This window comes from Sphingobium fuliginis (assembly GCF_004152845.1).
Taxonomy (GTDB): domain Bacteria; phylum Pseudomonadota; class Alphaproteobacteria; order Sphingomonadales; family Sphingomonadaceae; genus Sphingobium; species Sphingobium fuliginis.
The window spans coordinates 111,368-205,337 of sequence record NZ_SEON01000009.1 but is presented as its reverse complement, the minus strand read 5'-3'; the positions used below and the strand labels follow the sequence as shown (position 1 = coordinate 205,337).

At 66.3% G+C, this 93,970-nt stretch carries 98 protein-coding genes, 1 tRNA gene and 1 rRNA gene (1 of these 100 only partly in view); 41 read left to right on the top strand and 59 right to left on the bottom strand.

Annotated elements, in window-relative coordinates; genetic code table 11:
• Together rrf and EWH10_RS19435 are read left to right on the top strand one after the other, a co-directional pair.
• A 5S ribosomal RNA gene (gene rrf, locus EWH10_RS19440) occupies window positions 1–91 on the top strand; the annotation flags it as partial.
• 66 nt (window positions 92–157) lie between these two features.
• Window positions 158–234: transfer RNA gene (locus EWH10_RS19435), tRNA-Met, on the top strand.
• Window positions 235–435: 201 nt separating this feature from the next.
• Here EWH10_RS19435 and EWH10_RS19430 read toward each other — a convergent pair.
• From EWH10_RS19430 to pgeF, 5 genes are all read right to left on the bottom strand, one after another.
• Window positions 436–657, bottom strand: coding sequence for a hypothetical protein (locus EWH10_RS19430; RefSeq protein WP_048578800.1), 222 nt, complete (start codon window positions 655–657; stop codon window positions 436–438).
• Window positions 657–2,282, bottom strand: coding sequence for an IS66 family transposase (gene tnpC, locus EWH10_RS19425; RefSeq protein ID WP_065846205.1), 1,626 nt, complete (start codon window positions 2,280–2,282; stop codon window positions 657–659). The genes EWH10_RS19430 and tnpC overlap by 1 nt, the downstream gene beginning before the upstream one ends.
• A 60-nt stretch (window positions 2,283–2,342) precedes the next feature.
• Entirely contained in the window at window positions 2,343–2,690 is a 348-nt protein-coding gene (gene tnpB, locus EWH10_RS19420) for an IS66 family insertion sequence element accessory protein TnpB (protein ID WP_030541462.1), read from the bottom strand.
• Window positions 2,687–3,016 carry a transposase gene (locus tag EWH10_RS19415; RefSeq protein ID WP_048578798.1) on the bottom strand — a complete coding sequence of 110 codons (330 nt, stop codon included), beginning with the start codon at window positions 3,014–3,016 and terminating at the stop codon, window positions 2,687–2,689. Before EWH10_RS19415 ends, tnpB begins: the two co-directional genes overlap by 4 nt.
• A gap of 121 nt (window positions 3,017–3,137) precedes the next feature.
• Window positions 3,138–3,899: a peptidoglycan editing factor PgeF gene (pgeF, locus tag EWH10_RS19410; RefSeq protein WP_044661144.1), complete on the bottom strand. Its 762-nt coding sequence runs from the start codon at window positions 3,897–3,899 to the stop codon at window positions 3,138–3,140.
• 164 nt (window positions 3,900–4,063) lie between these two features.
• Here pgeF and EWH10_RS19405 point away from each other — a divergent pair, with 164 nt between their 5' ends.
• A complete protein-coding gene (locus tag EWH10_RS19405) occupies window positions 4,064–5,680 on the top strand; it encodes an amino acid permease (RefSeq protein ID WP_044661145.1) in 1,617 nt (538 codons plus the stop codon).
• Between the two features lie 32 nt (window positions 5,681–5,712).
• Here EWH10_RS19405 and EWH10_RS19400 read toward each other — a convergent pair whose 3' ends face one another.
• Window positions 5,713–6,987 (bottom strand): multidrug effflux MFS transporter, encoded by a 1,275-nt coding sequence (locus EWH10_RS19400; RefSeq protein ID WP_044661146.1) that lies wholly within the window; start codon window positions 6,985–6,987, stop codon window positions 5,713–5,715.
• Window positions 6,988–7,183: 196 nt separating this feature from the next.
• Between EWH10_RS19400 and EWH10_RS19395 the strand changes: the two genes are divergently transcribed.
• Window positions 7,184–7,480: an SEL1-like repeat protein gene (locus tag EWH10_RS19395; RefSeq protein WP_044661147.1), complete on the top strand. Its 297-nt coding sequence runs from the start codon at window positions 7,184–7,186 to the stop codon at window positions 7,478–7,480.
• A 188-nt stretch (window positions 7,481–7,668) separates the two neighbouring features.
• Here EWH10_RS19395 and EWH10_RS19390 read toward each other — a convergent pair whose 3' ends face one another.
• Genes EWH10_RS19390 through EWH10_RS19370 form a run of 5 tightly spaced genes read right to left on the bottom strand, consistent with a single transcriptional unit; the run spans window position 7,669 to window position 10,923 of the window.
• Complete coding sequence (locus EWH10_RS19390) at window positions 7,669–8,814, bottom strand: GNAT family N-acetyltransferase (protein WP_044661148.1); 1,146 nt, start codon at window positions 8,812–8,814, stop codon at window positions 7,669–7,671.
• Entirely contained in the window at window positions 8,807–9,532 is a 726-nt protein-coding gene (locus EWH10_RS19385; RefSeq protein ID WP_044661149.1) for a glycerophosphodiester phosphodiesterase family protein, read from the bottom strand. Before EWH10_RS19385 ends, EWH10_RS19390 begins: the two co-directional genes overlap by 8 nt.
• Window positions 9,516–9,977, bottom strand: coding sequence for a RidA family protein (locus EWH10_RS19380; RefSeq protein WP_044661150.1), 462 nt, complete (start codon window positions 9,975–9,977; stop codon window positions 9,516–9,518). Before EWH10_RS19380 ends, EWH10_RS19385 begins: the two co-directional genes overlap by 17 nt.
• Complete coding sequence (locus EWH10_RS19375) at window positions 9,974–10,630, bottom strand: HAD family hydrolase (RefSeq protein WP_044661151.1); 657 nt, start codon at window positions 10,628–10,630, stop codon at window positions 9,974–9,976. Before EWH10_RS19375 ends, EWH10_RS19380 begins: the two co-directional genes overlap by 4 nt.
• Window positions 10,627–10,923, bottom strand: a complete 297-nt coding sequence (locus tag EWH10_RS19370) for a DUF3572 domain-containing protein (protein ID WP_044661152.1) — start codon at window positions 10,921–10,923, stop codon at window positions 10,627–10,629. Before EWH10_RS19370 ends, EWH10_RS19375 begins: the two co-directional genes overlap by 4 nt.
• A gap of 78 nt (window positions 10,924–11,001) precedes the next feature.
• Here EWH10_RS19370 and EWH10_RS19365 point away from each other — a divergent pair, with 78 nt between their 5' ends.
• A complete protein-coding gene (locus EWH10_RS19365; RefSeq protein ID WP_170825584.1) occupies window positions 11,002–11,364 on the top strand; it encodes a response regulator in 363 nt (120 codons plus the stop codon).
• Between the two features lie 73 nt (window positions 11,365–11,437).
• Here EWH10_RS19365 and EWH10_RS22160 read toward each other — a convergent pair whose 3' ends face one another.
• Window positions 11,438–11,560 carry a hypothetical protein gene (locus EWH10_RS22160; protein WP_255308956.1) on the bottom strand — a complete coding sequence of 41 codons (123 nt, stop codon included), beginning with the start codon at window positions 11,558–11,560 and terminating at the stop codon, window positions 11,438–11,440.
• A gap of 2 nt (window positions 11,561–11,562) precedes the next feature.
• On the opposite strand from EWH10_RS22160, the gene EWH10_RS19360 reads away from it, so the two are divergent.
• Window positions 11,563–13,437 carry a PhoX family protein gene (locus EWH10_RS19360; RefSeq protein WP_044661154.1) on the top strand — a complete coding sequence of 625 codons (1,875 nt, stop codon included), beginning with the start codon at window positions 11,563–11,565 and terminating at the stop codon, window positions 13,435–13,437.
• Window positions 13,438–13,748: 311 nt separating this feature from the next.
• On the opposite strand, the gene rpmG is transcribed toward EWH10_RS19360, so the two are convergent.
• Window positions 13,749–13,916 carry a 50S ribosomal protein L33 gene (gene rpmG / locus EWH10_RS19355; protein WP_007687342.1) on the bottom strand — a complete coding sequence of 56 codons (168 nt, stop codon included), beginning with the start codon at window positions 13,914–13,916 and terminating at the stop codon, window positions 13,749–13,751.
• A gap of 218 nt (window positions 13,917–14,134) precedes the next feature.
• Between rpmG and EWH10_RS19350 the strand changes: the two genes are divergently transcribed.
• From EWH10_RS19350 to EWH10_RS19340, 3 genes are all read left to right on the top strand, one after another.
• Complete coding sequence (locus EWH10_RS19350) at window positions 14,135–14,467, top strand: hypothetical protein (protein WP_044661155.1); 333 nt, start codon at window positions 14,135–14,137, stop codon at window positions 14,465–14,467.
• Between the two features lie 16 nt (window positions 14,468–14,483).
• Window positions 14,484–15,050, top strand: coding sequence for a TMEM165/GDT1 family protein (locus EWH10_RS19345; protein WP_044661156.1), 567 nt, complete (start codon window positions 14,484–14,486; stop codon window positions 15,048–15,050).
• Between the two features lie 119 nt (window positions 15,051–15,169).
• Complete coding sequence (locus EWH10_RS19340) at window positions 15,170–15,661, top strand: Dps family protein (RefSeq protein WP_044661157.1); 492 nt, start codon at window positions 15,170–15,172, stop codon at window positions 15,659–15,661.
• Window positions 15,662–15,834: 173 nt separating this feature from the next.
• On the opposite strand, the gene EWH10_RS19335 is transcribed toward EWH10_RS19340, so the two are convergent.
• The 7 genes from EWH10_RS19335 to EWH10_RS19305 all read right to left on the bottom strand — a co-directional run bounded on the left by EWH10_RS19335 (window position 15,835) and on the right by EWH10_RS19305 (window position 22,537).
• Window positions 15,835–16,305 carry a GreA/GreB family elongation factor gene (locus tag EWH10_RS19335; protein ID WP_044661158.1) on the bottom strand — a complete coding sequence of 157 codons (471 nt, stop codon included), beginning with the start codon at window positions 16,303–16,305 and terminating at the stop codon, window positions 15,835–15,837.
• A gap of 114 nt (window positions 16,306–16,419) precedes the next feature.
• Complete coding sequence (gene cobT, locus EWH10_RS19330) at window positions 16,420–18,246, bottom strand: cobaltochelatase subunit CobT (protein ID WP_044661159.1); 1,827 nt, start codon at window positions 18,244–18,246, stop codon at window positions 16,420–16,422.
• Window positions 18,246–19,031, bottom strand: a complete 786-nt coding sequence (locus EWH10_RS19325) for a tyrosine-protein phosphatase (protein ID WP_044661160.1) — start codon at window positions 19,029–19,031, stop codon at window positions 18,246–18,248. The genes cobT and EWH10_RS19325 overlap by 1 nt, the downstream gene beginning before the upstream one ends.
• Entirely contained in the window at window positions 19,028–19,450 is a 423-nt protein-coding gene (locus EWH10_RS19320; RefSeq protein ID WP_044661161.1) for an OsmC family protein, read from the bottom strand. The genes EWH10_RS19325 and EWH10_RS19320 overlap by 4 nt, the downstream gene beginning before the upstream one ends.
• A 1-nt stretch (window position 19,451) precedes the next feature.
• Window positions 19,452–20,459, bottom strand: coding sequence for a cobaltochelatase subunit CobS (cobS, locus tag EWH10_RS19315; RefSeq protein WP_044661162.1), 1,008 nt, complete (start codon window positions 20,457–20,459; stop codon window positions 19,452–19,454).
• 88 nt (window positions 20,460–20,547) lie between these two features.
• The gene (locus EWH10_RS19310; RefSeq protein WP_044661163.1) at window positions 20,548–21,834 is read right to left on the bottom strand and encodes an Hsp70 family protein; all 1,287 of its coding nucleotides are present in this window, start codon (window positions 21,832–21,834) and stop codon (window positions 20,548–20,550) included.
• 85 nt (window positions 21,835–21,919) lie between these two features.
• Window positions 21,920–22,537: a J domain-containing protein gene (locus tag EWH10_RS19305; protein ID WP_044661164.1), complete on the bottom strand. Its 618-nt coding sequence runs from the start codon at window positions 22,535–22,537 to the stop codon at window positions 21,920–21,922.
• Between the two features lie 44 nt (window positions 22,538–22,581).
• Here EWH10_RS19305 and EWH10_RS19300 point away from each other — a divergent pair, with 44 nt between their 5' ends.
• Genes EWH10_RS19300 through EWH10_RS19290 form a run of 3 tightly spaced genes read left to right on the top strand, consistent with a single transcriptional unit; the run spans window position 22,582 to window position 24,545 of the window.
• Window positions 22,582–22,866, top strand: coding sequence for a BolA family protein (locus EWH10_RS19300; protein ID WP_044661165.1), 285 nt, complete (start codon window positions 22,582–22,584; stop codon window positions 22,864–22,866).
• 51 nt (window positions 22,867–22,917) lie between these two features.
• Window positions 22,918–23,625: a glutathione S-transferase gene (locus tag EWH10_RS19295; protein WP_044662973.1), complete on the top strand. Its 708-nt coding sequence runs from the start codon at window positions 22,918–22,920 to the stop codon at window positions 23,623–23,625.
• Window positions 23,622–24,545 (top strand): pirin family protein, encoded by a 924-nt coding sequence (locus tag EWH10_RS19290; RefSeq protein WP_044661166.1) that lies wholly within the window; start codon window positions 23,622–23,624, stop codon window positions 24,543–24,545. Before EWH10_RS19295 ends, EWH10_RS19290 begins: the two co-directional genes overlap by 4 nt.
• A gap of 108 nt (window positions 24,546–24,653) precedes the next feature.
• Here EWH10_RS19290 and EWH10_RS19285 read toward each other — a convergent pair whose 3' ends face one another.
• Entirely contained in the window at window positions 24,654–25,490 is an 837-nt protein-coding gene (locus tag EWH10_RS19285) for an MJ0042-type zinc finger domain-containing protein (RefSeq protein ID WP_044661167.1), read from the bottom strand.
• A gap of 169 nt (window positions 25,491–25,659) precedes the next feature.
• On the opposite strand from EWH10_RS19285, the gene ftsE reads away from it, so the two are divergent.
• From ftsE to EWH10_RS19265, 4 genes are read left to right on the top strand one after another with little or no spacing between them, the layout of a single operon-like run.
• Window positions 25,660–26,370, top strand: a complete 711-nt coding sequence (ftsE, locus tag EWH10_RS19280; protein ID WP_044661168.1) for a cell division ATP-binding protein FtsE — start codon at window positions 25,660–25,662, stop codon at window positions 26,368–26,370.
• Window positions 26,370–27,284 (top strand): cell division protein FtsX, encoded by a 915-nt coding sequence (locus EWH10_RS19275; RefSeq protein WP_044661169.1) that lies wholly within the window; start codon window positions 26,370–26,372, stop codon window positions 27,282–27,284. Before ftsE ends, EWH10_RS19275 begins: the two co-directional genes overlap by 1 nt.
• Window positions 27,281–27,811, top strand: coding sequence for a YdcF family protein (locus tag EWH10_RS19270; RefSeq protein WP_044661170.1), 531 nt, complete (start codon window positions 27,281–27,283; stop codon window positions 27,809–27,811). The genes EWH10_RS19275 and EWH10_RS19270 overlap by 4 nt, the downstream gene beginning before the upstream one ends.
• Window positions 27,812–27,825: 14 nt before the next feature.
• Entirely contained in the window at window positions 27,826–28,521 is a 696-nt protein-coding gene (locus tag EWH10_RS19265; protein ID WP_044661171.1) for a lysophospholipid acyltransferase family protein, read from the top strand.
• Between the two features lie 38 nt (window positions 28,522–28,559).
• On the opposite strand, the gene EWH10_RS19260 is transcribed toward EWH10_RS19265, so the two are convergent.
• From EWH10_RS19260 to EWH10_RS19250, 3 genes are all read right to left on the bottom strand, one after another.
• Entirely contained in the window at window positions 28,560–29,465 is a 906-nt protein-coding gene (locus EWH10_RS19260; protein ID WP_044661172.1) for a prephenate/arogenate dehydrogenase family protein, read from the bottom strand.
• On the bottom strand, window positions 29,465–30,562 hold the full coding sequence (hisC, locus tag EWH10_RS19255; RefSeq protein ID WP_044661173.1) for a histidinol-phosphate transaminase: 1,098 nt from the start codon (window positions 30,560–30,562) through the stop codon (window positions 29,465–29,467). The genes EWH10_RS19260 and hisC overlap by 1 nt, the downstream gene beginning before the upstream one ends.
• Window positions 30,563–30,623: 61 nt before the next feature.
• A complete protein-coding gene (locus tag EWH10_RS19250; RefSeq protein ID WP_044661174.1) occupies window positions 30,624–31,583 on the bottom strand; it encodes a 2-hydroxyacid dehydrogenase in 960 nt (319 codons plus the stop codon).
• 57 nt (window positions 31,584–31,640) lie between these two features.
• Here EWH10_RS19250 and metX point away from each other — a divergent pair, with 57 nt between their 5' ends.
• On the top strand, window positions 31,641–32,792 hold the full coding sequence (gene metX / locus EWH10_RS19245) for a homoserine O-acetyltransferase MetX (RefSeq protein WP_065846203.1): 1,152 nt from the start codon (window positions 31,641–31,643) through the stop codon (window positions 32,790–32,792).
• Window positions 32,789–33,376, top strand: a complete 588-nt coding sequence (gene metW / locus EWH10_RS19240; RefSeq protein ID WP_044661176.1) for a methionine biosynthesis protein MetW — start codon at window positions 32,789–32,791, stop codon at window positions 33,374–33,376. The genes metX and metW overlap by 4 nt, the downstream gene beginning before the upstream one ends.
• 188 nt (window positions 33,377–33,564) lie before the next feature.
• Here metW and EWH10_RS19235 read toward each other — a convergent pair whose 3' ends face one another.
• Window positions 33,565–35,130, bottom strand: coding sequence for a peptide chain release factor 3 (locus EWH10_RS19235; protein WP_044661177.1), 1,566 nt, complete (start codon window positions 35,128–35,130; stop codon window positions 33,565–33,567).
• 66 nt (window positions 35,131–35,196) lie between these two features.
• Window positions 35,197–36,081: an aldose 1-epimerase family protein gene (locus tag EWH10_RS19230; RefSeq protein WP_044661178.1), complete on the bottom strand. Its 885-nt coding sequence runs from the start codon at window positions 36,079–36,081 to the stop codon at window positions 35,197–35,199.
• A gap of 160 nt (window positions 36,082–36,241) precedes the next feature.
• On the opposite strand from EWH10_RS19230, the gene EWH10_RS19225 reads away from it, so the two are divergent.
• Window positions 36,242–36,766, top strand: coding sequence for a hypothetical protein (locus EWH10_RS19225; RefSeq protein ID WP_044661179.1), 525 nt, complete (start codon window positions 36,242–36,244; stop codon window positions 36,764–36,766).
• Here the strand turns inward: EWH10_RS19225 and EWH10_RS19220 are convergent.
• From EWH10_RS19220 to rpmI, 7 genes are all read right to left on the bottom strand, one after another.
• Entirely contained in the window at window positions 36,714–37,424 is a 711-nt protein-coding gene (locus EWH10_RS19220) for a DUF4386 domain-containing protein (RefSeq protein ID WP_044661180.1), read from the bottom strand. The two genes, EWH10_RS19225 and EWH10_RS19220, sit on opposite strands and share 53 nt — an antisense overlap.
• Window positions 37,421–39,835, bottom strand: coding sequence for a phenylalanine--tRNA ligase subunit beta (gene pheT / locus EWH10_RS19215; protein WP_044661181.1), 2,415 nt, complete (start codon window positions 39,833–39,835; stop codon window positions 37,421–37,423). Before pheT ends, EWH10_RS19220 begins: the two co-directional genes overlap by 4 nt.
• On the bottom strand, window positions 39,832–40,935 hold the full coding sequence (pheS, locus tag EWH10_RS19210) for a phenylalanine--tRNA ligase subunit alpha (protein WP_025548230.1): 1,104 nt from the start codon (window positions 40,933–40,935) through the stop codon (window positions 39,832–39,834). The genes pheT and pheS overlap by 4 nt, the downstream gene beginning before the upstream one ends.
• Window positions 40,936–40,957: 22 nt before the next feature.
• Complete coding sequence (locus EWH10_RS19205) at window positions 40,958–41,305, bottom strand: GIY-YIG nuclease family protein (protein WP_007689499.1); 348 nt, start codon at window positions 41,303–41,305, stop codon at window positions 40,958–40,960.
• A gap of 60 nt (window positions 41,306–41,365) precedes the next feature.
• Window positions 41,366–41,986 (bottom strand): LysE family translocator, encoded by a 621-nt coding sequence (locus tag EWH10_RS19200; RefSeq protein ID WP_025548232.1) that lies wholly within the window; start codon window positions 41,984–41,986, stop codon window positions 41,366–41,368.
• Between the two features lie 200 nt (window positions 41,987–42,186).
• On the bottom strand, window positions 42,187–42,549 hold the full coding sequence (gene rplT / locus EWH10_RS19195) for a 50S ribosomal protein L20 (RefSeq protein WP_022682430.1): 363 nt from the start codon (window positions 42,547–42,549) through the stop codon (window positions 42,187–42,189).
• 14 nt (window positions 42,550–42,563) lie between these two features.
• Window positions 42,564–42,767 (bottom strand): 50S ribosomal protein L35, encoded by a 204-nt coding sequence (rpmI, locus tag EWH10_RS19190; RefSeq protein ID WP_007689506.1) that lies wholly within the window; start codon window positions 42,765–42,767, stop codon window positions 42,564–42,566.
• A 158-nt stretch (window positions 42,768–42,925) separates the two neighbouring features.
• On the opposite strand from rpmI, the gene EWH10_RS19185 reads away from it, so the two are divergent.
• On the top strand, window positions 42,926–45,121 hold the full coding sequence (locus tag EWH10_RS19185) for an AsmA family protein (RefSeq protein ID WP_044661182.1): 2,196 nt from the start codon (window positions 42,926–42,928) through the stop codon (window positions 45,119–45,121).
• A gap of 116 nt (window positions 45,122–45,237) precedes the next feature.
• Here the strand turns inward: EWH10_RS19185 and hisN are convergent, their stop codons facing one another.
• Window positions 45,238–46,023, bottom strand: a complete 786-nt coding sequence (gene hisN, locus EWH10_RS19180) for a histidinol-phosphatase (protein WP_025548235.1) — start codon at window positions 46,021–46,023, stop codon at window positions 45,238–45,240.
• Between the two features lie 127 nt (window positions 46,024–46,150).
• Here hisN and EWH10_RS19170 point away from each other — a divergent pair, with 127 nt between their 5' ends.
• Window positions 46,151–46,579: a VOC family protein gene (locus EWH10_RS19170; RefSeq protein ID WP_044661183.1), complete on the top strand. Its 429-nt coding sequence runs from the start codon at window positions 46,151–46,153 to the stop codon at window positions 46,577–46,579.
• Between the two features lie 54 nt (window positions 46,580–46,633).
• Complete coding sequence (locus tag EWH10_RS19165; protein ID WP_025548238.1) at window positions 46,634–46,870, top strand: hypothetical protein; 237 nt, start codon at window positions 46,634–46,636, stop codon at window positions 46,868–46,870.
• Window positions 46,871–46,964: 94 nt separating this feature from the next.
• On the opposite strand, the gene EWH10_RS19160 is transcribed toward EWH10_RS19165, so the two are convergent.
• Window positions 46,965–47,900, bottom strand: coding sequence for a ribose-phosphate pyrophosphokinase (locus EWH10_RS19160; RefSeq protein ID WP_044661184.1), 936 nt, complete (start codon window positions 47,898–47,900; stop codon window positions 46,965–46,967).
• 131 nt (window positions 47,901–48,031) lie between these two features.
• Between EWH10_RS19160 and EWH10_RS19155 the strand changes: the two genes are divergently transcribed.
• Complete coding sequence (locus tag EWH10_RS19155) at window positions 48,032–49,693, top strand: NAD+ synthase (RefSeq protein WP_044661185.1); 1,662 nt, start codon at window positions 48,032–48,034, stop codon at window positions 49,691–49,693.
• Window positions 49,694–49,698: 5 nt separating this feature from the next.
• Window positions 49,699–51,027, top strand: coding sequence for a glutamate--tRNA ligase (gltX, locus tag EWH10_RS19150; RefSeq protein WP_065846204.1), 1,329 nt, complete (start codon window positions 49,699–49,701; stop codon window positions 51,025–51,027).
• Between the two features lie 159 nt (window positions 51,028–51,186).
• Here gltX and EWH10_RS19145 read toward each other — a convergent pair whose 3' ends face one another.
• The 4 genes from EWH10_RS19145 to hemC all read right to left on the bottom strand — a co-directional run bounded on the left by EWH10_RS19145 (window position 51,187) and on the right by hemC (window position 54,557).
• The gene (locus tag EWH10_RS19145; protein WP_044661187.1) at window positions 51,187–51,936 is read right to left on the bottom strand and encodes an esterase/lipase family protein; all 750 of its coding nucleotides are present in this window, start codon (window positions 51,934–51,936) and stop codon (window positions 51,187–51,189) included.
• A 122-nt stretch (window positions 51,937–52,058) separates the two neighbouring features.
• Window positions 52,059–52,943 (bottom strand): hypothetical protein, encoded by an 885-nt coding sequence (locus EWH10_RS19140; RefSeq protein ID WP_044661188.1) that lies wholly within the window; start codon window positions 52,941–52,943, stop codon window positions 52,059–52,061.
• A 10-nt stretch (window positions 52,944–52,953) separates the two neighbouring features.
• Window positions 52,954–53,622, bottom strand: coding sequence for a uroporphyrinogen-III synthase (locus tag EWH10_RS19135; protein WP_044661189.1), 669 nt, complete (start codon window positions 53,620–53,622; stop codon window positions 52,954–52,956).
• Window positions 53,619–54,557 carry a hydroxymethylbilane synthase gene (gene hemC, locus EWH10_RS19130; protein ID WP_044661190.1) on the bottom strand — a complete coding sequence of 313 codons (939 nt, stop codon included), beginning with the start codon at window positions 54,555–54,557 and terminating at the stop codon, window positions 53,619–53,621. The genes EWH10_RS19135 and hemC overlap by 4 nt, the downstream gene beginning before the upstream one ends.
• A gap of 45 nt (window positions 54,558–54,602) precedes the next feature.
• Here hemC and tsaD point away from each other — a divergent pair, with 45 nt between their 5' ends.
• The 3 genes from tsaD (at window position 54,603) to EWH10_RS19115 (ending at window position 58,204) form a co-directional block, all read left to right on the top strand.
• On the top strand, window positions 54,603–55,637 hold the full coding sequence (gene tsaD, locus EWH10_RS19125) for a tRNA (adenosine(37)-N6)-threonylcarbamoyltransferase complex transferase subunit TsaD (protein WP_044662974.1): 1,035 nt from the start codon (window positions 54,603–54,605) through the stop codon (window positions 55,635–55,637).
• Window positions 55,634–56,620: an NAD(P)H-dependent glycerol-3-phosphate dehydrogenase gene (locus EWH10_RS19120; protein WP_044661191.1), complete on the top strand. Its 987-nt coding sequence runs from the start codon at window positions 55,634–55,636 to the stop codon at window positions 56,618–56,620. The genes tsaD and EWH10_RS19120 overlap by 4 nt, the downstream gene beginning before the upstream one ends.
• A gap of 63 nt (window positions 56,621–56,683) precedes the next feature.
• Window positions 56,684–58,204, top strand: coding sequence for a lipopolysaccharide biosynthesis protein (locus tag EWH10_RS19115; protein WP_371873103.1), 1,521 nt, complete (start codon window positions 56,684–56,686; stop codon window positions 58,202–58,204).
• 39 nt (window positions 58,205–58,243) lie between these two features.
• Here the strand turns inward: EWH10_RS19115 and EWH10_RS19110 are convergent, their stop codons facing one another.
• Entirely contained in the window at window positions 58,244–59,245 is a 1,002-nt protein-coding gene (locus EWH10_RS19110; RefSeq protein ID WP_044661192.1) for an adenosine kinase, read from the bottom strand.
• Between the two features lie 110 nt (window positions 59,246–59,355).
• Between EWH10_RS19110 and EWH10_RS19105 the strand changes: the two genes are divergently transcribed.
• Together EWH10_RS19105 and EWH10_RS19100 are read left to right on the top strand one after the other, a co-directional pair.
• Window positions 59,356–60,036 carry an EI24 domain-containing protein gene (locus EWH10_RS19105; RefSeq protein ID WP_044661193.1) on the top strand — a complete coding sequence of 227 codons (681 nt, stop codon included), beginning with the start codon at window positions 59,356–59,358 and terminating at the stop codon, window positions 60,034–60,036.
• Entirely contained in the window at window positions 60,033–60,407 is a 375-nt protein-coding gene (locus EWH10_RS19100; protein ID WP_025548253.1) for a hypothetical protein, read from the top strand. The genes EWH10_RS19105 and EWH10_RS19100 overlap by 4 nt, the downstream gene beginning before the upstream one ends.
• Window positions 60,408–60,480: 73 nt before the next feature.
• Here EWH10_RS19100 and queG read toward each other — a convergent pair whose 3' ends face one another.
• Window positions 60,481–61,503: a tRNA epoxyqueuosine(34) reductase QueG gene (queG, locus tag EWH10_RS19095; RefSeq protein WP_083198962.1), complete on the bottom strand. Its 1,023-nt coding sequence runs from the start codon at window positions 61,501–61,503 to the stop codon at window positions 60,481–60,483.
• Between the two features lie 43 nt (window positions 61,504–61,546).
• Between queG and EWH10_RS19090 the strand changes: the two genes are divergently transcribed.
• Genes EWH10_RS19090 through msrB form a run of 3 tightly spaced genes read left to right on the top strand, consistent with a single transcriptional unit; the run spans window position 61,547 to window position 64,183 of the window.
• Window positions 61,547–62,503, top strand: coding sequence for an ABC transporter ATP-binding protein (locus EWH10_RS19090; RefSeq protein WP_044661195.1), 957 nt, complete (start codon window positions 61,547–61,549; stop codon window positions 62,501–62,503).
• A complete protein-coding gene (locus EWH10_RS19085; RefSeq protein WP_044661196.1) occupies window positions 62,500–63,690 on the top strand; it encodes an ABC transporter permease in 1,191 nt (396 codons plus the stop codon). Before EWH10_RS19090 ends, EWH10_RS19085 begins: the two co-directional genes overlap by 4 nt.
• Before the next feature lie 19 nt (window positions 63,691–63,709).
• A complete protein-coding gene (msrB, locus tag EWH10_RS19080) occupies window positions 63,710–64,183 on the top strand; it encodes a peptide-methionine (R)-S-oxide reductase MsrB (RefSeq protein WP_044662976.1) in 474 nt (157 codons plus the stop codon).
• Here the strand turns inward: msrB and EWH10_RS19075 are convergent.
• The 10 genes from EWH10_RS19075 to ssb form a co-directional block, all read right to left on the bottom strand.
• The gene (locus EWH10_RS19075) at window positions 64,141–65,991 is read right to left on the bottom strand and encodes a hypothetical protein (protein ID WP_044661197.1); all 1,851 of its coding nucleotides are present in this window, start codon (window positions 65,989–65,991) and stop codon (window positions 64,141–64,143) included. The two genes, msrB and EWH10_RS19075, sit on opposite strands and share 43 nt — an antisense overlap.
• The gene (locus EWH10_RS19070; RefSeq protein ID WP_044661198.1) at window positions 65,969–66,388 is read right to left on the bottom strand and encodes a GtrA family protein; all 420 of its coding nucleotides are present in this window, start codon (window positions 66,386–66,388) and stop codon (window positions 65,969–65,971) included. Before EWH10_RS19070 ends, EWH10_RS19075 begins: the two co-directional genes overlap by 23 nt.
• Window positions 66,389–66,393: 5 nt before the next feature.
• Window positions 66,394–67,920, bottom strand: coding sequence for an NAD(P)/FAD-dependent oxidoreductase (locus EWH10_RS19065; protein WP_044661199.1), 1,527 nt, complete (start codon window positions 67,918–67,920; stop codon window positions 66,394–66,396).
• 142 nt (window positions 67,921–68,062) lie between these two features.
• A complete protein-coding gene (locus EWH10_RS19060; protein WP_044661200.1) occupies window positions 68,063–68,404 on the bottom strand; it encodes a UrcA family protein in 342 nt (113 codons plus the stop codon).
• Between the two features lie 182 nt (window positions 68,405–68,586).
• Window positions 68,587–70,176 (bottom strand): bifunctional phosphoribosylaminoimidazolecarboxamide formyltransferase/IMP cyclohydrolase, encoded by a 1,590-nt coding sequence (gene purH, locus EWH10_RS19055; protein WP_044661201.1) that lies wholly within the window; start codon window positions 70,174–70,176, stop codon window positions 68,587–68,589.
• A gap of 151 nt (window positions 70,177–70,327) precedes the next feature.
• Window positions 70,328–72,094 (bottom strand): heparinase II/III family protein, encoded by a 1,767-nt coding sequence (locus EWH10_RS19050; RefSeq protein WP_025548266.1) that lies wholly within the window; start codon window positions 72,092–72,094, stop codon window positions 70,328–70,330.
• Complete coding sequence (gene rpe, locus EWH10_RS19045; protein WP_044661202.1) at window positions 72,091–72,753, bottom strand: ribulose-phosphate 3-epimerase; 663 nt, start codon at window positions 72,751–72,753, stop codon at window positions 72,091–72,093. The genes EWH10_RS19050 and rpe overlap by 4 nt, the downstream gene beginning before the upstream one ends.
• Before the next feature lie 104 nt (window positions 72,754–72,857).
• The gene (locus EWH10_RS19040; RefSeq protein ID WP_044661203.1) at window positions 72,858–73,343 is read right to left on the bottom strand and encodes a hypothetical protein; all 486 of its coding nucleotides are present in this window, start codon (window positions 73,341–73,343) and stop codon (window positions 72,858–72,860) included.
• A gap of 44 nt (window positions 73,344–73,387) precedes the next feature.
• Entirely contained in the window at window positions 73,388–74,677 is a 1,290-nt protein-coding gene (locus tag EWH10_RS19035; RefSeq protein WP_044661204.1) for an RsmB/NOP family class I SAM-dependent RNA methyltransferase, read from the bottom strand.
• A gap of 223 nt (window positions 74,678–74,900) precedes the next feature.
• Complete coding sequence (gene ssb / locus EWH10_RS19030; RefSeq protein WP_044661205.1) at window positions 74,901–75,470, bottom strand: single-stranded DNA-binding protein; 570 nt, start codon at window positions 75,468–75,470, stop codon at window positions 74,901–74,903.
• 415 nt (window positions 75,471–75,885) lie between these two features.
• On the opposite strand from ssb, the gene EWH10_RS19025 reads away from it, so the two are divergent.
• From EWH10_RS19025 to ribH, 6 genes are all read left to right on the top strand, one after another.
• Entirely contained in the window at window positions 75,886–76,578 is a 693-nt protein-coding gene (locus EWH10_RS19025; RefSeq protein WP_044661206.1) for an energy transducer TonB, read from the top strand.
• A gap of 26 nt (window positions 76,579–76,604) precedes the next feature.
• Window positions 76,605–77,132 (top strand): hypothetical protein, encoded by a 528-nt coding sequence (locus EWH10_RS19020; RefSeq protein WP_044661207.1) that lies wholly within the window; start codon window positions 76,605–76,607, stop codon window positions 77,130–77,132.
• Window positions 77,133–77,152: 20 nt separating this feature from the next.
• Window positions 77,153–78,142 carry a bifunctional diaminohydroxyphosphoribosylaminopyrimidine deaminase/5-amino-6-(5-phosphoribosylamino)uracil reductase RibD gene (ribD, locus tag EWH10_RS19015; RefSeq protein WP_268236559.1) on the top strand — a complete coding sequence of 330 codons (990 nt, stop codon included), beginning with the start codon at window positions 77,153–77,155 and terminating at the stop codon, window positions 78,140–78,142.
• A gap of 62 nt (window positions 78,143–78,204) precedes the next feature.
• Window positions 78,205–78,819: a riboflavin synthase gene (locus EWH10_RS19010; RefSeq protein WP_044661209.1), complete on the top strand. Its 615-nt coding sequence runs from the start codon at window positions 78,205–78,207 to the stop codon at window positions 78,817–78,819.
• Between the two features lie 70 nt (window positions 78,820–78,889).
• Window positions 78,890–80,173: a 3,4-dihydroxy-2-butanone-4-phosphate synthase gene (gene ribB / locus EWH10_RS19005; RefSeq protein ID WP_025548279.1), complete on the top strand. Its 1,284-nt coding sequence runs from the start codon at window positions 78,890–78,892 to the stop codon at window positions 80,171–80,173.
• 11 nt (window positions 80,174–80,184) lie between these two features.
• Complete coding sequence (ribH, locus tag EWH10_RS19000; protein ID WP_044661210.1) at window positions 80,185–80,607, top strand: 6,7-dimethyl-8-ribityllumazine synthase; 423 nt, start codon at window positions 80,185–80,187, stop codon at window positions 80,605–80,607.
• A gap of 163 nt (window positions 80,608–80,770) precedes the next feature.
• Here ribH and EWH10_RS18995 read toward each other — a convergent pair whose 3' ends face one another.
• On the bottom strand, window positions 80,771–81,853 hold the full coding sequence (locus tag EWH10_RS18995) for an alkene reductase (protein WP_025548282.1): 1,083 nt from the start codon (window positions 81,851–81,853) through the stop codon (window positions 80,771–80,773).
• A gap of 187 nt (window positions 81,854–82,040) precedes the next feature.
• Here EWH10_RS18995 and EWH10_RS18990 point away from each other — a divergent pair, with 187 nt between their 5' ends.
• From EWH10_RS18990 to feoB, 3 genes are all read left to right on the top strand, one after another.
• On the top strand, window positions 82,041–82,706 hold the full coding sequence (locus tag EWH10_RS18990; RefSeq protein WP_044661211.1) for a COQ9 family protein: 666 nt from the start codon (window positions 82,041–82,043) through the stop codon (window positions 82,704–82,706).
• Window positions 82,707–82,794: 88 nt separating this feature from the next.
• Window positions 82,795–83,052, top strand: a complete 258-nt coding sequence (locus tag EWH10_RS18985) for a FeoA family protein (RefSeq protein WP_025548285.1) — start codon at window positions 82,795–82,797, stop codon at window positions 83,050–83,052.
• Window positions 83,049–84,911 carry a ferrous iron transporter B gene (gene feoB / locus EWH10_RS18980; RefSeq protein ID WP_044661212.1) on the top strand — a complete coding sequence of 621 codons (1,863 nt, stop codon included), beginning with the start codon at window positions 83,049–83,051 and terminating at the stop codon, window positions 84,909–84,911. The genes EWH10_RS18985 and feoB overlap by 4 nt, the downstream gene beginning before the upstream one ends.
• A gap of 307 nt (window positions 84,912–85,218) precedes the next feature.
• On the opposite strand, the gene EWH10_RS18975 is transcribed toward feoB, so the two are convergent.
• The 7 genes from EWH10_RS18975 to hisG all read right to left on the bottom strand — a co-directional run.
• Window positions 85,219–85,899: a DUF2490 domain-containing protein gene (locus EWH10_RS18975; RefSeq protein WP_044661213.1), complete on the bottom strand. Its 681-nt coding sequence runs from the start codon at window positions 85,897–85,899 to the stop codon at window positions 85,219–85,221.
• 157 nt (window positions 85,900–86,056) lie between these two features.
• A complete protein-coding gene (locus EWH10_RS18970) occupies window positions 86,057–87,979 on the bottom strand; it encodes an alpha/beta hydrolase family protein (protein ID WP_170825587.1) in 1,923 nt (640 codons plus the stop codon).
• Between the two features lie 106 nt (window positions 87,980–88,085).
• On the bottom strand, window positions 88,086–90,209 hold the full coding sequence (locus tag EWH10_RS18965) for a sodium-translocating pyrophosphatase (protein WP_044661215.1): 2,124 nt from the start codon (window positions 90,207–90,209) through the stop codon (window positions 88,086–88,088).
• Between the two features lie 229 nt (window positions 90,210–90,438).
• Window positions 90,439–91,353 carry a thiamine-phosphate kinase gene (gene thiL / locus EWH10_RS18960; protein ID WP_044661216.1) on the bottom strand — a complete coding sequence of 305 codons (915 nt, stop codon included), beginning with the start codon at window positions 91,351–91,353 and terminating at the stop codon, window positions 90,439–90,441.
• Between the two features lie 123 nt (window positions 91,354–91,476).
• Window positions 91,477–91,923, bottom strand: a complete 447-nt coding sequence (gene nusB, locus EWH10_RS18955; RefSeq protein ID WP_025548292.1) for a transcription antitermination factor NusB — start codon at window positions 91,921–91,923, stop codon at window positions 91,477–91,479.
• Between the two features lie 65 nt (window positions 91,924–91,988).
• Window positions 91,989–93,278: a histidinol dehydrogenase gene (hisD, locus tag EWH10_RS18950; protein WP_044661217.1), complete on the bottom strand. Its 1,290-nt coding sequence runs from the start codon at window positions 93,276–93,278 to the stop codon at window positions 91,989–91,991.
• Between the two features lie 117 nt (window positions 93,279–93,395).
• Window positions 93,396–93,970: the 3' portion of an ATP phosphoribosyltransferase gene (gene hisG / locus EWH10_RS18945; RefSeq protein WP_044661218.1), read on the bottom strand. It continues 88 nt past the right edge of the window; 575 of the gene's 663 nt are visible here — the last part of the coding sequence; its start codon lies beyond the right edge, outside the window — the gene reads right to left on this strand; the stop codon is at window positions 93,396–93,398.

Here is a 93,970-nt window from a genome sequence, read left to right as displayed (position 1 = left end):
CCACCCGATCCCTTCCCGAACTCGGACGTGAAACCAGTCTGCGCCGATGGTACTGTGGCTCAAGCCCCGGAAGAGTAGGGCGTCGCCAGGCATTATAGCTCGCGCTTCACATTAACCCATTCGCAATAAATGCGGCCTCCGCAGCGATCTCTAGTGTCGCGGGATGGAGCAGCCCGGTAGCTCGTCAGGCTCATAACCTGAAGGTCGTAGGTTCAAATCCTACTCCCGCAACCAGAGGCCGCAATTCAACTGCCATTTCATCAGCCATGAACATGTCCCATCGATCTTTCGGATCGGTGTCGGACTTTCATTGCGCCGACATGCGTCACCTGTTCCCCGAATAGGTTCCGGCGCAAAATCGCACGGCAGGCGTGCGCGGAGGTTTGAATCCCGCCACGGTCCTTTGAGCGGTAGGCATTCGGTGAAGACCGCGGGCTACTGGTGATCGCGTTTATGCTCGCCGAGCAGGTCGCGAAGGCACTCGATGCCGTCTTCGGACAGGGCCAGCACCGCATGCTCTTCGACGCCGTAAACCCAGATAACGCCGTCTTCGGTGTCCATTTGCTCGGTGAGTTCGTGGAGCAGGTCCTCGCTTTCCTCCCATTCTTGGGCGACTTTCGCGAGGGTTGTCACTGCATAGACCTTGTTCCGCTGCATCAGGCTGCCAGTTCCTCTACCGGAGCCCTCTGATGATCGGCTTTCCAGTTCCAGGGAAGCAGCTCATGGAGACGGTTCTGGGGGATGTCGGCGATGCGCGCGAGAACGTCGGCGAGCCAAGCCTGCGGATCGATGTCGTTGAGCTTTGCCGTGCCGATAAGGCTCAGCATGAAGGCCGTGCGCTGGCCGCCGCGGTCTGAACCGGCGAATAGCCATGATTTTCTGCCCAGGGCTATACCTCTGAGCGCGCGTTCCGCCGCGTTGTTCGAGAGGCAGATGCGGCCGTCATCGAGGAACGCGGCGAAGGCCGGCCATGCCTTGAGCATGTAATCCATGGCCTCGGCCACATCGCTGTTCTTCGATAACTTTGAGCGGTTCTCCCGCATCCATTCTTCCAGATTGGCAACCAGCGGTGCGCTGAGTTCCTGCCGAAGGGCGTGTCGCTCCTGTGCCGGCCTGCCGTTGATGGCGCGCTCAATGTCGAAGATCGCGTCGATGCGGCGGACCGCTTCCACTGCCAGCGGCGAGATGACGGCCTTCTTGCGGCGCTTCTTGAGCTGCGCGGCGACATCGGCCAGCTCGAAGAAATAACGGCGCGCGTGGCTCCAGCACAGGGCGCGGGTCAACGGCGCCGGCAGGCGGTCGGCATGGAACAACGCATTGTAGCCGGCATATGCGTCAGCCTGAAGGATGCCTCTCCAATTGCGCAGATGTCCCACGGGATGCTCGCCCCGCCGGTCGCGGGAATAATGGAAGATCGCCGCGGGCGGCGCGGGCCCGCCAAAAGGTCGATCATCCCGGACATAGGTCCAGATCCGGCCCGTATCGGTCTTGGTCTTGGCCAGAACCGGCACCGTCGTATCGTCGCCATGCAGCCGTTCGGCGGCTAGGACGTGGGCTTCGATCAGAAGGTAGAGCGGCATCAGCGCGGCGGTGCAGGCGCCAACCTGATCGGCCAAGGTGGAAAGGCTCAGTTCCACGCCCTCGCGGGCATAGCGATCACGCTGGCGGTTGAGCGGCTGATGCGCGCCAAACTTCTCGAACAGCAGCATCGCCAGGAAGCTGGGGCCAAAGAGCCCGCGGGGCGTCACATGGAACGGCGCTGGCGGTTGGGTGATCTTCTCACAATCCCGGCAGGAGAACTTCTCCCGCACGGTCTGGATCACCTTCCACTGGCGCGGCACGACCTCGAGTGTCTCGGTGATATCCTCACCCAGCTTGCACAGCCGATCCGAGCCGCAGCAGGGGCAGGTCTCGGGCGCGGCGATGACAACGCGTTCGCGTGGCAGATGTTCGGGCAAGGGCTTGCGGGCGGGGCGCTTGCGCTCGAACGGCGCGACGTTGGTCTTCGCCGCGGCCAGGGCAGCCAGAAGCTCATCTTCGCTGGCAGCGCTCTCGCACTCCTCGAAGGTCAGTTCCATCTGGTCGAGCAGATGGCGCGTGCGTTCGGATCGCTGGCCAAAAAGGGTGCGGCGCATCTTCTCGTTTTGCAGTTCGAGAAGGGCGTTACGGGCTTCCAGGTCGGCGTTGATGGCCTTGATGCGGGCGACTTCAGCGGCGACAGCCTCGGCAGCGGCAAGCCGCTCGCGAAGGCTGTCGATCTCTGCCTGTGCCTCGTTCCCCATGGCCAATAGCATAGCCAAAAAGCACCGGAATCTCTAGCTTTTTAGGTCATGCCGGGGCTTTTATCCGGCCAATGTCGGGCGCCATGTGGCCTGCGGATTACGCCAGTCGATCGCCTCCAACATGCAGGCCATCTGCGAGGGGGAGATGGCAATCACGCCGTCCACGGCCGAAGGCCAGATGTACTTCCCGCGCTCGAGACGCTTGGCATAAAGCGACATGCCGACACCATCATGCCAGATGATCTTGCAGAGGTCGCCGCGCCGCCCTCTGAAAATATAGAGATCGCCAGCAAAGGGATCGCGTCCGAAACTCTGCTGCACCTGCAGGGCCAGGCTGCGCATCCCACGCCGCATGTCCGTGTGCCCCGTCGCGATCCATATCCGAACGCCGGAGGGGACTGGGATCACGGCTTGACCGACCGCAGCACTGCCGACACCAGCCCGGGCGATGCGCCAGCGGGAATATGCACGATCGCCCGCTCGAACTCCACGGTGATCGCCGTCCCAATGGCCGGTGCCGGATCAGGATGCACCTGCACCTCTGCAAAGCCCTGCGCTGCCTGCTCCATCTGCCGCCGCCATCTGTAGATCTGGTTCGGCCGAAGATCAGCACGGCGGGCAATCTCCGCCACGTTCGCACCGGGCGCCGATACCGCCGCGACCAACTCGCGCTTCTGCTGGTCGGTCCATACCCGCCGCCGCTCCGGCCCCGAAATTACCGTGATCTGACTCATCGCACCGTCCCTAGTACCGGTGCAAACACCGGCGCTTGCACCGGTGCCATGTCAGAATATCAGCGGATCACCGCAAGGCGGCCCTCACCGGAGCGATACTTTGAGCGGCCGATTCCCGCTCCTAATCCTGCAACGCGATCATCGAAATCTGCCGGCCATAGTCGGCTTCTCCCCGATGGCAGGAACGGCGGTAACTGTAAAAGCGATCCGGCTGGCCATAGGTGTCCTCGTCCAGCAGTTCGATCTGGCCGATTCCCGCATCTGCCAGCCGCGCAGCTACATAGGCGGCGATGTCGAACTGGCAATGCCCCTCGCGCCCTGCTGAGAAGAAGCGATCATTTTCCGCATCCGCCGCCGCGAAGCGCTCTGCGAAATCCAGGGTTACTTCATAGGATGAGCGCCCGATGCAAGGCCCTATCGCGCAGGCGATCCGGTCGCGTGCGGCGCCCAGCGCCTCCATCGCCTCGATCGTCCGATCCGTGACACCGCCCAAGGCACCCTTCCACCCTGCATGCGCCGCGCCAACGACTCCGGCGGAAGCATCGGCAAACAGCACCGGCACGCAATCGGCGGTGAGAATCCCCAATATCAAACCAGGCCGATCGGTCACCATCGCATCGGCTGCCGGCCGTTCGTCGGCTTCGACAGGCGCCGTGACCGTGACCACATCGGGCGAATGAACCTGGTGGACCGTCACCAGCGTCGCACCCGGCAGCAGCGCGTCGCGGGCGAGATCCCGGTTGCGCAGAACCGCGCCGCGTTCGTCCTCCGAACCCAGTCCGACGTTCAGGCCCGCATGAATTCCGGTCGAAACGCCACCGCGCCGCCCTGCGAAACCGTGCAGGACGTCGCCCAAACCCGCAGCCCGCAGCAACTCGACCACGCTTCACTCCTCAACATCGTCATGGGAACCGCTTTTGCACCATGTCCTGAATGCGCAACATACTTGCGCACGGCGGATTAGGCGATAGTCTCCGTTCCATCACAAAAGGGGAGCGGCCGCAACGGTCGCCTGGGCAAAAGACTTCAAAGATAAAGGGCTCCACCATGATTTTCGGGCGCATAAAGCCATTGGATGCCATATTGGCCACGGCCGAGAAGAAATCTCTCGTCCGTACCCTGGGGCCGGTTCAACTGACGCTGTTGGGTGTCGGTGCGATTATCGGCACCGGTATTTTCGTTCTGACCGCCGCCGCCGCGCAGAAGGCCGGGCCGGGCATGATGTGGAGCTTCGTCATCGCGGGCGCCGTCTGCGCCTTCGCGGCGCTCTGCTATTCCGAGATCGCCTCGATGGTACCCGTATCGGGTTCCGCCTATACCTATACCTATGCGGTCGTCGGGGAATTGCTCGCCTGGATGGTGGGCTGGGCGCTGATCCTGGAATATGCGGTCGCGGCCAGCGCCGTTTCGGTGGGCTGGTCCGGCTATTTCATGGGATTGCTCAAAAGCATAACGGGACTGGAACTGCCACAGGCGCTTTCGGCGGGACCCGTCTGGACGATGAACGGCCTCATCCCGCATGCCGATTTCTCCCATGGCGTCATCAACATTCCCGCCATCGTCGTTGCGCTCGCCGTCACCGCTCTGCTGGTGATCGGCACCACGGAAAGCGCCCGCGTCAATGCCGTGCTCGTCGCCATCAAGGTGACAGCGCTCACCGCCTTCATCCTCTTGACGCTGCCCGTGCTGGACACCGGCAATTTCTCGCCCTTCGCGCCCAATGGCTGGTTCGGCCCGGAAGGCACAAGCGGCATGGGCATCGTCGGCGCGGCCGCCTCGATCTTCTTCGCCTATGTCGGTTTCGACGCCGTCTCGACCGCGGCGGAGGAAACCAAGAACCCGCAGCGCAACGTGCCCATCGGCCTGATCGGCAGCCTTGCGCTGTGCACCATCTTCTATCTGCTGGTGGCTGGCGGCGCGATCGGCGCCATCGGCGCGCAGCCGGTGCTCGGCCCGGACGGCGCCGTCGTCGCGCCCGGATCGCAGGGTTTTGCCGCCGCCTGCGCCACCGCGGCCCATGCGAAGGACCTTGTCTGCTCCAACGAAGCGCTCGCCCATGTGCTGCGTGAGATCAACTGGACCGTGGTGGGCAACGCCCTGGGCCTTGCCGCCAATCTGGCGCTGCCCTCGGTCATCCTGATGATGATGTTCGGCCAGACCCGCATCTTCTTCGTGATGGCGCGCGACGGCCTGCTGCCGGAAAAGCTGGCCAGCATCCATCCCCGGTTCAAGACGCCCCATGTCGTCACCATGGTGACGGGCGTCTTCGTCGCCATCGGCGCCGCGCTGCTGCCCGTGGGTCAGCTCGCGGACATCTCCAATTCCGGCACGCTCTTCGCCTTCTTCATGGTGTCGATCGCCGTGCTGGTGTTGCGCGTGAAGGAACCGGGCCGCGCCCGTCCTTTCCGCACGCCGCTGGTGTGGGTGATCGCCCCGATGGCGGCCATCGGCTGCATCTTCCTCTTCTTCAACCTGCCCTTCGATGCCCAGCTGGTCCTGCCGGTCTGGGGCGGCCTCGGCCTCGTGCTTTATTTCATCTATGGCTATCGCAAGAGCCATGTGGGACGCGGCCTGATCGAAACCCACGAACAGGATGCCGGCATTCCGCCTCAGCCCGTGCCGCCTTTGCCGGGCGCGCATACGCCCGGCGGCCGGGACGCCTGATCGACGAAGGGGGCGGCCACACCGCCCCCTTTTCAGTGCAGCGGTTCGAATTCCGGATCGCGCAGCGCGCCATGATGGGGGCGCGTGAACAAATTGCCCCGTTCGGCCCAGGCGACGATCAGGAAGGAGATCGAGCCGAACACCGCCAGCCCCAGGGTCAAAGGCAATGTCGTTCCGTCGAAGGCGCGGCCGATCAGGCTGCCCAGCGCGCTCGACACGGCCGTGGTCAGGAACGCCTGGAAGGAGGAGGCGACGCCCGCGCCCCTTGCGAAGGGTTCCATCGAGATCGCGCTGAAATTCGATGCGGTGAAGGCGATGGTCATCATCGTCGCCGCCTGCAGGATCATGAAGCTGACGATGGTTTCATGCCCCGTCAGGATCACCGCCAGATGCGTGACATTGATCGCCACCAGACAGAGCAGCGCCGTCTGGCTCAACCGCCGCGCACCGAAGCGCGAGACGAGCCGGCTGTTGAGCAGGCTGCCGATCCCCATGCTGCCGGCGATGGCAGCGAAGGCGAAGGGGAAGATCCTCTGCGCCCCGAATATGTCGAAGAAAATCTGCTGTATCGAGAGGATGAAGCCGATCAGGCCACTCATCACGACGCCGCTCGCCAGCATATAGCCGATCGAGGTGCGGGTGCGCAGGATGGTGCCGACCGTGCGGAAAATCGTGCCCGCGCTCATGCGCAGGCGATTTTCGGGCAGCAGCGTTTCCGGCAGGCGCATGCTCATCCACAGCAGGACGGCCGTCGCCAGGATCGCGAGCGCCCAGAAGATCCAGCGCCAGGGCGCGATCCACAATATCGCTTGGCCGAATGTCGGCGCCATGACCGGGATCAGCATGAAAACGGCGAAGATCAGCGACATCACCCGGGCCATCGCATCGCCCCTGAACCGGTCGCGGACGATGCCGACGGTGATCACCCGGCTGGCCCCCGCGAAGAAGCCGGCGCTGACCCGGCCGACGAGCATCATGGCGAAGCTGTGCGCGCCCGCGCAGGCGATGGAGGCGAGGATGAACAGCGCCATCGCGCTGCCCAGCACCCGCTTTCGCCCATATCGGTCGGACAGCACGCCGAACAATAGCGATCCGACCCCCAATCCCATGAAATAGGCGCTGATGATCAACTGCCGGTCATTGGGGTGCGGGACCGAAAGATCCCGGCCGATGTCGGGCAAGGCGGGCAGCATGGGATCGATCGACAGCGCGTTCATCGCCATCAGGCAGGCGCAGAGCATCACGAACTCATGGAACGCTATGTCCTTTTGCGGCTGTGCTGCGGCGACGTCGCGTTGATCGGTCATGCCGGTGGCTATGGGGACAATCGCGCGGACGCGCCACCCCTTTAGTGCCTTCGCGGGGCATTGCCTTTGCCGCCCATGGCATCATCGCGGCTCCGATCTATGGTATCTGCCGTGTTAACCATTTTTTATCCGCTGCCGGTGCAGCCTGCCGCTCGTCGAAAACCATCGCGTCGAAATCCATGAGGGGGATTCGGTTATGGCTAATGGACTGAAGAGTGCGCAGTTTCTGATGGAAAGCCGCTTCGCGGGAGCAGCCGACCGAACGGCGGAGGCCTGTTTCGATCTGGGTGTCGCCTATAGCTGTGGCACGGGTGGTCTGCCCGTCGATCTGATCGAAGCGCATAAATGGTTCAATCTCGCTGCGCTCAAGGGCAGCGAGGAAGGGCAGACGATGCGCGCGGAAGTGGCCGGGGAAATGTCGGCGCGCGAAATCGCCGAAGCGCAGCGGCAGGCGCGTGCGCTGATCGCCGCGACGCAACTGCGGGCTGCCTAGGCATTTCCAGCAGGGGCATCGCCTGACCGCCCGGAAATGGCGACAAGGCAAAAGCCTGGGGCGGTCGCGCCGATGCAAACGGATCGGTGCGATGATCCACCGGGAAATAACGGGGCTACTCTCCAGCCTTTGCAGGAGCACGGGGCGCCTTTGATCGGACCTGACCGTCTGCCCACAGCCCCTTTGCATCAGTCCGGTCGTGCCTCGCCCTTTCGAAAGGGTGTCCTTTCGGTCAGCCACGTCCTGTCGCGCTGCACGCCCTGCCGCTCTGCCGCCAGGAAGTCGGCAACGGCGCGGCGGAAGCTGGCATTGGGTATGAAATGCGCGGAAAAGGTCGGTTCCGGCGCATAGCCGCGCGCCAGCTTGTGGCCACCCTGTGCGCCGGCCTCCACCCGTTTCAGCCGGCGGGCGATGGCGATGTCGATCGCCTGATAATAGCATAGCTCGAAATGCAGATTGGGCACGTCCTCGGTACATCCCCAATAGCGTCCATAGAGCGTATCCGCGCCGATCAGGTTGAGCGCGCCGGCGATCGGTTGCCCATGCCGCAGCGCCAGCACCAGCAGCACCCGGTCCGCCATGCTTTCCCCCAGCATGGAGAAGAAGGCGCGGGTCAGATAGGGGCGCCCCCATTTGCGCGCGCCGGTATCCTGGTAGAAGGTCCAGAATATGTCCCAATGCGCCTCCGTCAGCGCGGCCCCGGTCAGGTGGACGATCTCCAGTCCCTCGACCGCCCTTTCACGTTCCTTGCGGATATTCTTGCGCTTGGCGCTCGACAGGTCGGCCAGGAAGTCGCCGAAATCGCCATAGCCGCGATTGGTCCAGTGGAACTGGCTGTCTTCCCGGATCAGCCAGCCTGCCGCCTCGAACAGCGGCACCTGCTCCGGCGCGATGAAGGTCGCATGGGCGGAGGACAGCTCATTCTGCTGCACCACCGCCTCGATCCCGGCGATCAGCGCCGGGGCGAGGGCTTCGTCGCGCAGCAGCAGCCGGGGGCCCGGCACCGGCGAAAAGGGCGCGGCGATCTGAATCTTCGGATAATATTGCCCGCCGGCCCGCTCCCAGGCATCGGCCCAGCCATGGTCGAACACATATTCGCCCTGGCTATGGGTCTTGCCATAGAGCGGCGCAGCGCCGGCGATCCGCCCATCCGGCCCGTCGATGACCAGCGGCAGGGGCTGCCAGCCGCTATTTCCGCCGACGCTGCCGGACCGTTCCAGCGCCGTCAGGAAATCCCAGCTCATGAAGGGATTGGCATCCCCCGCGCAGGCATCCCACTCGTCGCGCGGCAATTCGGCCACGCCTTGGGCAAGGCGCGCCACGCACTCAGTCATGCGACCGCTCGAAGATGATCTGGTCCGCGTGCAGCGCCGCGCGGGCACGCTGCTCCTCGCCACGCACCGTCCATGTCAGCACGGGCAGGCCCCTCCGGCGGGCGTCAACGGATAAGGAGGAAGGCAGGTCGCGAATGTCACAGGCGATAAAATCGGGTTTCGCCGCCCAAAGTGCAAGGGCGCGCCCGATTCTGTCGCGCCAGCCGCGCTTGCCCTGCTCCGTGATCACCAGCCCGCGCGCGACCATGGGACGGTGACGCCGGAACCAGCGCATCGCCACGGGATTGAAGGACATGACGGCCGCCGGCGTCTTGGGCCGCCGCGCGAGATCGTCGGCAACCGCCACGCAGATCGGTTCGACATGCCGCCCGTCCACCTTGATCTCGATGAGCAGCGGAACGTCCGTCCCGCACAGGTCGAGCAGGGCGCGAAGGCGGGGAACGCCGCCGCCGTCCGGCAGCATCAGCCGGTCTATCGCTCCGGCATCATGATCCTGCACAGCCCCATTCTCGCCCGTCATGCGGCGCAGCACGGCGTCGTGGAAGACAATCGCCACATTATCGCGGCTGAGGCGGACATCGCATTCGATGCCGAAACCGCCGGCGATGGCGGCCGCGAAAGCCGCCATGCCGTTCTCGCTGATCCGGCCCCCATGCAGCCCGCGATGGGCGAAGGGGCGGGCGATCAGGAAGGGGAAGGCGTCAGGCCGGGCGGACAAGGACGATCGCGTCGATCTCGACCACCGCGCCCAGCGGCAGCACCGGCACGCCCACCGCGCTGCGGGCATGCTTGCCCGCTTCCCCGAAGACCTCGACCATCAGTTCGGATGCGCCATTGGCGACCTTGGGCTGGTCGGTGAATTCGGGCGTGCTGCTGATGAAGGCGCCCAGCTTCACGATCCGTTCGACCCGGTCCAGGCTGCCAAGCGCCGCCTTCATCTGGGCGATCAGGTTGAGGCCGCAGGCCCGCGCCGCCTTGACGCCATAGTCGAGGTCGCGGTCCTCGCCCAGCCGGCCCGTCATCAACTGGCCGTCGGACAGCGAGATCTGCCCGGAGATATGCAGCAGGCCGTTCGCTTCCACCGCCGCGACATAGGCGGCGACCGGCGCGGCGGCGGCGGGCAGGGTGATGCCCAATTCGGTCAGGTGGGCTTCGATGCTCATGCGGATGCTCCTTGAGTGGTCGGTAAGGTTTCGGGCGCCGGACCCTCGGCCAACCGGGCCGCGATCCAGGCTTCGGCGGCCGCCCAGTCGTCGATCCGGGCGTGGGCCCGCGGCGCGGCGGCTATCGTGCCGGCGATCTCCGGCTCACCCACCATGTGCAGGCGCCAGACGCCCGGCGCATGATCCGCCACCGAGCCATGATGCTCGGCCAGGTCGTCGATGAACAGGGCGACGCTGGGCCGGCGCTCCGCGACGATGGCGGCCAGCGGCTGACCCTTGCCGCCCTGGTTCCAATAGACGGTGAAGGGGAGGCCATGGGTCGCGAGCTGCTCCTCCCTCTGCCGGTGATGCCGCTCCGTGATATTGGTGAGGACAACGATGTCCGCGATCCCGCTCAGGCGGCGCATCGCCTCCACCGCCCCGGCGATCGGCGTCTGGCGATGCATTTCCGTATCGAAGAAACCGATCAGCAATTCCCACACCAGCGCGCGCTCCAGCGGCTGGCCGCTGTCCTTGTGCCGCAGCGCCCCGCCAAAGCCGCGCTCACGCATGTCGAAATGGACATTGTGGTTCTCGCCCAGCCATTGCCGGAAGGGCACCACCATATGCAGCAGCACCTCGTCGCAGTCGGTGATGATCAGGGGGCGGGTCATGCGATCAGGGACTCCCTTGCGGCGATCAGCGCCTCCGGCCTGCTGTCGATGCTTTCGGCACAGGCGATCAGATCCGGTTCATGATCGGCCAGGAAGCCCAGCACCGCACTCAATATCGCCGGATCGCCCACGCCGTTCCTCAGCGTATCGGCGTCCAGCCCGGTCAGCGCCAGCAGCCGGTCGGCGCGGCGATCGTCCGCCAGTGTCCAGGCCAGCGCCATCAGGGCCAGAACGGATGGCTCCCGGGTCTCGTCTGGGATATGTTGCTTGCCATGGTTAATGTCGGGACGCATGATTGATCTCAACGAAGGGCGGGCCTAGGTGGACGCACTTCCATTATGTTTGCGGATTTCTCCAAACGCGGGTGACTGGTGGCAAAGCGCGTGCTCGTTGTCGAGGACAACGAACTCAATCTCAAACTTTTTTGTGACCTGCTGCGCGCGCACGGGCATGAGGTGCTGCCGCTGCGCGACGGGCGGGACCTGCTGGCGCAGGCGCGCGAATTCCATCCGGACCTGGTGATCACCGACATTCACCTGCCGCATATCAGCGGGCTCGACCTCATCATCTCGCTGAAGCGGGACGCGCAATTGTCGTCGGTGCCGATCATGGCGGTCACCGCCTATGCGGGCCATGGCGATGAGGAACGGATTCGCGGGGCAGGCGCGCAGGCCTATGTGTCCAAGCCGATTTCCGTGCTGCGCTTCATAGAGCAGGTGAACGCTCTGCTCTAGGGCGCGGGTTTGCCCGTTGCGGCCATGAAATCCTCCCTCTCCGCCGCCTGAAGCCGGGATTGTCACCGCCCGGTCATACGGCTTTCATCGATCCGTCTCCCTTTTGCAGCCATGTCGTCACGCGGCTCTGCCATGCCGCCGTCGCCAAGGGCGCGGCGTTCAGCCGACAGCCCGGATTGTACACAGGGGTATTCATCCATGTCTCATCTGACCGACGAGGCGCGCGCGGCTTTCCGCGATGCGCAGCCCAAGATCACTGCCGGCGAAGACAGCCTGGAATCGATCGTTGCCGCCAATCCGGCGCGCCGCACCGTGCTGAAGAACGGCCTGCTCGGCCTTTCCATGCTGCCGATGCTGGGTGCGCTCACGGCCTGCGGCGACGATGACGATTCCGGCTCGCCGACACCCACGCCCACGCCGACGCCAGCCCCGGCGCCCAGCTACGCCATCAACTTCGCACCGGTCGCGATCAACGGCAACGACACGGTCACGGTTCCCGCCGGCTACACCGTCGATGTGCTGCTGAAAGCAGGCGACTCGGTCGAAACCGGCGCCGCCTATGCCTCCGGCAGCTTCCCCGGCAGCGCGGCTCAGACCAATTTCTGGGCGGGCGGCAATCATGACGGCATGGAATTTTTCGAACTGTCGGGCGTCGACCCCAACAGCGGCGGCCTGCTGGCGATCAACCATGAACTGCCGGATTACAACATCCTCTTTTCCAGCGGCGCCTATAATGCCGCCACCGCTACGGCCGACCAGAAGGCCATCGCCCTGTCGGCGGTCGGCGTTTCCGTCGTGGAGGTCGCCAAGGGCACGGACGGCAAGTTCGCGGTCAAGGCTGGCTCGCGCTTCAACAGGCGCTATAGCGGCAACACGGACTATCGCGTCGGCGGCCCCGCCGCGGGCCTGCTCTCCCCGACCATCCGCGGCACGCTCAACAACTGCTCCTCGGGCCGCACGCCCTGGGGCACCTATCTGACCTGCGAGGAGACGACCAACAACTATCTCGACCCGACGCAGCCCAACAACAATTATGGCTGGGTGGTAGAGATCGACCCCTATCAGGAGCTGGCCGCGCCGACCAAGCGCACCGCCATGGGCCGCTTCTCCCATGAGAATACCGCCTATATGGACGATGCCAACAACCGCGTCGCCTTCTATATGGGCGACGATTCGACGCCGGGATGCATCTACAAATTCGTGCCCGACCGCGCCTACAGCACCGGCAACCGCGCGTCGAACATCGACATGCTCGACTATGGCACGCTTTATGTGGCGCGCTTCAACGCGGATGGCACGGGTGAATGGCGGGCGCTGGTGCAGGGGCAGAATGGCTTGGTCGCCAATGCCTCCGACCCGGGCAATGTCAGCCAGTCGACCACCCCGCCGACCCCCACGACGGTCAGCTTCAACAGTACGGCCGATGTGCTCATCAACGCCCAGTCGGCGGCGCGCGTCGCCGGCGGCACGCTGATGGACCGGCCGGAATGGATCACGGTCGCGCCGAACCGCCAGGCGATCTTCGTCACGCTCACCAACAATAGCGGCCGCCGCGTCACCGATAACCCCAATCCGCGCACGACCAACCTGCACGGTCATATCCTGAAGTTCCGCGAAAATGGCGATTCGCCGCTGGCGACCCGCTTCACCTGGGAAGTCTTCCTGCTGGCGGGCAATCCCAATCTGGCCGAAGCGAATCTGAAGGGGAACATCAGCGGCGATTATTTCTCCAGCCCCGATGGCCTCCGCATCGATCCGCAGGGCCGCCTGTGGGTCCAGACGGATCACAACCTCACCGGCAATGCGGGCACGCTGAACGGTGCGGCGGTCAACATGACCCAGGCCTTCGGCAACAATTCGATGTACCATGTCGACCAGACGAGCAATGCATCCAAGCGCTTCCTGGTCGGTCCCGTGGGTTGCGAGATCACCGGCATCGCCTATACGCCGGACCTCAAGAGCTTCTTCATCAACATCCAGCATCCGACCGGCAACTGGCCGGTATCGGGGCAGCAGCCACGCTCCTCGACCATCGTGGTGCGCCGTACGGATGGCCAGCCGGTCGGTAATTGATCGATCCGGCTTGGCGGATTTTGGCTAATCCAAGACATTCCCCTCCCGCAAGCGGGAGGGGTTAGGGGTGGACGCGAGCGCAGCGAGCTTCCAGCTTAGCCGTTGCAAAACAGCGCAGATGCCGCGCCAGCCCACCCCCTAGCCCCCTCCCGCCTGCGGGAGGGGGAATGGCAGGAAACCACCCAAAATCCGCCCCCGACCCGCATTTCCAGCCAACAAGGAAAGGCCCGTTCCCCATGGGGGACGGGCCTCTTCGTTCGGGCATGATGCCGCGAAGCTGCAATCGTCGGGCGGCCGCAGCCGCCGTCAGATCACTTGATCTTGGCTTCCTTGAACTCGACATGCTTGCGCACGACGGGATCGTACTTCCGGAAGCTCAGCTTCTCGGTCTTGGTGCGCGGATTCTTCTTGGTGACGTAGAAGAAGCCGGTGTCAGCCGAGCTGACGAGGCGAATCTTGACGGTTGCTGGCTTGGCCATGGCCTTAGTCCCTGGTCGTGAATATCGTGAAAAAGAAGAGCGGCCCCAATTCTCTTGCGAGGAAGGGACCGCCCCGTTTCAGCGGTGCCCCATGAGGCAGATTCGGCCCCATGTCAAGGCTCGTGGCCCAGGCGCGGGGGTTATGCTACACTTTACGTGGCCTTAACCCGCTTCGCTCTATCAGGGAGACGGAGTTACAGGACGGGGGAGTCTTCTCCATGCGACATGATCCGATGCTGGCCATTCTTGCCGATCTGCTGAGGCGGGTCGACGGGCTTGCGGGGGAAAGGGGCCATGTATCGGTGGTGCGGTTGCGCGACGAGATCGACCGCATTCGCCATATTGCCCGCGCCTTTCACCTCGACAGCGTGGAAAGCCTGGCCGGCACATTGCAATCGGCGCTGTCGCTGCAAGGCGCCGGACCGGTCATCATGTCCTATCTCGACCTGATGCGCGACGCGATCGCGGCCAAAATGCCGGAGGCGGACGTCATCGCCATGCCCGTCGCCGCCAAGCCGGCGGCAGGGCCCGGCGCGCACCTGACCGTCTGACTGTCTGGCCGGCTGAATGGATGCATTGCTGATCGCATTGCTCGGCTGCCTGATGGCGGAGACGGGCGACAAGGGGCAGTTGCTGGCGCTTGCGCTGGCCGAACGGTTCCGCCGCGACGGAGCGGTGATAGCGGGGATCGTGGCGGCGGCGCTCGCCAATGCGGCCATCGGCGCGGCGGCAGGCGCCTTCATCGCGCCGATGCTGGGTACGGACGGGCGGCTCCTTTTCCTGGCGCTGGCGCTGATCTTCCTGGCGGTCGGCATGTTCTGGCCGACGAAACGGCCTGATCCCCTGGCAAGCTGGCGGCTGGGGCCCTTTCCGACCAGCGCGCTCGGCCTCTTCATCCTCGGCTTCGGGGACGGCGCGCAGTTCCTGATCCTGGGAATCGCCGTGCGGACCGCCGATCCTTTCCTGGCCGCGACGGGCGGGGCGATCGGCATCATCGCCGCGACCGTGCCCGCCATTCTGATGCGCGGTCCGTCGTTCAAGGCGCTGCCGCTTCGCGCGATCCGGCTGGGCGGGGGCGTGCTGGTGCTGCTGGCGGGCATGGCGGCGGCGGTGTCGGCCCTGCATCTCGCCTGATCGATTGGCTGCATCACATTGACCGGCATTATCCCGGCAAAATTCCTGTCTTGTCATGGCACCTTATCGGGGACAGACCATTATATGTCCGAAACCAAGTCCCCCAGCAGGAGCCAAGCATGACAGCCCCCGATCTCAAGACCCCGACGGACCTGCGCAGCAACGCCACCAAGTCGGTCGCAGAGGCGCTGAACGGCGTGCTCGCCGACAGCTATGCACTGTATTTCAAGACCAAGAATTTCCACTGGCACGTCTCCGGCCCGCATTTCCGCGACTATCATCTGATGTTCGACGAGCAGGCGACGCAGATCCTGGCGACCACCGACCTGATCGCGGAGCGGGTGCGCAAGACCGGCAACACGACGCTGCGTTCCATCGGAGACATTTCGCGCCACCAGTCGCTGGTCGACAATGACGCCGATTATGTAAGCCCCGGCGACATGCTGAATGAGCTGCGCGAGGACAATCTGAAGCTGGTCGAGGCGCTGCGCGCCGCCAAGGCGGCCGCGACCGAAGCGGGCGACAATGCGACCGAGGGCATTATCGACGACTGGACCGACGAGGCCGAGGAACGCGCCTGGTTCCTGTTCGAAGCAAGCCGCAACGCTTGATTGAATAGACGAAAGCCCTCCAGCCGAAACTGGAGGGCTTTTTTGATCAGCATTTATCCGTTTGAACGATACCGATCTTTTTGCAGTGTGCTCCTGCGAAGGCAGGAGCCCAGTCCTGCCGTCGGAACTGGGTTCCTGCCTTTGCAGGAACACAATCCGGCATATTGCGAGGTCTACTCCTCCAATATCGCTTCGATCGCGAGGATCATGATCGCGCCCGGCTTACCGCCGAAATCGACGCTTTCGCCTTCTTCCGCATCCATCATCGCCCGGGCGAGCGGCGCGGAAAAGGCGATACGCCCTTCCGTCGGCTCGGCCTCGTCGTCCCCGACGATGGCGACCCGCTTCTCCTTGCCGTTCAACCGGTAGGTGACGCGGCTGCCGAAGGCCACGGCCTCCGCATCCGGCACCGGCCGCAATTCCGCCGTCGCCAGGCGCGTGCGCCAATAGCGCAGCTCGCGCTTCAGCTTCTTGGCGTCCTCCTCGGCCATGGCTTCGGTATCGACCGCCTCCAGCGCTTCCACCTTCTCCCGCGTCAGCCGCAGGCCGCGCGCCGTCACCCAATTGGGTCCGGGCGGTAAGGGAATCTCGAAAGTGGGTTCCAGATGCTCCTCGTCACTCTCGCGACGAAAGGCGACACTCATTGCACTCTCCTGTCAAAACGCTTGTTCGCGCTGACACGAGGTCGAAACTGCCGATCTTCTTTTCAAGGGAAGGTCCGGGCTTCGACATCGCGGAAGCCCGAACGAGCAGGGCCTCTAATCTTCGTCGAACAGTCCGGCGAGCTGCTCCACCATGGTCCCGCCGAGCTGTTCGGCATCCATGATGGTCACCGCGCGGCGATAATAGCGCGTGACGTCATGGCCGATGCCGATGGCGACGAGCTGCACGGGCGAGCGGTTCTCGATCCACTCGATCACCTGCCGCAAATGGCGCTCCAGATAGGTGCCGCTGTTCACCGACAGGGTGGAATCGTCGACCGGCGCGCCGTCGGAGATCACCATCAATATGCGGCGTTCCTCATTGCGGGCGATCAGCCGGTTATGCGCCCAGAGCAGCGCCTCGCCGTCGATATTCTCCTTGAGAAGCCCCTCGCGCATCATCAGGCCCAGATTCTTGCGCGCCCGGCGCCAGGGTTCATCGGCCTTCTTGTAGATGATGTGGCGCAGGTCGTTGAGACGCCCCGGCATCGGCGGACGCCCGGCGGCGAGCCAGTCCTCCCGGCTCTGCCCGCCCTTCCAGGCGCGGGTGGTGAAGCCCAATATCTCGGTCTTCACCCCGCAACGTTCCAGCGTGCGGGCCATGATGTCGGCGCTGATCGCCGCAATGGAGATCGGCCGCCCGCGCATCGACCCGCTATTGTCGATCAGCAGCGTCACGACCGTATCGCGGAACTCGGTGTCCCGCTCGATCTTGTAGGAGAGCGAGCGCGTCGGATCGATCACGATCCGCGCCAGCCGCGCCGCGTCGAGCAGCCCCTCTTCCTGATCGAAGTCCCAGCTCCGCGACTGCTGCGCCATCAGCCGCCGCTGCAGCCGGTTGGCAAGCTTCGTCACCGCGCCCTGCAGGCTCACCAATTGCTGGTCGAGGAAGCCGCGCAGGCGCAGCAATTCATCCTCGTCGCACAGATCCTCGGCGGTCACGACCTCATCGTGAAGCTGCGTATAGGGCTTATAGTCGAAGCCCGGCGGCAGGTCGCCCATCGGCCGGTTGGGGCGGACGGGCATCATGCCCTCCTCGCCCATATCCTCCGCGCCTTCTTCGCTGTCGGCGTCGAACTCGTCGCTATATTCGGTTTCGCCGTCCTCGGTGTCGCCGCCCTGGTCCTCGGCGCGCGCCTCGGCAAAGGCGTCGCTGTCGCCCGCCTGATCCTCGCCGCTGTCACCCTCTTCCTGTTGCTGCTCTTCGTCCTCCCCCTCTTCCTGCGGTTCGGAATCGTCGGTTTCGGGCGGCACGTCGGCGTCGATCAACTGGAGATGCTCCAGCATGGCCGAGGTCAGCTTCTGGAAAGCGCGCTGGTCGTCGATGGCCATGGCCAGCGCGTCGAGATCCGCGCCCGCCTTGTCCTCGATCCACTGGTCGACCATGGCGAGGCCCGCCCGCACATCCTTGGGCGCGGCCTGCCCGGTCAGCCGCTCGCGCACCTTGAGCGCCAGCGCGGTCGACAAGGGCACCTCATCGGCGGAACGCGCCCGGCGGATCGGATCGGACTTCAATTTCAGGTCGAGCGCATGGTTGAGGTTCGCCCTTACCCCCTCCATCGCCCGCGAACCGATCGCTTCTACCCGCGCCTGCTCGACCGCGTCATAGACGGCCCGCGCCGTCGCGTCGGCAGGCGCGGCGGCATTGTGAATCCGGGCATTATGGTGCCGCAGCCGCAGCGCATTGGCGTCCGCGAAACCCCGCGCCAGCGCCACCTGATCGGCGGGCAGATTGCGTCCGGGCGTCGGCACCTTGATCGCCTTGCCCGCCATATGCGGCGTGTCGGCGGTGAAGCTCACCTCCACCTCCGCGTCGCGCGCGATCGACCGCGCCGCGCCGGACAGCACGTCCTTGAAGGCGTCGAGGGGCGAACGGTCGGCCATCAGTCGAGCAACATTCCGCGCATCGAATCCCGTGCCGCGGCGTCGACGCCCAGCACATCGTTCAGATAGCCGTCCACGCCGCCATGGCTTTCATCCAGCGTCGCGAACAATGTATCCAGATAGACGGATTCCGCCTTCAGCAGCGGTTCGAGCATGTCGGTTCTGGTCAGCCGCATCCGCGCCACCAGCGTGTTGCGCTGCGCCAGCAGCCAGTCCCAATCGGCATGGGCGTTGGTCGCCAGATAATCCTGAACGATGGTCGGACGCGGGACGCCCAGCGCCGCCAGAACCAGCGCCGCGCCCACGCCGGTCCGGTCCTTGCCCGCCGAACAGTTGATCAGCAACGGCACGCGCCCATCCGCGATCCGCGCGAACATGGCGCGGTAGGATTCGGCATGGTCGACCGGAATGACGCGATAGAGGGCGATCATCGTCTGCCGCATATCGTCCGCGGTCGCGCCGTCGCGCTTCAGCATCTCTCCGAGGAGCCCGCTGCTTTCCGCATAGTCGCGGCAGAAATAATCGACCTCGCTCCCATGCCAGAGCGTGGGTTCGGCGGTCCGTTCGTTGCCGCGGCGGAAATCGCAGATCGCCTTGATGCCGAGCGAGCGGAGATGGTCCGCATCCGCGTCCGTCAGCAGCGCCATCGTCCCCGACCGGTAGAGCATGCCGCGCTTCACGCAGCGCCCATCGGCGGTCGCATAACCACCGAAGTCGCGCAGGTTGAACGCGCTCTCCAGCGGCAGGCGGGCTTTTTCCGGCGTCAGGGCGACAGGCTCGCTCACGGCCGCTCGCCCTCCCCGACCATGGGCACGGCGATGGTTTCGATCTGCGTTTCGACCTCGCTCATCAGCTTGTGCACCGGGCATTTCGCGGCGACGGCGATCAGTCTGTCATGCTGCTCCTCGGTGAGCGGACCGGACAGCGCGATGCGCGTGGTCAGCCTGTAGATGCCCTGCCGTTCCTGGCTCGCGTCGCGCACCACGCCGACATGGATGCCCTCCACCGGAATGCCGTTGCGCTGCGCATACCAGAGCATCGTCATCGCCTTGCACGCGCCCAAGGCCGAATCGTAAAGGTCATGCGGGTCCGGCCCGGCATCATGGCCGTCCGGCGCCGACATGTCCGCGATCAGTTCATGCCCGCGAATGCTGATCCGATGGGCGGTCCCGCCCTCCGGATCGATCCGTTCGACGACGATCACGTCACGCCGCCCGGTGCGCGACGCTTTCGGGCAGGTCCTTGCCGAAGACGCGCTGATAATATTCGGCCACCAGCGGCCGCTCCGCCTCATCGCATTTGTTGAGGAAGCTCAGGCGGAAGGCGAAGCCGATATTCTTGAAGATCAGCGCATTCTGCGCCCAGCTTATCACGGTGCGCGGGCTCATGACGGTCGATATGTCGCCGTTGACGAAGCCCTGACGCGTCAGTTCCGCCACCTTGATCATATTCTCGACTTCCTTGCGGCCGCCCTCATGGTCGTACTCGCCGGACTTGGCCAGCACCACCTGCGCCTCGGTCGCGGCGGGCAGATAGTTGAGCGCCACCACCAGGTTCCAGCGGTCCATCTGGCCCTGGTTGATCTGCTGCGTGCCGTGATAAAGGCCGGTGGTGTCGCCCAGACCCACGGTGTTGGCGGTCGCGAACAGGCGGAACCAGGGATTGGGCCGAATCACCCGGTTCTGGTCGAGCAGCGTCATCTTGCCGTCGGTTTCCAGCACGCGCTGGATCACGAACATCACGTCCGGGCGGCCCGCATCATATTCGTCGAACACCAAAGCCACAGGCCGCTGCAACGCCCAGGGGAGCAGGCCTTCGCGGAATTCCGTCACCTGCTGCCCGTCCTTCAGGACGATGGCGTCGCGCCCGACCAGGTCGATGCGGCTGATATGCGCGTCCAGGTTGATGCGGATGCACGGCCAGCGCAGGCGCGCGGCGACCTGTTCGATATGGCTCGACTTGCCGGTGCCGTGATAGCCCTGCACCATCACGCGGCGGTTATAGGCGAAACCAGCCAGGATCGCGAGCGTGGTGTCCGGATCGAACACATAGGCGGGGTCGAGATCGGGCACCCGCTCGTCGGCTTCCGAAAAGGCCGGGATCTTCATGTCGACATCGATGCCGAACACTTCGCGCGCGTCGACTTCGCGGTCGGGCGAGGCCAACAGCGTTTCGGCGCGGGTATCGGGCTGGACGTTCGGGATGTCGGTCATCTTCTAATCTCTTTGAACGATCTGGTCGGCACTGCCCTAACCATCAGGGACAGGCATGTCGATAGAGTGGGGCCTTAACACGCCGGGATCAAGCGGCCCATTCGGCCAAATTGGCCTCCTGCCCGACCAGCGCCAGCCCATGGGCGATGGACGTCAATTCTCCGCCGGTTGCAATATGGTCTTTCCCGAAGCGCCGGTCGAAAATGCGCCGGATCGCCGGGATCAGGGACGTGCCGCCGGTCAGGAACACCCGGTCGATGGCATCGGGCGCCACGCCCGCCCTGTCGAGCGCCTTGTCCACCGTGGCTTCGATCCGGGCGATGTCGGGCGCGATCCACCCCTCGAAATCGGCGCGCGTTACCTGCTTTTCGATGGTGAGCCCGCCGCCTTCGAAGCGGAAAGTCGCGCTCTCCGCCTCCGACAGCCGCCGTTTCAATGACCCCACCGCATCGTAGAGCGGATAGCCCAGTTCCTTCTCGATCACCGTGATCATCCGTCCGATTGCGTCGGGATCATGGGCGGCCTTCTGCAACCGCGCCAGCTCGTCCATGGTCCGCCGGTTGCGCATCAGCGCCAGCCGCGACCAGTCGGCAAAATCGGCAAAATAGCTGCGCGGAATCTCCAGTTCCTTGCCGAAGCTGTGATAGCTGCCGCCCTTGCCCAGCATCGGCAGCACCAGATGATCGACGATCCGATAGTCGAAGCGGTCCCCGGCAAGGCCGATGCCCGCCGAGCCGAGCGGCACGCAACGCCGCGCCGCGCCCGGCGCCTCGACCCGGACGATGGAAAAGTCGCTGGTGCCCCCGCCAAAGTCCGCCACCAATATCGTCGCCGCTTCGGTCAGGCGGCTGGCATAGCTGAACGCGGCGCCCAGCGGTTCGTAGACATAGTGAATCTCGTCCCCGAACCCTGCGAACATGGCGTCATAGCGCCGCCGGGCGAGCGCCTCGTCGGGCCGTGATCCGGCATATTCCACCGGCCGCCCGACCACGATCCGCTCCGGCCGCCGGTCCAGCGCGCCGCCCGCATGGCCGACCATGCGGGAGAGGAACATCTGCCCCAGTTCCTCGAAGCGGAAGCGCTTCTCGAACACATTCGCGCTTTCGAAGACCGGGCTGGCCGCCACCGACTTGAAGCTTTGCAGGAAGCGGCTGTCCTCCGGAAATTCCAGATATTCCGCTATCGCCCATGGTCCCGCCTCATGCGCCATGCCGCCCTTCACGCCGCTGTCATGCCAGAAGCAGAGCGCGGAGCGGAACACCGCGCCGGTTGCTTCCTTGCCGGCAAATTCCACCAGTTCCGACCCGCCCCCGCCAGCGAGCGCGGCCACGCTGTTGGTCGTGCCGAAATCGAGGCCCAGGGCGCGGGTTGTCATAGGAATCTCCGGGGAAGGGTCGGCGCCTATGACAGCGCGATGAACCGATCACAAGTCATTCCCGCCTGTGCGGGAACGACGATGTTCAAGCGAAAGCCTCAGCCTTCCTCAACAATTGATAGGCCTCGATCACTCCCTGCAACAAAGCCTCATGGCTCCGGTCGCCGCCATTATGATCGGGATGAAAGCGCCGCAGCAATTCGGTGTAGCGCTGCCGCAGCGCCCTTCGGTCGGCGTCGATCGGCAACCCCATCACCTCCAGCGCCCGCCGGTCGTCCCGCGACAGGAATTTTCCGTCCTGCCGCGTCTGGTTGTCGGCCCGCGCCTTCGCCACCCGCTCCCTGAACTTGGCGCCGATTGCGTCCAGCGGGTCCTGAAAGTCCGACCATCTGGGCGGCGGACTGGCGGCGTTGGACGAAAAGGCCCGCGTTTCCCGCTCCCACCCAGCATAGGGGCGCTGGGCGGCGGCGATCTCCTCCGGGCTCATGCCGGTGAAGAAATTATAGCCCTGGTTGAATTCCCGCACATGGTCGAGGCACAGCCAGCGCCAGCGTGGGCCTTCCTGGTTCGGCCGGCCTCCTTCCAGGGGCGGCGCGCGAAATTCCCCCGGTTCCTCGCAGCCGGGCACCGCGCAGGGGCGGTCGCCTTCCACGCGGCCGTGGAAACGGTTGAAACGCCGGGTCGAGAAGGGATCGCTAGCCAAGATTGTCCTGATGCAACGGGGAATAAAGGGCCTATATAGGGGCCATGACCGAGATTCTAAAAGGCCCTGTCGCCACCGAAATCGAAGCCCGGCTGCAGGCCGCCCTCAGCCCCGAACGGCTCGCCGTGATCGATGACAGCGAGAAGCATCGCGGCCATGCCGGGCATGACGGATCGGGGGAGAGCCACTTCACCGTGGAGATCGTCTCCGGCCGCTTCACGGGCCAGAACCGCGTCGCCCGCCAGCGGATGGTCAATGCCGCGCTGGCCGACCTGCTGCGCGAAAAGGTCCACGCCCTGGCGATAAAGGCTCGCGCGCCGGGCGAATGACACCATAGCGCCTGTTCGAACGTTGTGCCGCCGTCGAAGGAGGCGCGCATCATGGCCTATGATTTCTGGTACTGGTCCACCATAGCCGGGCGCGGCGAGTTCGTGCGGCTGACGATGGAGGCGTGCGGCATCGCCTATCGCGACCGCGCCCGCACCGACGGCGACGAAGCGCTGATGGCGGACATGGAGCGTCACGACGCCGGTCCCGCCTTCGCCCCGCCCTATCTGGTGACGGACGGCCGCACCGTGGCGCAGACCGCCAACATCCTGTTCTATCTGGCCGAACGCCATGAATGCGGCCCCACCGGCCTTAAGCCGCGCTATTGGCTCGCCCAGGTGCAGCTCACCATCATGGATATGGTGGCGGAGGCGCATGACGTCCACCATCCGGTCGGCGCCCATCTCTATTATGAGAATCAGAAGGCCGAGGCCCTGCGCGCCGCCCAGGGGTTTCGCGCCGGCCGCATCCCCAAATTCCTGACCTATTTCGAACATGCCCTGAGCGCGGAGACGGGCGACTGGCTGGCAGGCCGAAGCTGGAGCTATGCCGATCTCTCGCTCTTTCACCTGATCGCGGGATTGCGCTATGCCTTTCCGCTGCGCATGGCGACGCTGACGCCATCCTTCCCGCGCCTTGCCGATCTGCATGACCGGGTTGCGGCGCTGCCCGAATTGCAGGACTATCTGGCAAGCGAACGGCGCCTGCCGTTCACCGACGAAGATGTCTTCCGCCACTATCCCGAACTGGACGCAGCATGACCCCGCCCGAACCGATCATCCAGAACGATCCGATCATCCAGACGATCACGCCCACCACCCATGACCTGGGCGATTTCCGCGTCCATCGTTCCCTGCCGGTGAAGGATCGCACCATGGTCGGCCCCTTCATCTTCTTCGACCAGGCCGGTCCCGCCCGGATCGAACCGGGGCAGGGCGTGGACGTGCGCCCCCACCCGCACATCAACCTCGCCACCGTCACCTATATGTATGAAGGCAGCTTCCTCCACCGCGATTCCCTGGGCACGGAGCAGTTGATCGAGCCGGGCGCGGTCAACCTGATGACCGCTGGCAAGGGCATCGTCCACAGCGAGCGGTCGCCGGACGAGGACCGGGCAAAGCTGTCGAAACTGTCCGCCATCCAGACCTGGCTCGCGCTTCCCGACCGTTATGAGGAGATGGACCCGGCCTTCGAGCATGTCGGTGAAGGCGGTCTGCCCGTCATCGATGGCGCTGGGGCGCGGGCACGCGTGATCATGGGCAGCCTGTGGGGCGCAACCTCACCGGTCACCACCTATGCGAACACCATCTATGCCGACATCCAGCTCTCGCCCGGCGGTTCGGTCCCCATCGACGCGGATGCGGAGGAGCGGGCGATCTATGTCTCCGGCGGCGACGCAGCGCTGGACGGGGTGATGCTCCAGCCGCAGATGCTCTACGTCCTGCGGCCCGGCATCAGGGCGACGTTGATGAGCGTGGACGGCGGCCGCGTCATACTTTGCGGGGGAGAGGCGTTCCGGACGCCTCGCCATGTCTGGTGGAATTTCGTGTCATCCTCCACCGACCGCCTGATGCAGGCCCGCGAGGATTGGGAAGCCATGCGCTTTCCCCTGATCCCTGGCGACGACCGGGAATTCATCCCGATCCCCCAGGGACGGCCGAAGACGGTGAGCTATCCGTGATTTTTTGAGATCGTCATCCCCGCGAAGGCGGGGATCCATCTCCCATAAGTCGTCCCAGGCGGCACGTTCAGGAGATGGGTTCCCGCCTGCGCAGGAACGACGAACGGATCACTGGACGAAGGTCAGCGACAGATTCTCGGCATTTTTCGGAATGTCGATCCGGCTTTCGTTGATCGACGCTTCCTCACCCGGTTTCAGGCTGGTCCGGTCCGCCTTGGTGGTCCAGCTGAACACCAGCCGGTTCTGCCTGTCGCGCAGTTGCACCAGCACGGGGGGCACCGGCAGCACCTGCTTGCCGCTGTTCACGATCCGCGCTCCAAAGGCGAAATATTCCTCCCCGGTCGGCAGCTTGCGCCGCTCGGCAGGCTTGGAAAGATAGAAGAGCAGGTCCGGGTCGCCTTCCTCGGGCACCAGGCCCAGATTGACCGCCCAGCCAGGCGTTCCGAAATACCAGAGCGCCCCGCCGGCCGCGCCGATCGCCAGGCAGAAGGCGAGCGCCGCATAGGTCCATATCTTCAGCCGGTTGCGCCGGGGCTTCGCCGCTACCGGCGCGGGTTCGGCCCAATCGTCGCGCGCATCCGCTTCGGCGCGCCCGTAAATATCGTCGAACCGATAGTCCGGCCTTGCGGTTTCCGGGGGTGCGGCTTGCGCGACGGGTTCGGGCTCCACGGGCGCTGCGACGGGCTCCACCGCTGGCGGGGCGGACTCCTCAACCGGAGGCGGCGGTGGGGGCGGCGCCGGGGGGGGCGGCGGAGGCGGAGGCGATGGCGCCGCGACTTCGGGCACGCCTGCCGTCGCCAATGCTTCCTCTCGCGGGGCGAGCGCGGCGCCTTCCTGGAACCAGCTATGTTTGCAGGCGGCGCAGCGAACCTGGCGGCCGTTCGGGCCGACGGCGCTGTCCGGCACGATATAGCGCGTGGCGCAATTGGGACACACCAGGATCATGACGCTTCATAGGCATGAGTTGGATTCGAGGGCAAGCGGCTTCAAACATGCCCGTTCACCCGGGCGCGACTCGCGGACTCAGGCCGGATGGGCTTTACGGCCGCCCGTCCGCTGTGCCATGGCTAGGCCATCGGGGAAGCAGGGAGCGCGCGGGCGCTGAAATAGACGCATGTCGGCCATCGTACAGTTCGAAAATGTCGGCCTGCGCTATGGTCTGGATAGCGAGACGCTGTCCGACGTCAGCTTCTCCCTGGCGAGCGGCGGCTTCTATTTCCTGACCGGCGCGTCGGGCGCGGGCAAGACATCGCTGCTGAAGCTCCTCTACCTCGCCCAGCGGCCCAGCCGCGGCGTCATCCGCCTGTTCGGGGAGGATGTCGTGACACTGCCCCGCAAGCGCCTGCCGGGGTTCCGCCGGCGCATCGGGGTGGTGTTCCAGGATTTCCGGCTGGTCCCGCATCTGTCGGTCTATGACAATATCGCCCTGCCGCTGCGGGTCGCGGGCATGGAGGAGAGCGAGATCGACCTGCCCGTCAGCGAGATGCTGAACTGGGTGGGGCTGGGCGATCGCGGCCAGGCCCGCCCCGCCACCCTGTCGGGCGGGGAACAGCAGCGCGTCGCCATCGCCCGCGCCGTCATCGGCCGCCCGGAAATACTGGTGGCGGACGAGCCGACCGGCAATGTCGACGCCGACATGGCCCGCCGCCTCATGACCCTGTTCGAAGCGCTCAACCGGCTGGGCACCACCATCGTCGTCGCCACCCACGACCTGCCGCTGATCGCGCAGGTGGGCAGCGCGCAGATGATGAAGCTGGACAAGGGCCGTCTGTCCGATCCGACCGGATCGCTGCGCTACCCGCCCCGACCGCAGGCGGCCGGTTGATGGCGTCCCCCGGCGCCATGGGCAATCGCCGCGCCGCCGCCGCCGCGCGCCACCGGCTGCTGCCGGAGGGGCGGGTGGCCGGCCCCATGCCCTGGATCATTGCCATCATGATGTTCCTGACGGTCCTGTCGGCCGCTGCCGGTCTGGGCCTGGGCGCGGCGGTGAAGGCGATGGGCGCCGACCTTGCCGGGCGCGCGACGGTGCAGATCGTGGAAGCCAATGCCGAACAGCGCGAGCGCCTCAGCGCCGCCATGGCCGCCGCACTGCGCAAGGACGCGACCGTCCGCGCCGTTCGTCCGGTCCCGTCCGCCGCGCTGGCGGAGCAGATCCGTCCCTGGCTTGGGCAGGACGCGGCCAGCGGCGACCTGCCGATACCAGCGCTGATCGACATCGAACTCACGCCGGGCCAGACGGACGCGAAGGTCGAGCGGCTCCGCCGACAGCTCCATGCCCTCTCGCCAAAGGCCCGCATCGAACCCCATGCCGCCTTCCTCGCGCCGCTCGCGGATCTGCTTTCCGCGCTTGGCTGGCTGGCGGCGGGCATCGTCGTGCTGATGACGCTGGCGACCGGCGCGGTGGTCGTCCTCGCCGCCCGCGCCGCGCATGACAGCCATCGCGGCACCATCGACGTGCTGCACCTGATGGGCGCGACCGACGTGCAGATCGCCCGGCTGTTCCAGCGGCGCATCGGCCTCGACGCGCTGTTCGGGGGCGCGCTCGGCTTTGCCTGCGCATTGCTGGTGATCCTGCTGCTGGGCGCGCGGCTGCTGGCGACGGGATCGGAACTGCTGAGCGGCGTCCAGCTGCCGTGGACAAGCTGGGCCGCGCTGGCCGCGATACCCATGGGCTGCGTGCTGCTGGCGCGGATCGCGGCGCGCTGGACGGTGCTGCGGTCGCTGGGGCGGCTGCTGTGATCGTCCGCTTCATCGCCGTCACCCTGTTGGGATGGATGCTGGGCTTCGCCTGGTTCGCGATCTTCCTGCCCCAGCCGCTGGACGGTCGCCAGACCGACGCGATCGTCGTGCTGACCGGCGGGGCCGGGCGTATCGACCGCGGCCTTTCCCTGCTTCAGGACGGCGCGGCCAAGCGGATGCTGATCTCCGGCGTCGACCGCTCGGTCCGCCCGGCGGAGCTGGCCGCGCAATATAAGGCGCCTGAACGCCTCTTCTCCTGTTGCATCACGCTTGGCCGCGAAGCCATCGACACCCGGTCCAACGCCATAGAGACAGCGCACTGGCTGGAACGGCGGGATTTCAAGACGGTGCGCCTCATCACCACCGACTGGCACATGCGGCGTTCCGCGCTCGAACTGCGGCAGGCCTTGCCCGAACGGGTCACGCTGGTCTACGACGCCGTGCCCAGCCGCCCCAGCCTCACCATGCTGGCGCGTGAATATAATAAATATCTGCTGCGCCGGGCGGCGGCGCTTATTGGTATCTGAACGGTTCACCCGGAATGCTGACCGCGCTGCGATCCCTCGCCTTCATGTCGATCTTCTATCCGGGATCGCTGCTGTTCGTCCTTGCGGCCATGGCGGTCAATCTGGTCGCGCCCCGCTCCATTCCCCGCGTCGCCACCGCGTGGAGCCGCTTCCATCGCGGCTGCGCGCGCTGGCTGCTGGGGCAGAAGGTCCGGGTCGAGGGAAGGCTGGAGGACGGTCCCTATCTCTACATCCTCAAGCATGAATCGATGTTCGAGACGATCGACCTGCTCTGCCTGCTGGATCGTCCCGCCATCGCCGCCAAGCGCGAGCTGTTCGACATTCCGCTCTGGGGCGGCATCGCCCGCCGCTATGGCCTGATCCCCATCGAACGCAGCGCCGGGGCGAGCGCGCTGCGCGCTCTTCGCACCGCCGCCAAGGCCGCCACGGCGGAGGGCCGCGCCATCTGCCTCTTTCCCGAAGGCACCCGCGTTCCCCATGGCGAAAGCCCGCCCTTGCGCGCCGGTTTCGCCGGGCTCTACGTGTTGCTGGGCCTGCCGGTCGTGCCCATCGCGGTCGACAGCGGCCGCGTCTCGCCCCGCGGCAAGTTCATGAAGCGCAGCGGCACGATCACTTACAAGGTGGGCGAGATCGTTCCGCCCGGCCTGGATCGACGGGAAGCGGAAGTTCGCGTCCATGCGGCCATCAATGCGCTGAACGAGCCTTTATAGGCTGATATGCTCCTGCGAAGGCAGGCGCTCGCCGCTATTCAATGTGAACGCCCGAAGTCGGGCTTGGGATCGTCCTGTCCCTGTTCGATGATCGACCGCCGGATCGCCCGCGTGCGGGTGAACAGGTTGAACAGCGCATCCCCGTCATTCCAGCGGATCGCCCGCTGCAAGGCCGACAGATCCTCCGAAAAGCGCTGGAGCATCTCCAGCACCGCATCCTTGTTCGCCAGGAACACGTCGCGCCACATGGTCGGATCGGACGCGGCGATGCGGGTGAAGTCGCGGAAGCCGCCGGCGGAATATTTGATGACTTCCGACTGGGTCACATCCTCCAGATCGCTGGCGGTGCCGACGATGGTATAGGCGATAAGGTGCGGCAGATGGCTGGTCACCGCCAGCACCAGGTCATGATGCGCCGGGTCCATCGTCTCGACATCCGCGCCGACGCGCCGCCACAGCTCCGACACGCGCTCGACCGCCGCCGGATCGGCGTCGGCGGGCGGCGTCACGATGCACCAGCGGCCCCGGAACAGGGAGGCGAAGCCCGCTTCCGGCCCGCTATTCTCCGTGCCCGCGACGGGATGGGCGGGAATGACCGTGCGCCCGGGCAAGGCAATGTTCAACTGCGCCAGCACATCGGCCTTGCAGGAGCCGACATCGCTGATGATCGCCTCCGCAGGCAGATCGTCGGCAATCTCCGCCGCCGCCGCGCCCATGGCCCGCACCGGCACGCACAGCACGACCAGATCGGCATCCGTCACCGAAGCGCCCGCCGTATCGGTCACGTCGTCGCACAGATCGATGGCCCGCGCGATCTCCCGCACGCCGGCATCGGCATCATGGCCCGTCACCCGAACGGTTGGCATGGCTTCGCGGATCGCCCGCGCCAGCGAGGAGCCGATCAGGCCCAGCCCAATGATCGTGACGCGCGAGAATGGCAGCATCAGGCCGCTTCCGCCATGGCGCGCAGCTTGGCCGCGACCTTGCGCATCTGATCCTCGGTGCCGATGGTGATGCGCAGTCCGTTGGGCAGACCCTGCCCCGGCAGCCAGCGGGTGGCGAAGCCTTCGTCCCACAGGCCCTTCATCGCCGCCTCGGCCGTCAGCCGGCCGTCGAACAGGATAAGCAGGAAATTCGCCTTGCTCGGCACGGCGCGCAGCCCATGGTTGGACAGCGCGGCGATCTCGCCCGCCAGCCATTCGCGCCATTTCCGGTTATGTGTCCGGCTCGCCTCGACCCAGGCGACGTCCTCGATCGCCGCCACCGCAGCGGCCTGCCCGGCCGTCGTCACGTTGAACGGCGCGCGGATGCGGTGCAGCACGTCGATCACCTCGGCGCTGGCATAGCCCCAGCCGATCCGCTCGGCGGCAAGCCCGTAAATCTTCGAAAATGTCCGGGTCACGAACATATTGGCGGCATTCTTCGCCAGTTCCAGCCCGCCATCATCCTCGTCCGCGTCCAGATATTCGGCATAGGCCTGATCCAGCACGAACAATATGTCGGGCCGCAGACCGGCATGCAGCCGCGCAATCTCTTCCCGCGACGTCATGGTGCCGGTCGGGTTGTTGGGGTTGGCGAGGAAGACGACCTTGGTCTTCTCCGTCACCGCCGCGAGCAGCGCATCCACATCGGTCGCATAATCGGCGTCCGGCGCGATGACCGGCGTCGCCCCCACGCGCCGCGCCGCGATGTCGTACACCGAAAAGCCGTAGCGGACGTAGAGCACCTCATCCCCCGGCCCGGCATAGGCGCTCGCCGCGATATGCAGCAATTCGTCCGACCCGGTGCCGTAGATCACCCGCGCCGGGTCCAGCCCATGCGCCGCCGCGATCGCCTCGCGCAGCCTGGCCGCGCCGGGATCGGGATAGGTCGCCAGATCCGCCGTTGCCGCGACCAGTGCGGCCCGCGCCGCTTCCCCGGTGCCCAGCGGATTTTCATTGGCGGACAGCTTCACCAGCGGTCGCCCGTCATCGGCGGCCGACTTGCCGGGAACATAGGGTGAAATGCCGAGGATCCAGTCTTTGGGGGCAAGCTTTGTCATGCGCCGCGCTTTAGCGTCATCGAAGCGAAACGCAAAGCGCTTGGATGCGGGCGTCCGCTTCTCACACCACGGGGGTCAGCAGGGGTTCGCCCGCCGCCCAGGCATCCAGATTGGCAAGCACCAGATCGGCCATCGCCTTGCGCGTCTCGACGGTCGCGCTGCCCTGATGCGGTTGCAGCACCACATGATCCATTTCCAACAGCGCTTCCGGCACATGCGGCTCGTTCGCGAACACGTCGAGACCCGCGCCCGCAATCCGTCTTTCCCCCAGCGCCGCCACCAGCGCGTCCTCATCGATCACGCTGCCCCGGCTGATGTTGATGATCACGCCCTCGGGGCCCAGCGCATCCAGCATCGCCGCATCGACCAGCCCGCGCGCCTCCGGCCCGCCGGAGGTCGCGACAATGACGACATCGCTCTGCCGCGCGAAATCCAGCGGATCGGCCACATAGCGACAGGTCGTATCCGCCACCGCCCGCCGGCTGTGGTAGATAATCTCCCCCGCCACCGGCTCCAGCCGCCGGGCGATGGCGCGCCCGATCCGGCCCAGTCCCAAAATCCCGATCCGCTTGCCCGTCACGCGCCCGCACAGCGGCGGCTTCACGCCCCGCGCCCAATCCCCGGCCCGCACCATCCGGTCATTGGCCGCGATATTGCGCACCGTCGCATAGAGCAGCCCCACCGCCAGGTCGGCCACGTCATCGGTCAGCACGTCCGGCGTATTGGTGACGCGAATGCCCTTCGCCCGTGCATGATCGACATCGACCTTGTCATAGCCAACCGAAAACAGCCCGATCATCTCCAGCTTCGGCAAGGCGTCCATGATCGCCGCGGAGGCGCCGACCGATCCGAAGGATACCAGCGCCCGCGCCTCCCGCGCTTCGGGCGGCAGCGCATCCGGATCGGCATCCGCCGCAAGGGCGTGAACCGCAAAGCGCCGTGCCAGCCCATCGTCCAGATAGGGATAGAGCGGGCCATAGGTGAGGATAGGGATGGAAGAATGGTCGGTCATGCCCGTCATCTAGGCGAAGGAAGGGCCGATTGACAGAGCCCGGCCCCGGTCCTAGCCCGAACCGATATGGCCAGCGCGTCCTTTCCCGATGACACCCGTTTCGGCCTGCGCCGGCAGGCGCGGCTGCCCGGCCCGCTGCGGCTGGACAGCGGAGCCGCGCTGGGGCCGGTGGACATCGCCTATGAAACCTACGGGCGGATGAATGCGGACCGTTCCAACGTCATCCTCATCTGCCACGCGCTGACCGGCGATCAATATGTCGCGTCGGACCATCCCGTCACCGGCAAGCCCGGTTGGTGGTGGCGGCTGGTGGGGGAGGGGAAGCCGGTCGACCCCGCCCGTCATTTCATCGTCTGCGCCAATGTCATCGGCAGTTGCATGGGCTCCAGCGGGCCTGCCAGCCTGGACCCCGCGACCGGCGACCCCCATGCGATGCGCTTTCCGGTGATCACCATCGCCGACATGGTCCGCGCCCAGGCGATGCTGCTCGATCATCTGGGCGTGGACCGGCTTCATGCCGTGATCGGCGGTTCCATGGGCGGCATGCAGGCGCTGATCTGGCCCACCCTTTATCCGGAACGCGTCAAAAGCTGCGTCGTCATCGCCTCCACGGCGCGACACAGCGCCCAGAACATCGCCTTCCACGAAGTCGGGCGGCAGGCGATCATGGCCGACCCCAACTGGCGCGGCGGCGACTATTATGCGGACGGCGCGATCCCCAGCGCGGGCCTGGCGGTGGCGCGCATGGCCGCGCACATCACCTATCTTTCCGAAGCGGGCCTCACAGAGAAATTCGGGCGTCGTCTTCAGGGGCGCCCGGAAAACCCGAATGGGTCCAAGACCTTCGGCTTCGACGCCGATTTCCAGGTGGAATCCTATCTGCGCCACCAGGGGCTGAGCTTCGTCGAGCGGTTCGACGCCAACAGCTATCTCTACATCACCCGCGCCATGGACTATTATGACATTGCGGAGGATCATGGCGGCAGCCTTGCCAAGGCCTTTACGGCATCCAGGGCGCGTTTCTGCCTCGTCAGCTTCGACACGGACTGGCTCTATCCCACGGCGGAATCCCGCCTGATCGTCCACGCGCTCAATGCCGGCGGCGCGCAGGCGAGCTTCGTCGAACTCTCCAGCCCCTTCGGCCATGACGCCTTCCTGCTGGAATGCCCGGAACTGAACCGGGTGGTGGACGGCTTCCTGAAGGGCGGCCGCGCATGAGCCTGCGTCCCGACCTCGCCCTGATCGCCCGTACCGTGACCCCCGGCGCGCGGGTGCTGGACGTGGGCTGCGGCGACGGCGCGCTGATGGCGGCGCTGCGCGACACCAAACGGGTCGACGCGCGCGGCCTTGAAATCGACCCGCACAATGTCGCCGCCGCCGTTGGCCGGGGACTTTCGGTGGTGCAGGGGGACGCCGACACCGACCTTGTCACTTATCCCGAAGCCAGCTTCGACTATGCGATCTTGAGCCAGACGCTCCAGACCACCCGACGCCCGGACCGCGTGGTGGAGGAACTGCTGCGCATTGGCCGTCAGGCCTTCGTATCCTTCCCCAATTTCGCCCATTGGCGCGGGCGGCTGTCGCTGTTCTGGGGCGGGCGCATGCCGGTGACGCGCCTGCTGCCCGACACATGGTACGACACGCTCAACATCCACCATGTCACGGTCGACGATTTCCGCGCCCTGGTGAAGGATCGCGGCTGGACCATAGACGGCCAATGGTTCCTGAAGGGCGACCGGGAAACCACCCATGCGAACGCCAATCTGTTCGCGGAACATGCGGTGTTCCTGCTGCGGCGGTAAGCGGGAGGGGTGGAATCAGGACATGCCCCCTCCCGCAGGCGGGAGGGGGTTAGGGGGTGAGCTGGCGCGGCACCTGCGCTGTTTTGCAACGGCTAAGTCAGAAGCTCGCTACGCTCGCGCCCACCCCTAACCCCTCCCGTTTACGGGAGGGGAATGTCTTGAATTGGCCAAATTCGGCCGTACCCCGTTCAACGCTCCTTGGTCGCGCTGAACTTGACCTTGGGGTGCCGCTCCTGCTGATAGCCGATGTCCCAGGCGCTCTTCGCCATGAAGACGAGGTTGCCGTCGCGATCCTTGGCCATATTGGCGCCGTTGAACGACACCAGGTCCCTGATCGCGGCGTCGTCCCCCGAAATCCATCGCGCCGTGTCGAAGGGCGAAGCCTCCAGCCCGGCCGCGACCTTATATTCCGCCTCCAGCCGGGAGATCAGCACGTCGAGCTGCAACTGCCCGACCACGCCGACGATCCAGTTCGATCCGATTTCCGGATAGAAGACCTGGATCACGCCCTCTTCGGACAGGTCATCCAGCGCCTTGCGGAGCTGCTTCGTCTTGGTCGGGTCCTTCAGCGCCACGCGCCGCAGGATTTCAGGCGCGAAGTTCGGCAGGCCGGTGAAGCGGACCCCGGCCTTCTCGCTCAGCGTATCGCCGACGCGCAGCGTTCCATGGTTGGGAATGCCGATGATGTCGCCCGGAAAGGCCTCGTCCGCAATCTCGCGGTCCTGCGCGAAGAAGAGGATCGGGGAATGCACGGCGATCGGCTTGCCGCTGCCGCTTGGCGTCAGCTTCATGCCCCGCCGGAACTTGCCCGAACAGAGCCGCATGAAGGCGATCCGGTCGCGATGCTGCGGGTCCATATTGGCCTGGACCTTGAAGATGAAGCCGGTGACTTCGCTATTCTCCGGCTCGACGGGCGCGGGCTCGGCGGGCTGGGCACGCGGCGGCGGCGCATGGGCGGCCAGCGCGTCGATCAGTTCGGTCACGCCGAACAGCTTGAGCGCCGACCCGAAATAGACCGGCGTCAGGTCGCCATGGCGATAGGCGGCAAGGTCGAAATCGGCATAGCCGCCCACAGCCAGTTCCGCCTCCTCCCGCAGCCGCGCCAGCCCCTGTCCGGACAGATGCCCGGCCAGAGCATCATCGTCGATGCCGGAGAAGGAGGCTTCCTTCCCCTCAAATTCCTTGCTCGCGCCCGAAGGCTGGCGCAGGCGGTTCCGGGCGAAGTCGTAAATCCCCTCGAACTCGCCGCCCATGCCGACCGGCCAGCTCATCGGACACACGTCCAGCGCCAGCGCGTCCGCCACTTCATCCAGCAGGGCGAAGGCGTCGCGCCCTTCACGATCCACCTTGTTGACGAAGGTGATGATGGGGACGTTGCGCAGGCGGCACACCTCGAACAGCTTGCGCGTCTGCGGCTCGATGCCCTTGGCGGCGTCGATCACCATCACGGCCGAGTCCACCGCCGTCAGCGTGCGATAGGTGTCCTCGGAAAAATCCTCGTGCCCCGGCGTGTCGAGCAGGTTGAACGTCACCCCGTCGCGTTCGAAGGTCATGACGGAGCTGGTCACGGAAATGCCGCGCTGCTGCTCGATCTTCATCCAGTCGGACCGCGCGCGCCGGTTCGCCCCGCGCGCCTTGACCTCCCCCGCCAGATGGATCGCGCCGCCTTCCAGCAGCAGCTTCTCGGTCAGCGTGGTCTTGCCCGCGTCAGGGTGCGAGATGATGGCGAAGGTACGGCGGGAAGGAATGCTCATGGGCGGCCCATATAGCGATTCTTTGCCGCCGCGCCAGTAAGGCCGTTTTTGGAAGGCAACTCGAATTCAGCCGCCCACCACCGTCACGTCCATCCGGAAGGCCCGTTCCTTCCCCGGCGCCAGCCGCATGATCCCCTGCTTCTCCCAAACATCTCCGGTAAAACCCACCGGATCGGCCATCCCCGCCCAGGGTTCCACGCAAAGATAATGCGCCCCCGGCTTTTGCCACAGCCCCAGCCAGGGCGTATCGGGAAAATCGATCCTCAGCCCCTTGCCGCCCGGCACGCCCCAGAACAGGCTGCGGCTCTCCAGCCGGTCCCAGACCAGCGCGTCGCCCTCAAACATCGCATGGGTGGGCACCAGCACCTGGCCATCCACGGGTGAAGCAATGCTTTCCCGCGCGATCAGGCCCGGCTCGTCCCCCACCTTGCGGATCGGCGCGGGTTCCGCCTTCTCGAACAGCACCCGGTGATCCTCCGCCGCCCCGCCATAGGGCAGCGGCCATGCAAAGGCAGGATGATAGCCGAAGGAGAAGGGCAGGTTGCCCTCGCCGATATTGGCCACCGTCGCCTTCATCCGCAGCGCCGCTCCCTCGACCGCGAAGCGCATGTCCAGCCGGAAGTCGAAGGGATAGACCGCCCGCGTCTCCGCATCCGCCTCCAGCCGGAAGGTCACGGCCTCGCCGCTCCGCTCCACCAGCGCGAAAGCCCTGCGCCGCGCAAAGCCATGCTGCGGCATCGCGTAATCCCGCCCCTCGAAGCGATAGGCATCCCCGCGAGAGCGCCCGACGAAGGGGAAGAGCAACGGCGCGTGTCCCGTCCACCAGCGCGGGTCCGCATCGGTCATCAACTCGCGCCCCTGCCGGTCCTTCAGCGACCAGAGCTCCGCCCCCAGCGGGTTGACGACGGCGCTCAGATCGCCTGAACCGATGGTGATGAATTCGTCCGCCATATGCTGCAATCTCCTTGCCGTCCGGCATAGAGCGATTTCCCGGCGACCGGAACCGACCGCCGGTCAGGAAATCGCGGAAAAGAAAGAGTCCGGAGCGGCCAGGCCTGCGCGGAACCACGCCCAGTCTCAAGGGGTTGAAGAAGCAGCAGGGAGAAATCGGATGAAATGGATCGGCGTGGCTGCGCTGCTGCTCTGTTCGACGGGCGCTCTGGCGCAGGAACAGGAGAAGAAGGACGACACGTTGAAGAAGGCGGGCACCATCGCGACCCAGCCCGCGCGGGATGTCGGCATCGACAAGGACAAGATTCCCGATGTGCTCCAGCAGGCGGTCGAAGACCCCTATAAGCGCCCGCCCTTGCGGAGCTGCAAGGCGCTCAAGACCTCGCTCGAAGAACTCAACGCGGTGCTTGGCCCCGACTTCACCGTGGGGCAGAAGGCGAATGAGAACCGCACCGGCAAGATAGCCGAAGCCGTCGGCAAGACGATCGTCAATTCGATCATTCCCTTTCGCGGCCTCGTGCGGGAGATCAGCGGCGCGGCCCCTGCCGAGCGTCGTCTGGAAGCCGCCGTCACCGCCGGCATAGCCCGGCGCGGCTATTTGCGCGGCCTGGCCGACGCCAAGGGTTGCAAGATCATGAGTCCGCCGCCGACGGCGCAGGAAAAGGCCGACGAGCCGAAAAAATAAGCCATAGCGCGAAGACCGCCTCCGCCAGCACCGCCACGATGTCCGCCTGAATCACCGTCGCGTCGGCCAGGTCCGGCGCGATCAGCGCCATCAGGCGCGCCACCGCCTGTACCGAGCCGCCGAACATCAGCGCCGCGCCCAATGCGCGGGGAAACCGCCGCGAGCGGAAAGCCAGCAGACCGATCAGCAGCAGATACAGCCCCAGGAAGATGCGTGCGACGTGTTGAACCTGATCCCGCAGCAGCAGCGTCAGTTCCACGAGCGAATAGGTCTGCGCCATGCCGATGCCCGGATGCGGCGCCCCGTCCAGCAGGATGAGCGGCGCGATGGAGAGCAGGCTGCCTGCCCCCAGCGTCGCAATGCCGATGACGGAAAGCGAAGCCGCCATCCGCGCAACATGCCTCCCGCCCGGCGCGAACAGCGCATAAAGCAGGACGGTCGCCCCCAGCATGGCGCAAGCCATCGCCAGATCGGTCGCCTCCGCCGCGCGATAGGCCCAGGGAAAGTCCTTTATGTTCCGCGCCGTTTCCCGCCCGGAACCGGGCACGACCAGAGCGGCGCGGATCATGGCCTCACCCACGCCGCGCGCCGCCATGCCGCCGAGAAGGAAGAGACCGGCAAGCCGCGCTTTCCCCTCGATCCCGGCGAACAGCCTCATCCCCGCAGAGTGCCGCCCAGCTTTTCCGCCGCCTTCACCACGGCCGCGCTGATCGCGTCCAGCTCTTCCTGGGAAAAGCTCTTGTCGCCGGGTTGCAGCGTGATCTCGACGGCAAGGCTCTTCTTGCCCTCATCCACGCCGGGGCCGACGAAGACGTCGAACAGCCGCGCGTCAACGATCGCTTTCTTGTCCGCGTTCCTGACCGCACGGACCAGTGCGTCGGCTTCGACAGTCTGATCGACGAGGAACGCGAAATCGCGTTTCACCGCCTGCAAGGCTGGCGGCGCATAGGGCGGGCGCATGAAGCCGCTGGCCCGTCGGGCGGGGATCGCGTCGAGGAAGATCTCGCCCGCGACCACCGCGCCGGTCAGCCCGAACTGCCTGGCGAGGCTGGGATGCAGCACGCCGAACTCCGCCAGAACCGTTTTCGGCCCCAGCCGCAACGTGCCCGACTGGCCCGGATGATAGGCGCCCGAGGCCTCGCCGAAGCTCTGGAGATTGGCGACGGGCGCGCCCGCGGCGGTGAGCAGCGCGATCGCCTCGCCCTTGGCGTCGAAGGCGGAGAAGGGCTGCGCCTTCCCGGTCTGCCAGCCCCGCGCCACCTTCTCGCCCGCCAGCACGAAGCCGACGGTCGGCCGCTCCTTGTCCGCCAGATAGCGGCGGCCCAGCTCGAACAACCGCACCGAAGCCGCGCCGCGGTCCACATTCCGCCGCGTGGCCGAAAGCAGACCGGGCAGCAGGGAAGGACGCATGACCTTCAGATCCTCCGAAATCGGGTTGGCGAGGGTCCATGCCCCGCCGCCGACCGCGGCGGCCTCCCTCTCCGAAATGAAGGACCAGTTGACCGCTTCGGCCAGCCCACGCGCCGCCGCCGTCCGGCGCACGCGCCGTTCGATGGCCTGTTCCGGCGTGGCGGTCGGCTTGGCGACGCCGGGGGCGCGGGGCAGGGGGGTGGAGGGCACCTGATCCAGCCCGACGATGCGCACCACCTCCTCGACGATGTCGGGCCAGCCGTCGACATCACGCCGCCAGCTCGGCACCGTCACGGTCCATGTGGCAGGGGTCGTGACCGGCACGCCGTCCTGATATTCGAAGGTGGCGTCATTGCCTTCCACCTCGAATCCCAGGCTTTCAAGAATGCGTTTCTGCTCCGAATCCGCGACGTCGACGCCGGCAAGCGCCAGGCATTGCGCCGGATCGTAGGTCACGGTCTTCACGGCCAGCGGCGGACTGCCGGCGCGCGTCGCCTCGCTGGCGCTGCCGCCGCACAGATGCGTCACCAGATAGGTCGCTATCGACAGGCCGTCGTCCAGGAAGGCCGGGTCCACCCCACGCTCGAACCGTCCGCGCGCGTCGCTGGTCAGCCCCAGCTTCTGCCCCGTCACCGCGATCCGTTCCGGCGTGAAATAGGCGCATTCGATCAGCACGTCGGTCGTGGCTTCCGTGGCGCCCGAATGCTCGCCGCCCATGATGCCGCCAATGTCGTGCACCGCTTCGTCGTCGGCGATCACGGTCATGCTCTCATCGACCGTGTAGGTCTTGCCGTTCAGCGCCAGCACCTGCTCGCCCGGTCTGCCGCGCCGCGCCACCAGCCCGCCCTTGAGCGTCGCCATGTCATAGACGTGCAGCGGCCGGCCCAGATCGATCATGATGTAATTGGTGATGTCGACCAGCGTGCTGATCGGCTTCTGCCCGATGGCCTTCAACTGCTTCGCCATCCATTCGGGCGAGCTGCCGTTCTTCACGCCGCGCACTGTCCGGGCGAAGAAGGCGGGGCAGCCCTCCGCATCCTCGATCCGCACGTCCGGTCCGGGCCCGGCGGCCTCGATCGTTGGCACGATCAGCGCGTTCAGCGTGCCCAGCCCCGCCGCCGCCAGGTCGCGCGCGATGCCGCGCACGCCCATGCAGTCCTGCCGGTTGGGCGTGATCGACACGTCGATGACCGGATCGTCCAGCCCCGCCCATTCCGCATAGACCCGTCCCACCGGCGCATCGGCGCTGAGTTCGATGATCCCGTCATGATCCTCGCCCAGTTCCAGCTCCCGGAACGAGCACATCATGCCGTTGGATTCGACGCCGCGAATGGCGGTCTTTTTCAGCACCATGCCGTTGACCGGCACCACCGCGCCCTCGGTCCCGAACACGCCGACCAGCCCGGCCCGCGCATTGGGAGCGCCGCAGACCACCTGCAACGGGCCGTCGCCCGCATCCACGGTCAGCACCTGCAGCTTGTCCGCCTGCGGATGACGCTCCGCCGTCAGCACCTTCGCAATGCGGAAGGCGCCCAGCTTCTCCGCCGGATTCTCCGCGCCCTCGACCTCAAGACCGATGTTCGTCAGCCCCTTGAGGATCGTCGGCAGGTCGGCATCGCTATTAAGATGCGTCTTGAGCCAGCTCAGCGTGAACTTCATGCGCCCACTCCCCCGCTCAAAGTGGGCACATCCAGCGCCGAAAAGCCATAATGTTTCAGCCAGCGCAGATCGCCGTCGAAGAAAGCGCGCAAGTCGTTCATCCCATATTTCAGCATGGCGAGCCGGTCGACGCCCGTCCCGAAGGCAAAGCCCTGCCATTCATCCGGATCGAGCCCGCAGGCCTCGATCACCCGCCGGTTCACCATGCCGCTGCCCAGCACCTCCAGCCAGCCGCCACCCGGCGCGTCGCCGTCGCCCCCGATCACCCGCTGGCCGTTCACCAGCGTATAGCCGACGTCGACCTCCACCGAAGGTTCGGTGAAGGGGAAATAGCTGGGCCGCAGGCGCAGGACGATGTCGTCGCGCTCGAAAAAGGCCTTCAGGAAAGTCTCCAGCGTCCATTTGAGATGACCGAGCGTGATGCCCTTGTCGATCACCAGCCCCTCGATCTGATGGAACATCGGCGTATGCGTCGCGTCGCTGTCCGACCGATAGACGCGGCCCGGCGCGATGATGCGGATCGGCGGTTCGCCGTTCATCATGGTCCGGATCTGCACGGGGGAGGTGTGGGTGCGCAGCAGCATCTTCTTCCCGTCCCCATTCCCATCGGTGGTGTCGGGGAAGTAGAAAGTGTCGTGCATCGCCCGCGCCGGATGCGTCTCCGGAATGTTGAGCGCGGTGAAATTATGCCAGTCGTCCTCGATCTCCGGCCCCGTCGCCACGGAGAAGCCCAGATCGGCGAAAATCTCCGCCAGTTCGTCCATCACCTGGCTGACCGGATGCACGGACCCCTGTGGACCGGTGTCGGCGGGCAGGGTCATGTCGATCTTCTCGGCCGCAAGCTTCGCATCGAGCGCCGCCTGCTCCAGCGCCGCCTTCCTTTCCGCCAGCGCCGCCGTCACGCTCTCCCGCAAATCCTGGATCGGGGGGCCTTTCTCCAGCCGCTCCTCCGGGCTCATCGGGCCCAGCGTCTTGAGCAACCCCGTCACCACGCCATTCTTGCCCAAGGCGCCGACCCGCAGCGCCTCCAGCGCGTCGAGCGTGTCGGCGGCGGCAATATCCGCGATCAGGCCGGCTTTCAGATTGGCAATCTCAGTCATCGAACGTCGTTCCACTTTCCCGTCATTCCCGCGAAAGCGGGAACCCATCTCCTGCCCTCTCGCGGAGGGGTTCAAAGCCGAAAGCCAGGGCCAGATCATCCCATTCGGGATTTCCAGCCTCGATCAGCTCGATCTTCCATTGCCTGTTCCATTTCTTGATCCGCTTTTCCCGCAATATCGCGCCATCGATCGCGTCATGCATTTCGAACCAGACAAGGCGCTTGACGCCGTAGTCGCTCGTGAAGCCTTCAATCAAGCCGTTTCGATGTTCGTATAGACGCTTTACAAGGTCGGAGGTAACGCCGGTGTACAGCGTCCCATTTCGGCGGCTCGCCAATATGTAGACCGTTGGGCTGATTTCGCGTTTCATGCATTCCTCGGGAGATGGGTTCCCGCTTTCGCGGGAATGACGAGGTGGAAAAGCGGGGACTTACGCCCGCGCCCCCAGCAACGCCCCGCCGAAGCCGATGAACATCAGCCCCGTTCCCCGGTTGAACAACCGCTGCCGGTTCGCGGGCGCCAACCAGCGGGCGAGCTTCATGCCCCCCAGCGCATAGACGCACTGCCAGCCGAACTCGATGGCGACGAAGCTCGCCACCAATATGCCCAGCTGCACCGCAAAGGGCCGATCGGTATCGATGAACTGCGGAAACAGCGCGGCCGCGAAGATGATGAGCTTGGGATTGCTGAGGCCGGTGAGCAACCCGGTGCCATAGAGCGCCCGCAGCGACCGCGCCCGCGTGGCGCCCACCTCGCCTGCTTCACCCACCGGCGCGCGCCAGGCCTTGACGCCCAGCCAGATCAGATAGGCGACACCTGCATAGCGCAACCCGTCGAACAGGCGCGGAGAGGCTTTCAGCAACGCCCCCAGCCCCAGCGCGGAGGCGATCAGGCACAGCAGGATCGCGCTCATCAGCCCGGCCATGGTGGCAAGCGCCCGACGCGGGCCATGATGAATGCTCTGCGTCATCACATGCAGCATGTTCGGTCCCGGCGTGGCCGAGATCAGGAAGACCGCCGTGACATAGAGCCACCAGACATGCAGCGACATGAGGGATATTCCTTCAATACCGTTCGGGCTGAGCGAAGCCGAAGCCAGCGCTTGAGCCTGGCGAAACCGTTCGCCTGCGGCTCAGCAGAACCTTCGACTTCGCCCAGGGTGAGCGGAGATGGGGGTTCACGCCAATCAAAAAGGGCGCCGAAGGCATCTGCCCCGGCGCCCCTTTGGACGATCTTGCGACCGTTCTAAGCTCAGGCCGCGGGCAGCGCAGCCTTCGCCTGGGCGATGATGGCGCTAAACGCCTCGCCTTCGTGCATCGCAATGTCGGCCAGGACCTTGCGGTCCAGATCCACGCCGGCCAGCTTCAGGCCGTGCATGAACTGCGAATAGGTCAGGCCCTCGGCGCGGACACCGGCGTTGATGCGCTGGATCCACAGGCCGCGGAAGGTCCGCTTCTTGACCTTGCGGTCGCGATAGGCGTACTGGCCGGCCTTTTCGACGGCCTGACGGGCGATGCGGATCGTGTTCTTGCGACGGCCATAATAGCCCTTCGCCTGATCCAATATCCTCTTATGCTTCGCCTTGGTGGTCGTACCACGCTTGACACGTGCCATTGGTCAGCCCTCCCTTACTTCAGGCCATAGGGCGCCCAGAGGCGCACATGGGCCACGTCGGCGTCGGACATGACCGAGGTGCCGCGATTCTGGCGGATATATTTCGCATTGTGGCTGATCAGGCGGTGACGCTTGCCAGCGACGCCGTGCTTGACCTTGCCGGAAGCGGTGAACTTGAAGCGCTTCTTCACACCGCTCTTGGTCTTGAGCTTGGGCATTTTCGTCTCCTTTTCAAAGCGCGACGATTACGGACAGCCACGGCAGCCCTAGTTAGCCGGGCGGTCCTTCCAAATATCGCGAAGGGCGGCCCATAGTCGGAAGCATCCCCGAACGCAAGCGATTCGGACCCAAAAAGGCGGATCGGCGTTGAACCGCCATGGCCGACGCCGATCCCCTCCGGCCGGACATGCCGGCAAGCCCCGATCGGCCGGATAGGCCGACAAGCGAAATGCCGCGCCCCCGCGGCACGGGCCATTATGTCCAGCGCGCCAGAGAGGGCTGGCGAAGGCTCCCCCTGCCGGTGCGCATCCTGCTCTGGATCGTCGGCATTCTCTTCGCGCTCTGGCTCATGCTCTTCATCACCAAGGGCCGCTTCCTCAAGCATCCCTTCGAACGGATGCTCGGCAACCGCCTTGAACGCCCCGTGCGCGTCGGCGGCGACTTCCAGCTCTATTTCGACCCCATCACGATCAAGTTCCGCGCCGAGCATATGGCCGTCGCCAATACGCCCTGGGCCAGCCGGCCCGCCTTTTTCCGGGCCGATCTGATCGATAGCCGGATCGCGCCCCTCAGCCTTCTCTTCGGGGACAAGTACAAGGTCCGCTGGCTCGAACTGCGCAATGCCGCCGCCGATCTGGAATGGTCGCGCGACGGCAGGAGCAACACATGGACCTTCGGCGATCCCGGCAGGAAGGGCGAACCGCTCAACCTGCCGTTGATCCGCCGCGCCCTCCTGGCCGGTACGACGCTGCGCTATCGCGACCCCCGCATGCAGCTTGACGCCGACATCGGATTCGAGACGGTGAAGGCGCAGGACACCCGCTTTGCCAGCGACGTGCGCTTTTCCGGCACCGGCACGATGCGGGGCCGCCCCTTCAGGCTGCGCGGCGGCCTGCTCTCGCCCAACCAGACGGTGACGGGCGGCCGGAACAGGCTTGCCCTCCGGGCCGAGGCTGGCGCGACCGTGCTGGAGGTCAGCGGCACGCTTCCCGGCGCGACCGAGATCGAGGGGGCGGACCTGCGCCTGCTCACCCATGGCCCCAATCTTGCGCGGCTGTTCGATTTCCTGGGCGTCGCCATTCCCGAAACGCGCGCCTATCGCTTTACCTCCGCGCTGACCAAGGCTGGCGAGGAGTGGCGGTTCACCCATCTCAAGGGCCGTTTCGGCGACAGCGACCTGGCGGGGCGCATGACCGTGTCCCTGCCCGACGATCGCCTGCTGCTGAAGGCCGACCTCGCCACCCAAAGCCTCGACATCGTCGATGTCGGCCCGTTCATCGGCTATGACCCCCAGCGGCTGGAGAGGCAGGGCAAGGCGGGCGCGATCCAGACGGTGGGCGGCACGCCGCGCGTCCTGCCCGACGCGCCGCTGCGAGTGGAGGCGCTGCGCAATTTCGATGCGCGCGTCCGCTATGACGTCCGCCGGGTCCGCGCCGACAATCTGCCGGTGTCCAATATCGGCCTGACGCTCTCGCTCGACCGCAGCCTGCTCAGGCTGTCGCCGCTGACATTCGACATGTCGGGCGGTCATGTCAGTTCCGACATCAGCATCAATGCCCGGACAGAACCCGTTCGCACCAGCTACGACATCCGACTGTCTCCTACGCCCATGGGCAAGCTGCTTTCCCGCTGGGGCGTGGAGGAATCCGGCACCACCGGCACGATCAAGGCGCGCGTCCAGATGACCGGCCTCGGCAACACGCTGCACGATTCGCTCAGCACGTCCAACGGTCGCATCGCCGTGATCCTGCCGGCGGGCTCCATGTGGGCGCGCAACGTCCAACTGGCGGAACTCGACATCGGCACCTTCATCACCAAGATGTTCCAGAAGAAGCTGAAGGACCCGGTGGAGATCAATTGCGGCCTGATCGCCTTCACCGTGCGCAACGGCGTGGCCGCCGCCGATCCGATCATCATCGATACGCGCAAGAATGTGATGCTGGGCCGGGGCGGCTTCTCCTTCCGCAACGAAAGCCTGGACCTCGCCTTCCGCGCTGACGGCAAGAAGTTCAGCCTGTTCTCGGGTCAGTCGCCCGTCGGCATCACCGGATATTTCGCCAGGCCGGGCATCGACGTGATCAGCCCCGAACTGGTCGCGCGCGGCGGCGCGGCGGCGGCGCTCGGCATAGCGGCCACGCCGCTTGCCTCGGTACTTGCCTTCGTCGATGTCGGGGATGCGAAGAGCGCCGCCTGCGGTCCGGTCCTTGCCGGCGCGACGGCCGCCGCCCAGCGCACCAAGGGCGGCAAGCCCCGCGACGATGTCGGCCGCGGCACCACGGCCAAGGATGAAGCCGGTAAGGGCAATGCCCGCGAAAATAAGAGCCAGAAGAAGAAATTCCTGGGCATCTTCTGATGCACTGGCGCCCTGCACCAATCGCGGGGTGCTGAGCGGCGACAGGCTCATTTCCCAGCTAACAGATCGCCGTCCGAGCTGGACGAGTGATACACCCTCCTGAAATAATTAGCGCCCTAATGACCCTCATGCCCCTCGGCCAACGCCTCCAGCACGTCATCCAGCCGCGCGGCGTCGCCCAGCGCTATCACCTGACCGTCGCTGTCATGCGTGAGCGGCTCGCCGGTCCAGTCGCACATCCGCCCGCCCGCGCCCTCCACCACCGGCACCAGCGCCGCCAGATCGTGCAGCTTGAGACCCGCCTCGACCACGATGTCGACATGACCCGACGCGACCAGCCCATAATTATAGCAGTCCCCGCCCCAGACCGTGTCGCGGCACTGCCCCGCAAGGCGTGAGAAATGCTCGCCGCTGCAGCCCGGAAAAAGCTGCGGCGCGGTGGATGCCAGGATCGCCTCGTCCAGGGCGCGGCAGGCGCGGGTGGTCACCGGCTTGCCGTTGAAGGTCGTCGGCTGCCCCATCATTCCCGCCCAGCGTTCCTCCGCAATGGGCTGGTCGATGATCCCGACGGTCGGCCAACCCGCCTGGGTCAGCGCGATCAGCGTGCCGAAGATCGGCCGCCCGGCGATGAAGCTGCGCGTACCGTCGATGGGATCGAGGATCCATACCCGTTCCGCATCCTCGCGGCTCGCGCCATATTCCTCCCCGATGATGCCGTCCTGCGGCCGTTCCTTCTCCAGGATCGCGCGGATCGCTGCTTCCGCGGCCCTGTCCGCCTCCGTCACGGGGGACTTGTCGGATTTGAATTCCATGTCGTAGCGCGCGCGGAAAAAGGGGCGGATCGCCGCGCGGGCGGCGTCGGCAAGGCGGTTGGCAAGGGCCAGATCGTCGCGGGTCGTCATGCCATGGGCCTAGAGCATTTTCCCGCCCGGCGGAACGGTCGACCGCCGGGAAAATGCAAAGGGCTGTCGCGACGGGCGGAGTTAAAGGATAGGCTGGGTCTCTCCGATTCCCTGAAGGAGGGATGTGATGCCCGGTTCTCCCGTCATCCCCGGCCTGCGCTATGCCGATGCGCCCGCCGCCATCCGGTTTCTCTGCCGGGCTTTTGGTTTCGAAGTGCAGGCCAGCTACGAAGATGCGGACGACCCGCACATCGTCCATCATGCCCAGCTGGTGCTGGGGGAGGGCATGGTCATGCTGGGCAGCGTCCGCGACGGAGCGATGGAATCGCTCTATAGCTGGAGCACGCCCAGGGAACTGGGCGGCGTCACCACCTGCATCTATGTGGTCGTGCCCGACGCCGACGCCCACTGCCTTCACGCACGGAATGAAGGCGCGGTGGTGGTCAGCGAGCCGCACGACAATGACGGCTATCCCGGTCGCGGCTATGAAGCGCTCGATCCGGAAGGCAATGTCTGGAGCTTCGGCACTTACGACCCCTGGGCGCATTCCGCCTAAACTTCCGCCGGTTCGCGCCGTCCTATCCTTCGACATGTCTCGAAGGAGTTGCTGGTGGCGCTGGTCGGCTGGATTGTAAGTTTCATGGCCCTGTTCGGAGGGCTGGCGCTGTGGCAGGATCTCCCGGCCGACGGTTCGCCCGCATTGGCGAACATCCTGTTCATGCTGGCCCTGCTGACCTGCCCCTGGTTGTGGCGCGACAAGCCGCTCGGCATTTCACTCAGCCAGCGCATCTTCCTGGCGATGGCGCTGGTTTGCAGCCTGCCGCTGCTGTTGTTTCCGCGCAACTGAGCAAAGTCGCGCCGCGCGACTTTGCCGAACGGACATGAAAAAGGCCGCCGATGGGACCATCGGCAGCCTTTTTTTCGACTTCCTCGCGGCGATCTCAGTCGAACAGGCTGGAAACGGAGCTTTCGTCCGCGATGCGCTTGATCGCCTCGCCCAACAGGGGAGCGATCGGCAGATGGCGGATGCTCTTCGCGCCGCAGACCGCATCCGTACCCTGGATCGAGTCGGTGATGACCAGTTCCTTGAGTTCCGACGCCTCGACCCGCGCCACCGCGCCGCCCGACAGCACGCCATGGCTGACATAGGCGGCCACCTCTTCAGCCCCCGCCACCTTGAGCGCGGCTGCGGCGTTGCAGAGCGTGCCCGCCGAATCGACGATGTCGTCGATCAGCACGCAGAAGCGACCCTTCACGTCGCCGATGATGTTCATGACCTCCGATTCGCCCGCGCGCTCACGCCGCTTGTCGACGATGGCGAGGGGGGCGTTGTCCAGCCGCTTGGCAAGGGCGCGGGCGCGCACCACGCCGCCCACGTCCGGCGACACGACCATCAGGTTGCGGTCGCCGAAGCGCGCCTGGATGTCGGCCGACATGACCGGCGCGCCGAACAGATTGTCGGTCGGAATGTCGAAGAAGCCCTGGATCTGCCCGGCGTGCAGGTCCACCGACAGCACGCGGTTGGCGCCTGCGGTGGTGATGAGATTGGCGACCAGCTTGGCCGAGATCGGCGTGCGGGGGCCGGGCTTCCGATCCTGCCGGGCATAGCCGAAATAGGGGACCACCGCCGTGATTCGCTTGGCCGACGCGCGCTTCAGCGCGTCGATCATGATCAGCAGCTCCATCAGATTGTCGTTCGTCGGATAGCTGGTCGACTGGATCACGAACACGTCCTCGCCGCGGACATTCTCGTGAATTTCCACGAAAACCTCTTCGTCGGCGAAGCGGCGGACGCTCGCGTCGGTCAGGGGAATCTCGATATAGTCGGCGATGGCGGCCGCGAGCGGCTTGTTGGAATTGCCGGTCATGAGCTTCATGGCCAAACCCCTAGAACTAAATGGCGTGACAAATTGGTGACGCTGTCGGAACGCGGCCCCTTTAGCGGCGGAGGCCCCTCCTGAAAAGGCGCTTTTGCGCGCTGCTGCAAAATGCTCTAGGGGCGCGGACCATGACCGACAAACTCGTGATAGCCCTGGCCCAGATGACGCAGTCGGTGGGCGACTTGTCCGCCAATGCCGACGCGATGCTGGAATGGCGTGCGCGGGCGATGGAAGCGGACCTCATCGTCTATCCCGAACTGCAACTGATCGGCTATCCGCCCGAGGATCTGGTGTTGAAGCCCGCGCTGGTGGACCGGGCCAATCATGAGCTGGACCGGCTGGCGCAGGCGACCGCCGACGGCGGCCCCGCCATGCTGGTGGGCACGGTCGTGGCGTCGCAAGGCGTCCTGTTCAACGTCGTCGCCCTGCTGGAGAATGGCGCGGTCACCGCCATCCGGCAGAAGCGGGAACTGCCCAATTACGGCACCTTCGACGAAAAGCGCCTGTTCGCCCCCGGTCCGCTGCCCGCGCCCATCGAGTTCCGGGGCGTTCGCATCGGCGTCCCGATCTGCGAGGACATCTGGTTTCCCTTCGTCACCGCCCATTTGCGGGCGGAAGGCGCGGAAATCCTGATCAGCCCCAACGGCTCCCCGTTCGAGGTCGACAAGGACGACCGCCGCATCAACGCCGTCGCCGGGACCCGGGTTCGTGAAACCGGCCTGCCGCTCGTCTATCTGAACCGCGTTGGCGGGCAGGACGAGCTGGTGTTCGACGGCGCCTCCTTCGTCATGAACGGCGACCTCAGCCTGGCGCACCAGCTTCCCGACTGGGAAGAGGCGCTGGTCCTGACGCACTGGGAAAAATGGGAAGGCCAGTGGGTCTGCCTTCCCGGCGAGCGCCACGCGCTCGATGATCGCCCCGCCGACATCTACAACGCCATGGTCCTGGGCCTGCGCGACTATGTGAATGGGAACCGCTTTCCCGGAGTCGTGCTTGGCCTGTCGGGCGGCATCGACTCGGCCCTTTCCGCTGCCGTCGCGGTGGACGCGCTGGGCGCCGACCGGGTGTGGTGCGTGATGATGCCATCGCGCTTCACCAGCCGGGAAAGCCTGGACGATGCCATCGAATGCGCCCGCCTGCTGGGCGTCCGCTACGACAGCATCCCCATCGAACCCGCGGTGGAGGCTTTCGATGCGATGCTGGCCGACGTCTTCGCCGGCCGCCAGCGCGACCTGACGGAGGAGAATATCCAGTCCCGCATCCGGGGCGTGACGCTGATGGGCCTGTCCAACAAATTCGGTCATATGCTGCTCACCACCGGCAACAAGAGCGAGATGTCGGTCGGCTATGCCACCATCTATGGCGACATGGCGGGCGGCTATTCGGTGCTGAAGGACGCCTATAAGACGACGGTGTTCGACCTTTGCCGCTGGCGCAACGAGAATGTCCCGTCGCTGGGCGAGGGGTTCGGCCCCCATGGCCCCGTCATGCCCGAGCGCGTCATCACCAAGCCGCCCAGCGCCGAATTGCGCGACAACCAGAAGGACGAGGACAGCCTGCCCCCCTATGAGGTGCTGGACCCCATCCTCTACGGTTTGGTGGAGGAGGAACTGTCGGTCGAGCAACTGGTCGCCCGCGGATTCGAACGCGACACGGTCGCCCGTATCGAACGGCTGCTCTATGTCGCGGAATATAAGCGCCGGCAGTCGCCCCCGGGCGTGAAGCTTGGCATCCGCAATTTCGGCCGCGACCGCCGCTACCCGATAACCAACGCCTTCCGCACGCTGTAAACCGCATGACAGTCATCACCCGCTTCGCTCCGTCGCCCACCGGCAACCTCCATGTCGGCAATATCCGCGCCGCGCTGCACAACTGGCTGTTCGCGCGCAAATATGGCGGCCAGTTCCTGCTGCGCCTCGACGACACCGATCTCGAACGCTCGCGCCCCGAATATGTCGACGGCATTAAGGCGGACCTGAACTGGCTCGGCCTGCATTGGGACGGGGAGGAGAAGCAGTCCGACCGCTTCGCCCTCTATGAGGAAAAGTTCGAAGCGCTCAAGGCGTCGGGTCATGTCTATCCGGCCTATGAAACCGCGCAGGAACTGGACCTGCGCCGCAAGGTGCTGCTGGGTCGTGGCCTGCCGCCGGTCTATGACCGGGCGGCGCTGGCCCTGAGCGCGGACCAGATTGCGGCCTATGAAGCCGAAGGGCGTCGGCCGCACTGGCGCTTCAGACTGGATCATGACCTGCCCATCGGCTGGACCGACCTGATCCGCGGCGACCAGCGCTTCGACCCGAAACTATTGTCCGATCCGGTGATCCGCCGCGCTGATGGAAGCTGGCTCTATATGCTGCCGTCGGTGATCGACGACATCGCCATGGGCGTCACCCATGTTCTGCGCGGGGAAGACCATGTGTCCAACACCGCGACGCAGATCCAGATGTTCGCGGCGCTGGGCGCGACACTGCCCGCCTTTGCCCATGAAGCGCTGCTGACCGGGAGCGAGGGCAAGCTTTCCAAGCGGCTGGGGTCGCTTGGCGTCGCGCATTTTCGCGAGAGCGGTCTTGAACCGATGGCCATCGCCTCCCTGCTGGCGCGGCTGGGCAGTTCCATGCCAGTGGAACCCTTTACGGACCTGCAACCGCTGATCGACAGCTTCGACTTCGCCCATTTCGGCCGTGCGCCAGCACGCTTCGATGAAGGGGAACTGGCGAGCCTCAACCAGAAGATCGTCCACCTGCTGCCCTATGCGGCTGTTGTGGATCATTTGCCCCAGGGCATGGACGAAGCGGCCTGGGACGCCATCCGCCCCAATCTGGAAACCGTGGCGGGGGCGGCTGACTGGTGGCGGATCGTCACCGGCCCGATCGACGCGCCATTCCCGGTGGACGAAGATCGCGACTTCCTCGCCCTGGCGCATGCCCGGCTGGCGGAGGCGAGCTTCGATGCCGCCATCTGGCGAACCCTGACCGAAGCGCTGAAGACGGAAACCGGCCGCAAGGGCAAGGCGCTGTTCCTGCCGCTACGCCGGGCACTGACCGGACTGGACCATGGACCGGACATGGGCCAGCTCCTGCCACTGATCGGGCGGGAAGAAGCCTTGGCGCGTCTGTCGGTCTGATCGGGAGATTTGGCGAGGAGCGGACCAGAAGACCGTTCGGGCCGAGCTTGTCGAAGCCCTTTATGCCTGTTTTTGCGCCACAGTCCCAAGCAAGACCGGTGGGAGAAAGCAGGCCTGTCCGCTCTCCACCCGGGCCACTATCCCGGCGCTCCGAAAGCCCTACCGCTGCATAAGCTCCAGCGCCCGGCCCACGGCCAAAATCCCTTCCGGCGCGGCTGCGAAGCCCATATGGGTGCAGTCGACCTCGATTGCCCGATCCCGTTCGCCGACGCGCCCCTTGGCGCATTGGGGCAATATCACGCCATCCCGACGCGACCAGAGCGCCACGGTCGGCACCGGCGGTTTTTCCTCGCGCCGGCAGGTGAAGGGCGGCCGGTCGACTGGAAATCCGGAAACGAGCTGATAGAGCCGCCACGCATGATTGGCGCGGGGATCGCCGGAAAAGGGCGTACCCATCGTCACGACGCCGCCGACCTTATGCATGGCGAACTTGGCATATTCCCGCGCAAACAGCCCGCCCAGGCTCCAGCCCACCAGAGTGACGGGCGCTCCGGTCTCACGCCTTATGGCATCCACCCGGCGGTCGATCTGTTCCAGACTGTCCGGCTTGGGTCCGAAATTGCGGCCCATGCCCCAGCCATGCGCCTCATAGCCCGCCGCGTTCAGCACGGCGCGTAAAGGCTCCATCCGCTGCTCGCTTGCGAGCAGGCCCGGGATCAGCAGGATCTGCCGTCCGTCGCCATGGATGGCCCGCGCCAGTTGGGCGGCCTGCGCCCGTGTCCGCGCCAGATCGAAAGGCACCGATGCATTGCCCAACAGATGCTGGAGCGACGGCCGCTCGGCCGCGCGAGGTCCGCTGGCCAGGCGGCTCTTCCAGAAACTGGCAATGGCGTCGGCATAGGGCGGCACGAAAATGTCTTCCTTCTTCCAACAGGAAAAATGACATTCTCATGACACAGGCTCCCGAGTCCATGGAGATTTATCCACGGGCATGAACGGTTCGCCGTTTGTGACAGCGGCTTATGGAAGGATCAGGGCGCCAATGGAGAGGTCTGCGCCACCGGCGCGCCGTCGGCCGCCCGCAACTGGCGCGGCTCCAATATCGCGGCCGTTTCGATCAGGTCCAGCGCCCGCCGCGCTTCCATATAGCGCCGCGCATATTGCATCCATCGGTCGGCCGCCGCGCGCCCCGGCATCTGCTCCACCTCGGCCAGAGCCGCGCCGACCTGCGATCCGTCCAGATAGCGCAGCGCCCGGTCCAGCGCTGCCTGCGGCCGGGGGGAGGGGGTGGACGCCCGGTGAATGGTGATGATCTCCCGCGCCTCATGTTCCAGCGCTTCCCACCAGCTCGCGTCGGCGGGCGGGACGGTGACCCGGTTGGCCAGGGCCGTCAGCCCGGCGCGCAGGTCGGCCAGCGTCACCGGTTCCCGCGCGGCGTTGATGATGGTCGCCACCGCGCGCGGCTGCGCCTGTCCGAAACGAAGGCGCAACTGGCCTTCGATATAGCCGAGCGGCGTCCCGCTATCGAGCGCCCGCCGCGCCGCGAAGGCGACCAGCAGGCCCTCCGCGCGCGCCGCATTGCCCGACGCCGCCTGCGCCTCCACCGTGATGCGGTTGAGCCGTTCCTCCAGCTGCACGACGCGCGCGTCCAGCATCTGCCCGGCATCGGCGGACAGCGGCCGCATCGGCACGCCCGGCGCGGCGGCATTCAGCAACGGATCGCTCAGCACCGACGGCCGTTGCGGTGCATTCCACCGCTGGATGCGCGGCAGGGCGAGGACGGTCAGCACGACCCCGACCGCAAAGGCGAGCAAGACCAGCAGCACCAGCAGCCAGGATCCGCGTCGCGCCGGGGGCGGCGGCGCAACGCCGCCGGACGGGCCATCCGTGTCGCTCATCAAGGGCTTTTCTTCCATATGAGGCGAATCATTCGCATAATCGGACGGCAAGGGCCAGCATCCTCTCATCATCGGGCTTATCGGGCGCCTGAGCGCTGGCCCATCCGGTGCCGCAGGCGACCAGCGCCGCAGGGCTGATGGCGATCAGGTGGAGTGATCTGCGCAGCCCCGGACCCACATGGCGCGCCAGCAATTCGCCGGCACGCGGGGAATGGACCAGAAGGACGCTGCCGGCCTCCAGCCGCTCCACCCATCCCTCATCGCCGGTCCGCAGCATTTCATAGACGACGACCCGCTCGATCCGCAGCGCGCCCGCGTCGATCGGCGCCACCGTCCGCCCCGCCAGATGCAGCACATCGCCATGCCCGTCCGCCGCGATCCGCCGCGCAATGGCGGTGCCGTCGCCATCTCCGGCGACGACATCTGCGAATCCGGCTTCCTCCAGCGCCTTCGCCGTCGCCTGTCCGACCGCATAGACGGGCAACTTCCGATAGCGGGCCAGCCCTTCCCCTGCCAGTCGGGCCGCATTGGCACTGGTCAGCAACAGGGCATCGAATCTTTCCGGGGCAGGGGCCTCCCATTGCAGCGCCCGGGGCGCGAACAGCGGAAAGACCCGCGTTTTCAGCCCTAGTTCCGCCGCCCGCGCCGCGGTCTTGCCCGCCCCCGGTTCAGGCCGCAGGATGACGAGAGGCCTCACGCCTCGAACAAAGCCCGCAGCGTCGGACTGGCCCTGTCCAGCAAAGCGCGTCCCATCCTTTCCGCGGCGGCGGCATCGCCCCGCCCGATCCGCAGCGCATCGCTGACCGTCTCCTGCCCGTCGGGGCTGATGATCTCGGCCCGCAGATGGACCCGCCCATCCTCCAGCCGGGCCAGCGCCGCAATGGGCGAATGGCAGGTGCCGCCGAGCCCGGCCAGCACCGCGCGCTCCGCCATCACGCAATCGAAGGTGTCGGCGTCGCTGATCGACGCCAGCAGATCGAGCACCGCTTCATTGTCGCTCAGCGTCTCGATGCCCACGGCGCCCTGGGACGGCGCGGGCAGCATGACCTCGACTGGGATGGTGACGCCTACATCGCCCTGGCCCAGCCGGTCGAGCCCGGCCGCCGCCAGCAGGGTCGCATGCGCCTCCCCCCTTTCCAGCTTGGCGAGCCGCGTCGCGACATTGCCGCGGAACAGGATGACCTCCGCGTCGGGCCGAAGCCGCCTGACCTGCGCCGCCCGGCGCGGCGAGCTGGTGCCCACCAGCGGCCTTTCGGGGAGCGCCGCGAAACTGTCCGCACCCACAAGGCGGTCACGCACATCGGCGCGGGGCAGCATGGCGGCGATGCGGATTTCGGCGGGCCGGATCGTCTCCACATCCTTCATCGAGTGCACGGCGAAATCGATCTCGCCACTGGCCAGCGCGCGGTCCAGCTCCTTGGTCCAAAGCGCTTTGCCGCCGATTTCCGCGAGCGCCCGGTCCTGAATGCGGTCGCCGCTGGTCTGCACCACGACGATCTCGACCGCGCCCTCGTCCCAGCCGTGGCGCGCCCGCAGCGCCGCCACCGTCATATGGGCCTGCGCCAGCGCGAGCGGGGAGCCACGCGTGCCAAGGCGAAGGGGCGTGTGGGGCGGACGGGAAGGCTTTTGCATGATCCCGCTTGCTCTAATGATCGCGGGCATTAGATGGAAGCGGCAATGACGATCATCCTCGGCCTGGAATCAAGCTGCGACGAAACCGCGGCGGCGCTGGTGACGGCGGAGGGCAGGATCCTGGCCCACCGCCTCGCCACGCAGGAGGAGGCGCATCGCCCCTATGGCGGCGTCGTCCCGGAAATCGCTGCCCGCGCCCATGTCGAGGCGCTTTCGCCCTTGATAGAGGCGGCGCTGAAGGACGCCGACCTCACGCTTGCCGATGTGGACGTGATCGCCGCCACCGCCGGCCCCGGCCTGATCGGCGGCGTGATGGTCGGCCTCGTCACCGGCAAGGCGCTCGCCCATGCCGCGAACAAGCCCCTGATCGCGGTCAACCACCTGGAAGGCCATGCCCTTTCGCCGCGCCTGGCCGATCCGACGCTGCAATTCCCCTATCTGCTGCTGCTGGTGTCGGGCGGCCATTGCCAGTTGCTGCATGTGCGGGGGCCGGGCGACTATGCCCGCCTGGCCACCACCATCGATGACGCCAGCGGCGAGGCCTTCGACAAGACCGCCAAGCTGCTCGGACTGGGCTATCCCGGTGGACCGGCGGTGGAGAAGGCCGCCGCCGATGGCAATTCGAGGGCCGTTCCCCTGCCACGCCCGCTGGTCGGCACCGCCGAGCCGCATTTCTCCTTCGCCGGCCTCAAGAGCGCGGTCATGCGCGCGGCCCAGTCCGGCCGATATTCGACCGAGGACATCGCCGCCAGCTTCCAGCAGGCCGTCATCGACTGCCTGATCGACCGCACCGAGCGGCAGTTGGCGGGCCTTCAGGACATCACCGCCCTCGTCGTCGCGGGGGGCGTCGCCGCCAACCAGTCGATCCGCGCCGCGTTGGAAGCGCTCGCCGCAAAGCATGATCTGCCCTTTGTCGCGCCGCCGCTCTGGCTCTGCACGGACAATGCGGCGATGATCGCGTGGGCCGGGGCGGAACGCTATGCGGCGGGCCTTATCGACGACCTCACGGTCCCGGCGCGCCCGCGCTGGCCGCTGGACCCCGGCGCGGAAAAGGCGCGCGGCGCAGGAGTGAAAGCATGAAGGCTCCCTCCCTGAAGGCAGGCGTCATCGGAGCAGGCGCCTGGGGCACCGCGCTGGCCCAGACGCTGGCGGCGGACGGCCGGCATGTCCGCCTCTGGGCGCTGGAACCCGAAGTCGTGGCGGCGGTCAACGGCGACCGCCAGAACCCGCTCTACCTGCCCCATATCCCGCTCAGCGCCTCGATCGAGGCGACCGGCGACATGGCCGCCATGGCCGACCGCGATCTGCTGCTGATCGTCAGCCCTGCCCAGCATCTGCGCACCGTCGTGGCGCAGGCGCCGGCGGGCACGCCGCTCGTCCTCTGTTCCAAGGGGATCGAGGCGGGCACCAGCCTGCTGATGTCCGAGGTGGCGATGGAAGCGCAGCCGACCTCGCCCATCGCCGTCCTTTCGGGGCCGACCTTCGCGCATGAGGTCGCCAGGGGCCTGCCCACCGCGATCACCCTCGCCTGCGCCGACGCCGCTCTTGCCGCGAAGATTGCGGGCCGCATTGCGCGGCCTGCCTTCCGCCCCTATCTGTCCGACGATGTCGTCGGCGCGGAGATTGGCGGGGCGGTGAAGAACGTCCTCGCGATCGCCTGCGGCGTCGCGGAGGGCGCGGGCCTGGGCCTCAATGCCCGCGCCTCGCTGATCAGCCGGGGCTTTGCCGAAATGACCCGCTTCGGTCTGGCCAGGGGCGCCCGCGCCGAAACGCTGGCTGGCCTTTCCGGACTGGGCGATCTCGTCCTTACCTGTTCCTCGACCAACAGCCGCAACTTCTCGCTCGGCAAGGGGCTGGGGGAGGGGCGGGCTGCCAGCGATCTGCTGGCCAACCGCCGGACCGTCGCGGAAGGGGCCTTTACCGCGCCCGTGCTGCGGGAAGCCGCCCGCGCCGCCCATGTCGAAATGCCCGTGGTCGAGGCGGTCTGCGCCCTGCTGGAAGATGCCGCGCCGCTCGCCCAGGTGATGGATGCGCTGCTCGCCCGTCCGCTGCGCGCCGAATAAATTCATCGCCCTATCATCATTTGTTGCTACAGTCCGGCTCCACAAAATGACGCGACAGCATTGATGTCACAGGGGGATCATAATTCTTTGGCGGCTGAAGGGGCCTCTCCCGCGCAGCAGGACGATATTGCGGCGCTCGCCAAGGGTGGACGGACCAATGTGTTCGGTTTCCTGCTCCGCCTCGCGGCGCGCCTGCCGTTCCTGTTCATCGCCGGCCGCTGGTATGGCGCCGACGCGCTGGGCCGCTTCGCCTATGCGGTGCTGGTGGTGGAGTTCGTCGCCCAGCTCGCGACGCTCGGCCTGAAACGCGGCCTTGCGGGCGCGCTCGCCCAGACCGAGCGGCCGCACAGCCATGTCGTGACCGACGCCATGGTGGTGACGCTGATCGCCTCCCTGATCGGCAGCGCGCTCCTGGTCGCCTTCCCCCAGGCCATGTTCCCGAACAGCGGCATCAACGGCCTCGACCGCCTGCTCGCCCTGATCGTGATCGCGGTCGCCGGGTCCGACGTGGCGCTGGCCGCCTGCGCCTATCGCTTCGACATCGGCGCCACGGTGCGGGCCCGGTCCATCATCGAACCCTGGGCGATCAGCATCGGCGCCTTCGGCTTCGCTTATTATTCGACCCGCGACGGCCTGATCCTCTCCTATGTGGTCTCGATGATCGCCGCGCTGGTCGCCTCGATCATTCCGATGACCCGCCATTACGGCATTCCCTATGGCTGGCGCCCGGATTTCGGACGGCTGTGGCGGCTGGCGCGCCGCAATCTGCCGCTGGCGGCGGCGGACGGCGTGGAATGGGGGTCGCGCCGGCTGGACATGGCGATCCTCGGCCTGTTCGTCAGCCCGGCCGTCGTCGGCATCTATTATGTGGCGCAACAGGTCGCCTCCCTGCCCCAGAAACTGAAGACCAGCTTCGACCCGATCCTGGGCCCGGTCATCACCCGCAATCTTTCGGAGGGCAATCTCACCGCCATAGCGCGGCAGGTGAGCCAGGTCGGCTTCTGGATCATCGCGGCGCAGGCGGGCATCGCGCTTGCGCTCGGCATTCCGGGCGAAGCGGTGATGGGGCTGGTCGGTCCGCATTTCGTCGGCGGAACGGGCGCGCTCGCCTTCCTGCTGCTGGCCGAAGTCGTGGCGGCGACCGCCGTGGTCAGCGAATCGGCGCTGGTCTATATCGCGCGGCACCGCAATCTGATGATCTCGCTGCTGATGATCGGGCTTCAAGCGGCGCTCAGCTTCGCTCTGATCTTCGTGGCGCGGCGCCTGGGCCTGCACGACATGGCCATCGCCGCCGCGCCTGCGCTGGCGCTCAGCATAGCGCTGGGCGTCAGTGCGCTGGTCAAGGCGCGCCTGCTGTCGAACCTGCTGGGCGCCAGGGTCAACGCCTGGCGCTGGCCGTTGCTCAGCGCTTCCGGCGTCGCCTGCATCGTTGGCGCGGCTTTCGTCGCATTGCCACCTCATTTCGAGTGGGTGGAGCTTGTCTTCGGCGTCTTCACCATCCTCGGCGTCTACGGCTTCGTCATCTGGCGCTGGGGGTTCGGCCCCGACGACCGCGCGCTGTTCCGAAAGCAGAAGCCGGCCTGACGCAAAGGAAAAGGCCGGACTTTCGCCCGGCCTCCCATCTTACCCCAGCGTCTTCGCCCGGATCGCCTTCAGGTCGTCCTCCGGCCGCGCGCCCCAGTGGGAGATTACTTCGGCCGCCGCCGCCGCCCCCAGCTTCAGGCACTTCTCGACCTCCAGCCCTTCCAGATGGCCCGCCAGGAAACCCGCCGCGAACAGGTCGCCCGCACCGGTCGTGTCGATCACTTCGGCCACCGGCGCCGCATGCGCTTCGTACCGCACGCCGTCGACCATGGCGATCGCGCCCTTTTCGCTGCGGGTCGAGACCAGCACCGGCACTTTCGCGGCGATGGCGGCCACGGCGGCGTCGAAATCATGCACCCCGGCCAGCGACTGGATTTCGCCTTCATTGGAGAAGAGGATGTCGATCAGCCCTTGGTCGATCAGGTCGATGAAGTCGGCGCGATGGCGGTCGATCACGAAATTGTCCGACAGGGTGAAGGCGACCTTCCGCCCCGCGCCCCGCGCCGCGTCGATGGCGGCGCGCATCGCCGCGCGCGGCTGCTCCGGATCCCAGAGATAGCCTTCGAGATAGAGGATAGACGCGGAACGGATAAGGTCCAGGTCCAGCGCCGTCTCGGGCAGGAACTGCGACGCCCCCAGGAAGGTGTTCATCGTCCGCTGCGCATCGGGCGTCACCAGGATCAGGCAGCGGGCCGTCGGAACGTCGCCCTGCATCGCCGGCGTATCGTAGCGTATGCCGAGCGCGCGCACGTCATGGGCGAAGACGGCGCCCAACTGGTCGTCATTGACCTGCCCGATGAAGCCGCATTTCTTGCCCAGCGCGGCCAGCCCCGCCAGCGTGTTCGCCGCCGATCCGCCGCTGATCTCCTTGCCCGCGCCCATGTCGGCATAAAGGCTTTCCGCCGTTTCCGCGTCGATCAGCTGCATGCCGCCCTTGGTCAGCGCATGTTCGGCCAGGAAAGCGTCGTCGCTCCGGGCGAGCACGTCGACAATGGCATTGCCGATGGCGACAACATCAAGCGTGGGGGCAGCAGCGGTCACGCAAAATCCTTCGTGAATAAGGGGAAAAATCCCGCCGTCTCTACCGATCCGGGGCGCGCTGCGCAACGGCGCTGATTGACGCTGCGCGCCAGGGCGGGAATAGCGGTGTCATGGTCCTTGCCGCCGTCCTTCGCGCATTCCCTTCCATCTTCCACGGTGCCGCCCTCCGGCTGCTGTTCAGGACGCTGCTCCTGACCCTGCTCGCCTTCGCGGTCCTCGCCGCCGCCTTGTGGACCGGCATCCACGCCGCCCGCCTGCATTATGGCTGGATGCCGGGCGCGGGCTGGGGCGGGGTGGCGGAGGCGACCGCGACCGCCATCGGCGTGATCGCCGCCGGCTGGCTGCTGTTCCGCGCCACCGCCATGGCGATCATGAGCCTCTTTGCCGACGACATCGTCATTGCCGTAGAACGGGACAGCTACCCCGCGGCGGCCGCCCGCGCCCGGCCGGTCGGCTGGGGCCGCAGCCTTCGTTTCGCGCTGCGCTCCATCCTGCGGACCGTCGGCTGGAACCTGCTTGCCCTGACGGCCTATCTGCTGCTGCTGGCGACCGGCATCGGCACGCTGGGCCTGTTCCTGATCCTGAACGCCGCCCTGCTTGGCCGGGACATGGCCGACATGGTCGAGCCCCGCCATCCCGACCTGCCGCCGATCCCGCGCGGCAGCCGGTGGCTCATGGGCCTCGCTTCGGCGCTGATCTTCCTCGTGCCGCTGCTCAACCTGCTTGCACCGATCTGGAGCGCGGCTATGGCGGTCCACATGCTGCACGGTGCCCGAAGGAACATGCCATGACCCGTCCTCATCCGGCGCTCGTCCTGGCTTCGCTCTTGACCCTCGCGGCTTGCGGAGGTGTCGTGCCGCCGCCCGCGACCCAGATCGCCCGTCCGCCCGCCGGTCCCCCGGCCAGCGCCTTCACCCGCCCCGGTCCGCTGATCGGATCGGACGCGAAGCAGCTCATGCACCTGTTCGGCCAACCCCGGCTCGACATTCGCGAAAGCACCATGCGCAAGCTGCAATTCGCCAATGGCCGCTGCGTGCTGGACGCCTATCTCTACCTGCCGCCGCAGGGGAAGGAGCCGCTCGTCACCCATGTCGATGCGCGTACGCCCACGGGCACGGACGTCGACCCCGCAAGTTGTTCTGCCGCCTTGCAGGCGAAATGATCTTTTCGATGGGAGAGGGAGGCGCTCCCGCGGAAGGCGGGAGCCCCGTTCATGCGCTTGAACAGGACAAGCGCTAGGCCAGCCGTTCCAGCGCCCAGCGAGCCGCCTCCGCCACCACCGGATCGTCGTCCGCCACCAGCGCCCGCAACCGGCCCGCCAACCGCCTGTCGCCACTGTTCCCCGCCGCGATGGCGGCATTGCGCACCATCCGGTTCCGTCCGATCCGCTTGATGGGGGAGCCTGAGAAAATCTCGCGAAAGCCCGCATCGTCCAGCGCCAGCAGGTCGCCCAGTTCCGGGGCCGCCAGCTCCGCCCGCCCGATAAAGGCGCGGTTCGCCGCCGCCGCGTCCGCGAACTTGTTCCACGGACAGACGGCCAGACAATCGTCGCAGCCATAGATGCGATTGCCGATCCCGGCTCGAAACTCCTCCGGTATCGGCCCTTTATGCTCGATGGTCAGGTAGGAAATGCACCGGCGCGCGTCGACCATATAGGGCGCGGGAAAGGCGTCGGTGGGGCAGGCCGCCTGACAGGCGGTGCAACTGCCGCAATGGTCCTTCTCCGGCGCATCGGGCGCCAGCGCGATCTCGCTGTAGATCGCCCCCAGGAACAGCCAGCTTCCATGCGCAAGGCTGACGAGATTGCTGTGCTTCCCCTGCCAGCCCAGACCCGCAGCCTCCGCCAGCGGCTTTTCCATCACCGGGGCGGTATCGACAAAGACCTTGAGCGCGCCGGGATGCTGCTCAACCAGCCAGCGGGCGAGGGCCTTCAACCCCTTCTTGACCACGTCATGATAGTCGCGTCCCTGCGCATAGACCGAAATCCGCCCCCGGTCCGGCACATCCGCCAGCGCCAGCGGATCGCGCCCCGGCGCATAGCTCATCCCCAGCATGACGACGCTGCGCACGTCCGGCCAGAGCCCTTGCGGCGATCCGCGCTGCCCGGCGCGCTCCTCCATCCACAGCATCTCGCCATGATGGCCGGCGTCCAGCCATTGTCGCAGCCTTTCGGCCGAACGCGGCGCCGCATTGGCGGGCGCTATGGCGCAGGCGGCGAAGCCCAGCCGCAACGCTTCGGCCTTAAGCCGCTGTTCCAAGGTTTCGTTTTGCGTTGGCATGCGATGCGACTATCAGAGGCCGATGATCGGGGCTCCTCAACCGACCTATGCCGTCGAAGGGCGTGGTCTTGTCAAGACATTCGGTGATTTCCGGGCGGTGGACGGCATCGACATCGCGGTGCCCGCCGGGTCGATCTACGGCATTCTGGGCCCCAATGGCGCGGGCAAGACGACGATGCTGCGCACGCTGCTCGGCATCATCGATCCCGATGAGGGGCATCGCAGCCTGCTGGGCGATCCCGCGCCGCTGCGCCAGGCGCGCAATGTCGGCTATCTGCCGGAGGAACGCGGCCTCTATCCTTCGATGAAGGCGTTCGAAGCCATCGCCTTCATGGGCGCGCTGCGTGGCCTGCCGCTCAGGATCGGGCGGGAACGCGCCCGCGCCATGCTGGCGGACTATGGCATGGGCGCCTCCGCCGAAAAGCCGATCCGCCAATTGTCGAAGGGCATGGCCCAGACCGTGCAGCTTTTCGGCACCATCGTTCACGAACCGCGCCTGATCGTGCTGGACGAACCCTTTTCCGGCCTCGACGCCTTCAACCAGGGCAAGCTGGAGGCGCTGATCCGGGATCAGGCCCGGCGCGGCGTCACGGTGCTGTTCTCCACCCATGTCATCGCCCATGCCGAACGGCTGTGCGAGCGGGTCGCCATCGTCGCGGGCGGCCGCGTCCGCTTCGAGGGCACGGTGGACGACGCCCGCAACCGGCTGCGCCCGCAGGTGCGCCTGCGCACCCGCGCCAGCGATGGCGGCTGGCGCCGCGCCCTGCCCGCCGAAACCATGGCGCAGGATGGAACCTGGCATTTCGCCCTGCCGCAGGAGGGCATAGAACCGCTGCTGCGCGCCCTGCTCGACGGCAACGCCGGGATAGAAAGCCTGTCGATCGAACGCCCCGGCCTGCACGACGCCTTCGTCGCCATTGCGGGCGAGGCGGCCGCCCGGCAGATGGAGGACGACCAGCAGAGGGAGGAAGCGGCATGACCGAATTGATGCGCGCCGCCTTCGTCATCGCCCGGCGGGATTTCACCGCCGTGGTGCTGTCGCGCACCTTCATCTTCTTCCTGCTGGGCCCGCTGTTCCCGATCGTCATCGGCATGGCGTTCGGCGGGCTGGGCGACAAGATTTCGACGACCGACCTGCGCCCGGTCGTCGGCGTCGCCATGTCCCCCGCCGATGCGGCGCGGATGGAGCGCGCCCATGCCCGGCTGGCGGAGCGCATGGGGCCGCAGGCGCTGCCGGCGCTGCGCCGCGTGCCGCTGTCTCCCGCGCCCCGCGTTCAGTTGGCCGGGGCGAATGCGGACGTCATGGTGATCGTGTCGGGATCGCCCGCCCGGCCGGTGATGACCGGCCAGCCGCAGGACATCCGGCGGCTGGAAGGGGACATCAGCCTGCTCGCCAGCGCCGCCGTGGCCGAAAAGTCGCTGCACATGGTCCAGGTGGAGGCGCAACAGGTCGCCACCAGCGTCGGCGCGCAGACCCAGGGCAGGCTGGTGATCGGCCGGATCGCGCAGATCGTCGTCTTCTTCCTCACCATCCTGCTCGCGGGCATGATCCTGTCCAATCTGGTCGAGGAAAAGACCAACAAGATCATAGAGATCCTCGCCGCCGCCGTGCCGGTCGATGCGATCTTCCTGGGCAAGCTGATGGCGATGCTGGCGATGAGCTTCGTCGGCATCCTCTTCTGGGGCGGGACCGCCTTCTGCGTGTTCCTGGCGCTGAAGACCCCTGGCGTCAGCCTGCCGGAGCCCGCCATCGGCTGGCCCCTCTTCCTGATGCTGGCCGTCATCTATTTCGCCATGGCCTATACGCTGCTCGGTTCCCTCTTCCTGGGCATCGGCGCGCAGGCGGCGACCGTGCGGGAGGTGCAGACGCTCAACATGCCCGTGACCATGGGGCAGATGCTGATCTTCTTCTTCGCCACCTATGCCGTCGACAAGATGGGATCGCCGCCGGAGGTCGCGGCGGTGATCCTGCCCTTCTCCTCCCCCTTCGCCATGATCGCCCGCGCGGCGCAGGTGGACACGCTCTGGCCCCATCTCCTGGCCATAGCCTGGCAGATGCTCTGGGTCGGCCTCATCATCCGCATCGGCGTGCTGCTGTTCCGCCGCCATGTGCTGAAATCGGGCGGCGGCTGGTGGAAGCAGCTGTTCAGAAGCGCGACAGGCTGACCCTGCTATGGCGGGGCCCATGAACCGGCGGCGCTTTCTGGGCATGGGCGGCTGTGCCGCAACGACGATCGTCCTCTGGCAGGCTGGGCTGGGCAGGGCCGCCGCCTATCCCTTCACGCTCAGCGATGCCGAATGGCGCAAGCGCCTGAGCCCGCCCGCCTATCAGGTGCTGCGCAAGCGATCGACCGAATATCCCTTCACCAGTCCCCTCAACAAGGAACATCGCACCGGTATCTTCGCGTGCGCCGGTTGCGGGCAACGGCTTTTCAGCTCGAAGACCAAGTTCGACAGCGGCACGGGCTGGCCCAGCTTCTGGGCGCCGCTGCCCCGCGCCGTCGGCACTTCGCGCGATTTCGAACTGGGCTATCCGCGAACGGAGGTGCATTGCGCCCGCTGCGGCGGCCATCTGGGCCATGTGTTCGATGACGGGCCGAAGCCCACCGGCAAGCGCTATTGCATGAACGGCGTTGCGCTGGCCTTCGTCGCCGGCTGAGCGATCACCTTGTAGATGCGGAGCGGCCCCTTGGTGGGAACCGGCTGCAGCCAGCGCAGCGGCCGGTTGCGCTTCAACGCCGCGGCCAGGCCCTTCGGGAAGTCGGCGCGATAATGTTTGATCTCGTTCATCTCGTTGCAGATCAGCAGATAATCCGCGCCCCTGCCGCCATTCAGGCGCATGATGGTCGCAAAGGCCTTTTCGGGCGCTTCCGTGAAACCGTCGATGACCGCGGTGATGCCGGCGGCATTGCGGTGATGGGCCGTGCCGATCACGCTGTGCCCGGTTCGCACGAGGATGTCGGGCCCCAGATCGAGCGGCGCGAACAGGGTCGAGCGGGGCAGCGCCCGCAAGGGAGCCAGCAGCGCCGCCGTCCGGCAATTGACGGTTTCGGGCTGCTCCTTTTCCGCCGCGCCGCTCGTGATCAATATCCAGGCGCCGCACAGGCCCGCCGGGGTGAGCAATATGGCGACGCTCGCCGTCACCAGGATGCGCGCCACGGCCCTACTCCAGCTCTGGATATGCTGAAAGATCGCCAGCAGCAGCCAGGCCGTGCCGGGCAGCGCCAGGACATGCGCCACCGACATGGCGCGCAGGACGAGGATCGCGACCGCCAGCGCTCCGGTCAGCAGCAGGGCAATGACGATCCAGCGGTCCCGCGCCTCCCTTTCCGTGGCGCGCCAAGCCGCGACGATCGTGCTGACCAGCCCCATGGCCGCCGGCAGCAGGATGATCCCCGCCATCAGAAGACCCTGTTCCCAGACCGGGCGGCCCTCCTTCACCTGGAGATACCATAAGCGATAGGCCACCGGACCGAGCGCCTTGAAGGGATCGCCGGAAAGGCAGGTTCCGCCGCTCAGCAGGAACACGCCGGCCGCCGTGACTCCTGCCGCCGCCGTCGCCATGAAGCGTCGCCGGACGCTGGTCGTGCCGATCAGGCGCAGGGCAAGCGGCATCGCCAGCGCAAAAGCCACGAGCGGCCAGATATAGGCTGCCGAAAGGCTGTCGCAATATCGGGCCAGCGCCGCACCGGGGCCGCGCAGCAGCAGCAGCAGGAGGAGCGCGCCGCCGCCCAGCGTGGCGGCATAGGCGGCGATCCGCGCCGCCTCCCGCCGGTCGAACCAGGTCCGCAGGGCGAAGGCGCCGGCGAACAGCGCGGCATAGGGCAGCGCCTCGCTGGAAATCTGAAGCCACACCGCCAGCGCGAGGCCGGCCGTGATGCCGCCCCTCAGGCGACGGGCATCCAGTGCGCCGCACAGGGCCATGGCCGCCATCCAGATCTGCCAGCCGTGATGGTCGATCCGGAACGGGGTGAACTGGACCAGGATGGTCGGCGTGGTCAGCAGCAGCGCAACCGCCAGCATCGGGACGAAGACGCCGCCGGCAGCGCGCCGCGCCGCCAGGAAGACCGTGCCCGTCAGCCCGCCCAGCAGCAGCAGCGGCACCAGCGCACAGGCGGCGATTTCGGCCCTTGTAGGCCCAAGCAGCGGTTGCAGCATCAGGATCAGCGCGGCGATCGGCATGTCGACGATGCGCGACCAGTGCATCGGTCCGCCCGCCGGCGGGTTTACCCGGTGCTGGCTGACGTCCCAGAAATCCTGGCCATGCAGCCAGTCGCGGACCTGTTGCAGCCGCATGGCGTCATCGGGATCGCGGAATTCGAGTGTGGTCAGCCCGTTGCGGAACAGCCAGAGCATGACCGCGCAGCACAGGGCCCAGAGCAGCAGGACCGCCACGCCGATCTGCCAACCGGCGATAGAGGCTGTCTTGGGAAGGGGGCCGCTGTCAGGCGCGGGCGAAGATGCCATATTTCCGGATCGCATAGACGGACAGGAAGCTCACCGGCACGGCCGCCAGCTTGGCCATGGCGGGCGGAAGCCCCAGGCTGCTCAGCCCGCCCACCAGCCCCATGGTGATCGCCATGCCGATCAGGGCGCTGAGGATGAAGGCGATCCGCTGTCCATGCGTCGCTGGCTGCTGCATGTCGAACACGAATTGCGTGCTGATCATCCAGTGCAGGACCAGTCCGCCCGAATAGCCGGCGAACGCAGCAATGGCAGGCGGCACGCCCAGCCGGTGGAACAGCATGAACAGAGCGAAATCGGCCGACAGCGCGCAGATGCTGGCCAGAAGATAGCGCGTGAAGGTGAAACGGCCGAAGACGGCGTTGAAAGGCCCGGCCATGCTCCGCACCCAATGGGGCATGGGGTTCAGGCCGCCTTCAGACGATTGGGCACCAGCCTTTCGCTGGCGAGCGCGGCGCGCCGGCCGGCTGCGTCCTGCCCTTCCTCGCCCGCTTCGTGATATTCGGCATCCTCATTGACCGCCCAGATGTCGTAAAGCTGCTCGCCCGCCTCGATATTGCGGACCGTCAGCATCGCCGTCATCATCGCATGGTCCTGATTATTGTAGCGGTGCATGCCGTTGCGGCCGACCAGATGCAGCGTCGGATAAAGCCGCTGCAATTCGGTGCGCATCGCAAGGACATTGTCGGCATAGCCGTCATCATAGACCGGATAGGCCTTTTCCTGCCGCACCACCGCGCCGCCGACGACATCGGCGGGGTCGCACAGGCCCAGGGTCGCCATTTCCTTCTTCGCCAGTTCGATCAGATCGGCGTCGCTCGACGACCAGAGGCCATCGCCCTCGAAGCAGAAATATTCCAGGCCCACGCAGGCCAGATCGGGGTCCGGCACCATTTCGGGGGACCAGCTCCGAAAATTCTGGATGCGGCCGACCTGCACCTTCGGATCGTGGATGTAGATCCAGTTGTCGGGGAAGATGTCCTCGCCCTTCACCATCAGCGCCACGGTCAGGAAATCGCGATATTTAAGGTCCATCGCCTGGGCCAGCGTCGCGGGCAGCGGACGGATGCGGCCGGCCAGCTCGCGCATCGGGGCGGAACTGATGACATGGCCGGCGGTGATGGCGACTTCGCCGTCCGGGCCGCGCGCCACCATGCGCCAGCCGCCGCTCGCCTGATCCTGCGACAATTGCTCCAGGCTGTGCGCCATCAGCACGCGGTTGCCCCGCGCGACCACGAAGTCGCGGGCCGCTTCCCACATCATGCCGGGGCCAAGCCGCGGATAGCGGAAGCTTTCCAGCAGCGTCTTGGTCGCCATGCCGTCATTGGGCTTTTTGTTGAGGCCCAGGGATCGCCTGAGGCCGTCGGTCACTGCGCCCCAGAGCGACAGGCCCTTGATGCGCTGCGCCGCCCAGTCCGCCGACATCTCGTCGCAGGGCATGCCCCACACCTTCTCCGTATAGGTCTTGAAGAAGATCGAGAACAGCTTGTGGCCGAAGGCGTTGACCGTCCAGTCCTGGAAGGAACGGACATCGCGATTGGGGAACAGCTTCGCCTTGGCGAAGCTCGCCATGCAGAGCGCCGATCGCCACAGCCCCAGATTGCCGAGCGCTTCGAAGGCGCGCAGCGGATAGCTGTAGAATTTGCCTTCATAATAGATGCGGCTCATCCGCGGGCGCTGGATGAAGTCGTCGGGCAGTATCTCGTTCCAGAGGTCGACGACCTCCTTCGACTTGGAAAAGAACCGGTGGCCGCCAATGTCGAAACGGAAGCCGTTCAGTTCCACCGTTCGGCTGATGCCGCCGACATAGACCGGGTCTTTTTCGATGATGCTGACCGAATAGCCCTTCTTGGTCAGCAGATAGGCGGCCGTCAACCCAGCCGGCCCCGCGCCAATGATGGCGACATCCACATGGTGGTCGTTCTGCGGCATCAAAGGCCCCCCGGTGAAATCTTCGCCGGTTTAGGTGAAGGAAATCTTCTAAGGAGTAGTTAATAGCCGGTAACAATGCAAGATAAGGCAAGGCCGGCGGCCATGGTGAGCCGCCGGCCTCCACTCTTTTCAAAAGGGCGGATCAGCCCTGGCGCTGTGCCTGGATCAGCGTGTTGAGGTCCGTGCGGGCACCGTCGAGCGCCTCGCCGAAACAGGCGCGATAGTCCGGCGTGGCGGGCAGGATCGATCCGTTCATCCAGCCGCAGACCTTCTTCGCCGCCTTGGTGATGCGGGAGTCGGCCACGCGGACGCCATGGGTGCTGGCAAGGTTCAGGTCAGCCATCGACACGGCGATGCTGCGGGTTTCCGTCCCGGTGCGGCCGTCGACCACCACGTCCATATCGTTGATGCCGGCAAAGGCATTTGCTGCGGGCAAGGCAAGGGTCATCGCGGCGGTCAGCGCCACCAACGTCTTTCTGGTCATCCTGTATCTCCTGTCGAACTCTTATCGGATCTGCCCAACGCCTGACGTGGGAGTAGGGTCCTCTTCTAAATAGGCTTCGCGAAGGCATATGAAAAGGGGCCACTTGGCAGAAAGTGGCTGAAAACCGCTATTTTTGCGGATGCGAAAGGATCGGCGCCCTTTCGCATCCGCATCAATCGCCCTTAGTGGCGGAAGTGGCGCATGCCGGTGAAGACCATCGCCAGACCCGCTTCGTCAGCGGCGGCGATCACTTCCTCGTCGCGGATGGAGCCGCCGGGCTGGATCACCGCCGTCGCGCCCGCCTCGACCGCCGCCAGCAGGCCGTCGGCAAAGGGGAAGAAGGCGTCCGACGCAACCGCCGAACCGATGGTCCGGGCCTCCGCCCAGCCGGCCTTTTCCGCGGCATCCTTCGCCTTCCACGCGGCGATGCGCGCGGATTCCAGCCGGTTCATCTGTCCCGCGCCGATGCCGGCGGTGCTGTTGCCCTTGGCATAGACGATGGCGTTCGACTTCACATGCTTGGCGACGGTCCAGGCGAACAGGCAGTCGTTCAGCTCCTGCTCGGTAGGCGCGCGCTTCGTCACCACCTTCAGCTGATCGCGGCTGACGCGGCCATTGTCGCGGCCCTGCACCAGCAGACCGCCGGCAATGCTCTTGATCTGGAGGCCGGCACGGGCCGGATCGGGCAGGTCGCCGGTCAGCAGCAGGCGGAGGTTCTTCTTCCTGGCGAAGATCGCCTTCGCGTCCTCGTCCGCATCGGGGGCGGCGACGACTTCGGTGAAGATGCCGCTGATCGCCTCGGCGGTCGGGCCGTCAAGCGGGCGGTTGACGGCGATGATGCCGCCGAAGGCCGACACGCTGTCGCAGGCAAGCGCGGCTTCATAGGCTTCGATCAGCGTGGCGCCGGTGGCGACGCCGCAGGGATTGGCATGCTTGACGATCACCACGGTCGGCGGGCCGTCGCGGAACTCGCTGACCAGCTCCAGCGCGGCGTCGGCGTCGTTGTAATTATTGTAGCTGAGTTCCTTGCCCTGGATCTGCTTCGCCTGGGCGATACCGTTGGCCGACGGGCCGACGGGCAGGTAGAGGGCAGCCGACTGATGCGGATTTTCGCCATAGCGCAGGGTCGAACCCAGCGTGCTGGAGACCGAGAGGCTTTCGGGGAACTGCACGCCCTGATCGGCAAAGGCGAACCAGCTTGCGATCATCGCGTCGTAAGCGGTGGTGGCGGCATAGGCCTTGGCCGCCAGCATGCGGCGGAAGTCGTAGCTGGTCGCGCCGCCCTTCTCCTCCATTTCCGCGATCAGCCTGGCATAGTCGGCGGGGTCGGTGACGATGGCCACGCTCTCATGATTCTTCGCGGCGGAACGGACCATGGAGGGGCCGCCAATGTCGATATTCTCGATGATCTCCTCGCGCTCCGCGCCCTTGGCGACGGTGGCGGCGAAGGGATAGAGGTTGACGACCACCAGGTCGATCGCGCCGATGTCGTGCGCCTGCATGGAGGCGACATGATCGGGATTGTTCCGCACGGCGAGCAGGCCGCCATGGACCTTCGGATGCAGCGTCTTGACGCGGCCGTCCATCATTTCCGGGAAGCCGGTGAGGTCAGAGATGTCCTTGACCTCCAGACCCGCCTCGCGCAGCGCCTTGGCCGTGCCGCCGGTCGACACCAGCTCGACCCCATGCCTGCCCAGCGCCTGACCCAGTTCGATGAGGCCGGACTTGTCCGAAACGGAAAGAAGGGCGCGCTTGATGATGACGTCTGACATGGAGGTGCTTCCTGCTGCTGTTCGGGTGCCGCTCAGGCTTGCCGCAGGCCTCTAGAGCGATTCCGAGTGAAAGGGAACATTCGCCGTCCCGGAAATCGCGGCAATCGCCATGGGGCAAGCCGGCCACCCCATTGCACGGACCGCGAGGCGCTCAGCTCACCTTTTTCAGCAACCACCCCACGGTCGAGCCGCCCGGAAGGGCCTCGCTGGTGACAGCCAGCTGCTTTGTGCCATGGGGACGGCCTTGGGCATCCACCCACAGGCTTTCCTCGATCGCCAGCTTCCCCGCATTGGCGCGGAACTGCCATGTCGCGCCGGTGTCGATGCGCAGCAGGGCGCCCATGCCGTCGGCGGTGGGCGTGGGCTCGACGCCGGGGGCGAGGTGGAATCGAAGCTGGACCGGCAGCTTCACCGGCTTGCGCCGCCGCACCGCGGGCGTCAGCATGTCCTCGCCACGGATTTCCTTGCCGTCCGCGCTCATCAGCAGCAGGCGGCGGTGGACATAGCCCATGCGCCGCACATAGCCGTCATGGCTGAGGTCGAGGCGGCTGCCGCTTTCCGTCTCCTGCCGGTTGATCTCCACCTCGGTCACGCCCTTGCCCAGCGTGCCGTCGGGCAGCAAGGCGGTGGAATTGCTGTCGTCCAGCACCAATGTGCTGTGCGCCGCGGTGGTGCGCAGCCCCTGCGCCAGATCGCGCGGCATCCACGCGCCCTCCAGCGCGGCGCCGCCGCAGTTGACGATCAGCCGTTGCTGCCCGTCGCTGATCTCGACCGCGCCGGTGGAGGCGCAGCCCGCATCGGCCAGTTGGGCGACAGGGGGCGGGGCGGCATCGACCTGCACCACGGTGCCCCCGGCGGCGAGCCGCTGATAGCCCCAGCCATTGGCCTGCCGCAGCGGACGGGCGCGCACGCGGCTGGCGCGGATGACGGCGTCGATCGTGGCGGGATCGATGGCGCCCGCGCCCTGCCAGTTGCCAAGCCCGCCATCGCCATGGGTGAGGCCGAGCAGGGCCGGCACGGCCTTGGCCAGTGCCTCCTTCAGCAAGGCAGGCGTCTGTTCTCGTCGCACTTCATAGACGGCGGCGACCATGGTCAGCAGCATGATCGCTTCCAGCTGGTCCAGCGGCGAGCGCGAGATGATGCCGCCGTCGCCATGGAGGCCGCTGTCGAGCGCGCGCTTGAGGCCGGCTTCTCCGAACAGCTTGCGCGCCGCGCCGCCCGGCAGCAGCATCGACGCCGCGACGATCCCGCCCCAGGCGACCAGGCGCGGCAGGCCGACCGGCGCCTTGTCCGCGCTGCGGTCCAGATGACGGGCGGTGCGGGCGATGCAGTTCAGCACCAGAGAGCGATAGACGAGGTCGCTCGACGAAAGGATCAGCGGCGCATGGGCCGACCAGAAGAGCAGGCGCCAGCCCGCATTGTCGGCGCGCCATGCGGGTTCGCTGGGCGTGTCGGCATGGGCGGCGAGCCATTTGCGCATCACGCCTTCGGCAATCGGCGCGGCCTGTTCGCGGGTGGCCACGGTGGCAAGGTCGCGCAGCCAATGGAAGCCGTGCAGATAATCGGCAAAGCCCGCCGTCACGCCCGGATTGGCGAAATCCAGCCTGTCGAGAGGCAGTTTCAGGCCCCGGAACAGGAAATAGCCGGCGCGGATCGCCTGACCCGCATGGGCATTGCCCGGGATTTCATCGTCGGGCACGGCAAGCAGCTTGAGCGGATATTTGCCCTTCAGCCGGCGGCCGTGGATCGGCGTCTTCCAGCTCAGCAGATAGAAGCGGTTGGCGATGCGCTGCGCCAGCGAAAGTCCCTTGTCATCCGCGATGCGGATGAGCCGCTTGCCCTGTTCGATCCCGTCCTCCGGGCCGGGTCCGGCCTCCTCGGGGGCGGAATGGGGGGAAGGGCGGCGGCGGTCGCTCACCCGCCGCGCAGCGTCCGGATGTTGTCGGCATAGGCGGACGGGCCGTCCCGGAAGGTCGCGGTGCCGGCCACCAGAACGTCGGCGCCCGCCCCGATCGCCTGTGGCGCGGTGGCGAAGTCGATGCCGCCGTCCACCTGCAGACGAATGTCGCGGCCGGACTTCTCGATCATCTTCCGGATCGCCTCGATCTTGCGGAGCTGGCTGGCGATGAAGCTCTGTCCGCCGAAGCCCGGATTGACGCTCATCACCAGGATCAGGTCGACATCGTCGATCAGGTAATCCAGCATCTTGGCCGGGGTGCCGGGGTTCAGCACCACGCCCGCCTGCACGCCCAGCGACTTGATGTGCTGGATGGAGCGGTGGATATGCGGCCCGGCCTCCGGATGGACGGTCAATATGTCGGCGCCCGCCTCCGCAAAGGCGTTCAGATACTGGTCCACCGGGGAAATCATCAGATGGACGTCGAACGGCTTCTTCGTGTGCGGACGCAGCGCCTTCACCACGCCGGGACCAATGGTGATGTTGGGTACGAAATGGCCGTCCATCACGTCGATATGGATCCAGTCCGCACCCGCTTCGTCGATGGCGCGGACCTCCTCGCCCAGACGGGCGAAATCGGCGGACAGGATGGAGGGTGAGATCAGGATCGGGCTGGTCATTTGACCATCGGCCTTAGCCTTGGCCGCAAGTCAGGGCAACGCCCGATTAACGCTATCCACAGGCTTTTGGCGACAGGCGTCGGCGTGCGGACTCGCCCGGCCTGTCAGGACAGGATGAACAGCGTGGGATCAAGGCCGGTCGACGACCTGGAACCCCTGGGCAGAAACTGCTTGACGCCGTGCAGCGCAACCACCTGATTTCGCTGGATGATGGGCGCGGCGATCAGGCGCATGGCGCATTCGCCGCCGTCCGCCGGGCGGATGTCGACATCCACCGTGAAGCCGCGCCTGTGGCGTATCGCATAGGCGCGCAACTGCTCCATCGCGGCACGGCTTTCGGGCGTGTAGAGCGACACGGCCAGCGGGCGGGGGACCGTCATCCCGCGTTCCAGCCCGAAAATGTCATAGACCCCGTCCGTCCAGTTCAGGCTGTCGTCGCTGAGGTCGCAATGCCACAGGCCCAGGCCGCGCTCCGCCAGCGCCCCATCGTCGCGGGCGATCCGGTCGTCCAGCATCACCGGCGCAAGATGGTCGCGCAACGCATAGAGCGGCCAGCTATGGTTCAGGGGAAGGGGCTCGGTCGGGCGCAAGGCAGGTCTTTCTGAATGCCGGATCGCACCATAGGGTTGCTTGGTTAAGGCTTAGTGGATCGTATCAGCCTTGCAACGAAAAAGCCGTCGGTTCCGCCCTGCGCGGCAAGGCTGTCCGGCAGGGTGCGGACCCATCCTTGCGCCGTCGGCACGATGCCGTCGGGCAGCTCGCCGGGCGTCGCGGGCAGCGGGCTGAAATCCGGCCGGGCGTCGATGAAGCGGGCGACCTGCTCCTCGCCCTCGGCCCGTTCGAGCGAGCAGGTGGCGTAGATCAGCGTGCCGCCCGGCTTCAGCCATGCCGCAGCGCGAGCCAGCAGTTCGGTCTGGAGTTCGGCCAGCTCCGCGATCTGGCGCGGGCCGATGCGGTGCAGCACGTCGGGATGCCGGCGATAGATGCCGGTTGCGGTGCAGGGCGCGTCGAGCAGGATGGCGTCGGCCGCCCCATCGGGTTCCCATGCGCGCAGGTCGCCCTGCACGATGGCGGCGGAAAGGCCGGTACGCGCCAGATTTTCGTCCAATCGTTCAAGGCGCTTCTTCGACTGGTCGACCGCCGTGACGCGCCACCCCGCGGCGGCGAGCTGCATCGTCTTGCCGCCGGGCGCGGCACAGAGGTCGAGGACGTGGCGTCCCTCGCCCAAGCCCAACAGGCGCGCGGGGGTGGAGGCGGCCAGATCCTGCACCCACCAGGCGCCTTCGCTGAAGCCGGGCAGGTCGGGGATCGCTGCACCTTCGGGCAGGCGGACATGCCCGGGGGCAAGGCTCCGGCCGTTGAGCGCTTCGGCCCAATGCGCGGTCCGGGCGGGATCGCGAAGGCTGATGTCGACCGGCGGACGCTGGCCATAGGCGTGCGCGGCGGCCTGCGGCATGGCGTCCCCCCATTGCGCGGCCCAGCGGCTGGCGGTCTCCGGCGGCAGGGTGGGGGGTGAGGGAAGCGCCGGATCGGCGCGGGTCAGCGTGCCGAAGACGCCATGCACCAGCTTGCGCGGACCGCCATCCACCAGCGGCAGGGCGGTGGCGATGGCGGCGTGCGGCGCGGTGCCCAGCGCCAGCACCTGGATAAGGGCGATGCGCAGGACCATGCGCGCCTTGGCGTCGTGCGGCAGCGGCTGGCGCGTGGCGCTGTCGATCAGCGCGTCGAGATCGGGCAGGTGGCGCAGCGTCTCGGCAGCGATGGCGTGAACCAGCGCCCGGTCGGCGGGAGCAAGCCCCTGCGCCGCGCCATGCAGCGCCAGCTCAAGCGGATCGCCGCGCCGAAGCACGGCGTCGAGCAGGCGAAGCGCTGCGCGGCGGGCGGGGAGGCCGGGGACGTCCTCGGGGCGGAAAGGGCGGGGCATGGGAAGCGCCTAGGGCAAAATGCCGGGGAAAGTAAGTTTTGTTGGCGGCTGGCGCATATTTGCCGGTCGCGGGGATCACGCGCGCCAGGCTCGTCCCGACGCCGGCGCAGCAACGCGGTTCACCAGGCCGGCCATCGACCTTCGCCATCCCGCCCGACCACCAAAAGAAAAACGCCCCATCCTTCCGGGCGGGGGCGCTCATCCTTCTTTCAGGAAAATGCCCTCAGAACGGCACTTCATCGTCCAGGTCATTGTCGAAATTGGGCCCGCCAGCGCCGCCGCGTCCGCCGCCGGAAGAGCGGCCGGAACCGCCGCCAAAGCCGCCGCCGCCGAAATCGTCATAATCGCCGCCGCCAAAGCCGCTCGACCCGCCGCTCCAGTCGCCGCCGCCCTGCGAGCGGCCGCCACCGCCGAAGCCGCCTCCCTGACCGCCGCCGCCCGGCGCGCCGTCCAGCATGGTCAGCACCGCGCCCGGCCCCTGCAGCACCACTTCGGTGGTATAGCGGTCATTGCCCGACTGGTCCTGCCATTTGCGGGTGCGCAGCTGGCCTTCCAGATAGACTTTCGATCCCTTGCGCAGGAAGCGTTCCGCCACGCCCGCCAGCCCCTCGGAGAAGATGGCGACGCTGTGCCATTCGGTGCGTTCCTTGCGCTCGCCCGACATGCGGTCCTTCCAGCTTTCGGAGGTCGCGATCCGCAGGTTGCACACCTTGCCGCCATTCTGAAAGCTCTTCACCTCCGGGTCCGCGCCCAGATTGCCCACCAGAATAACCTTGTTGACCGAACCCGCCATGTTTCCTCCGAAGCGTTAGCAGGCCCTTATAGCGGGCTGTCTTGGAAGGTCCACAAATCAGTGCGCGATGATGCCCAGCAGCAGGCGCCCGACAGCAAGGCGAGCCGGGACGCCGCGATCGGCACAGCCACGGGGGGTACGACCGGCGCCACAGTTTCAAGGAGAAATGAAGTCCTTGGCTTCGCCGCCTTCGGCTCGACAGGCTCAGGGCAAACGGGGGAAAGCGGTCTGTCAGCGCCCAATTCGTCTCCTCCCGCCAATGACTACAAGCTGGAGCGTTCTCGGGCAATTTGAGGCAGCACCTGGGGCTGTCACCGTTGGAAATGCCCAAAAATTAATGTTGCAACATATCATGGAAATATGTTGTAACATGACATGTCGATCCGGGAAGGATCGCATGACAGGAGGGTGCGATATGCGACTGATGACGTTGCGGACAGCAGGTGGGCAGGCTCAGGTTTCCGGCTATAGCGGCGGCAACCGATCTTCCTTCGGCATAGGCGGGGCGATCGCCGTCCATGCGCTGGTGGTCGGGGCCTATCTGCTGATGCCCAAGGAAGTGGTCGATGTCTTCCGCGATCCACCGCCGCTGCTGACCTATCCGGTGGACGATACGCCGCCGCCCCCGGAACAGCAGCAGCCGGAAAACGACTCCAAACCCCTGCCGCGAACCAAATCCCATCCGACCGTGGTGGACAAGCCCGTCGTCCCGCCGCCGCCGACGGGCTTCACGACGAAGGCGGACGATGGCATGGCCGCCGGCGATTCCGGCACGGGCACGATCATGCCGCCCATAGTCCCGCCGACGCCCGAACCGGTGCTGGCCGATGCCACCATCGATCCCCGCGCGCTGGCCGCGTTCCAGCCCGACTATCCCGGTGCGATGATCCGGCAGGGGATGGAGGGCAAGGTGGTGGTCCGCGTCACCATCGGCCCCGACGGGCGCGTCACCGACATAGAGCGGCTGTCGGCGGCGGACGAGGCCTTCTGGATCGCCACCCAGCGCCATGCCCTGCGCAAATGGCGCTTCCGCCCGGCGACTCGGGATGGCGTGCCGGTCAGTTCGACCAAGGTGCTGACCGTCCATTTCCGCCTGGCAGACGTCTGAAATCCAACAGGAAGGGGCCGGAAATCATGACGGACAGCAACAGCGCTTTTGCATCCGGCCCCGCCTTACCCTATATCGGCGCGATGGCGATCTTCCCCCGTCCGGTGTCTCCCAAGAGCGCGATGAGCGACCTGTGGAGCTATTTTCGTGAGAACCGGCCTCATAAATGGCCGCTGCTCGGCCTGTCCGTCGCGGTCACCTGGGTCATCATCTGGGCCTTCATCGTCGACGCCAACACCAACACCATGCCGACGCGCAACCAGATATTCTATGTCCAGAGCTGGGACTCCAGCCGGTCCGACGCGGCGATCATCCTCCAGCAGAAGATCGACCTCGCCAAGCGGGAGGCGGCGATCGAGAAGAAGCAGAAGGAAATGCAGGGCGTGGCCGATATTTTCGGCATCGACTGGAAGAAGGACGAGGCCCGCAACACCGCCCGCCGCAAGGAAGCATTGAAGCAGATCAACGCCCAGCTCGACGCCCGGCTGGCCAAGGCCGAGGCTGCGGAGAAATCCGTCCCCGGAGCAGCCCAGAGCGGGGCGGCCCAGCCCTGAGCGCCCGATCCAAAAGCGTCCTGCCCCCCGCCGATCCCGCTCAGGACCGGCGCTTCATGGCCGCCGCCATTGCGCTTTCCGAACGGGGACGCGGCCTTTCCACGCCCAATCCCAATGTCGGCTGCCTGATCGTGAAGGACGGGCATGTGGTCGGGCGCGGCTGGACGCAAAAGGGCGGCCGCCCCCATGCCGAGGCGCAGGCGCTTGAGGAGGCCATGGACCGCGCCCGCGGCGCCACCGCCTATGTGACGCTGGAGCCCTGTTTCCACCTTTCCCCGCGCGGTCCGCGCTGTGCCGACCTGATGGCGCGGGCAGGCGTCCGCCGCGTCGTCATCGCCCTGCGCGATCCCGATCCGCGCACCGACGGGCAGGGCGCCGCCTGGCTGCGCAAGCGCGGCATCGTGGTCGAAATGGGGCTGATGGCGCAGGAAGCCGCCGCCGCGATGCGCGGTTTCGTGCTGCGCCAGACATTGGGCCGCCCGGCCGTGACGCTCAAGCTGGGCCTGTCGCTCGACGGCCGGATCGCGCTGGCCGATGGGTCCAGCCGCTGGATCACCGGTCCGGACGCCCGTGCCCATGCCCATGTGGAACGGGCACGGCATGACGCCATATTGGTTGGCGGCGGCACGCTGCGCACCGACGCGCCCCGGCTGGATGTGCGCCTGGCCGGCCTGGAGGACCGCTCGCCCCGGCGCGTGCTGCTCAGCCATGGCGACGCGCCTGAGGGGTGGGATAGCATTGCCGCGCCGGAAGACATCGCCGCCCTGCCGCATGTCGACCATCTGCTGGTCGAGGGGGGGGCACAGACCGCCGCCGCCTTCCTGCGCGCCGATCTGGTCGACCGCCTGCTGCTCTATCGCGCGCCGATCCTGATCGGCGCCGGGCTTGCCGGGATGGGTGACATCGGCCTGACCGATCTGGCCGGCGCGCATGGCCGCTGGCGGCTCGACGACGAACGGCGGCTGGGCGATGATCGGCTGGAGGTTTACCTCCGCAGCCGGAACGCCTAGATCACCCCGAAAGCCCCGCCCCTTCCGGGCGCGGCCAACGGAACACAAGCAAGGCGCTCCTCATGTTCACCGGCATCATCACCGACATCGGCACCATCCGCACCCATGAACAGCGCGGCGACCTGCGGCTGGCGATCGGCTGCGCCTATGACATGGAATCGGTCGCCATCGGCGCGTCCATCGCCTGTTCGGGCGCCTGCCTGACGGTGGTGGAGAAGGGCGCCGACTGGTTCGCGGTCGACCTGTCGGCCGAAACCGTCGCTCGCACGGCGCCGGGCCTGTGGGACCAGGGCGGCCGCCTCAACCTGGAACGCGCGCTCAAGGTCGGGGATGAGTTGGGCGGCCATATCGTCACTGGCCATGTCGACGGCATCGGCACTTTGGTGTCCGCCGCGCATGAGGGCGATTCGACCCGCCTTGTCATCGCCGCGCCCGCCGCGCTGGCCCCCGCTCTGGCGGCCAAGGGTTCGATCACCGTCGACGGCATTTCGCTGACCGTCAACACGGTGGAGGATCAGGCGGACGGCTCCGTCCATTTCGGCCTGAACATCATCCCGCACACGGCCGCCGCGACGACGCTGGACAGCCTGACGCGGGGCCGCGCCTTCAATCTGGAGATCGATGTGCTGGCGCGCTATCTCGACCGGATGCAGAGCCTTCGCTCTCGCTCAATGTGATTATTGCTTGCCATAATCACATCTTGATGTGATATGCCGCTCCATCCCGCCGTGGGAAGGAGTCTTCAGCATGTCGTCAGCCCTTATCGATACGGTCCGTTCGCTGGTTACGGAGGGCGGCATGTCGCGATCCGGCCTTGCCCGCGCGGCGGGTCTCCATGCCAATTCCCTGCGCAAGCTGGGCGAGGCGGACTGGAATCCGACGGCGGAAACGCTGGGCAAGCTGGAAAGCTATCTCGCCAAGCGGGAGGGCGGCACCGCGCTCGCCTCTCCCGAGGAGATCATCAATGAGGCCCGCAACGGCCGCATGTTCATCCTGGTCGATGACGAGGACCGGGAAAATGAGGGCGACCTGGTCATTCCCGCGCAGATGGCGACGCCCGACGCGATCAACTTCATGGCCACCCATGGCCGCGGCCTCATCTGCCTGGCGTTGAGCAAGGAGCGGGTCGACCATCTGGGCCTGGGACTGATGAGCCGCAACAACGGCACCCGCCACGAAACCGCCTTCACCGTGTCGATCGAGGCGCGCGAGGGCGTGACCACCGGCATCAGCGCCGCCGACCGCGCCCGCACCATCTCCGTCGCGATCGACGGGTCGAAGGGGCCCGAAGACATCGTGACGCCCGGTCATGTCTTCCCGCTGGTGGCGAAGGATGGCGGCGTGCTGGTCCGCACCGGCCATACCGAGGCGGCGGTGGATGTCGCCCGTCTGGCCGGGCTCAATCCGTCGGGCGTCATCTGCGAGGTGATGAAGGACGACGGCACCATGGCGCGGCTGGACGACCTCATCCCCTTCGCCCAGAAGCACAGGATGAAGATCGGCACGATCCGCGACCTGATCGCCTATCGCCGCCGGCATGACCATATGGTGGAACGCCGCGCCGAAACGGTCTTCAACAGCCAGTGGGGCGGCGACTGGAAGGCGATCAGCTTCTACAACAAGGCGACCCAGACCGAACAGCTCGTGCTGCAGAAGGGCCATGTCTCCCCCGACGAGCCGACGCTGGTCCGCATGCACCAGCTCTCCCTGCTGGACGACGTCTATGGATCGACCGGGCCGCGCAACGGCCTGCTTGCCAAGTCGATGGAGATCATCGCCCGGCAGGGAGCCGGCATCGTCGTCGTCCTCGCCGCCCAGGCGCCGGGCGATTTCATGAGCCGCAGCCTGCGCCATCATGCGGGCCAGCCCGACTCCGGCATGGACGAATTGCGCGACTATGGCGTGGGGGCGCAGATTCTGGCCGAACTGGGCGTTCATGACATGATCCTGCTCAGCAACACGCACCACAGCCTGATCGCGCTTGACGGCTATGACCTGGCCGTGGTTGGGCAACGGTCGATCGAGCTTTAAGGAACCTATCCATGGCAAAATTCCTGATCGTCGAAGCGCGCTTCTACGACCATCTCAACGACCTGCTGATCGAGGGCGCGGTCGCCGCGCTGGAGGATGAGGGGCATAAATATGAGGTGGTGACGGTTCCCGGCGCGCTGGAGATTCCCGGCGCGGTGGCGCTGGCGGCGGAAACCGGGCGCTATGACGGCTTCATCGCCATCGGCGTGGTGATCCGGGGCGAAACCTATCATTTCGAAGTCGTGTCGAACGAAAGCGCGCGCGGCCTGATGGCGCTCAGCATGGACGGCATCCCGATCGGCAACGGCATATTGACGGTCGAGAACGAAGCCCAGGCGCTGACCCGCGCCAGGCGGGACGAGAAGGACAAGGGCGGCGAGGCGGCGAAGGCGGCCATCGCCATGCTGGCGCTGCGGGAGAGATTCAGCGCCTGAGACGCCGGATGAAGGTCTGCAAAGGGGCTGCTGCCGGGCGGCCCCTTTCTTTATGCGGTTCGAGGTTGCGGCGGGCCAGGATGGGAGGCCGAAGTTGGCCGATCCCGCCCGCTTTCCTAAGGCGTGAAGGGGGGTGTCCACTTTTCACCCCCCAGACCTCTATTCAGGCCGCTTCCTCCAGCGCCGGATAGTCGACATAGCCTTCCTCGCCCTGGCTGTAGAAGGTCGCCATGTTCGCGCCATTGAGCGGCGCATTGATCCGCAGGCGCTTGGGCAGGTCCGGATTGGCCAGGAAAGCGCGCCCGAAGCTCACGCCGTCTGCCAGACCGCTGTCCAGATCCCGCTGCGCCCGCTCCAGGTCGTAATCGCTGTTCAGGATCAGCGGCCCGGAAAAATGCCGGCGGATGACCGGCGACTGGCGCGGCACGTCGGTCCGGCCGAAGGACCCGTCCGGCCCCGGCTCCCGAAGTTCCAGGAAGGCGATGCCGATCTGCTGCAGCACGTCCGCGGCCGCCGCGAACAGTGCGGAAGGATTGCTGTCGTCGACGCCCTGCGTCTCGCCATTGGGGGACAGCCGCACCGACACGCGGTCCGCACCGATGGCGTCGGCCACCGCCTGCGTCACCTCCCGCAGCAGGCGCACGCGATTTTCGATCGAACCGCCATAAATATCGTCGCGATGGTTGCTGCCGTCGCGCAGGAACTGGTCGATCAGATAGCCGTTCGCGGCATGGATCTGTACACCGTCGAAGCCGGCCGCGATGGCGTTTTTGGCAGCGCGGACATAATCCGCGATCACGCCCGGAATTTCGTCTATGGCCAAAGGCCGCGCCTGTTCATAGGGCTTCTTGCCCTCATAGGTGTGCGCGTCGCCCGGTCCCGCGGTGGCGCTGGCCGAGACGGGCTGCTCGCCGGTCACGCTGCTGTGCACCACGCGCCCCATATGCCAGAGTTGCGCGACGATCCGGCCGCCTGCCTCATGCACGGCCTCCGTCACCGGCCGCCAGGCCTCAACCTGCTCTTCCGACCACAGCCCCGGCGCGAAGGGCCATCCCAGCCCCTGCCGCGAAATGCCCGTCGCCTCGCTGATGATGAGGCCCGCCGAAGCGCGCTGGCGATAATAGTCCGCCATGATCGGCGTCGGCACATGGTCGCGTGTCGCGCGGCCGCGCGTGAGCGGCGCCATCAGCACGCGATTGGGGGCATGGATCGCCCCGAGTTGTACCGGTTCGAACAGATTCGCCATGAAATACTCCCTTTTCAAAGTTGCAGATTGCAACGGGACTTGCCTGCCAAAGCCAGCTAGGATGCCTGGCGAGCCGCTTCAAGACCCTGGCCGCCGCCATGCCGCCAAGTTTTGCTTTCCCCGCCTTCATCTCGGCTAATGCGTCCGCGCGCTTGTACGCCTGCGCGGCGGGGCGTAATAACGGGCCATGACCCCGACGCATCAAGACATGACGCTCGACGAAATGCGGGCCGCGCTCGCCCCGATCCTGCCCCGCCATGCCGCCTTCGACGGCTGGCGCCGGGAAGCGGTGGCCATGGCGGCGGAGCAGTGCGGCATCGATGCCGACATCGCCGCGCTGGCCTTTCCAGGGGGCGCGATGGACATGATCGATGCCTGGTTCGAAAGCATCGATGCGCGGATGCTGGAGGCGCTGCCGGCTGAGAAGCTGGCGGCCCTGTCGATCCGCCAGCGCATAACGCGGCTGGTGGAAAGCCGCCTGACCCTGCTCGCGCGCGACCGGGAAGCGCTGCGCCGGGCGCAGGCGGTCATGGCCATGCCCCGCAACGCGGCCCGCGCCGCCAAACTCGGCTGGCGCGCGGCGGACGTGATGTGGCGCGCCGCGGGCGACGAGTCGACGGACCTCAATCACTACAGCAAGCGCCTGACGCTGGCGGGGGTTTATGCCGCGACCCTGCTGGTCTTCGTCGATGATGAGAGCGATGACTGGGCGGAAACCCGCGCTTTCCTGGCGCGGCGGATCGAAGGCGTGATGCGCTTCGAGCGCGCCAAGGCCCAGTGGAAGGGCATTGGCGGCGGCGAACGGCTGAGCTTCGCCCGCTTCATCGGGCGGCTGCGCTACCCGGCCATATAATCTGCCGCGCCGCCGCACCGATTCGCGCTGGCCTTTTCCAATCGGTATTGATAGTCACTCGCAGAAGTAAATGACGAGTGCCTTACCCTTGCGCCTGACCGACCTGCCGCTGCGCCAACCCGCTTATGTGGACCTGATCGACTGGAACGCGCTGTCCGCGTCCGACGGGCAAAGGCTGCGTGAATTCGGCCTGTGCGAGGGCGCGAGCGTGGAAGCGCTGCACCATGGCGGGTTGCTGGGCCGCGGGCCCATCGCCTGCAAGGTCGGCCGCATGACCATCGCCATGCGCCGCAACCATGCCGCCGCCATCACGGTCCGCACCGGCCCCTCGGACAGCGATCTGTGACGAACCTGCCGCTGATCGCGCTGGTCGGCAATCCCAATGCCGGCAAGAGCGCCCTGTTCAACGCCCTGACCGGGGCGCGGCAGAAGCTGGGCAATTATCCCGGCGTCACCGTGGAGCGCAAGGCGGGCCGCTTTTCCCTGTCGGACGGCCGCCCGATCGAACTGGTCGACCTGCCCGGCACCTACAGCCTCAACCCCACCAGTCCCGACGAACAGGTGACGCGCGACGTCATATTGGGCAGGCAGGCGGGCGAGCGCCTGCCTGACGCGCTGGTCGTGGTGGTCGACGCGTCCAATCTCGACAATCACCTCCGCTTCGCGCTGGAACTGATCGCGCTTGGTCTGCCGACCATCGTGGCGCTCAACATGGTCGATCTCGCCACCCGCGACGGGCTGGAACTGGACGCCCATATCCTCTCCCGTGAACTGGGCGTGCCGGTGATCTCCACCGTGGCGGTGCGCAAGCGCGGCCTGGATCATCTGCGCGGGGAGCTGGAATCGATGCTCGACGGCAGCGCAGGCAAGGTCCGCGCTTCAGCCGAACAGCGCGATTTCGAAGGGCTGCGCCGGGAAGCGCGCCGGATTGCCCGCGCGGCCATCGTGCGCGAAACCCCCTCCCGCCGGCTGACCGCGGCTGTCGACCGGGTGGCGCTGCATCCCGTGGCGGGGCTGATCCTGCTGCTCGCGCTGCTCTTCATCATGTTCCAGGCGGTCTATGCCTGGTCCGCAGCGCCGATCGCCATGATCGAGGGCTTTGTCGCCAGCGCCAGCGACGCCGTGACGGCCGCGCTGCCCGATGGGCTGCTGCGTTCCTTCCTGGTCGACGGGGTGCTGAACGGCGTTGGATCGGTCATCGTGTTCCTGCCGCAGATCCTGATCCTCTTCTTCTTCATCCTGATGCTGGAGGCGACCGGCTATATGGTCCGCGCCGCCTTCCTGATGGACGGGCTGATGGCCAAGGTGGGGCTGTCTGGGCGGGCCTTCATCCCGCTGCTCTCCTCCTTCGCCTGCGCGGTGCCGGGAATCATGGCGACCCGCACCATCGCGGACCCGAAGGACCGGCTGACCACCATATTGATCGCGCCGCTGATGACCTGTTCGGCGCGCCTGCCGGTCTATGCGGTGATCATCGGCGCCTTCATCCCGGCCCGAACGGTGGCGCTCGGCATTGGCTTGCAGGGGCTGGTACTGTTCTGCCTCTACATTTCCGGCATCGTCGGCGCGATGCTGGCCGCGCTGGTGCTGCGCCGCACCGTCACCAAGGGCGCGAGCGGCGGCTTCCTGATGGAGATGCCCAAATATCAATGGCCGCGCCCACAGGACATATTGCTTGGCCTTTGGCAGCGCGCGGTGATCTTCCTCAAGCGCGCGGGCACGATCATCTTCACCTCGACGGTGATCCTCTGGGTGCTGCTGAGCTTTCCCAAGGCGCCGGAAGATAGCGGCATCAGCCAGGTCAACTATTCGGTCGCGGGACGTGTCGCCAACGGGCTCAACCTAGTACTCGCGCCGATCGGCTTCAACCGCGACATCTCGCTCGCGCTGATCCCGGCCATGGCGGCGCGCGAAGTGGCCGTGTCCGCGCTCGCCACCGTCTATTCGCTGGACGCCGACGAGGATGAAGCGAAGCTGGAACGCAGCCTGGGCGACCGGCTGAAGGACAATTGGCCGCTGCCGACCGCACTCGCCTTCCTCGCCTGGTTCGTCTTCGCGCCCCAGTGCATCTCCACCATCGCGGTGACGCGGCGCGAGACCAACGGCTGGAAATGGCCGCTGTTCATGATCGGCTATCTGTTCATCCTGGCCTATGTCGCGGCGGGCCTTACCTACTGGACGGCGACGGCGCTCGGCCTAGGGTAGAGCGCGCAGGTTGATATTGGGTGGAAAGTGGATGCTAAGCCCCACTCTCCCCTGAAGGCGAGGGGAAGTGCGAACGTACATAACTGGCCATTTGCTACGGTCAAATGCACCGTGTTCCTGAGAAGTCAGTGGCCGGATTCCGATGGGGTAAGGCACGAAGGGAGGGTCTTATTGGGGACAATATTGAGCCATTTGAGCCACGATGGCGACGAGGGAGAATGTCCGAGACTATGGTGCGGTCCTCAACCCTCGGCTTTTCCGGCTTTCCGCGCGGAGATGCGGTTCGATCGCACCCCCGCGCCGCAGATCAGAAGGAGAAGTTCAGCGAGAAGGACGCGACATTGTCATTGCTGTCGTCAGCGTCCGGGCGGAAGCCGTGCTGGTGCAGATAGCCGATCTCCGCATTCACATTCTTCGCCACGGGGGTGGTGATGGCGATCAGGTTGCGCATCCGCTCCTCCCCCTGCACCCGCTGGAAATTGGTGGTGTTGAAGTCGATGAAGCTCTCATGGCTGAGGAGCAGCGCGGTCTTGCCGCCTTCCCTGAACGGCAGCACATATTTGACATAGGGACGCAGCCGCCAGGCGGTGCCGTCGATCCCCTCGCGCCAGCGCTCCTCCAGCCGGAGGCGCGCGCTGAGCTGGCCGGGCCCGATCTTCACGATATTGTCGAAGGTGACCTGCTGCCGCCCGCGATGCTCCATCACGGAAAAATGGCCGGCGTCATATTGCGGGTCATGGGTATAGCCCGCCCAGACCGTCACCTTCTTGCCGATCCTGTAGCCGACCAGCGAATTCATCTCGACCTCGTACAGCCCGTCGCGATCGTTGCTGAACCGGGCGACGACCTCTTGCGAAAAGCGCCAATGATCGCTCAGCTTCACCGTCGCGTTCGCTGTGGTCCAGAGCTGTTCGTCCTCGCTGGCATGCGCCACGGCCGGGACGGCCAGCAGGGCAAGCGCGGGCAGCAGCTTGTGGGTCAGTCGCATGAAGTCAATCTCCCCTCGCCATCGTGGCGGACGCGGGCGAACTATGACCGATGCGTTACATTCATGTGACTATCTCATTTCTAATTTATGACAATCTCGCCCGACGCCGAACCGTTCGACCCGCTATAGCGCGCGGTTCGGCGTCGCAGGCCCGGTTTCAGGCCGGATTATGGTCCTTCAAAAAGACGTCGAGCCGTTGGAGGAATTCCAGCCGATCGGCCTGGCGGGAAAAGAAATGGTCGGCCAAAGGCTGTTCGACATAGATATAGTCGCGTCCGGCGACCTTGCCCGCCGCCTTCAGCTTCTCCGCCATTTCGCGCGACTGGTTCACCTGCACCCGCCGGTCCTTCCTGCCATGCATCAGCAGGATCGGCGTTGAGAATTGCGCGGCGAAATTGATCGGAGAAACGGCGGCGAAATCGGGCGCCTGCTCCTTCATCCAGTCCTTGCGCGAACCATGATTGAGGAAGCGGCGGTCATAGCGCATCATGGCCGAGAGGTCCGACACGCCGGCATAGGAGACCGCGCAGCGATAGCGCGCGCCGTCGCGCTGTGCGCCGCGCATCGCCGCATAGCCGCCATAGGAGGCGCCGACGATGCAGACGCGCTTCGCATCGGCAATCCCTTCCTTCACCGCCCAGTCGACCGCGTCGTTGAGGTCGTCCTGCATGGCAAGGCCCCACTGCCCCTCGCCCTTGTCCGCAAAGGCGGTGCCATAGCCGGAGGAGCCGCGATAATTGGGCTGCAGCACCGCATAGCCGCGATAGGCCAGGAACTGCACCCACCAGTCCCATTCCTCGCTGTCCCGTGCGAAGGGGCCGCCATGCGGCATCAGGATCAACGGCAGACCCTTGGGGTCCTTGCCCGCCGGCACGGTCAGCACCGCCGCGATCTCCAGCCCGTCGCGCGCCTTGTAACGGATCGTCCTGACCGGGGAGAGATGGACGCCGGGCCCGAAATTTTCGCTGATCTTCGACAGGATGCTCATCGCGCCGGCGGCGGTGTCGTAATAATAATAGGTGCCCGGCTGGTCCGCGCTGCCGACGTGAACGATCATGCGCTGATGATCCCGGCTGGTGGACACGATCCGGGCGCGGCGATGGGCGCCCACCGCCTTGTCGATGTCGGCCTGGATCTTCGCCAACCCCTCGTCGAACCAGTGCACCCCCGGTCCTTCGGCGGTATAGCGCACCCCGGCGAGGCCGGTGCCGGCGGTGTCGCGTTCGATCCCGTCTATGTCGAAGCCGGGCGCGGCGAAAATCTTCTTGCCCAGTTCCAGCCTTGTCAGGTCATATTCGTACAGCGCGTCAGTACCCTCATGATCATCGCTGGCAATCGCCTTGCCCGGATCGGCCGTGAACAGCAGCGGCACGACCATGGATTCGTCGCGGCGGCGATTCGCCCGGTCGATCGTGCGGAAACCGGACCGGCCGTCGACGCGATAGAGCAGCTTCGACATGCGCGTGGCATCGTCATAGCCCACACCCATGCGCACCGTGCCGGTCGCATCGGCATACCAGGACATGACATTCTGGCGCGACTGCACCACCGGGCGCATCTTGCCGGTGGCGACATCCACCTCGTCCACCTGCGGCCAGAAGCCGAGTTCACTGCCGAAGATGGACGATTGATAGGCGAGCAGGATGCGCGGCGTGCCATCGCGGGCGACCCAGATGACGTCATCGCCATTCTGCGCCGCCACATTCTTGGCCAGCAGGTTGATCTTCGACCCGTCGCGCTTGATGCTGACGACGCGGCTGATCGACCAGGGCATGCCCTGGACGTTGGTTTCGCTGCCTATGCCCGCGATCAGCCAGTCGTCATTGACCCAACGCCACCAGTTGAGATCGTTTTCCCCCAGTTGCAGGGTGCGGATACGGTTGGGCTCTTCGATGATGGAGGCGATCATCAGCAGCAGTTCGCCATTGCGCGACACCCTGGCGGCGAGGCGCATCCCATCGGGCGAGAGTTGCGGTTCCACCATCATCGGCAGTTCGGCAAAGGCCTCGATCGGCCATTCCTTGCGCGGTACAGGCGCCATTTGCGCACTGGCCGACACGCAAAGCTGCGCGAGCGCCATGCCCGCGACGACAGAAAGCCCCCTCAATCTTACCCCCATAATATAATGGCCCCGCCTTTCTATAGGGCGGAGCCATTTTCCTGTCTTTCCCTTTTTTAACGGGGCATTACGCGCCGTGCGCCAGGGCGGCCAGCAGCAGCAGGGCGACGATGTTGGTGATCTTGATCATCGGATTGACCGCGGGGCCAGCCGTGTCCTTGTAGGGATCGCCCACCGTATCGCCGGTCACGGCCGCCTTATGGGCTTCGCTGCCCTTGCCGCCATGATGGCCGTCCTCGATATATTTCTTGGCATTGTCCCAGGCCCCGCCGCCGGAGGTCATGGACAGCGCGACGAACAGGCCGGAGACGATGACGCCCAGCAGCAACGCGCCCAGGGCCGCAAAGCCGTTGGGCGTGCCAGCCACCGCGGAGATCGCGAAATAGACGAAAATCGGCGCCAGCACCGGCAGCAGGCTGGGGACGATCATCTCCTTGATCGCGGCGCGGGTGACGAGGTCCACCGTACGGGCATAATCGGGACGCGAGGTGCCCTCCATGATCCCCTTGTTGGTGGCGAACTGGTCGCGCACGTCCTTGACCACGTCGCCCGCCGCGCGGCCCACCGCCGTCATGCCCATCGCGCCGAACAGATAGGGCAGCAGCGCGCCCAGCAGCAGGCCGACGATGACATAGGGGTTGGAGAGGCTGAAATCGACCGGCTCGGTCAGGCCGAGAGCCGAGTTGTAGAATTTCAGATCCTCCGTATAGGCGCCGAACAGCACCAGCGCGGCCAGGCCCGCCGATCCGATGGCATAGCCCTTCGTCACCGCCTTCGTGGTGTTGCCCACGGCGTCGAGCGCATCGGTCTTGACCCGCACGCTGTCGTCGAGATGCGACATTTCCGCGATGCCGCCCGCATTGTCGGTGACGGGGCCATAGGCATCCAGCGCCACCACCATCCCGGCAAGCGCCAGCATCGCGGTCGCGGCGAAGGCGATGCCGATCAGGCCCGCAAGCTGATAGGCGACGATGATGCCCACGACGATCACCAGCGTCGGCAGGGCCGTCGCCTCCAGACTGACGGCCAGCCCCTGGATGACGTTGGTGCCATGGCCGGTTTCCGACGCGCGGGCGATGCTGCGCACCGGACGGTAGTTGGTGCCGGTATAATATTCGGTGATCCAGACGATCAGGCCCGTGACCGCGAGGCCGACCATCATCGCCCAGAACAGCGCCATGCCGGTATACCCCCCCGCGCCGTCCAGATCGGTACCGAAACGGGCGTTGAGGTCGCCCAGCGCGAACTGCGTCACGGCATAGAGCGCCGGGATGGACAGGATCGCGGTGGTCCAGAACCCCTTGTAGAGCGCGCCCATGATCGACTGGCTCGCGCCCAGCCGCACCATATAGGTGCCGATGATCGAGGTGATGATGCATACCCCGCCGACGATCAGCGGCAATGACATCAGGCGCATCAGGAAGGCGTTGTCGACGCCCGTCACCAGCAGCGCGGTCAGCACCATGGTCGCGCCGACCGTCACCACATAGGTTTCGAACAGGTCGGCCGCCATGCCCGCGCAGTCGCCGACATTGTCGCCGACATTGTCCGCGATGACGGCGGGGTTGCGGGGATCGTCCTCCGGAATGCCCGCTTCCACCTTGCCGACCAGGTCCGCGCCGACATCGGCCGCCTTGGTGAAGATGCCGCCGCCAAGCCGCGCGAAGATGGAGATGAGGCTGGCGCCGAAGGCCAGCGCGACGAGGGAGTCGATCACGATCCGGTCGTCGGGCGCATGGCCCGCGGGTCCGGTCAGATACCAGAAGAAGACGCTGATCGCGAGCAGGGCCAGACCCGCCACCAGCATGCCGGTGATCGCGCCCGCCCGGAAGGCGACGGTCAACCCGCTTTGCAGCGTGCCGCGCGCGGCCTCCGCCGTGCGGACATTGGCGCGGACCGAGATGTTCATGCCGATGAAGCCCGCCGCCCCCGACAGGATCGCGCCGATCAGGAAGCCGACCGCCGATGTCACGCCAAGGAAGAAGAAGACCAGCGCCGCGACGACGACGCCGACCATGGCGATGGTCGTATATTGGCGGCCGAGATAGGCCTTCGCCCCCTCCTGAATCGCGCCCGCAATCTGTTGCATGGTTTCATTGCCGGCGGACGCCGCCAGCACCTGTCGACTGGTGATGAGGCCGTAGAGCACGGCCAGCAGGCCGCACCCTATGGCAATCGTGACAATCTGCATGGATGTTCCTCTCCCCCTGTTATGCCTGTCATCGGCCGCTCCGCAGGGAATGACGGGCGGGCGAAGGGCGTAAGGGCGGGCGGCCGGAACATGCGCTTCCGGCGTCGGGCACCGCGTCAATCAGCATCGTAGCTCACGCACATCATGCGGTCCTACCGGGCTGAGAAAGGTCGGGGGTGAAGCTACAGGGCGGACGGCGCGCGTCAACCCGTTACGATATTAAGGCAAATCAGCCATGTTCCCAGCCGAGCCGGTCCGGCAGCGGGATCGCCACGCCGTCTATCGTCAGCGTCAGTCCCCCGCCCTTGGCGAGGCGGCCGACGGGTATGGCGCGCACGGGCGGCTTCACCGCGGCGGGAAGGGCGAAGAGCAGTTCATAATCGTCCCCCGCCCGAGCCGCAGCGATCTGAACGGCGTTGCTGGCCCCGCGCGTCGCCTCCAGCGCGGGGGAGAGCGGGATATGGTCGATGGTGACGGCAAGGCCGCTCGCCTCCGCCATGCGGGCGGCGTCGATCAGCAGGCCGTCGGACACGTCCATCATCGCATGGACATGGCGGGCGAGCAGCGCGCCCTCCGCCAGACGCGGACGCGGGCGGCGATAGGCCTCCACCAGCGGCCCCGAAGCGCCGGGCATGTTCCTGAGCAGGTCGAGGCCCACGCCCGCATCCCCGACAGGACCGGTCAGATAGAGCCGGTCGCCGGCCTTCGCGCCGCTCCGCGCCGGGATCGGGCCGGTCGCTTCGCCCAGCGCGGTCAGGCTGTAGCTGCGCGGGGCGCCCCGGGGCATCTGCACCGTGTCGCCGCCCAGCAAGGGCATGGCATGGCGGCCAAGCGCCTCGCCCAATCCTTCAAGGAAAGCCGCGTCCCAGGCGTCGTCGCCGGACAGCGCATAGTTGAGCAGGCAGCCGACCGGCTTCGCGCCCTTGGCAGCGAGGTCGGACAGGTTCACGGCGGCCAGTTTCCAGCCGATATCCGCGGGCGGATCGGCCGGCAGATAATGCACCCCCTCCACCATCGTATCGCTGGTGAGGATCAGGCGGGCGCTGCCGATTTCGAGGACCGCCACATCGTCCCGCAAGCCCCGGGCGGCGGGATCGTTCGCCAGCAGGCGGAGAAGGGTCAGGAAACGGGATTCAGCGGACATTGAAATGAAATCCGTTCACCCTGAGCTTGTCGAGCCGAAGGCCGGCGAAGCCAACGGCTTTTTCTCCTTTTTAAGGAAGTGAGGGGCTTCGACAAGCTCAGCCCGAACGGATATTTTCTGTTCCTATTTCCGCACGTCCTTGGCCACGGCGTCCAGCAGCCCGTTCACGAAACCCGCCTCGCGCTTGTCGTAGAAGGCATGGGCGACGTCGACATATTCGCTGATCACCGTGCCGGTCGCCACATCCTTGCGGGCGAGCAGTTCATAGGTGCCGGCGCGCAGGATCTGCCGCATCGGCTTGTCGAGCCGCTCCAGGCTCCAGCCCTTGGAGAGCCGCGCCACGATCAGCCCGTCAATCTCCTCGCGCCGCCGGTCCACGCCCTGCACGACATCGTCGAAGAAGCTTTCCTCCGCCTGCGCATAGGTGACATCCTCTATAGTCGCGCCCAGGCGGTGCTGGTGGAATTCATGCAGCAACAGGTGGAGCGGCGTGCCCTCCATCTCAAGCTGGTAGAGCGCCTGCACCGCGGCGAGGCGCGCGGCGGAGCGGGATTTGGAGCGGTCGTTCATAGTCTTTCCATAACCGTTCGGGCTGAGCCTGTCGAAGCCCTTTGCCGAACGCAGTGAAGGGGAAATTATTTCAAACGCAGCGCCACCGAAGCCGCATGGGCCGGAAGCCCCTCCGCCTCCGCCAGCGCGAAGGCGGCGGGGCCGATGGCGTCGATGCTGCTCTGGTTGAGGCTGAGGAAGCTGGTGCGCTTCATGAAATCCAGCACCGAAAGGCCGGAGGAGAATCGCGCCCGGCGGCCGGTCGGCAGCACATGGTTCGGCCCGGCGACATAATCGCCCACCGCTTCCGGCGTCATCCGGCCCAGGAAGACGGAACCGGCATGGCGCACCTGCTTGAAGAGCGCGTCGGGATCGTCGACCGCCAGTTCCAGATGCTCGGCGGCGAGGCGGTCGACCAGCGGCATGGCTTCCTCGAAGTCGCGCACGACGATGATCGCGCCATTGGCGTTCCAGCTCGCGGTCGCGACCGCCTGCGTGGCGAGCAGGGGCAGGCGCCGCTCCACCGCCGCCGCCACCGCATCGGCAAAGGCCGCGTCGTCGGTGAACAGGATCGACTGGCTGGTCGGGTCATGCTCCGACTGGCTGAGCAGGTCGGCGGCGATCCAGTCGGGATTGTTCTTGCCGTCGGCCACCACGACGATCTCCGACGGACCCGCGACCATGTCGATGCCGACCACGCCGTAAAGCTGGCGCTTCGCCTCCGCCACCCAGGCGTTGCCGGGGCCGGTGATGACGTCGACCGGCCTGATCCGGTCCGTGCCATAGGCCAGCGCCGCCACCGCCTGCGCCCCACCGACGCGCCAGATCTCCTCGATCCCGGCGATGGCGGCCGCGGCCAGCACCAGCGGGTTGATCTCGCCATGGGGGGTGGGCGTGACCATGGCGATGCGCTCGACGCCCGCGACCCTGGCGGGGATGACGTTCATCAGCAGCGAACTGGGATAGGCTGCCCGCCCGCCCGGCACGTACAGTCCAGCCGCATCCACCGCATTCCAGCGCGCGCCGAGACGGACGCCCGCCGCGTCCACGCTGTCGCTGTCCTGCGGCTTCTGCTTTTCATGATAGGCCGCGATGCGCGCCGCCGCGAGTTCCAGCGCGTCGCGCAATTCGGTCGAAAGACCGTCCAGCGCCTTGCGGCATTCGGCGGGTTCGACCGCCCAGCCGCTGACGTTCAAATCATGCCGATCGAAACGGCTGGTATAGTCGGCCAGCGCCGTATCGCCCTGGGCGCGCACGCGCTTCAGGATCGCGGTGACGTCGCGCGACACATCCTCATCGGCCTCGCGCCGGGCATCGACCAGGGCGGCGAAGGCGGCTGCGAAATCGCTGTCGGCGGTGGAAAGGCGGAAGTTCATAGGCCCCAACCTCCTTCCGTCATCCCCGCGGAGGCGGGGATCCATCTCCCATAAGACGCACCAAGCGCAACGTGCGGGAGACGGGTTCCCACCTGCGCGCGAACGACGGTGAAGGGATCACGCCGCATCCTTGACCCCCACGGCCTTGCGGAAGGCATCCACCAGCGGCGTCAGTTCCGCCGATCGCATCTTGAACGCGGCGCGATTGACGATCAGCCGCGCCGACACCTGCATGATGACATTGGTTTCCACCAGCCCATTGGCCTTCAGCGTCGCGCCCGAGGACACAAGGTCCACGATCCGCCGCGACAGGCCCAGCGAAGGGGCCAGCTCCATCGCGCCGTTCAGCTTCACGCATTCCGCCTGAATGCCACGCGCCTCATAATATTTGCGCGTCAGGTGGGGATATTTGGTCGCCACGCGCACATGGCTCATCGCCGCTTCGTCCTCGTCGGCAAGACCTTCGGGTTCCGCCACCGACAGGCGGCAATGCCCCATGTCGAGGTCGACGGGCGCATAGATTTCCGAATAGTCGAACTCTTCCAGCACGTCCGATCCGACGATGCCGATCTGCGCCGCGCCATGCGCGACGAAGGTCGCCACGTCGAAGGCGCGCACGCGGATGATCGCCACGTCCGGCCGATTGGTGGCGAAGCGCAGCGCGCGGCTCTTCTTGTCATGGAATTCCGTCT

Excerpts from the sequence above, each read along its gene's own strand:
- EWH10_RS19160 (WP_044661184.1), bottom strand. The coding sequence starts at position 47,900 with ATGAAGCTCATGACCGGCAATTCCAACAAGCCGCTCGCGGCCGCCATC.
- EWH10_RS18990 (WP_044661211.1), top strand. The coding sequence starts at position 82,041 with ATGACCCCGACGCATCAAGACATGACGCTCGACGAAATGCGGGCCGCG.
- EWH10_RS19025 (WP_044661206.1), top strand. The coding sequence starts at position 75,886 with ATGCGACTGATGACGTTGCGGACAGCAGGTGGGCAGGCTCAGGTTTCC.
- EWH10_RS19070 (WP_044661198.1), bottom strand. The coding sequence starts at position 66,388 with ATGCCCCATTGGGTGCGGAGCATGGCCGGGCCTTTCAACGCCGTCTTC.
- EWH10_RS19400 (WP_044661146.1), bottom strand. The coding sequence starts at position 6,987 with ATGACCGATCAACGCGACGTCGCCGCAGCACAGCCGCAAAAGGACATA.
- ftsE (WP_044661168.1), top strand. The coding sequence starts at position 25,660 with ATGTCGGCCATCGTACAGTTCGAAAATGTCGGCCTGCGCTATGGTCTG.
- EWH10_RS19060 (WP_044661200.1), bottom strand. The coding sequence starts at position 68,404 with ATGACCAGAAAGACGTTGGTGGCGCTGACCGCCGCGATGACCCTTGCC.
- EWH10_RS19105 (WP_044661193.1), top strand. The coding sequence starts at position 59,356 with ATGGTCCTTGCCGCCGTCCTTCGCGCATTCCCTTCCATCTTCCACGGT.
- EWH10_RS18975 (WP_044661213.1), bottom strand. The coding sequence starts at position 85,899 with ATGCGACTGACCCACAAGCTGCTGCCCGCGCTTGCCCTGCTGGCCGTC.
- EWH10_RS19375 (WP_044661151.1), bottom strand. The coding sequence starts at position 10,630 with ATGACCCGCCCCCTGATCATCACCGACTGCGACGAGGTGCTGCTGCAT.
- EWH10_RS19390 (WP_044661148.1), bottom strand. The coding sequence starts at position 8,814 with ATGACTGAGTGCGTGGCGCGCCTTGCCCAAGGCGTGGCCGAATTGCCG.
- EWH10_RS18995 (WP_025548282.1), bottom strand. The coding sequence starts at position 81,853 with ATGGCGAATCTGTTCGAACCGGTACAACTCGGGGCGATCCATGCCCCC.
- EWH10_RS18965 (WP_044661215.1), bottom strand. The coding sequence starts at position 90,209 with ATGCAGATTGTCACGATTGCCATAGGGTGCGGCCTGCTGGCCGTGCTC.
- ribH (WP_044661210.1), top strand. The coding sequence starts at position 80,185 with ATGGCAAAATTCCTGATCGTCGAAGCGCGCTTCTACGACCATCTCAAC.
- EWH10_RS19250 (WP_044661174.1), bottom strand. The coding sequence starts at position 31,583 with ATGACGGGCATGACCGACCATTCTTCCATCCCTATCCTCACCTATGGC.
- EWH10_RS19360 (WP_044661154.1), top strand. The coding sequence starts at position 11,563 with ATGTCTCATCTGACCGACGAGGCGCGCGCGGCTTTCCGCGATGCGCAG.
- EWH10_RS19235 (WP_044661177.1), bottom strand. The coding sequence starts at position 35,130 with ATGAGCATTCCTTCCCGCCGTACCTTCGCCATCATCTCGCACCCTGAC.
- rpmI (WP_007689506.1), bottom strand. The coding sequence starts at position 42,767 with ATGCCCAAGCTCAAGACCAAGAGCGGTGTGAAGAAGCGCTTCAAGTTC.
- EWH10_RS19350 (WP_044661155.1), top strand. The coding sequence starts at position 14,135 with ATGCGACATGATCCGATGCTGGCCATTCTTGCCGATCTGCTGAGGCGG.
- EWH10_RS19065 (WP_044661199.1), bottom strand. The coding sequence starts at position 67,920 with ATGCCGCAGAACGACCACCATGTGGATGTCGCCATCATTGGCGCGGGG.
- EWH10_RS19205 (WP_007689499.1), bottom strand. The coding sequence starts at position 41,305 with ATGAAACGCGAAATCAGCCCAACGGTCTACATATTGGCGAGCCGCCGA.
- pheS (WP_025548230.1), bottom strand. The coding sequence starts at position 40,935 with ATGACTGAGATTGCCAATCTGAAAGCCGGCCTGATCGCGGATATTGCC.
- cobS (WP_044661162.1), bottom strand. The coding sequence starts at position 20,459 with ATGACCGACATCCCGAACGTCCAGCCCGATACCCGCGCCGAAACGCTG.
- EWH10_RS19170 (WP_044661183.1), top strand. The coding sequence starts at position 46,151 with ATGCCCGGTTCTCCCGTCATCCCCGGCCTGCGCTATGCCGATGCGCCC.
- EWH10_RS19085 (WP_044661196.1), top strand. The coding sequence starts at position 62,500 with ATGACCGAATTGATGCGCGCCGCCTTCGTCATCGCCCGGCGGGATTTC.
- EWH10_RS19200 (WP_025548232.1), bottom strand. The coding sequence starts at position 41,986 with ATGTCGCTGCATGTCTGGTGGCTCTATGTCACGGCGGTCTTCCTGATC.
- ribB (WP_025548279.1), top strand. The coding sequence starts at position 78,890 with ATGTCGTCAGCCCTTATCGATACGGTCCGTTCGCTGGTTACGGAGGGC.
- EWH10_RS19295 (WP_044662973.1), top strand. The coding sequence starts at position 22,918 with ATGGCCTATGATTTCTGGTACTGGTCCACCATAGCCGGGCGCGGCGAG.
- EWH10_RS19335 (WP_044661158.1), bottom strand. The coding sequence starts at position 16,305 with ATGAGTGTCGCCTTTCGTCGCGAGAGTGACGAGGAGCATCTGGAACCC.
- metX (WP_065846203.1), top strand. The coding sequence starts at position 31,641 with ATGGCCAGCGCGTCCTTTCCCGATGACACCCGTTTCGGCCTGCGCCGG.
- hisN (WP_025548235.1), bottom strand. The coding sequence starts at position 46,023 with ATGACGACCCGCGACGATCTGGCCCTTGCCAACCGCCTTGCCGACGCC.
- msrB (WP_044662976.1), top strand. The coding sequence starts at position 63,710 with ATGAACCGGCGGCGCTTTCTGGGCATGGGCGGCTGTGCCGCAACGACG.
- cobT (WP_044661159.1), bottom strand. The coding sequence starts at position 18,246 with ATGGCCGACCGTTCGCCCCTCGACGCCTTCAAGGACGTGCTGTCCGGC.
- gltX (WP_065846204.1), top strand. The coding sequence starts at position 49,699 with ATGACAGTCATCACCCGCTTCGCTCCGTCGCCCACCGGCAACCTCCAT.
- EWH10_RS19415 (WP_048578798.1), bottom strand. The coding sequence starts at position 3,016 with ATGAGTCAGATCACGGTAATTTCGGGGCCGGAGCGGCGGCGGGTATGG.
- EWH10_RS19345 (WP_044661156.1), top strand. The coding sequence starts at position 14,484 with ATGGATGCATTGCTGATCGCATTGCTCGGCTGCCTGATGGCGGAGACG.
- EWH10_RS19010 (WP_044661209.1), top strand. The coding sequence starts at position 78,205 with ATGTTCACCGGCATCATCACCGACATCGGCACCATCCGCACCCATGAA.
- EWH10_RS19220 (WP_044661180.1), bottom strand. The coding sequence starts at position 37,424 with ATGAGGCTGTTCGCCGGGATCGAGGGGAAAGCGCGGCTTGCCGGTCTC.
- EWH10_RS19310 (WP_044661163.1), bottom strand. The coding sequence starts at position 21,834 with ATGACAACCCGCGCCCTGGGCCTCGATTTCGGCACGACCAACAGCGTG.
- EWH10_RS19020 (WP_044661207.1), top strand. The coding sequence starts at position 76,605 with ATGACGGACAGCAACAGCGCTTTTGCATCCGGCCCCGCCTTACCCTAT.
- rpe (WP_044661202.1), bottom strand. The coding sequence starts at position 72,753 with ATGACCAGCCCGATCCTGATCTCACCCTCCATCCTGTCCGCCGATTTC.
- EWH10_RS19120 (WP_044661191.1), top strand. The coding sequence starts at position 55,634 with ATGAAGGCTCCCTCCCTGAAGGCAGGCGTCATCGGAGCAGGCGCCTGG.
- EWH10_RS19260 (WP_044661172.1), bottom strand. The coding sequence starts at position 29,465 with ATGCTGCCATTCTCGCGCGTCACGATCATTGGGCTGGGCCTGATCGGC.
- thiL (WP_044661216.1), bottom strand. The coding sequence starts at position 91,353 with ATGTCCGCTGAATCCCGTTTCCTGACCCTTCTCCGCCTGCTGGCGAAC.
- EWH10_RS19265 (WP_044661171.1), top strand. The coding sequence starts at position 27,826 with ATGCTGACCGCGCTGCGATCCCTCGCCTTCATGTCGATCTTCTATCCG.
- EWH10_RS19340 (WP_044661157.1), top strand. The coding sequence starts at position 15,170 with ATGACAGCCCCCGATCTCAAGACCCCGACGGACCTGCGCAGCAACGCC.
- EWH10_RS19090 (WP_044661195.1), top strand. The coding sequence starts at position 61,547 with ATGATCGGGGCTCCTCAACCGACCTATGCCGTCGAAGGGCGTGGTCTT.
- EWH10_RS19395 (WP_044661147.1), top strand. The coding sequence starts at position 7,184 with ATGGCTAATGGACTGAAGAGTGCGCAGTTTCTGATGGAAAGCCGCTTC.
- EWH10_RS19225 (WP_044661179.1), top strand. The coding sequence starts at position 36,242 with ATGAAATGGATCGGCGTGGCTGCGCTGCTGCTCTGTTCGACGGGCGCT.
- hemC (WP_044661190.1), bottom strand. The coding sequence starts at position 54,557 with ATGCAAAAGCCTTCCCGTCCGCCCCACACGCCCCTTCGCCTTGGCACG.
- nusB (WP_025548292.1), bottom strand. The coding sequence starts at position 91,923 with ATGAACGACCGCTCCAAATCCCGCTCCGCCGCGCGCCTCGCCGCGGTG.
- EWH10_RS19380 (WP_044661150.1), bottom strand. The coding sequence starts at position 9,977 with ATGAGCATCGAAGCCCACCTGACCGAATTGGGCATCACCCTGCCCGCC.
- EWH10_RS19035 (WP_044661204.1), bottom strand. The coding sequence starts at position 74,677 with ATGCCCCGCCCTTTCCGCCCCGAGGACGTCCCCGGCCTCCCCGCCCGC.
- metW (WP_044661176.1), top strand. The coding sequence starts at position 32,789 with ATGAGCCTGCGTCCCGACCTCGCCCTGATCGCCCGTACCGTGACCCCC.
- EWH10_RS19300 (WP_044661165.1), top strand. The coding sequence starts at position 22,582 with ATGACCGAGATTCTAAAAGGCCCTGTCGCCACCGAAATCGAAGCCCGG.
- EWH10_RS18970 (WP_170825587.1), bottom strand. The coding sequence starts at position 87,979 with ATGGCGCTCGCGCAGCTTTGCGTGTCGGCCAGTGCGCAAATGGCGCCT.
- EWH10_RS19275 (WP_044661169.1), top strand. The coding sequence starts at position 26,370 with ATGGCGTCCCCCGGCGCCATGGGCAATCGCCGCGCCGCCGCCGCCGCG.
- EWH10_RS19075 (WP_044661197.1), bottom strand. The coding sequence starts at position 65,991 with ATGGCATCTTCGCCCGCGCCTGACAGCGGCCCCCTTCCCAAGACAGCC.
- EWH10_RS22160 (WP_255308956.1), bottom strand. The coding sequence starts at position 11,560 with ATGAATACCCCTGTGTACAATCCGGGCTGTCGGCTGAACGCCGCGCCC.
- EWH10_RS19405 (WP_044661145.1), top strand. The coding sequence starts at position 4,064 with ATGATTTTCGGGCGCATAAAGCCATTGGATGCCATATTGGCCACGGCC.
- hisD (WP_044661217.1), bottom strand. The coding sequence starts at position 93,278 with ATGAACTTCCGCCTTTCCACCGCCGACAGCGATTTCGCAGCCGCCTTC.
- EWH10_RS19290 (WP_044661166.1), top strand. The coding sequence starts at position 23,622 with ATGACCCCGCCCGAACCGATCATCCAGAACGATCCGATCATCCAGACG.
- EWH10_RS19370 (WP_044661152.1), bottom strand. The coding sequence starts at position 10,923 with ATGCGTCCCGACATTAACCATGGCAAGCAACATATCCCAGACGAGACC.
- EWH10_RS19115 (WP_371873103.1), top strand. The coding sequence starts at position 56,684 with ATGTCACAGGGGGATCATAATTCTTTGGCGGCTGAAGGGGCCTCTCCC.
- rpmG (WP_007687342.1), bottom strand. The coding sequence starts at position 13,916 with ATGGCCAAGCCAGCAACCGTCAAGATTCGCCTCGTCAGCTCGGCTGAC.
- EWH10_RS19185 (WP_044661182.1), top strand. The coding sequence starts at position 42,926 with ATGGCCGACGCCGATCCCCTCCGGCCGGACATGCCGGCAAGCCCCGAT.
- EWH10_RS19430 (WP_048578800.1), bottom strand. The coding sequence starts at position 657 with ATGCAGCGGAACAAGGTCTATGCAGTGACAACCCTCGCGAAAGTCGCC.
- EWH10_RS19140 (WP_044661188.1), bottom strand. The coding sequence starts at position 52,943 with ATGGAAGAAAAGCCCTTGATGAGCGACACGGATGGCCCGTCCGGCGGC.
- tsaD (WP_044662974.1), top strand. The coding sequence starts at position 54,603 with ATGACGATCATCCTCGGCCTGGAATCAAGCTGCGACGAAACCGCGGCG.
- EWH10_RS19230 (WP_044661178.1), bottom strand. The coding sequence starts at position 36,081 with ATGGCGGACGAATTCATCACCATCGGTTCAGGCGATCTGAGCGCCGTC.
- hisC (WP_044661173.1), bottom strand. The coding sequence starts at position 30,562 with ATGACAAAGCTTGCCCCCAAAGACTGGATCCTCGGCATTTCACCCTAT.
- pheT (WP_044661181.1), bottom strand. The coding sequence starts at position 39,835 with ATGAAGTTCACGCTGAGCTGGCTCAAGACGCATCTTAATAGCGATGCC.
- EWH10_RS19285 (WP_044661167.1), bottom strand. The coding sequence starts at position 25,490 with ATGATCCTGGTGTGTCCCAATTGCGCCACGCGCTATATCGTGCCGGAC.
- EWH10_RS19100 (WP_025548253.1), top strand. The coding sequence starts at position 60,033 with ATGACCCGTCCTCATCCGGCGCTCGTCCTGGCTTCGCTCTTGACCCTC.
- EWH10_RS19155 (WP_044661185.1), top strand. The coding sequence starts at position 48,032 with ATGACCGACAAACTCGTGATAGCCCTGGCCCAGATGACGCAGTCGGTG.
- purH (WP_044661201.1), bottom strand. The coding sequence starts at position 70,176 with ATGTCAGACGTCATCATCAAGCGCGCCCTTCTTTCCGTTTCGGACAAG.
- rplT (WP_022682430.1), bottom strand. The coding sequence starts at position 42,549 with ATGGCACGTGTCAAGCGTGGTACGACCACCAAGGCGAAGCATAAGAGG.
- tnpC (WP_065846205.1), bottom strand. The coding sequence starts at position 2,282 with ATGGGGAACGAGGCACAGGCAGAGATCGACAGCCTTCGCGAGCGGCTT.
- ssb (WP_044661205.1), bottom strand. The coding sequence starts at position 75,470 with ATGGCGGGTTCGGTCAACAAGGTTATTCTGGTGGGCAATCTGGGCGCG.